This window comes from Varibaculum sp. GTC20041, assembly GCF_055387755.1.
On sequence record NZ_AP041144.1, the window covers coordinates 2,131,364 to 2,246,706 of the forward strand.

Consider the following 115,343-nt stretch of genomic DNA (forward strand, 5'->3'; position numbering starts at 1 on the left):
GCCTGGGGGCCTTTCTGCGACAAAATGGGCGGAGCGATCTGGACTTTCATTTCTGGAGTGGGAATGGCAGTTACCCTGGCCATTGCCGGCTTCTACCTAAGTAATCCCCACGGCATGAGCGACTTTTACGGTTTCCTGATTGCCATGCTGGTGATGTTCTTCTTCGCTGGCCTGGGCAATGCCGGCACCTTCAAACAGATGCCGATGATTATGCCAGCTCGCCAAGCAGGTGGCGCCATCGGATTCACTGCCGCAGTAGCATCCTTCGGTCCCTTCGTAGTGTCGGTAGCACTGACCATGATTTCTCCGGCCGTCTTCTTCTACGGTTGCACCGTCTTTTGCGTTATCGGTTCCGCGCTCTGTTGGTGGCAGTACGCCCGCAAGAACGCACCCTTCCCCGGATAGGCATTTATTTTCGAGGGCGCGGGCGCGTCCTCGGGAGAAAAACTTAGTAAGCACAATAGTTAAAGGAAAATAAAATGGCTGTTTCTTCGTTATTAAAACTAGGTGCGAAGCTTAGGCGTGGGCAGGTAAGCCAGGACGCTCGCCAAATGTTCCTGGTCGGAGGACGCGAAGCGGATGCGTTCTACCGGCAACGTTTCAGCCATGACAAAGTGGTGCGCTCGACGCACGGGGTGAACTGTACCGGTTCTTGCTCCTGGCGAGTGTTCGTAAAGGACGGGTTAATCACCTGGGAGGCGCAGGCAGTTGATTATCCGTCTACCGGACCGGATATGCCCGACTATGAGCCGCGTGGCTGCCCGCGCGGCGCCGCGTTCTCCTGGTACGAATATTCCCCCACCCGGATCCGTCACCCCTACGTACGGTCGGTGCTGCTAGACGCCTACCGCAAAGCAAAGCAAACCCATCCTGATCCCGTAGACGCTTTCCGGGCAGTCGCTTCTGATCCGGTAGCCTCCGCCGCCTATAAATCGGCGCGCGGCAAGGGCGGCATGGTGCGCACCAGTTGGGAAGAAGCCCTAGAAATCGTGGCCGCCGCCAACGTGGCCACCATTAAAGACTACGGTCCGGATCGGATCGCCGGATTCTCGGTGCTCCCCGCCATGTCGATGGTTTCTTTCGGGGCGGGCGCTCGCTACCTACAGTTAATCGGCGGGGTAAACCTGTCTTTCTATGACTGGTATGCGGATCTGCCGGTTGCCAGCCCCCAGGTGTTCGGAGATCAAACGGATGTTCCCGAGGCTGGAGACTGGTTTAACTCTTCCTATCTGCTGGTTTGGGGTTCCAACCTGCCACTCACCCGTACTCCGGATGCGCACTTCATGACCGAGGCGCGTTACCACGGACAAAAAATGGTGTCGATTAACCCTGACTATTCTGATAACACCAAGTTTGCGGATGAATGGTTGCGGGTTAATCCGGGTACCGATGGGGCGCTTGCTACGGCGATGGGACACGTGATTCTAAACGAATTCCACGTCGGCAAACAGTCTCCATATTTCTTGGACTATATGCGTAGTTATACCGACTCTCCCTTCCTAGTGAAACTAGAGGAAACCCCCGAAGGACTAGTGCCGGGCAAATTCTTAAGCGCCGCTGATGTGTCTAGCCTGCCGGCAGAAACTAAAGACAAACCAAAACCGGAGTTCCGTTTCCTGGTGATGGATGCCGACGGCAGTGTGAAGGATCCGGGTGGCACCTTGGCTGACCGATTCACTGCGGAAGGTAAAGGGCATTGGAACCTAAAGATGGAGGGGGTAAACGCCCAGCTCAGCCTGTATCAAGAGGGCGGGGAAACCGCTGAAATCACGCTGCCTCGCTTTGACCTGGTGGCCGGGGAAAGCAAAGGTGGCTCCGTGGGTGCCGGCACTATTAAGCGGGGGGTGCCGATCCGCAAGGTTGACGGACATCTGGTGGCCACCGTTTACGATATTTTGCTGGCTCAGTACGGGGTAAAACGCACTGGCCTACCGGGTATGTGGGGTGAGGATTACCAGGATTCCTCCAACCCCGGGACTCCCGCTTGGGCGGAAGAAATCACTGGCGTACCAGCTAACGCCACTATCCGGATTGCCCGCGAGTTCGCGCAAAATGCCCTCGATTCTAAAGGCCGCAGCCAGATTATCTTGGGCGCCGGCACTAACCACTATTTCCACTCTGACCAGATTTACCGCACTATCTTGGCGCTGACTTCGATGTGTGGCACCCAGGGGGTTAACGGTGGCGGCTGGGCGCACTATGTCGGTCAGGAAAAGGTGCGGCCGATTACCGGATGGACGCAATACTCTTTCGCCCTCGACTGGCAGCGTCCGGCGCGGCAAATGATCTCCACCGGTTTTTGGTATTTAACCACTGATCAGTGGCGTTACGACTCCCTGAGCACTGACCGTTTAACTTCTCCCGCGAGCGCGGCGAAGGTTCCCACGCAAAACATTGCGGATTCTTTACTAGAAGCTACTGAACGCGGCTGGATGCCGGCATACCCACAATTCAACCGGTCTTCTTTGGAACTGGGACGGCAAGCGCAAGCATCCGGGCAAAAACCTGCCGACTTTGTGGCCGCACAACTAGCTGCCGGAAAGTTAGAGTTCGCGGCGAAAGATCCGGATAACCCGGTCAACTATCCGCGTGTCCTCTTTAACTGGCGTACTAACCTGTTGGGGTCGTCTGCCAAAGGTACCGAGTTTTTCTTGCGCCACATGATCGGCGCCGATAACGACGTCCAGGCGGAGGAAGTACCAGAAAGCCAGCGTCCTCGTAACGTTCGTTGGCGCGAGCAGGCCGCGAAAGGTAAGTTGGATTTGGTAGTTACTGCGGATTTCCGTAACACTTCTACCACTTTGCATTCTGACGTGGTGCTTCCTGCCGCCACCTGGTACGAGAAACATGATCTGTCCAGTACTGATATGCACCCCTATGTGCATACTTTTAACGCGGCGATCTTGCCGCCTTGGCAAGCCCGCACTGATTTCCAGCTGTTCCAAGATTTAGCACAGCTGGTCTCCAAGATGGCGGGCAATCACTTGGGTACGCAACTGGATCTCCTGGCGGCTCCTTTGAACCATGACAGCCCGGATGAGCTGGCTAATCCCGCGGGGGTAGTGATTCCCCGCGAGGAATGTGGCTGGGTGCCGGGAGTCAATATGCCAAAGATTATCCCGATTGAGCGTGATTACACCAAGATCGGGGAGAAATTTAACTCCCTAGGGCCGGTTATCGAAAAAATGGGGATGGGCACTAAGGGCGTGCCTTTCACTCCCGACAAAGAGCTGCGGGAAATGCGCGAACAGTTTGGAGAAATCGAGACTGCGATTGGCCCGCGTCCGCGCCTAGACACCGATCAGATTGCCGCCGAGTTCATTTTGAAGTTCTCGGGCACCACTAATGGACGCCTGGCTACTCAAGGTTTTAAGACCCTCACCGAAAAGGTGGGCGCGGCCGGAGATATGACTGAAATGTCGCGCGGACACGCTGATTACCAGATCACTTTGACCGATGTACAACAGGCTCCCAAGACAGTGGTTACTTCCCCCGAATGGTCCGGCAGTGAACATGGAGGCCGGCGTTACACCGCGTTTAGCCAAAACGTAGAGTACCTGAAACCCTGGCACACCCTCACCGGCCGGATGCATTACTATCTGGATCACGACTGGATGTGTGCCTACGGGGAATCCCTGCCCACCTATCGTCCTCCGCTGGATTTACATCACCTGTTTGGAGAACCCGCGCCGGGCATGGTGCGCGGGGATGGCACCCCCAGTGCTGAGGTCGCAGTCCGCTACCTCACTCCTCATAACAAGTGGGCGATCCACTCCCAGTATTTCGACAACCTTTATATGCTCACTTTGGGACGCGGCGGACAAACCGTGTGGATGTCTCCGCAGGATGCCGCCAAGATTGGGGTGCGCGATAACGAATGGATTGAAGCCCATAACCGTAACGGAGTGGTTAGCGCCCGCGCAATTGTGTCCCACCGTATCCCGGAGGGAACCGTGTTTATGCATCATGCGCAAGAACGGATTACCCACACTCCGCTTAACCAGTCAACCGGTAAACGCGGCGGCACCCATAACTCTCTGACCCGTATCTTTATTAAACCAACCCATTTGTTGGGTGGCTATGGGCAGTTCTCGTACGCCTTTAACTACACCGCTCCTACCGGCAACCAGCGCGACGAAGTCACCTATATTCGCCGCCGCAGCCAGGAGGTGGAGTTCTAAATGTCAGTGGCAGTTTGCATTTTCTCTAAAGGAGACCAGTCATGAAAGTAATGAGCCAAGTGGTCATGGTTATGAACCTGGACAAGTGCATTGGTTGCCACACTTGCTCGGTGACCTGTAAGCAGGCCTGGACTAACCGTACCGGCACTGAATATATGTGGTTCAACAATGTGGAGACTCGTCCCGGACTCGGTTATCCGCGCACCTGGGAAGACCAGGAAAAGTGGAAGGGCGGCTGGCGGCGCACCGCCTCCGGCAAGTTAGTTCCGCGATCGGGTGGCAAACTAGCGCAGCTGGCTAAAATTTTCGCCAACCCCAATATGCCGCAGATAGACGACTATTACGAGCCCTGGACTTACGACTATGACAAGTTATTGTCGGCTCCGGCAGGTTCTAAAGCGCTACCGGTGGCGCAGGCACGCTCCCAGATGAGCGGCAAGCCCTTAAAGAACATCGAGTGGGGGCCGAACTGGGATGACAATTTGGCTGGTTCGCTGGAAACCATGCAGGATGATCCCGTCCTCAAAAAGATGAATCAGCAGGTAAAAACGGATATCGAAAATTCGTTTATGTTCTACCTGCCACGGATTTGCAACCACTGTTTGAACCCTACCTGCGTGGCCGCTTGCCCCTCGGGAGCGATGTATAAACGCAGCGAGGACGGGATTGTCCTGGTTGACCAGGATGCCTGTCGTGGCTGGCGGATGTGTGTTTCCGGCTGCCCCTATAAGAAGGTTTATTTCAACCATAAGAGCGGAAAAGCTGAAAAATGCACCCTCTGCTATCCCCGGATTGAGGCCGGTGACCCCACGGTTTGCTCTGAAACCTGTGTAGGCAGGCTCCGCTACTTGGGGGTGATCCTCTATGATGCTGACCGGGTCAGCCAGGCCGCGGCTGTCAAGGAGGAAACTGATCTCTACCAGGCTCAGCGCGATGTCATGTTGGATCCGACAGATCCGGAAGTGATCACGGCTGCACGGCAAAGTGGGATTCCGGAGTCCTTCATCGACGCCGCCCAAAACTCTCCGGTCTATAAGTTGATCGTGGAATACTCCTTGGCGTTACCGCTCCATCCAGAGTTCCGCACTCTGCCAATGGTTTGGTACATTCCCCCGCTATCGCCGGTAGTAGAGGCAGTAACCGCTTCGGGAGCCGATGGGGAGAACCATAAGGTTCTACTGACCGCGCTCGCCACTATGCGCATTCCTCTGGAATATTTAGCTGACCTGTTCGCCGCCGGAGATCCGCGGCCAGTGGAGCGCTCCTTGCGGCGCTTAGCGGCTATGCGATCCTATATGCGCGATATTAATCTGGGCGATCAGCCGAATCCGGAAATCCCGGCTGCGGTAGGCATGAGCGAAGAACAGGTAAAAGCTATGTACCGCCTGCTCTCGATCGCTAAATATAAAGATCGCTACGTTATCCCCACCACTCATCCGGAAACTGCCCGCACCCCCAGCGAATATATTTGTCCAGTAGGTCAGGGCGCGTCCTCGGGTAAAGTCCCGGTGGAAATCGGGAGGGCACCGCGGTGAGCGCGAAGGTTTCCTTTATCCCTACCCGGCAGGAGGCGCCCCCGGTAAACGCGGTGGCACTCACGCCAGAGCAGCGCTCGGCTGCCCTTATGGCTTGCGCACTACTCTTGGATTACCCCGGCGATAACCTAGAAGAAATCCTTTCCCAGGTAAAGACGGAAGCTGAACTCTTACCCGCGCAGATCGGTCGCGAACTTGGAGAGTTTTGTTCTTGGGCACGTATGCGTGGGGTACGCGGGGTGCAAGAGGACTACGTGGATACTTTTGACCGCAAACGTCGCTGCTCCCTGGAGCTGACCTATTACGCCACTGGAGATACCCGGCAACGCGGGATAGCGCTGACGGTGTTCTCGGATTTATTTAACGCCGTAGGTTTCGAGCCTCCTCACCGCGAATCCCTACCTGACTATCTGCCACGAGTTTTAGAGTTAGCTGCCCGCTGCGAGGGCGAAGATTTAGCTTTAGTACTGGGCGCAATCGCGGCTAGCCGCGAGGGTATCGAAGTACTGCACGCTGCCCTACTGTCTCTAGATTCTCCCTGGCAGAAAGTAGTGGCTGCCCTACGCATGGTATTGGGGCAAGCCGATGGTGAAACCACCGAGCGCATGGAGCGCCTCATCCGTCAAGGCCCGCCTACCGAATTAGTGGGCTTGGATGACAGTAATAACTTGCCGTGGCCGCAGTTAGCCCCGGTTCAATCAGACACCGCGAACGAAGGGTGAAGTAATGGACGTGTTGTTTTGGGGAGTTTTTCCCTATATTTGCATTACGCTGCTAGTTGGCGGTCTCATTTGGCGTTACCGCTCAGACCAGTATGGATGGACTTCTGAGTCCTCGCAGTTGCGGGAAGCTAAAATTCTGCGACTGGCTTCTCCCCTATTCCATTTTGGGATCCTGTTTGTACTGTTGGGGCATTTTATGGGGCTATTCATCCCCGACTGGATGACCGAAGCTATGGGGGTCTCCCAGCATCAATATCACCTGCTAGCCACCGTGGGGGGTACCGTAGCCGGGATTGCGGCGCTAATGGGTTTTTGCGGTTTACTCTGGCGACGTTTCGTTAACCATTCGGTGCGCTTCGCTACTACCGGCCGCGACCTGGTAGCCTATGTTTTCTTGGCGATTCCCCTAACGTTGGGGGCGATAGCTACTGCCGCCAACCAGCTCTTTGGGGCTGATGGCGGTTACAACTACCGCAAAACGATTTCGGTGTGGCTGCGATCCCTATTTATGCTGCAGCCGCGAGTAGATTTAATGGCGAATGTCCCGCTCAGCTTCAAACTGCATATTATTGCCGGTTTGCTATTGCTAGCAGTATGGCCCTTCACCCGCTTGGTGCACGTCCTTTCCGCTCCGGTGGGTTATGTTACCCGTCCGCCGATTGTTTATCGTTCCCGCCGCTCCGCCACGGCTGCTAGCCCTGAACAGCCAGGTTGGACTCCGGTGCGGGCTACTGCTGCCGGTGGTGAGGACGCTGGCGGGGCGCCTGCACAGGGGGCTTAAATCAGATCACTTTCCCGAGGGTGCCGGTTTGCTTTTTAAGTAACCCGGCACCCTCTATAGGTTTTATCATTAGATATTTCCCCGGACACCAGCCGTTTTACTTAACTATCGGCACCTGATTCTACTTTTTTCTATCAGGAGTTTTATTTTAATTATCCCCGTATAACATCTATTTTTATGGCATTTTTCCCGTTTCTGCGATATCCTACTTTTATGCCAAATTATCGTATATCTACTATCGCCAATCTTTTGGGGGTCAGCGATGACACCATTCGTCGTTGGCTCGATGAAAATTTAATCAAAGCAGTTAGCGGATCTGGCCCTAAGCGGGTAGACGGCGCCTCAGTAGCTCGTTTCCTGCAGGAGCGTCCCGCCGGGACCCTATTGGGGGAAGATCCCAATGAATCGATCCGTAACCATTTCCAAGGGCTAGTGGTTGCCCTGAAAAAAGGTCAGGTGATGAGCCAGGTAGACCTGCAATGCGGACCCTACCGGGTAGTATCCCTGGTTTCTACCGAAGCGGTAGAGGAACTGAACCTAGAGATAGGTTCAGTAGCAACCGCCCAGGTAAAAGCCACTAATGTTTCGGTACAACTTCCGGAAGGAGATAAACTGTGAAAAGATTTCGTCTGGTTGCGTTAGCAGCCGGGCTCGCCCTCGCGCTGGGAGCTTGCTCGTCCTCCGGCGGCACTAAAGCCGAAGAAAGCAAAGCTCCAGCAGAAAAAACCCAGTTAACAGTCTTCGCGGCGGCCTCGTTAAATAAAGCTTTCCCGGAAGTGGTAGAGAAAGTACTAAAGAATTCAGATCCCAATATTGAAGTAAAGTTTTCCTTCGAAGGTTCATCTACCCTGGTAGATCAGCTAAAGAACGGTGCAGCGGCGGACGTGTTTGCTTCTGCTGACGAAAAGAACATGAACAAAGCTACCGCTGCGAAGCTAGTTAGCGATGTCAAACCCTTCGCTTCGAACACTTTGGAACTAATCGTCCCTAAGGGGAACCCCGCCAAGATCACCGGGCTCAATGCTTCTTTGGAAGGCAAGAAACTGGTGGTGTGCGCCGAGGGCGTGCCCTGCGGTAATGCCACTAAAGAACTGCAGGAAAAACTAGGGGTCACCCTGAAGCCGGCATCTGAGGAACAGAAAGTTACCGATGTGCGCGGCAAAGTGGAGAGCGGAGAGGCCGATGCGGGACTGGTTTACCGCACCGATGCCCTGGCTGCCGGTGACAAAGTGGAGATTATCAAGGTTGAAGGCATCGAGCAGGTAGTTAACGCCTACCCGATTTCTTTGGTGAAGGATTCTAAGAACCAGGAAGCCGCGAAGAAGTTTATCGAGGCGGTGCTATCTCACGAGGGGCTAAAGATCCTCGAAAACTACGGTTTCTCTGCTCCGCTGTCAAAAGATAAGAACTAAAGCTTCCCTTGCGTAAGTCTTTTGGAGCTAATCAAGCGGCGGGATCCCCAGCTTGGCTGGCCGGTCCCGCCGCCTTAGCGCTACTTTTCCTGCTGATACCTTTCGGCGCCTTAGTAATGCGGGTGCACTGGGGGCAAATCCCCCAACTCCTTGCCACTACCCAAAGCCAAGATGCCCTGTGGTTATCTTTAAAAACCTGCCTGATTTCTACCACGCTGTGTATCGTGTTCGGGGTGCCCCTGGCACTGTGGCTTTCGCAAGCGCAAAATAGCTTCATTCCCCGCCTGGTACGCACCATCGTAACTCTGCCCATGGTATTACCACCGGTAGTCGCCGGTTTGGTACTGCTGATTACCTGGGGACGCATGGGGATTTTAGGGTCAAAACTGGATCTTTTAGGAATTCAGATCGGTTTCACCACTCTCGCGGTAGTTATCGCCCAAACTTTCGTGGCAATGCCCTTCCTGATTACTTCCCTCGAGGGCGCGCTGCGCACTCGCGGTTTCCAATACGAGGCTGCGGCTCGCGGACTAGGGGCTTCTCGCACCCGCACCCTACTGCAAGTAACTTTGCCCTTATCAGCACCGGCGATCGTTTCTGCAACCGCCTTAGCCTTTTCTCGTTGCCTGGGAGAATTCGGCGCGACCATAACTTTTGCCGGTTCCCTGCAAGCTATCTCTCGCACCTTGCCTCTGGAAGTTTATTTACAGCGAGAAACTGACACTGACCTAGCGCTTTCTTTATCCTTAGTGATCATTGCCCTGGCGATTGTGATGGTGGGCGGCACCCAAGTGCTTTCCGACTATTGGTATGCGCGCCTAATGGGACAACACCAGCAAAGCGCAAACACCGGAACAGTTGGTGCGATCAGTGGCTTGTCGAAGAAAAAGCGAGACAAACAAGCCGGACCCGGAGTGCATTTAGATGCAAAAATCGCGGTTCGGCACCTAGATGTAGATATAGATTTTGCCCCCGGTTCTGCCACTGCCCTGCTCGGCCCCAATGGTGCCGGAAAGTCTACGATTATTTCTCTCCTAGCGGGCATCCTAGTACCTGATTCTGGCTCCATTAAATGGAGCCGAAATCAGCCCCGGATCGTGCTTCTCGCCCAAGATCCCGCCCTATTTCCTCATATGTCCGTGCTGAAAAACGTGGTTTTTGGGCTGCGCTGTCTGGGGATTGAGACGGATCGTGCAGAAAAACTAGCCCGCGCTCAACTGGCGGCAGTAGGAATGCAAATTTTGGAGAAGCGGCGTCCCAACCAGCTTTCCGGGGGGCAAAAGCAGCGGGTAGCTATTGCTCGCGCCATGGCAATTGAACCCGATGTGGTGCTATTGGATGAACCGATGGCCTCCCTGGATGTGGAAGTAGCCGATCAGCTGCGAGTATTACTGCGTGAACGCATTGGGGGAGCTACCACTATCCAGGTCACCCACGACCTAACAGATGTGATTGCCCTCGATTGCCAGGTAGTAGTACTAAAGCATGGCCAGGTTACCCAGCGCGGTTACTGGCGGGATCTGTTTGAGGAAACGCAAGATCGCTTCTTGCAACAGCTCACCCGCAAAGCCCAGCTTGATAACGCCATCAAATAGGGCTGGACTTTCCCCACCCCAAAGTTGCCGGTTAGGAAAAGATAGTGATGGCAACCGGGTAGGGACTACCTTTCAGCAATAGGTAAGCTAACAGCTATGAGCATTTCCGATCCTGCCCAGGCTCCCCAGGTAAAACCGTCTTCTTCGCAACCTTCACCATTTGTAGAGGATGCAGTCCCTACTCCAATTACTGCCGAAGATCGCTTAATCGCCGATTTTACTTCCAATTTGCATTCGCACTCCCGCGTACTGGTGGGATCGGGAGATGATTGCGCGGTTTTGACTCACCCCGATTCCCGCTCTGTGATTTCCACCGATGTGTTGGTAGAAGGGGTACATTTTCGCCGCGACTGGATGAGCCTGGAACAAATCGGGCGGCGCGCCGCCGCCCAAAACGCCGCCGATATTGCAGCTATGGGGGCGAGTGCCCATAGCGCTGTCGCCGCGGTAACCATCCCCAAGAATATGGGTAAAACCGAGATTGACGCCCTCGCTGCCGGATTGGCTACTGGCTTAGAAAGCTACGGGTATTCCCTGGTGGGCGGGGATCTATCTTCGGGGCCGTGCCTACAGGTAGCAGTTACGGTGATTGGGGATTTAGAGGGCCGCCCTCCCCTATTGCGTTGCAACGCGCGATCCGGTGACCTAATTTATTTCGCGGGTAACCTGGGGAAGTCTGCTGCCGGTTTAGCACTGCTAGAACGCTTCCAGAGCCCCCAGGAGGCGATAGCTGCCCCTACCCTACCCACGGAGCTGCGTGCCCTCGCCATCGAGGCATTATCCTGCTACCAGGTGCCGCAGGTACCTGCCGACCTCGCGTCGAAGTTAGCTGACGCGGGAGCACACGCCCTGATGGATGTGTCTGATGGACTTAGTCGCGATGGTGCAAAAATCGCGGCTGCTTCTGGGGTAGTGCTTAATTTGTCCCGCTCCCATTTAGAAGCATATGCCCAACGCCTAGCGGGCTTAGCAGATTTCTTGGGAGCCAATAGTTGGGATTGGGTACTAGGGGGAGGCGAAGACCATGGCCTGCTGTGCAGCGCTTCCGCCGGGTTCGCGGTTCCCGGTTTTACTGCTATCGGTGAGGTGTTACCCGCGAAGGCCGACAAGTATGCGGATAACAGAACTGGAGGTAGGGAAAGTACTGACCAGGATTTGGCGAACTCGCTTAACCCATACCTGTTAGTTGATGGTAGTCCCTATGATCAGCAGGGTTGGGATCACTTTTCTGGCTAAAACCTGTAGCGTGAAAATAACCGAAAATGGTGGCTCCGACCGGCATCGATCCGGTGACCTTTCGATTTTCAGTCGAACGCTCTCCCAACTGAGCTACAGAGCCTGGGGTCCTAATAAGACCTGCGACCCAGACGGGACTTGAACCCGCGACCTCCGCCGTGACAGGGCGGCGCGCTAACCAACTGCGCCACTGGGCCATATTCATTTATCTTCCACCTTTCGGCGGATCGTACCCCCAACGGGATTCGAACCCGTGCCGTCGCCGTGAAAGGGCGGTGTCCTAGGCCTCTAGACGATGGGGGCCTTGCGGCCTAGCCTAATGGCCTCGGCTCAGACTTGAATAAGCTTACCGGCATTGAGTAACTAAAGGCAAAGCGTCAGCCTATGAAGCCTCTCACAACTTTGACTCACCGCGGATTCTACAAGTTTAATGACTGCATTTTTCGCCGTTGAAACGTAATCTAGGTATATGCAGCTGCAACCTTTAGACACGTCCTCGTCAGATGAAGCCGTTGAACAAGTTTTTGACTGGTTAACTAGTCTCGCGGGCATGGGCGTGGGGGTGCTGGCGGGTTTTGTCTTGGCTTTAATTACTATTGCCATTTTGAAACTGCTGGCCAAGCGCGAGCCTTTAACCCAACTGGTACTCAATCGCGCCACCCGCAGCCTTTTTGTGACTCTGATGATCTTGGGCGCCTATCTCGGCTGGAAATACACTACTTCGGGTCTAGAGATTTCCAGATCGACTGGCATTGGCAGGTTCAGCCAAGGACTGCTGATCGCGGTCATTTTAGCTTTTACTTTCTTGATCACCCGCATCTGTTACTTCATTGAAGATGTCGCGGTTAAAGCCAACCGCGAGAAACCTTCACGTAGCCGTTCGAAAATGCTCACCCAAGCACAGGTGATTCGCAGGCTACTGCAAGCAGTTGTAGTAGTAGTGGGAATTTCTAGTGCCATATTAACTTTCCCATCTGCCCAAGTGGCCATGAGTTCTATGCTGGCCTCGGCAGGAGTGGCCTCAATCGTGGCTACTTTGGCTGCCCAGTCGACTCTGGCTAATGTTTTCGCCGGAGTCCAGATGGCGCTTTCAGATGCGCTCCGGGTGGGCGACAAAGTGCAGGTTCCTGGTTTGGATGGGACAAAAGAGCTGGGTACGGTAGAAGAAATCACCCTCACCTACGTGGTGCTTAACCTCTACGATGAACGGCGCATGATTGTGCCGTCCACCCATTTCACTCAGCAGAAGTTTGAAAACTGGACGCGTAAACACAGTCAACAGTTAGGGCTAGTGGAATTGCAATTAGACTACTCCGCCCCCATTGATTCTATTCGGGCCCAAGTGGATCTATTGCTTTCCGGAACTGAGCTTTGGGACGGGCGCAGCGCCAGCGTCGAAGTATCCGATATGACCGCCGACTGTCAGACAGTTAGGATCTCAGTGTCGGCAGCCGACAGTTCTGATTTATGGGTATTGCGCTGTTACCTGCGGGAACAATTGATTCAGTGGTTGGTGAAGGAAGTTCCCTGGGCTTTGGTTTCTCGCCGGATTCAACCGCAGCAAGTACGCTACCTAAGTCGTGACCGTTCCGATGAAGAAGTTCATCGTTTGGCTCGCAAATTGGTGGGCGAGAATAATTTTTAGAAAGGATAAGTTATGAGTGATTTCAATCCCCGCCATGCAAGTGAAACTGATTGGCGAGCCCGCCTAGATGCCAGCGAATACCATGTTTTGCGCGAAGCCGGTACTGAACGCCCCGGCACCGGTAAATACCTGCATGAGAAGCGACCGGGCATCTACCGTTGCCGCGCCTGCGGGACAGAGCTATTCCGTTCCGATACCAAGTTTGATTCTCACTGCGGTTGGCCCGCATTTTTCCGACCCGAGGACGCCGCGGTCACCTACCATCAAGACTCTTCCCATGGCATGGAAAGAACCGAGGTGCGTTGCGCTAACTGTCAAAGCCACCTGGGTCATGTTTTTGAGGACGCACCTGACATGCCTACGGGACAACGTTACTGCATTAACTCGATCTGCCTAGATTTTCAGGCCGAATAATATGCGGATTATCAGTGCAAATCTGCAACATGGCACTCCCCCAGCGGGAAAAGCTCCATCTCGAGATCACTGGCAAGTATTGGCGGAACAGTTTAGCGATTATCACCCCGATGCCATTTGCCTGCAAGAAGTCGATTTCTATCAGGCACGTTCCGGTTTTGTAGACCAAACCCGCGCCCTGGCGGATGCATTAACCGAAGTTTCTGGGAAGAAGTGGCAGCAGCGATTTTTGAGTTTTTTCGCTGGCCAGATTCTGTTAGGGCTCCGCTTACCGGTAACGCTACCCAGCGAATCCCTCGGAAAATCGCGTAATCCTTTCCGCGCCGATCGACCGTTGCTTGGAGGGTACGGGGTAGGACTGCTTACCCCCCATCCGGTGCGGCGCTGGGTAAGTGCCAAACTCGGTTCCGCCGCCCCCAGGATAAATATTTCCAGCCCGGATCCGCGTAACTGGAAGTTTTATGGCGGGCAGACCCGCAGCTTGCTTGGAGCCGAAATCACTACCCCGCAGGGACAGTTTCTAGTGGGCGACACCCATCTGGATCTCGGGGTAGACACCGCCAAACGACAACTAATCCGCTCGTGGCAGGGAATGTCGCTACTTGCTGGCAAGGCAACCCCGCTGCTAGTTGGCGATATGAATCTGCGCCAGGAGGTCTCGCGCACCGTTTACCCCTATTTGACTTTCGCGAGTGCCCCCACTTTCCCGGCAGATCAGCCCCGATTCCATATCGACCAGCTATTCGCTCCCCCCACCTGCCAAGTTTCACAGGTGGACACTATCGAGATGCCAATCTCTGATCACCGCGCGCTATTTGTAGACATACAGCCCTAAGCGGATCAAACCATGAGCAAAGCTGTTAATCGACTCTGCCGAGATTGCTACTGGTCGGCAAAGCAGTTGGGTTTTGCTTTGTTGCATCGCCGTAGGGGTGCTTTCTACTGCGCTGCCTTTCCCCTTAGAGCAAGTGGCGCTACGCCGTTTCGGTCCTGATATATTTTCGCTGTTAGCATGCTTAATGCCGGCAATTAGTGAGGTGGTCAGCATGATTGGCCTGCGTCACCTGCTAAATTGGCGGGAAATAGTGGGTTTACTGTGCATTTCCTTGGCAGTCGCTTTTGCGCAATACCGTCCCGGGGTGTTAAACAGTAAGCGTAAGCATTATAACTAGTAAGAAAATAACGAGGGACAAAAATGGGCATCATCGGTTCGATTATTGTTGGCGGCATTATTGGGGCTCTAGCGCGCTTCTTCATGAAGGGCAAGCAGAACATGGGGACGATCATCACCATCATCATCGGTATGGTTTCCGCTGGCCTGTCTGACTGGATCCTAGCCAAGGTTATTGGCGACGGTCACGGCTTTATTAGTTTTATCGTGGCGATCGTGATCGCAGTTGGTTTGATTAGCCTCTACTTGGGAATCACCAACAAGAAGACCAAGTAACTGCTTGCCACTTGGATGTTTTAGTAGTTTAGACTGCTAAAAATTTTTACTCTGGGCTGCTGCTCGGCAAAATGATTTGTCGGGCAGCAGTTTTTTCTATTGTTCCCCATTCGGTTTACCTACAACCAGGCTGACCCTTAAAGAAGAAATTCAAACCCTCATGTATTTACTTGAGGGTTTCGTTAAGCACCTACTCACGGTCGCAGTCTCCAGTTGCTTCCCGAAAACATTCGCTGTTGAAAACCTCTCCACGACTTGGTGATTATTCTACTTTTTAGGAGTTATGTCACTGGTTATCCCCAGGCTACCTTGAGATCTTGCCATTGTTGCAGCTAGTAGCTTCAATACCGTTTCTACCAGTCAAAACCCCTCATACCCTCAAGGTTTACCTGAGGTTAACTAGAAATAATTTGACATTTCAGGTTATTGGGTTAGTAAAAAAATAAATATCCACAGGCAATATCCACAGGGTTGTTAACTGGTGTAAAATCGCAGCAATATCTGTGGATACTGCCTGTGGAAAATTTACCGGCTTATTCGTTGAGAGTTCGTCCCGTCAGCGTCTCGTAGATTTCTTGATAACGGTCAGAAGTTTGCTTTACCACATCCGCGGGGATCTGCGGAGGTTCTTGCCGTTTATAGGGTTGCCACTGACACGCGTCAGAATCGACCCAATCTCGCAATATCTGGGTATCTAGCCGGGGATTACGCTTGCCAACTTCATAGCTATCGGCATTCCAAAAACGCGAAGAATCGGGGGTGAGCACCTCATCTCCTAACACCACGGCCTCGCCACCGTAGGGAAGAGCGGAGCCAAACTCGAACTTGGTGGAGCCTAAGATAATCCCGCAGTCCCAAGCAATCTTGGCCGCTCGCTGGTACAAATCCAGCGAGTACTCGATAATTTGATCTACGCGTCCACTGCCAACTAAGGACTGTAGCGCTTCCCAAGAAACGTTACTGTCGTGCCGTCCCATCTGAGTCTTTGCTACCGGATTAAATACTGGTTCCTCTAGCTTTTGATCTTGTTGCAGACCCGCCGGCATCCGTGCACCCCCGATAGTGCCTTTCGCTTGATACTCCCGCCAGGCTTCACCTGCCAGATAACCAGACACATGACATTCCAAGGGATACATATCGAGGCGACGGCAAATCATCGCTCGTCCGGCCGCCATCTCTGGTACCGAAGAAGTAGATAGAAAATGATTGGGAATCGCGTCCCCAAGCTGTTCCAACCACCAGGTAGTCAGTTGGGTAACAGCAATACCTTTACCGGGGATTTCAGTAGGAAAGACCTGACCATAGGCACTGAAACGGTCGGTAGCCAGAATCATCACGGTGTCGGAATCATGAGCCGACTGTCCCGCGGGATAGTAAACTTCTCGTTCTTTACCAGAAAATAAATGGCGCCATCCACGTAGCGCCGGAGTATCACTTGACGACATATTTATCATTCTTGCATCTTTCATTTAGATTTGGGAGGGCTGTTGACAAATCTTATTGGAATTGGTGAGGTTAAGGTAGCAAAATATTACTTATTTAGGTATCCCTTAGTAAGAGGTGACGTCACCGTGCATCAACACACTTCTACCAGTGAATCTACCAATGAATCTACCCGCACGCGACTGCTAATTGCCGCTGGGATCACCTTGGCGGTGCTGGTTGCCCAGCTAATCGGCTCCATTATTTCCGGTTCGCTAGCTTTAGCGGCGGATACCGGACACGTGGCCATTGATTCGATAGGACTATTCTTAGCTGCCTTCACCGCTACTTTGATGACTCGCCCTGCTAGCGGCGAACTTACCTACGGATATGCGCGTCTAGAGGCAATCGCGGGCGGGATCCAGGCCGGGATGATTATGATCATCTGTACGATCATCGGCTACCAAGCAGTTATCCGCCTGCTTACTCCCACTCCGGTTGACGGTACTCAGATGGCTGCCTGGGCGGTGGCCGGCTTACTGGGCAATTTGGCATCAATGCTGGTAATGCTAGGACACCATCGCGACAATTTAAATATTAAAGCCGCATTTCTGGAGGTTTCCGTAGATGCAATTTCCTCTGTCGGAGTGATCGCCGGCGGCATTATCACCCGTCTTAGCGGCATCAACCGAATCGACGCGGTAATTTCTTTGCTAATTGCGGGCGCGATGCTGCCGCGCGGCTACAAATTGTTAAAGGACGCGGGAGCAATCCTGCTTGAGCGCACTCCCAGCGAATTGAAGATCGCGGAGATCAGGAACCATATTTTGCAGGTGGAACATGTTAGTGGAATTCATGACCTGCACGTATGGCCATTAAACTCTCAAACGGTGCTTTTATCAGCGCATATCATTATCGCCAAGGAGTGCTACCGAGATGGCCATGCATTGGAAGTGTTACACCAGGTAGAAGAATGTATGAAAACCCATTTCCCACGCAAGATAGAACATTGCACCCTGCAGATTGAGCCCGAAGGGCACGCTGCTCACGAAACATTAAAACACTAGCTGCGCAATCTGTGTAGTTAAGCAAACCGAGACTATCGCGCTACCACCGCGATACCGCGGACATAGAAGCGTGAAAAGGCGGCCGGAAACTTTTGTTTCCGGCCGCCCCCTCTTATTTTCCTAAAAAGAAAAGAGGTAACTCTCCGTTAGGTGGTTACTTCAGTGCCTGCAGACGCTCACGCAGTTTAGCGAGCTCCTCGGAGATGGCCTTGGGCAGCTTGTCACCGAACTGCGAGAAGTACTTCTCGGTGTCCTCGGTCTCGGCCAGCCAGGCATCGGGATCGATGGCGAACATCTTGTCCCAGTCTTCCTGACCCAATCCGGTGCCTTCCAGGTTGAAGTCCTCGAACTTGGGGTAGTAGCCAGTCGGTCCCTCAATCGCGTCAACCTTGCCGGAGGCACGGCGTACGATCCAGTCCAAAACGCGAGCGTTGTCGCCATAGCCCGGCCACAAGAAGCTGCCGTCCTCGTCCTTACGGAACCAGTTAACCTGGTAAATCCGCGGGAACTTGTCGCCGACCTTTTCTTGCATTTCTAGCCAGTGACCCCAGTAGTCAGCCATGTTGTAGCCACAGAAGGGCAGCATAGCGAAGGGATCGTGACGTAGGGATCCCACAGCACCTTCAGCAGCAGCGGTCTGCTCGGAGGCTACGGACGCACCAATGAATACGCCGTGTGCCGGGGAGTACTGCTCGGCTACCAACGGAACGTTAGAAGCACGACGTCCACCGAAGAGGATAGCGGTGACCGGAACGCCTTCGGGAGCTTCCCAATCGGGGCATACGATCGGGCACTGCGCAGCCGGAGTGGTGAAACGGGAGTTCGGATGAGCGGCCTTTTCGCCAGATTCCGGAGTCCAGTCATTACCATGCCAATCGATCAGGTGATCCGGGGTGTCTCCGTCGATGCCTTCCCACCAGACATCGCCATCGTCAGTCAAGGCTACGTTGGTGAAGATGGAGTTTTCTTTCATGGTCTCCATCGCCATCGGGTTGGTCTTGTAAGAGGTTCCCGGAGCAACACCGAAGAAGCCAGCCTCGGGGTTGATCGCGCGCAGCGTACCGTCCTCACCAGGACGCATCCAGGCAATGTCGTCACCAACGGTTTCGACTTTGTAGCCGGGGATGGTCGGCTGCAGCATGGCCAGGTTGGTCTTGCCGCAGGCGGACGGGAAGGCAGCGGTCACGTGGTACTGTTCGCCACTCTTTTCGTCGGTTAGACGCAGAATCAGCATGTGCTCTGCCATCCAGCCGTCACGGCGAGCCATCGTGGAGGCGATACGCAGAGCGTAGCACTTCTTGCCCAGCAGGGCGTTCCCGCCGTAACCGGAACCGAAGGACCAAATTTCATTGGTTTCGGGGAAGTGGGTGATGTACTTTTCGTCATTGCAAGGCCAGGCTTCGTCAGTCTCGCCCTCAGCCAGCGGCTTACCTACGGAGTGAACCGCCGGAACCCAGGGACGTCCCTCGTTGATGAGATCCATCGCCTTAGCACCCATACGGGTCATGATCCGCATGTTGCAGACCACGTAGGGGGAGTCACTGAGTTCGATACCCAGCTGAGAAATCGGGCCACCCAGCGGTCCCATGGAGAAGGGAATCACGTACATGGTGCGGCCAGCCATCGCGCCGTCGAACTTTTCATTCAGGGTCTCGCGCATCTGCTTGGGATCTGCCCAGTTGTTAGTGGGGCCAGCATCCTCTTCCTTTTCACAGCAGATGAAAGTACGCGACTCTACGCGCGCCACATCGGAGGGTAGCGAGCGAGCCAGGAAGGAGTTAGGACGTTTCTCCGGATTCAAACGGGTGAACATCCCGGTTTCTACCATGAGATCGGTTAGGCGAGTCCATTCCTCTTCGGAACCATCGCAAAACTCAATCGCTTTCGGTTTCGCCAGTTCTGCAACTTTAATTACCCAATCAACGACCTCTTTCGGCGCGTTCTTCGGGGCGGCAGCTAGCACATCTTTCTCAGTCACTGTCATTTATCTCTTGCCTCCTGCGGCACTCGACACGGCAACACACAGTTGCTATTGCTTTTCTATTCTCCGTCATCGCTGCCACTTTCTCTACCGAGAGCGTCTAAAAATTTCCATAAATTACTATGACCTGGCTCATATTAAGGGAAACTTTAGGCCATAGGACACCTTCCCGATTGGTTTTCAGCTAGGGAAGTGAACCTTTTACCATCGGCATAAGTAATTCTTTACAGTATGATTAAAAATAACGGTTACGCGATAATCGGGTTTATAGCCGCCACTCAAGGAGGTAGCGAGGGTGAAGGGCAAACGACTTTTGGCTCTAATTCTACTTCCCTGTGCGATATTGCTGGCGGGTTGTGAAGCTAGCACCCAAATGCAGATTTACGGCAATGATACCTATTCGTTTAGTACTCATTTAACGCAGCCGCGAACTACTCAAGATATTAAATGTAAGGATCAGATTCCGGGAATCGAGGACTACCTCAAAACTTCACAAGTCGAGATTAAAGATAAATCCACTGATCAGGTTTCAGACTGTACGATCACGGTGAAGGCACAACATATTTCCCAGGCCAAGAAGCCGTTTGTGACCATTAAACATATCGGTGACAGCTACGTGGCGAAACTTGCCCCGGTGCAAAGCTTAGATTTCTTAGATGCCCAAACCGACCAGTTCCGCCTGACAATTACCTTCCCCGGCCCAGTGTTAAAAACCGACACCTATTCCGGGGCGACAGCAGAAGGCAACACCGTCACTTGGACGACCCCGCAAGCTCTCGTCAAAGGTTTCGAGGTACGAGGACAAGATCACCCGGGGATAACGATGAACCAAAAATGGGGAATCGGATTTTTGGTTATTCTGCTAGCACTAATAGTGGCGCTAGTGATTTTCCGCAAACATCCACGCGTCGCCCCTATTTGGGGCAAGCTAGCGCAAGCAGGAAAGAGATTCGCTGGCGCCTGCCGCAAGTTACTCCTGCGCACTTTGAGCTATTTAGATCTGGGAGGATCCGCCTCTGGACATCGTTCCAAACATTCACGTAAACGCCGCGGTAAATAGGCACTTATTTGACCCCCTTCAGCATCTCCCTTTATCCTCAACACCGATAAACTCGGTGATTCCTGCCTGATGCAGCCACTCGGACTCCAATTTTTTGAGAATCCGTTACTGTCCGCACCTTTGTCTTTACTTTTCGGTTTGTCCCCAGGGATCGACCGGACTCTGGTTTCCTAGGAATGCCATTTCTTTTATTGTCTCCCCTGCTCCCCATTCACTAAATCTAGGTGTACTTCGCAAACAAACCCGCAGGAGCCAGTCGTGCAAACAGATCTACCAACACCAATGCCTGCCAGGCAAGTACCTGGTGATACCGACCCGACCTGCCTATTGTGGGGATTTAACCTGGGACAGTTGCAATTCCTATCCCAGGTACTCGGAGTGTCTAATATTCATTTCACCACCCAACTGCCGCCTCCTGCTGCCAGCTTAAGTACAGTTATCACCCCTGCTAGCACCAATTTAAGTTGGCTTTCCTCCCCGCTTCCCATAGTTCGCGTAGATTTTTCAGCCAGCCCACCGCCCCTGCCCCAAAGAAGCTTCACCCCTCCTGGAAGCCCCTTGCAACGCCCCGGGGTTTTTCGCCTCCCATCCCAGGTAGGAGCTTTTCTCTCGCAGATTGATCAATACTGTTATCCTTCCCGAGGACGCATCCTCAATATCTTCGGGTTACATCCAAAAAGTGGCACCTCTACCATTGCGTTCGGGTTAGCAAACAGCGTTAAGAACTCGATTTTTGTAGATGCCAGCTGTCCTTTCTCGGACTCAACTTCGCGCCAATATTCACCGGGGATGCGCAAACTCGGTTTTCCCGCTATTAGCAACTTTTCCTCTTCAGACTTGGAAGCGGACCTGTTAGTTTCCCGCTTACGCGAGGTTTTACCCGGGGTACAAAATACGCGTTTTCTCCAGCTCCACCGCGGTGATCTCCGCCAGCTACCACACCTTTTTTCTTTGCTAATTCGTGCATTTTCACTGGTAGTTATCGATTGGGGACAACTTGCTTCTGTGGAAGACCTAAACAATTTACCCGGGCATATTCTGGTAGTCAGGGATTACTCGCAATCGGCAATTAATCGACAGGTTCTGCAACGAATCCATCAGCGCAGAATCCCGCTAGTGACCAATCGCGTCCCTAACAGAATTGTTCCCCCTAGCAGCGACAATCAAAGATATTTCGTGCCGCATTGCCGGGAACTAAAACGGCTGCAAGCTCAAGGCCTGGGCAGTTTATGGCCGAAAAACTTGCAAGTAAGGTTGGCACAGCTACTGCGAAATCTGATGGCGGTAGCATGAAGGCTTTCAAAAAATGGCTATCGGTCTTAAAGCCAACACCTCGGCATCCCGTAGCTTCCCAAACTGACCGGGACAACCGCCTGCTAGTAGCCTCGGGTGCAGCTCCGGCAGAAGTGATCCGCCAGGCAAGCGCGCCAGCAGCAGGAACCGCTCACCTGCTTGATAACTTGGCAACAATAAATGCAGAATTATCCGGGTTTGGCCCCCAGCTGGCATCCCTGCTTCAAGACCCGCAAGTAACCGATGTTTTAATCAATGGACCAAAGCAAGTATGGGTCGATAGTGGCGGGGGTCTTTGCAAAACCAGACTGGACTTTGGTTCCAACAGTAATCTCCGTTCCTTAGCAGTCCGGTTAGCAGGAGCTGCCGGAAAGCGTTTAGATGATGCCGCGCCGATCGCCGACGGCACGCTGCCAGATGGCATTAGGCTCCATGCGGTACTGCCGCCTCTAGCGGTGCCCTCTCCGGTTATTTCTTTGCGTTGCCCGCGCGCAAAAGGCCTAAACTTTACCCAATTGGTGGAATCGGGAACCGTGTCTGCGCCCTTAGCGCCGGTTTTGACCGCCCTAATTTCCCGGCGTGCTTCCTGTTTTATTTCCGGAGCCACCGGTTCGGGGAAAACCACGCTGCTGTCTGCCCTGTTGGAATTGGTGCCCCCCAACCAGCGGATTGTATGTATCGAGGAAGTCTCCGAGCTTTTTCCTTCCCATCCTCACTTAGTTCACCTGCAAGAACGCAGCGCCAATGTGCAAGGGGTAGGCGCGGTTCCCATGTCAAAGCTGGTGCGTGCGGCTATGCGGATGCGTCCGGATCGGATTGTACTGGGGGAATGCCGCGGTCCGGAGGTACGGGAAGTACTGTCTGCGATGAACACCGGGCACGAAGGCACTTGGGCAACGGTACATGCCAATGCGGTAACTGAGGTTCCTGCCCGTCTGGTGGCACTAGGAGCGTTGGCCTTAATGCCGGAATCTACCGTGGGAGCACAGGTGATAGCGGGGGTAGATGTCTTTTTACAGATTCGCCGCTTAACGGAGCGAGGAAGCACTCGACGCTATGTATCCGAGGTCGGGGTTCCGGTTTGGGATCATTCCCACCTAGCGGCGCAACTGGCACTCAAAGTTACTCCTGCCGGACAGTTGCTTAGAGGGGCGGGGTATCAAAAACTATCACAGCTGGTAGATATGGATTTTGATTATCTTGCGGAGGCACCGTGACCTGGAAAACCGCCACCTTAGTGGGACTTTTTCTAACCCTTGCCGGCCTGCCTTGGCATTTACCGGATGCTCATCCGCCCAGAACCCGCCGCCTGCCTCTGCCTAAAATAGCTAGTTCCATTACCTACTTTGCCGGGATTCTGCAGCGTCACTTCCAACCAAAACCCCAACTAGCAGCGGCAGTTATCGAGGTAGCGAGCCGCCTAAACGCCGGTGCCGATCCCGATTCAGCCTGGGTAAAAAGTTTGCCACGCCACGGTTTCTCCCGTCCCAAAACTGCCAGCGCCACAGATATTCAAGCGGCAATAGAACCAAATCTAACTTCTTGGGAGCAGGCTTCTTTAACTGGCCTCCTAGCGGCAGTCCGTTTTTCCGAGGCAGTAGGCGCCCCCTTAGCTGAGGTGTTAGCCGGCTGCGCAGATTCGCTTACCGAAGCTGCCAATGCCGCTCGTGCGCGGAAGCTAGCGTTGACAGCTCCGAAAGCTTCCGCCACTATTTTGGGGCTTTTACCTTTAGGAGGAACCGCGCTGGGATCCCTGCTAGGAGCCAATCCGCTAAATGCAATATTCGCCGGAGGCTTGGGAACTATCAGTGCCTTGGTCGGGGTTATTGCCCTGTTAACCGGGATGTTTTGGATGTTTCGCTTAGTGGCGCAAGCGGAAAAGGCATAAAAATGTTTATCCTGGCAATCTCGATTTTCTTGGGTGCCTTGCCCTGGTTTTTACCTGCCCTTCCTCCACACAAATCTAGCGGTGAATATACCAGGCGTAGCGCGATTGATCCCGCAGTGATGCTGGACTTGGCGAGCGCCGGACTGGCCAGCGGCGCCGCGATTCCGCGCGTCTTAACTGCCCTGGCAGCTGCCAGTGGAGAACCTCGCCTAGCCGCGGTTTCTCGCGCGCTGATTTTCGGAGTTGAATGGAACTTAGCTTGGTCTCTGCTACAACGCGGGGATACCTGCCCCGAGTGGGCACCGTATCTATCTGCCGCCCTCGAACCCGCCTGGAAGGATGGGGTATCCCCCGAGGCGTTACTGAAAGGGGCCGGACTGCGGGTACGCGCCAGTAAAGACCAGCGTGCCCGCCAAGCCGCCCAAAAACTCTCGGTTCGGCTGGTTATTCCGCTAGGTATCTGCCAGCTACCGGCATTTATCCTCCTGGGGATAGTGCCAGTAATCTTGGCGGGAATAGAAAACCTCTAGCTGTCTGAATCAGATTTTTCGCTCGGGTTTTCCTGCGGGGCGGCGGCTTCATCTAGTTCGTCTTCATTGAACGCCAAGCCGGCACTTACCAAGGATTGGTTCCGTTCCCTGGCCACCGCATCATAGTCGTATTGCTGTTTCATCCGGCCTTGCGCAAAATCGATAATCAGACCGACCACCAGCATCACCAGAGACGGAATTAGCCAACCCAACCCTAGCGAAGCCAACGGAATGGTGGTATCAATCCACTCCTCCAATACCCCGGCAGCCTTCAGGCCATCGAAAAGACCAAAGAACGCGGCTACCCACACTGAAAGCCGGTAGGCCCAGAACATATGTCCGGGAATGAAAATATCCAGGATACAGGTAACTACCAGCATGATGGTGATGGGGTAACAGAACATCATTACCGGGATAATCACGTTTACCAGTGCCTCTAGCCCCAGGTTAGCGATTGCTAAAGAAATCACCACATGCAAAACCACCCACACCGGACGGGAAACCTGCGGGAACAATCCCCGGAAGAACTGGGTGGAAGCCTCGACTAGACCAATGGCAGTAGTTAGGCAAGCCAAAATAGCAATTGCACCCAAGATTACCCTGCCGGTAGATCCAAATAAATGCTGCGCTGCGAACGCCAAGCCTTCCCCGCCGTCTTTAACGTTGGGGTTAAGTCGTCCCACGCGCGAGCCCACCATCGACAGTCCAAAATAGACCAGACCAAGGAAGAAAGCGGCGATCACTCCCGAAAGGGCGGTAACCCCAAATAGCTGCTTACCGGGTTGGAATCCTTTTTGCCGTAGTGCCCGAATAATCACTACCCCGAATACGAAGGAAGCGATGGCATCCAGGGTGCCGTAACCGTCAAAAATACCCTTCAAAGTGGGGGTGGAAGCATATTTTTCAATCGGGGCTGCCTCCGAAGGAGACATAGTTGCCACCGCTGCAATAATCATTATCGCCAACAAAATCAGCAGCGCAGGAGTCAGCAGACCGCCAATCCGGTCAAGCACGTTACGGGGATTCAAACACAGGTAACCGGCGATGCCGAAGAATACCAATGTGTAAATAAATAGCGCCAGATGGGAGTCCCCGGTGGTGGCTTGGAATGACATCGAAAAAGAAGCGGCAGCAGTACGCGGAATCGCATACAGCATCCCGGTCGATAAAAAGATCAACCAGCAAAACACCAGACCTGGGTAGTGAGAGATGCGTTCAATAATCCCGAGTACTCCGGAAGAAGAAGTAGCGGCGGCAATCATGCCGGCCATGGGCAGTAGCACTCCGGTAATCATAAAGCCGATGGTGGCGGGAACCTGTTCAACTCCCGATTCCACCCCAATCATTACTGGAAAAATCAGGTTGCCAGCCCCGAAAAACATGGCGAAAAGCGCCAGTCCGGTAACTAGCACATTGAGAACACGTGTCTTGCTATTCATTGTGTGAAATCCCCACTCTTATTCTTTTTACCGGTTACAGTTTCGCAAAGACCAGCTGCTATTCAAAAAGAATCTTCCATTCTGGGATACTGGGTTAACATATTTTCAACAACATGTTTACAATTGGCGTATTTTTCTGAAGCAGGTGAGGTGAGATGCTTGCAGACTGAGGCACAGCTTTCCCCGCTTGATCAGTATTTTCAAACTCTGGCTTCCCTGCTTTCACTGACCCCGGTTCTGCGTCGGAATCAAATTATTGGGGCGGTTCGGCTGGCGGTAACAGAGATGGAGGAAACCGCTTCCCTTCCAATTCCCTACACCCGCGAACAGCTTTATGCCTATCTCGGGGATCCACAACAGGTGGTAGCTATCGCTGATGCGGATATGACGGTAATTAAAGCTGGTAATGGCGCGCAAGTGATTCAGGCGGCAGCGGCTGCGGAAAATAGCCCAGTTCCCTGGGGGAAGGCAGCCGCCCGTGTTCGTTTCGAGGATGCCCGTCTACTGCGCAAATACGGTCAGTTGGTTGGCTGGGGGGAAACTGTGTCCGCGGCACCCGTAAAGTCGGACTTTTTAGACAGTAAAATTGAGTCACTAATTAGTTCGGAACGTATCCGACATAACTTCTTTTCCTATTTCTTGCCGATTGCCTTTGGGATCGCCTGTACTTCCACTGCCCTGCTGGTTCCTCTCGGGTTCTTCCTGGGAATCTTCGCTTTGGTCTTGCTGTTTTATCTGTGGCGCAAGAAGGTTACTCCCCTCTGGCCTCGGGTCTTTTGCGCTTTAGCGAGCCTATTTGCGATTGTCTGTACCGTGGTTGCTACCCTGCGTCTGCTGGGTTATAACTCTTGAGGAAGCGCGTGCGCTTTTTCCCGCCGCACGGCAGCCACTTCGAATAGAGCAATCCCCGTAGCCACCGCGGCATTTAAGGATTCCACAGCAGAAGAGATCTCGATTCGGGTGAGCAGATCGCAGTTTTCCTTCACCAAGCGGGATATCCCGTCACCCTCGGCTCCGGTAACTAATGCCAAAGGACCATCTGCCAGACCGGATTCGCTCACCGAGGAAGTACCGCCGCCATCTAATCCCAGCACGAAACAGCCTTGCTCTTTGCACTGCCGAATCGCATTTACCAGGTTAGACACCCGGGCAATCGGCAGACGCGCGGCGGCTCCGGCAGAGGCTTTCCAGGCAGTCACATTCATTGAGGCACTGCGCCTGCCGGGAATCACTACCCCGCTGGCTCCAAAGGCGGCAGCGCTGCGCACAATCGCTCCCAGGTTATGCGGGTCAGTAACCCCATCTAGCAGCACAATCAGTGGCTTAGCGTGATTTTTTTCAGCATTGTCAAAGAGCTCAGCTAAATCGGTGTATTCAAACTCGGGGACTTCCAGAGCAACACCCTGGTGAACTGCGCCCTCGGTAGCGAGGTCCAAGTCCGAGCGGGGGACTTCCACGATGGGTGCCCCCTGCGCGCTAGCTTTTGCGAGCAGCAAGGAAAGTTTCTTATTGGCCGCCAGGTTACCCGCCACAAACACTCTGGTCACGGGGATATCAGATTCCAAGGCTTCCAACACCGGGTTACGTCCGGCAATCAGTTGATGCCCACCTCGCACCTGGATTAGGGAACGTTTGGCACGTGCCTTACGTTGGGCTGCTTGCGTTTCTTCCCGCCGCTCTTTTTGGATCCGGGCACGATAAGCCGCGTGGTAAGGACGGTTCTCAGCTTTCGGCGTAGGACCTTTCGCCCGCAAACCACGTTTATTGCCGCCGCTGCCTTTAGGAGCGCCTTTCTTATCACTGCGCTTCATTCTGCCGTGGTGATCTCCGCGAACTGCCATGCCAACCCCTAACCTAAATGCCAAGTGGAGCCGCCAGCTCCGTCCTCGATAATTATCCCCGCCGCGCCTAAGCGGTCACGAATCCCGTCCGCGCGCGCCCAGTCCTTTTCTTTGCGCGCCTGAACTCGCTGTTCCAACTGGTCAGTGACGAGCTTTTCTAAAGCAGCAGTAGCGGCAGAATCGCTACTACTGTCTGCTTCCCGCCATTGCTCCGAGAGTGGATCGAGCCCTAATATCTCTAGCATGGCGCGAATCTGGATGGCTATCTGCGCACCCTCAGCAGGTTTCCCGCCTTCAAACGCGGTATTAGCTTGCTTAATCTTTTCGTGTATCACCGCTTGAGCAGCCGCGATATTTAAATCATCGTCCATAGCTTCGCAAAAAGCCTCCGGGAGGGCGGCTGCAGCCAAATCTTCGGCACTGGCCTCCGTAACCTCGGGGGCTGCCTGAGCAAAACGCGCCAGGGAAGAAGTAAACTTATTCCAAGTTTCCCCCGCCTGCTCCAAGGTTTCCGGGGAGTATTCCACGGTGGAACGGTAGTGGGTAGTCCCTAAGGCGAGCCTCAGCACCGCTGCGGGCGTGGTTTTCAAAATCTCCGAAACCACCAGGGAGTTCCCCAGCGATTTCGACATTTTTTCACCTTTAATGGTTACCCAGGCGTTATGCATCCAGTATTTTGCGAATGGCCAACCGGCACCGTGAGATTGCGCCTGCTCATTTTCGTGATGGGGGAAACGCAGGTCAATCCCGCCGCCGTGAATATCGAAAGCTTCTCCCAGATAGCGCCGTGACATTGCCGAACACTCTAAATGCCAACCTGGGCGTCCTTTACCCCAAGGGGAATCCCATTTCGCAGTTTCCGGCTCGGAGGATTTTGCTGCTTTCCAGAGGGCGAAGTCCCGCGGATCTCGTTTTCCCGCCTCGGTTTGGTTATCGATTTGGCTCTCGTCCTCGGTAGTTCGCATATCGGAGAGCTTTTGCCGGGTCAGCGAGCCGTAATCTTTGAGGGATTTAACATCAAAATAGACGTTCCCATTCCCATCACTATAGGCGTGACCCGCATCGATGAGACGCTGAGTGAGGGCGATTTGTTCAGGGATCTGCCCGGTGGCGCGCGGTTCATAGGTCGGGGGCAGCACCCCCAGGGCGCGATAAGCAGCGGCGAACTCTTGCTCGAAGCGGTATGCCCATGCCCACCAGGGCCATCCGGCCTCCGCGGATTTATTCAAGATTTTGTCGTCAATATCGGTCACGTTTCGCACATAGGTTACCTGGTAACCGTTGCGGCGCAGCCACCGAATCAGCACGTCAAAGGCAATCGCCGAACGCACGTGCCCTATATGGGGAGAACCCTGGACGGTGGCTCCACACAGGTAAATTCCTACATGTCCGGCTTTGACCGGCTCAAAGTCCACGATGCGGTGACGGGCAGAATCATAAATGCGAAGGCTCATGTTCCCATGCTATCGGCAAGCACCCTCCTACCCGAACTTTGTCTGTGCAGTTTCCTTCGAATGCAGACTGGTCATTTCGTAACCGGACAGGTTTCACGTAATGCCCCATGGCTACCAACTTCAGGGCAAGATGGATAAACTCGGATAGTAAGTGTGCAAACGCTGCCGGGTAAATCTCGCCAGCAGCCTTGCAAAAATCCTTATTTGAGAGGAATAGTTCATGCCCGCACTGATTGTTGTCGGAGCCCAATGGGGAGACGAAGGAAAGGGTAAAGTAACCGACCTAGTTGGCCAGAGCGTTGATTGGGTAGTTAAGTTCAATGGCGGCAATAACGCTGGTCACACCATTGTAGTGGGAAATCAAAAGTTTGGTTTACATTTGATCCCCGCGGGTATCCTCTCCCCCACGGTCACCCCAGTAATCGGTAACGGAGTAGTAGTTGACCTGGAAGTCATGTTCGCCGAAATCAAGATGCTTGAGGAGGCCGGGGTCGACTGTTCCCGACTAAAGGTTTCTCTCAACGCTCATATCATTCCGCCCTATAACAAGGTAATGGACGGACTGGCAGAACGGTCTTTGGGCGAACGCAAGATTGGTACCACCGGTCGCGGGATTGGACCTACCTACGCCGATAAGATGAACCGGATTGGCCTACGCATCCAGGATCTCTTTGACGAATCAATCTTGCGACAGAAAGTTCGCTCCGCTTTGTCGGGTAAGAACTTTGTGATCGAAAAACAGTTCTCCGAAGAACCTATCGATCCAGAAACTATTTCTGACCAGCTACTTTCTTATGCGGACAAAGTGCGGCCTATGGTTTTCGACTGCACCACCGAGCTTAACCTGGCCTTGGATCGCGGAGAAACCATCCTCTTAGAGGGCGGTCAAGCCACCATGCTGGACATCGACCACGGCACCTACCCCTTCGTAACCTCCTCGTCCTGCACTGCCGGTGGAGCCTGCTCGGGATCAGGAATCGGACCGACCCGCATTGACCGGGTAATCGGGATCGCCAAGGCTTACACCACTCGCGTTGGGGAAGGCCCCTTCCCCACCGAACTTTTTGGTAAAGAGGGCGAAGACTTGCGTCAGGCAGGCGGGGAGTTCGGGGTAACTACCGGACGCCCGCGCCGCACCGGCTGGTTCGATTCGGTAGTTGCTCGCTATGCTGCTCGAGTCAACGGCCTCACCGACTTGGTGATTACCAAGCTGGATGTACTTTCGAAATACGATGAAATTCCGGTCTGTGTAGCTTATGACGTTGATGGTCAGCGTTTCGAGGAACTCCCCGCAGATCAGACTGCTTTCCACCATGCTCAGCCAATTTACGAAATGCTGCCCGGCTGGAAAGAAGATATCACCGGCTGCCAGACTTTTGCGGATTTGCCAATCAAAGCACAAGAGTACATTGAGCATCTAGAGAAGCTTTCGGGCTGCCGCATTAGCGTAGTCGGGGTAGGAGCGGATCGCGCGGCCACGATTGTGCGCCATCAGCTGCTGGACTAGGGTTTGTCCCGCTAACTTAACTCCGTATCTGACGCAAGTATTTTTACTTGCGCGGCGCGCTCTCCCGCGAAATCTACGCTCATAATCTATCGTGGCTGTTGTATAGACTACGCGATTTCGTTGGAGGTCAGATGAGCAAGAACGAGCCGGATAACGACTTCACTACCCGAACCTGGTTCGTGGGAGAAGAAGGCGAAGAAGAGCAGGCTCCCGAAGATACTTTGATCCCCGGCGAGCATCACGCTACTTCCCCCTCTGATAACGATTCCCTGATAGCAGGGGAAGGTATTAGCTCGGAGGCAGATTCAGCAGGCGAAGAAAACCTACCGGCTGAGCAGCTAGAGCACACCGATAGCGCGATTGTGGGGACTGCGGAAAACACGAATGCGGACTCTACGGACGAGGATCAGTCAACGGAATGGAGCGCACCTGCCGTAAGTGAAGAGGACGCTGCTGACGCCGCCTCCCCGGCTCTAGAGCGTAAGTCGCTCATGGAGCGCAGCCGCGAGGTAGATGAAGATGACTCTGGGGTGGCGCCCGCCCCCGCTAGTGAAGTGGAAAGCACCGCTGACCGGCGCTATTCTTTGCTAAACAACTCTGAGGAAGCGACGGCTCCGGTCGAGGAGGACTCACCCCACTGGGATTCGGTAGAGGAAACCGAACCAGAGGAAGTACTAACTACCGCGGAGCGGCAACAAAGCTTTGAAGATACTATTTTCGATGGAGCCACGGTCAAACCGACAGTGCCTTCGCGCGCAGCAGCGCATATCTGGTCGCTGCTGCTATTTTTAGTGTTGGTTCCGCTTACCTGGTACCTAATTTTGGATGTCGCCACCCGGTTGCGTACCCGTGGCGGCGATGTATTGCTGCCCGCCTCCAGTTTGAACGCCGGTCAATGGGTCGAAATTGTGGTGGCGGTAATCATGGTCTTCCTGCTGGCTCTAGTAGCCCGCTTCTCTTCTCTAGGTGCTTTTATTACCGGATTGGCCTTGACAGTAGGGGGAGCGTTCTTCCTGGTGGTTCCCGAGCAAACTGCCAACAGTTTGCAGCCGCTACTTACCGCCCTCGATAACGCCGGCCAGCAAGACCACTTCTATCAGGCACTGCCTTCCAATATTGCCCACCACTTGGCTTGGTCAGGTGGGTCAGGAATGTTACTACTGGCTGGTTTGACCCTGCTAGCAATGGCCTTCCTGGCGCATAGCGCGCGCCGCGCGGGACGCAAAGATTATCTGATCGAACGCAAGGTCAAGGCAGCGGAACAGAGCGAGCCGAAGGAAAGCTAGGTTCTTAACGGGCTACAACCAGAGCCAAAGCTAAACCGCGCTAGTTGGGTAATCCCGTACCGCAAGTAACGTTATATCGTCCAAACCTGCTTTTCTAGGGTTAATACCAGTGGGTATAGGGACGCTATTATTAGCGCTTTGTCCAGGGAGGTTAGGGTTTTTGCATAAGTTTTGGGGCGGCAACCGCTATGGCTGCCGCCCCAAAACTGTGCTTAATGCCGAACCCTAGCGGGCACGCCGCGCCAAACGATCAATGTCGATCAAGGTGACTGCGCGTCCCTCCAGGCGAATCCAGTTGCGGTTCACGAACTCGGCCAAGGACTTGTTCACGGTTTCCCGCGAGGCTCCCACCAACTGAGCTAACTCTTCTTGAGTCAGATCATGCGGTACATGGATTCCGTCCTCGGTACGGATCCCGAAACGATCCGCCAAATCCAAGAGGGCCTTGGCTACCCGGCCGGGCACATCCGAGAACACCAGGTCAGCCAAAGCCTCGTTGGTGCGACGCAGGCGCTTTGCCAGCGCTTTGAGCATATGTTTCGCCAAGGAGGGATTGTCCTCCAGGAAAACCATCAAGTCACTATGGTTTAAGAAAACCAAGCGGGCAGGTGAAACCGCGGTTGCGGTAGTGGAACGCTGACCGGGATCAAATAAGGTTAGCTCCCCCAGGATTTCCCCCGGGCCCAACACCGCTAGCAGGTTCTCGCGACCATCGAGGGACTGATGCGACAGTTTTATTTTCCCCTCGGCCACGATATACAAGCGGTCGCCATCATCGCCCTCTTCAAATAGGTTTTCCCCGCGGCGCAAGGTGGTTTGTCCCATCATTGAGAACAGGCGCATCTGCGCTTCCTGATCGAGTCCCTCAAAGAGGGGGACTCTAGCTAAAAAGGACGAATCCAAGCTAATCACTCCTTACAAAAATCTAGACAGACGGCGAACCATAAATACCGATTCCACATTACTCGTTTGTTGTGACTTATGCCACCCGAGAGTTTGGGTGTGGTCACTAATTTACCCCGCTAACTATAAGTTGGCGCGGAACTGGGACTTCTTTCCGGTAGCACTCAGCTTTTAAGCAACGCTATGCTGACTATTTTTCAGTAGTTTGCCGCTGTATCCATTCGGCTAGTTCCATCCGCTTGCCGGTATAGAAGGGCGTATCCTGGCGGACATGCAGGCGAGCTTCACAGTCCCGTTGCTGACGCAGCACGCCCATAACCCGGTTAATATCATCGGATTCTAGGGTCACTGACCATTCATAATCATTAAGCGCAAAGGTCGCCAAAGTAGACACCGCTACATCCAGGTAACCAGCACCATTGCGGCCATGCTCGGCGAGCATGGCGCTACGCTTAGCCTTGGGCAGGTAATACCACTCGAGGGAACGCACGAAGGGGTATACCGCGGCATAGGCACGCGGGGCCCAACCGCCGAAGCAGGCCGGCAGGTGGGGCTTATTAAACTCGGCAGTCATATGAGCGCTCATAATGGACCACACCGGCACCAGGTGGGCGCCTAGGCGGGAGTTCAACACCGCATGGTAGGCATCTTGCAACTTGTCATTGGATTCGTCCAAGAACCAGAACATCAGGTCAGCGTCTGCACGGTAACCGGCAACGTCATACCAGCCACGTACGGTTACTCCCAATTCGGCGATGGTTTCCTCGAGCTCTCGCGCCATAGCTGCTCGCTCTGCTTCCTGGGCAGGTAGTGGCAAGGCTAGCTCGAAAACCGCGTGCATAGAAAAGTTATTGCGCGCATTTACTTCCTCGGGATCCACTTTATGATCGCGAGGATCGGGGGATACATCATTGGGCATCGGGTGAGCCATTATTTTCTCCTTTTAGCTTTTAGCTGTTTATTCTTTTCTGGTTTCAAACTCGACAGGCAGGTCAATAGCATTTTTGCTGCCCCTAGAATCTCCGGGGGGTGCCCAGGCTGGCCATCGGGGTTCTAAAGCATCTTGGGCATAGACGACCTCGCCCTCTGCTTTTTCCTGGGCTCGCTCGGTTACCAAATCCGCGAGCGCCCCGATAAAGCCGGGATCGGTACCTACTGTAGGCACCCGCAAATAGTTAAGTCCCAGCTGTTCAGCGGTTTCTTTTGCTTCGGTATCCAGGTCGTAAACCACTTCCATATGGTCACAGATAAACCCGATAGGTACGCAGATTACGTCCGTTATCCCTTCTGCTTTCAGCTGCGCCAGCCGCGCATTAATATCGGGCTCTAGCCAGGGCATTTGGGGCGGCCCCGAGCGGGAACAATATGACAAGTCCCAGTTCAGCTCGCGTCCTAGCTCTTTACTAACCCTGGCCGCGACCTCGGAACATACCTGTTGGTGTTGGCGCACATAGTCGGGGCGGGAGTTATCGGCAGGGCCGGAGCATTCCTGCATGGCGGTAGGGATCGAGTGGGTCACGAAAGCTACGTAGGGTAGGTGTCCGCTATTTTGCTCCCGCTTAACTACTGCTTCCAATAGGAGTTTCGTATAGGCTCCTACGAAGCCTTCTGTGGTGTAGTAGGCGCGCACTTTATCCAGTTCCAGCGATAAATCTTGGGCTTGTAGCTGGGCTTTGGCGGCAGCTAAGTCTTCCCGGTACTGCCGGCACCCCGAATAACAAACATAGGCGGAGGTGAAAATACAAAGTACCCGGGTAAGTCCTCGCATTGCCAGGTCGCATAGGGTGTCGTGGATAAAGGGATGCCAGTTACGGTTCCCGATTACGACTTCGATATCTTCTCCGCGCCGGCTCAGTTCCAGTTCGAGGGCGCGTCGGATTTCCAGGTTACGCGCATTTATGGGGCTGATTCCGTGGAAACGTCCATAGTGGGTGGAGACCTGTTTTAACCTCTCGTCAGGAACTCCCCGCCCGGAGGTCGCGTTGCGCATAAACGGCAACACGTCCTCCATTTGTCGCGGCCCGCCATAGCTGACCAGCATCACCGCATCGTATTGGGCAGAAATCTGACTCACTGTCTCTCCTCGCTGGAGTTTTCCTGTTTCAAATCATCAACGCTCAAGCCGGTTACCGGGCAAACTTGCGCCTTATCTTGGGGAGCTGGCGGAACCTCCAGATCCAATCCCCACACCTGCTGGAGGGCGTTTACGTATTCCTGCCCCATCCCTTCGCGTCCGGCGCGATGAGCGTTAATAGTGGGAATATGGGCTAGCCGAGCCGCCAGGTGTCGCAGCGCGTATTCGACTTCTTCCCGGGCAATAGTATCCCCCTTGGGCAGGCGCGCCACTTCATCGGCTAGTACCTGGCGGAAGCTGTCACGCAGCGCCACCACCACCGAATCCATTTGGCGATCCGCCAGCAACGCTTCGGCTTCCTCTACGCCCTCGGCTACAATCTCTTCTGCCCGTTTAACCTGGGCTTTCCCGGCTTCCGGTACCTGGGCACTGATTTCTTTTAGGTTGATTACCCGTACCCGCTCTAAATCGGCTACTCCGTCCTCAATATCGGTTTGCAGCGCTAAATCGAGAATGGTTTTTTCACCGCTAGATAGCGCTAAAGCCCGCTGCACTTCCTCTTTGGTGAGCACCGGAGAACCCATGCCCCGGCAGGTAACAATCAAAGTGGCTGCTTCTAGCGCCGCAACTAGCCGATCTTTGGCTACCGGTTGCAAGTCATGGCCGTAAGCGAAACGTTCGGCACGCCCAGAAGTGGAGTACACCGAGATGTCTTGCACTCCTTTGGCGCGCAGTGCCGCGACTGCTGCTCCCGCATAGGAGCCGGTTCCGATCAAAAGCGTGGGGGTACCTGCCAGCGGATTTATTCGTTCCGCCACTATTTCCAGGCCGCAGGCAACCACCGAACGACCCTGGGAAGCGATCCCGGTTAGCTGCGCGATTCGGCGGGAGGTAGTTAGCGCGCCTTGACAGGCGCGGGTAATGGTGGCGGAGGATATCCGCTCCTGGGTGGCTACTCGCAGGGCGCGACGCAGCTGTCCAGAGATTTCGCGCTCTCCTACCACCATGGAGTCCAGTCCGCAGGCGACGGTAAATAAATGTTCCAAAACCTGGCGGTCACGGCGAATTTCGCAGATAGTTCCCAGGCGGGATTGGATATAGCGATCTACCGCTGCTAGTTGCTCGCTGGAGATTGCCGGCGCGGTTTCAATAACGATCTCTACCCGATTGCAAGTGGAAAGCGGTAACACTCCCATTACCTCAGGCAAGCGCTGTAAGAGATCCTCAGGCAGGCCATCAGTGGTACTGGAAGCTGCCGCCACGGCGTTAAGGCCGTGGCGGAGATGATGTACCGAATAGGAAGAAAGACCCACGGCCTCATTAGAACATTTTTTTATTTTTTGAAAAGTACCCGGCAGATCGCGCCTCCCCGCGCCCTAATTATTTCTATTTTCCCAGTCCAGAACCTTACTAAAGAAAAATAATCTGCCAGAGCGTCAGCAAGAATCACGGTTTTTTGCAACAGACAGATGCGGAAAATGTGTCAGAAAAATAGTTTTGCCGGTTTCTTAGCCGCGGGGAGCCAGTCTGCAGCCGGTTGGTTACTGCACTTGCTTGCGCCAGCCGAAAATGCCATAGATGATGGAAATATGTCTGAGCAAAACTCTTTCCTCCAAGCCGTGCGCGGCCTGCGTCCCGAGAAAACTCCAGTTTGGTTTATGCGTCAAGCCGGGCGTTCCCTGCCCGAGTATCGTCGCCTGCGCGCCGGTAACGATATGCTCACTGCCTGCACTACCCCCGAACTGGCAGCGGAAATAACCCTGCAACCGGTGCGCCGCTACGGGGTCGATGCCGCGATTTTCTTCTCCGATATTGTCACCCCCCTATATCTGGCGGGTTTAAAGGTAGAGATTGTCCCCGGTAAGGGCCCGGTTTTCGCTGACCCGGTTTTATCCCCTGAGGACGTAGATCGCCTCACCAGCTTTAAAGGCTTTGATCCGGATTGTATTACCGAGGCCGCTGAAATGGTTTGCGCTGAGCTGGGCGACACTCCCCTAATTGCGTTTGCTGCTGCGCCTTTTACTTTGGCCTCCTACCTAATTGGGGACACCCGCTCAAAGAATCACCTGGAGGCGCGGGCTTTTATGCATTCTTACCCGGATGCCTGGAACCGGCTCGCCAGCTGGTGTGCGGATATGTCAGCGGCGTTCCTGGCCGCACAGATTGCCGGCGGGGCGCGCACCGCGCAAGTTTTCGATTCGTGGGTGGGCGACCTTTCGCGCGCCGATTACCAAACCTATTGCCTTGAGCATTCTCGGGTAGTGATTGATTCTGCTCATGCTAAGGGAGTTCCGGTGATTCATTTCGGGGTGGGCGCGGCTTCCCTGCTGGATTTGATGCGCGATGCCGGTGCGGAATGTATTGGGGTTGATTGGCGGCTGCCTCTAGGTGAAGCCGTAAAACTAATCGAACATGGCCCCGGTGACCGCTTTGCGGTGCAAGGAAATATTGACCCTGCCATTTTGTTCGCCCCAACCGAGGTACGCCGCCGCCACGTCAATCAGGTGTTAGCCGAAGGTAAGCAGGCCGCCGCGCATATCGTCAATCTGGGACATGGGGTACCGCCGAACGCAGACCCCGCGGTATTACAAGAAATCGTCGACCAGGTGCACGAATCGCGTTAAGCACTAACGACTATGCTGAAGGATTATCCGGGGCACACCGCCTCAAAAACCGCTTGTGGCAAGGAGATGCAATGCACGACCTAGCTGGATTAGCCGATTACGATGTTTTGATTATCGGAGGAGGACTGGCCGGTTTAACCAGCGCCTATACTCTGCAAAAACAGGGTGCGCGGGTGGCGGTGATTGAGGAGAGAGGACGCCCCGGCGGCCTGATTTGTTCGGGACGTTTTGGGGACTTCACCTTCGATATTGGCGCTGAAGCGTTCGCGGCCGGAGCTAGCGAAGTAAAAGATTTATGCGGTGAGCTAGGATTGCCGCTGGTTGCCCCGAGCGGAAAATCCTGGATTTTTCACCACGAACGCGCAGGTCACCGGGAAGGCGCACTTCCGATTCCCCACGGAATGCTGGGGATTCCTGCCAGCCTGGATGACCCAGGCATTGTGGGAGCGCTCAGCGAAGCAGAAATGCAGCGCGCCCGTGAGGACTTAACTATGGGACAGCAGGTAGGGGCGGAAGAAACCACCGTCACCGGTCTGGTAACTGCCCGCCTAGGAAAAGCCGTTTTAGAAAAAGTAGTGGCGCCCGTTGCCGGGGGGATTCACTCGGCAAGCACCGACCGCCTAAACGCCGATACCGTGCTGCGCGGACTGCGTCCCGCCCTAAAAGAACACGGCTCGCTAGTGAAAGCAGTCGCCGCTTTGCGCGGACTAAAACCCGGCAAACCCGCCGTACTCGCCCCCGAGGGAGGAATGTTCCGCCTGGTAGAAACCTTAGCGCAGCGCATCGAAGAGGGCGGGGGGCTAATTCTGTCTCATGTGCGCGGCCTCGAACTGGAACCGGTTGAAAATGAATCTGATGCCGAATCTAGCGCCACTTCCGGCTCGAATCAGCCCAGTTCAGCAGGCTGGAAGGTGACGGTTTCTAACACCAAATCGGGGCCGACTCCCGGGGCAAGCCCTATTAACATCGGCGAAGCCGTAACGGTCACTGTCCCACAGGTAGTAGTGGCTTTACCCGGCTATCTAGCCGCGCCGATGCTACACAAAGTACCAGGGATTGCAGTCGGTGAGCTCCCCCAGGGCGGGCCGATTGCGCATATCACCTTATTTGTAGATTGCCCGGCCTTGGATGCTCATCCGCGCGGTTCTGGAATGCTGGTACAACGCCCCAGCAGTAAAGATATTGAGAATGGCTGCGTGGGAGCGAAAGCTATCACCCATTACACTTCCAAATGGCCTTGGGCGCAGGAAGCTGCCGGTAAAGGTAGCCACCTGCTGAGAGTATCTTATGGTTGGGCAAACGGACCGGAGATTCCGGTTTCGGTCGAGGGCGCGTTAAAGGATGCTTCCCGGCTGCTGGGTGTACCGATTTCCCCAGAGCAACTGCTCGGTTCGATGATTATTCACTGGGATGGCTCCCTGCCACCTTTCACCCCTAAACATCGGGAAATGACCGCGAAACTGCTGGAAGATATACGCGCTTATCCCGGTCTGGATTTGGTGGGGTCTTGGGTGGCAGGTTCGGGGATTGCCGCCGTAGTCCGTCAGGCGCAAACCATTAAATTGCGTGGTACCGGCTGGATTAGTGAGGCAGAGAAGGACGCCTTGGTTTTGGGAACTCGCGCTTCCCGCCTGGCAGTTACTCAATCGGAAACCGTAGCTAACGCTTTGCGTGAACGCGGGCTAAAAATACAGTTGCGACAAGTGCGCACTGCCGGCGATATTTCCCGCGCCTCTTTACAAAAACTGGGAGGCGTTGGGGTGTTTGCCGCGCAACTACGCCTAGCACTCTTGGAGGAAAACTGTCATTTAGCAGTGCATTCTTTCAAAGATTTACCCACCCAACCGGCAGTTGGACTAAAAGTTGCGGCGATTCCGAGCCGCGCCGATGCCCGGGACGCACTGTGCGCGGCTCCTGGTTTAACTTTGGAGACTCTACCCCAGGGAGCCAAAGTAGGGACGGGTTCTCCGCGCCGCGCCGCCCAAATCCTGGCTTTCCGTCCCGACCTCAAGATCGTGGATATTCGCGGCAATGTGCCTACCCGCCTGGGCAGGGTGAAAGACATTACCGCTCCTGAGGCCGACTTTACTGATGGCCGGGAAATGCGGGAAAAAATTTCGCAGGGCGCACATGACCTCGATGCGGTGATTTTGGCGGCGGCCGGTTTGGATCGGATTGGGCTGGGCGCTTACGCCAATGAGCGTTTCCATCCTGAACAGGTGCTTCCAGCTCCAGCGCAAGGGGCGCTCGCGGTGGAGGTTTCAGAGGCAGCGCTTAAAGCCCACCCCGATTTAGCGGCCGCGCTGGAAGAGCTTAATGACCTGGCAACTGCGCTTACTTCTACGGCGGAGCGGGCAGTGTTAGCGGAGCTAAACGCCGGGTGCGCCGCACCCGTAGGCGCCTTTGCCCAGATGCAGGCGGGCAAGCTTAATCTGACTGCCGCGATTATTTCCTTGGATGGTACTCGCGAGGTACGTATCAATGACTCCTTGCAGGCCGATCCGGAAAAAACTTTTACCGAGATGCTTGACCAGGCGCGTCAGCTGGGTGAGAGCGTGGCGCGCGCCCTCCTAGAATCGGGGGGTGGCGAGCTTGCTGACCTGGGGGCTTCCAAGGCGCGCGGCTAGTATCGGGCAACGGGAAACTGTTTTCGGAGGGCGACGATGGCGTTTACGGTGGCACTTACGGCAGCTGCTACGCGCCCGCTAGCAAAAAAATTACAGACGGAATTGCCGGAATGTCATATAGTTAGCGCTCCGGTAACCCGTTCGCGCCCGGTTAGAGACCCGCGAATATCTGAGTGTCTAAACAGTTTACGGCGCGGGGAGTATAGCTGGGTGGTGATTACTTCTGCCCGCACCGTCAAGTATTTACAAACCCTGTTAGCTACCGAACCGCCTCTAACTACCTTTCCCCAGGTAGCTGCAGTGGGTAAAGCCAGCGCACTGGCCGCAAGCAAGGCTGGCTGGAATGTTACTTTGCAGGCAGGCGGTAACGCCACAGATTTGGCGCGCTGTTTCGCTAATTTAACCCCCAGTCCCTCCCGTCCTTCCCGAGTGTTCTTGCCGGGATCAGCGCTCAGTAAACCAGATTTACCTGCAGCTTTAAGTGGCCTAGGTTACCAGGTAGATGTTTGCCCCCTTTACACGATGACTCCGGTTTGTGAGTGTCCGGAGGAATATTTCCGAGCCGATGCGGTAGCGGTTACGTCTGGTTCTAATCTGCGCGCCCTCGCTGACTTCGGAGTGTTTAGTCCCTGCACCCCGCCTTCAGCTCACGCCCTCCCCCGCCTGGTTTGTATCGGGAAACCGAGTGCCCAAGTGGCAGCAGATTTGGGGCTGAAAGTATGCGCGGTGGCCAAGACCGCGGACGCGAGCGGACTGGCGCAGGCGCTACGTTCTTGCCTGACACCCTAATCGCAGGTTGGTATCGCAGATGGGAAAGCGGAAGTTAACTTTTAATAACGTTTACTGAAAATCTTGCATTCCTCGCCGGCTAGCTGGAATGTAGCTGTTAACATAAAGCATGACTTATACACCCCAACCCGATAATGCCAGCCCCGCCCCTCAAGGGTCCCCGATGCCGGACAGTCCCCAGTTTTCGCCGGTAAACCCGCAAATGTCGCCGGACGCAATGCCGCCGGCTACCCCAACCAAGAAGCCCAAGACCGGTTTGATCGTCACCATCGTGATTGTGGCGGTACTGGTTGTTACTTTGATCGGGCTATTTATCGCCAACACTTTAGTGGCAAGTGCGCAAGAGAGATCCTTGAAAAACGAATTCGTCAAAGAGGGATTTTCGAATGTGCGGGCTGAAATTAACTCTAGCCCTATGCTCCTTAGTTACTTTAAAGACTATTATCGCGAAGCAAAAGTCACTGCCTCGGCGGGAACTTTTGCTACCGAGGGGTCAAAACAGAATTTAAAGATAAAGGATGTGCGGGCTGTTTTCCATGGGCTGAAAGGTGGAGATAATCTCACCGTTGAAAAGGGCAATATGACTTTCACCCTACCGGGTGAAGAATTTGATAAAGCCATAAAGGAAGATGCCACTGCCTCCAAAATGAATATGCGGCGCAACGGTAACAAAATTACTGCCGAGGCGGAAGAACAAGGTCTAAAGATTCAGGTTGAAATGGGTATGCATTTTGAACCTGGTAAAGACGGACAATCTGGAAAACTCTTCCTAGTCCCGGACAAGTTCATGATTAACGGTAGTGACGAATTCATGGGGCAAAAGCTCAGCCCTGCTGATATGGGAATGAAAAAGGAAGAAATCCCCATGGATTTGAATGAGGCTTTTGTTCTCAAGAACGTAGATTTTTCGGGTAAAGACATCAAGTTCGATATTGATTTCAAGAACGTCAAACTGAAAGACATTGGCAAATAGGTGTTGCTGCTTACCCGTTTCGGCAGCTAACACCTGGTGTTTTTCGTAGTTACCTGCAGCTACCGTCTCGGCAGGTAATCCGCATACCTCGGGGAGATCATCCCGGTTAGTAACCCTATGAGTACCGGAGCTCTGCCTTGTCCGCCTCTGGAATACCGCAGCTGAGGAGCCTTGCCAGGTTCGAGTGCCCACGCCGCGCCCTCGGAAAATATTTGCGGAACTGCCCACGGTTTTGGGCGAGAATCTCACTGGGGTGCCCGGGCGCGGTATGCTTTTTTTAGTTTTCTTATCCGCAAGCCGCATGGCTAAGCCTAGGAGGAACGATTGTTTAACTCCCACGAAGAAGCCCTCAAATTTGTTGCCGACCAGGATATTGAGCTGATTGATATCCGTTTTTGCGACCTAATCGGCACCAGTCAGCATTTCACGATTCCTGCTGACCAGTTTGCGGATGCCCTGGAAAATGGCTTGATGTTCGATGGTTCTTCTATCCGCGGTTTCACTTCGATAGACAAATCAGATATGAAGCTCATTGCTGATGTGTCGGATGCCTATGTGGATCCGTTCCGCGCTTGCCCCACTTTGGTGGTGAACTGTTCCATCGTGGATCCGTTCACCGATGCGCCTTTCCCGCGTGATCCGCGCCAGGTTGCCTCGAAAGCGGAAGCCTACCTGCGTTCTACGGGAATCGCCGATACCTGCTTTATTGGTGCCGAAGCCGAGTTTTATCTATTTGATTCGGTGCGTTACCAAACCCAGCCTTATGACACGTTCGTAAAACTCGATTCTGTTGAAGGGTACTGGAATACCGGTCGGGAGGAAGAAGGCGGAAACCTCGCCTATAAGACCCCACTCAAGGGCGGCTACTTCCCGGTGGCTCCCGCTGATAAGTTCTGTGACCTGCGCGATTACATGGTGAAGCTCCTCAGCGACTCCGGGCTAAAAATGGAGCGCGCTCACCATGAGGTTGGCTCCGGTGGCCAACATGAAATCAACTATCGTTTTAACTCGCTGATGGCGGCGGGTGACGACATGATGAAGTTCAAGTACCTGATTAAGAACGCTGCGCAAGAAGCGGGAGTTACCGCCACCTTTATGCCCAAACCGATGGCGGGCGATAACGGCTCGGGAATGCATACTCATTTTTCGCTGTGGAAAGAGGGCGAGCCCCTGTTCTATGACGAAACCGGTTACGGTTCCCTCTCTGACCTGGCTCGTTACTTTATTGGCGGCTTGTTGCAGCACGCACCGGCATTGCTAGCCTTCACTAACCCTTCGGTTAACTCTTACCGGCGTCTAGTTCCTGGGTTCGAGGCTCCGATTAACTTGGTGTACTCGGCGCGTAACCGTTCTGCCTGTATCCGGATTCCGGTGACCGGTACTTCCCCGAAAGCTAAACGGGTGGAATACCGGGTTCCTGACCCCAGCGCGAATCCTTATCTGTCTTTCGCAGCTTGCCTGATGGCGGGGATTGACGGGATTCAAAACCGGCTAGAGCCGCCAGCTCCCATCGATAAGGATCTCTATGAGCTGCCGCCAGCCGAATATCATGACATTCCGAAACTGCCTTGTTCCCTGGATGCCGCTTTAGAGGCACTCCGCGCTGACCAAGACTTCTTGACTGAAGGTGAAGTATTTACCCCGGATTTGATTGAGACTTGGATTAACTACAAGGAACAAAATGAGGTGGCTCCGTTACGCCAGGTGGTACATCCTTATGAATTCCAGCTTTACTACGATATTTAGGTCTGTTTGCTAAATAAATCCCGCCCCCGCGGCCTCGGAAAAAATAATGGCTTTTACCTGCGATTTTCCGAGGCCGCGGGGGCGGATTATTACTATTCGAACTATTACTTTTGGTCGCGATTAGTTTTAGTGATTTCCACTCCCCACAATACGGCGGCGATCACCCCGAAAACCGGGGAGGCCAGCACCATGAATCCGGCACCAAAGGGAAAACTGCTGTCAGTATCAATCACATAAATAATCAGTGTCCCCACAGCTAGCAACACTGCACATAAAATGGTAAATATCCAGGCAAAAATTCTCAGCATCCCGCTGTTCCTTTCATGCTGCCCACAGCTTTGGTTACCCTAGCAAACGCCGTCGGCCATAAGCAGTTTTTCTAGAGATTTATTATCGTACTGCCGAGAAATTTCTGGCCGATAGCTTTCTCGGGCTCGTACTAACGCCGTACAAAGCTCACCTGCTTTTTCCTGGTATCTATTTCTTCTTATCATCTCGACCTCGGTGTCATCACCAGATGCTTCTTCCTCCTCGTTAGCAATTTGCGCTGGCGCGCCGTCTTTCATAAATGGAATGGCAAGTTTATCGAACTCGCCTAGACTTTTACGCATTTGCGCATTGGTTTCGGCTGCCTGATAGCCTTCGAGGAACTCTCGAATAATATTGATTTCTTTTAAAAACCGCATCCCCGATAAGTCATCGAGCGAGTTCCTGTATCTGACTTCTTTATTGCCAGAATTCCTCCAGGCGGAGAAATTTTCCGGTTTGAAGGCAGGTAAACGTAGCTTTTTCTGGATGTTATCAATCCAGGGTTTATACATGGTACTAAAAGCCTCGAAAGCCTTATCTTTGTTGAGATATTCCGGATACAGCAAGACCTTATAGTGTTTGTTTTGAAACTCCATAGTGCCAACTACTGGTTGATAACATTGGTTTTCGCTTCCCTCTACCCCGTAACCGGCATCGGTCGCATCTCGCAAAGTAGAAAGCGAACACCAGCTATACATGGGCAGATCCGCTACATCTTTCACAGCGGCGTGTTCCTCGGCATGACTACCCCACAGATACCCCACCCCAACTGAAGTTATACAGGTCAAAACGCCAGCTAAAACAACCGCCCCCGCCTTCTTAGTGAATTTCATTGTCCAATCCTTCCTTTCATGATGCCTGCGCCTATCGCGCTAATTACTTGCGAGACAAATTCCCCGCAGTCATATTGGTGTTCGACGTCTTGACGTTAAAAGGAACCGGTTTCGAGCTCAGGAGCGTGCATTCCGTATGCGGCATCAAAAAGATTATTATCGCCCTCCAGGCTTAGCAAACCATTTGCCTCACTGAGAGCTGAAATCTCCTCGCGAGGGATACCTTGATTTAATCCTGATACTGCCTTTTCTAGATTTGTAACAATTTCCTGGTTACAGCTACGGGCTTTAAACCCAAAAAGATACCAATTTAGTTCACTCATCTTCAGACTGGGATCTGCACTTACTAACGATGCATTAGAAGCGTCAACCCATTCATTAACCGTAGATTTGGACAAAGGAGGCAGTTTCGCATCTTTTTGCAACCAGGTAATCTCCGGCTGATAATCGCGCAGCATCAGATTCCACGCGGCTTCTTCATCTACAAACTCGTCATAAAGGGAAAGATTATAGATCTTTTCAGGCGCCCTAAACTTGACTGACACCTTATTAATCTCTGATTTTCCATGCATCCCTGGCTCTGTAGTAACAGGTTCCAGTACATACGGGGAGGCTGAGCTATTAGCGTTTCCTGGCTTTGAGCCTTCCGCATTAGTGCTCAAATCATTATTTGCTGACTTAGGCAAATCAGCGGAGGGATCGAACAATTGATCACTGGAACCATTAGGATCCGATACCTCAACGCTGCTTCCAGTTTCACTTTTAGCCCCCTCCGGGGAATTCGCCGGGGAGGCGTACGATAAAGAACTCATCCCCAAGGGAAAAGCAATCCCTAGAAGCACTAAAACTGAACGTCGAAAAAACTTGTTCATTTCAGATTTCCTTTCTTGAATTCAGCCAATCTTTGATGTGACACTTTCATGTTTCCAAAGGTGATCGCGGTAATTCAATGGTCAAGTGGCTGGATATTAGCGCCAGGTGACCAGGATTAATATCCAGGTGGCTGCCCGGTGGGCACCTTTTTGACCTGAGTAGCTGCTGCCGGCTGGTTTGCAGCCAAAGTCGCGCCAAAACGTATATTCTAAAAAACAACGAGGGGGTGTCCATGAGCGAAGCAGAAATCACGATCGGGCTGGTTGATGATGACCCCTTTGCGCTGCAAGCATTGGCAGCGATTTTGAATACCACCCCCAAATGTGCGGTCTCCTGGGCGACCTCTAATCCGGAACAAGCCCGCGAATTCTGTCACCGCGAACCCGTAGACCTGGTGTTATTGGATTACCTTTTAGGAGAGACCACCGGGGACATAATCTGCAAGCAGATCACCCAGCAAAACCCGCAGCAAAAAGTGGTAATTATTTCTAGCCTGGAAGTAGCAGATGTAGCTTGCACCGCCCTGATCGCCGGTGCGCGGGGATTCCTAAATAAAGCCGATGTCTTAAAAGACTTACCCAGTTTCCTCGCGGTAATCATGCAAGACTCCGTGGTGGTCTCCCACGCCGTAGTCCAAGGGCTGTTCCACGCTATCCCTACTCCCTCGCAAATTGCTCTTAGCCAGCGCGAGCAAGCAGTTTCAGAGCTAATTTTGCAGGGAATGTCTAACCGGGAGATCGCAGAGAAAATGAGTTACTCCCTGTCCACGGTGAAAGAAACTGTAACTGTTTTGCTGGAAAAAACCCATACTTCCTCGCGAACAGCGGCAGTAGCCGTCCTGGTGCAAGACGGAGCAGTCAGCTACCCGAAAACCCTTCCCTAAGGTTGGGGTGACGAGGACGCGACAATAGCTGAAGCCTACCTAGTCGCTACTAACCTCAAGCTGTAATAGGTTCTGCCACTGGTCAGCGCGTTTACCATAGGTGAGCAGGCCGCCGATCTCTAGCATCCGTTTACTGGCCAGCCCTAACCCCATCTTCGAAGAATCCACTGTCCTGCCCCGGATCTGATTCTTAGTTTCCAGGCGGAAGCTGTTTTCTGAGATCCGCGCATCGACAGTTACTGGATGCTGGGGATCGCCGTAGCGGAAAATATTTTCAAAAAGTTCTGCCACTACTTGTGTAACTGTGCCTTGTTGCTGCCGGGAACACTCAGTTTCTCCGGTTTTTTCACACTGATAAGCAACCTGGAATCCCTGCTCCTTCAGCCGCGTGACTGCGCTGGAAAGTACCTCCCCTAAACTTTGGGTCACCACCTCACTCTTTTCCGGCAAGTTTTTCTCCGAATTGATGAGGGCGCGGATAGCCTGCGATATTTCCGCGGCTTCATGCGCGGCAGTGTCCCTAAACTGCTCTAAAGGTAACAAGTCCCGCTGGCTTTGTTCCGCAGCCAGCGCAATATGAGTGCAGTGCCGCAAAACATTATCGTGGAGGCGAACATTAAGGTTCCGCCGCTCCGCCTCCCGGGCTGCCTGTTCGTCACGTCCTACCTGAAAAGAACGATCCATCCAGGTTTTTACTAAAATCCCGGCAACCGAAAAACAGGCCACATCCGAAAAAGCGCTTACCGCCTCGAAATCTACGGGGTATGCCCACACGAAAAAGAAAAACACATTGATTACGGTAGGAATCAATACTGCGGGGCCTAAGCGTTTGGGGGAGAAAGAAAAAGTATCTAAGAGGGCGATATTGGAGGCGGGAAAAATCGGCGCCCAGTAAATCTCATCTCCCCCAATCAATGCGACCGAAGTGAGCGCGTAACCTATCCAGAAAACCGGGAAACGTATCGCTAACATGGCCATGACTAGAGCCTCGATAGCCAGCAGATAGCCGATATCAAATTCTTGGGTTAATATCCCGTCATACAATAAAAATAGGCAGTCAAAAACCGCGACCGAAATAATGATGGCTCGCAGTAACAAAACCTTACGGGCAAACTTCTTCCCTAAAGTTTGCCGATCAAAATATAAATACGAGCCCAGAACCTTAAATACCGCATCCACAGGAAAATCATACTGAGAATCTCCAAACCGCTGTGGGCATTAGGGATTATTCCTGATGACGCCGCCACTTCGCCCCTAAATAACCGCATACCAAAGCGGTTTTCGTTAGGCACTATCTCCTGGCGCAAGCAGACTTTCTGAAAGCGCCATACGGGTGCGTTAGAATCGGGGCAGATAGCTAGGGAGAAAAAATGACAGATGACTTTATGCTGAAACCGACTATTCGTCCTCGCCGCCTGCGGGCTTTCCCCGCGATGCGCAACCTAATCGCGGAAACCCGGGTCAATCCCGCCCAACTGATGCTGCCCGCATTCGTGCGAGACGGAATTGAGGAAGCGGTCGAGATTCCCTCTCTACCAGGGGTTTTCCAGCATACCGTAGAGTCTATTCGCACCCTCGCCTCCGAATGCGTTAAAGCCGGAGTCGGCGGAATCATGCTGTTCGGGATTCCCAATACCGCCGATAAGGACGAGCAGGGCAGTCCCGCCTGGGATCCGAACGGTATTTTGAATCGCGGCATCCGCGCCGTGCGCGAAGAAGTAGGAAATGACCTGGTGGTGGGGGCAGATACCTGCCTGGATGAATTCACCAGCCACGGACATTGCGGGGTTCTCACCGCAGATGGGCGGGTCGATAATGATGCTACCTTGCCGCTATATGCAAAAATGGCGCTCAGCCAGGCGCGCGCCGGAGCCCATATGGTTGCCCCATCCGGGATGATGGACGGACAGATCGCGGTGATTCGCCAGACGCTAGACGAGGCCGGATTCACCGACACCACGATTTTGGCTTACTCGGCGAAATACGCCTCCGCTTTCTTTGGTCCTTTCCGAGATGCGGTTGCCTGCTCCTTAGAGGGCGATCGCCGCTCTTACCAACAAGATCCCCGTAACCGCCGGGAGGGCGTATTTGAAACCCAACTAGATTTAGCCGAGGGCGCCGATATGGTGATGGTTAAACCGGCTGGCTACTATCTGGATGTGTTGGCTGATGTGGCGGAAATGTCACCGGTTCCAGTCGCGGCCTACCAGGTCAGCGGGGAATACGCGATGTTAGAGGCAGCGGCAGCTCACGGGTGGATTGACCGCGAGCGTGCTATTGACGAGTCTTTGCACGCGATTGTGCGCGCCGGAGCCGATACGGTACTGACCTATTGGGCGCTAGAGTATGCGCAGCGAGTAAAGTAACCTGCTCAATGCCTGATTCTTCCCGCCTACTAGCAGTTTCCGAAGTGGCTCATGCCGCTAACTGCCAGTGGCGGCTCTGGTGCTACCTGACCGGCAATACTGAGCTGAAATCTGCCGATGTTTTCCACCGCTATATAGGGGATTTAACTGGAGTAGAGGAAGAAAAACTGGCTGCCCGCTACCGTGCCGCGGGTAAGGTTTTTCAAACAAATCTTCCCGCTACCTGCGCAGACCTTACGGGAATGCTTCCTTTCCTTCTTTACGAGGACGATTCTTGGGTGTTGCAGTTGCCGCGTTTTTCTGCCCATGCCCGCCTAGATTCAGTACATCTCCTGGCGGGTTTCGCCCATTTAGCTGGCGCAAATCAGCAGTTGTTAAACGCCGCTTTCCCCAAGTTGGAGGCGGAGCTCGCGCCCTTCGCCCAAATCTTGCTAGCGGATGGTAAAACTGTAGATTTTCCGCTGCCAGACCTAGAGGAACTGTGGGAACCTATTGCGGAGCAGGCGCACATTTTAGCGGGCGACCAGGATTTACTGTCTGCTACCCCCGAGGACGCTTGGCGCGCCCTCGACACCGTGTGCGGAAGCTGTTCGTACTGTGCGTGGGCGCTAGCGCGTTTCGATGACCCTCTGTTGATCAGCGGGGTGGGCCCGGGACTGCGCCGGGAGCTGCGATCCGAGAGTATTTTTACTGCCAGCGAGTTTGCTAAAAACCCTCCAGATGGTTATAGCCCAGAGCTAATCCGACAAGCCCGCTTACAGGTCAGTCAAAACCCCGCAGAACTGCTGCTGGAAACTAATCCCCTATCCCCGGCGCTTATGGATCTTTCCGCGCCTCAGGCGGGAGATGTGTATCTAGATTTTGAAAATGACTCCCTTTGGGGGTGGACGCTCAAAGACCATACCGGGCTGATTTACCTGGGTGGTTTGGTTTGTTTTGACGCAGATTCTTGGGGGGAGCAAAAATCTTTAACCCCGGCGCTGCCGATTCGCGGCCAAGATGCACTACCGGCAGCAGGTAGCACAAACGTAGCGGAGGAAGTAGGGGAACTATCGAAGCGTATCGGTGGAAAATATCAGAGTTTTTGGGCGCATAACCGCGCCGAGGAACGCCAGCTACTAATCACTTTGCTGGATTTTCTGCGACAGCGTTTCCGGCGGTTTCCTGGGATGCGCATTTATCATTATTCCCCGCAAGAACGCCTCTACCTGCAACGTTTATCGTCTCGCCACGGCCTCTTAGCGGGGGAAGTGCGCGATTTACTGGCAGCTAACGGTCCCATGCGCGACCTACAGCAAGTGGTGCAATCAGCTATTCGCACCGGTCAAGGCGGGTATTCCCTGAAAGAAATGGAACCGTTCTATATGGGTTCGTGGATGCGTTCTAAGGACTTGGATAATGGCGCAGATTCGGTGATTGTCTACGATACGCTGACGCGAAAAGGCGTCCTCGAACCCGGAGCTAAGCTAGCGGCTGAGGACGCAGAGCAGTTACGTCTCCTCGCCCTCTATAACGAATATGACTGCTGTTCAACCGCCCTTTTACATCACTGGTTAATCGCTCAACGCCAGCGCCCGCGCCATAGCGCCGTACCCGGTAGCGCCGACCCTGATAGCGCGCCAAAACCCGTCCCTAATCTACCTGCTGCACTGTAACCTGCACTTTTCGCTGAAGAAAAAATATTGCTAGCTCTACTTTCGCAGCCTCTATACCTATGGGAAAATGGGATTATGAGTGATAACCAGCCCCAATCGAGCAATTTCGGCGACCAACAGTCTCCCAGGCAACCCGAATCTTCCAACCCCTCTTTCCCTCAGTATGCTTCCGGGGACGAATACCAGCCTTATCCCCCCGCAATGCCTACCGCTCCCGGTGTTAATTCTGATAGCGGTCAAGTTAGCTCCGATGAGCGCACTATGGCGATCCTGGCGCACTTAGCAGCCGTGATCGCCATGATAGTTTCTGCTGGTTGGCTGACTTTTGTGGGGCCGCTCATTGTCTGGTTTATCTACAAAGACAAAAGTGCCTTCGTGCGTAACGCTGCCGCCGGTGCTTTTAACTTTAACTTGGCGATGACCATTACTTCTGTGGTGGCCTGGATACTTTGCTTCACCGTAATCTTGATACCTTTGTCCCTCATCGCATTTGCAGTGGTTTTCATAATGACCCTAGTGTGCTCGATTAAAGGCGCACTTAAAGCCGCCGATAAAAAGTTTTACCACTACCCGTTTGGGATTAATCTTCTCGAATAACTGTCCGGGAAACCCTAATAACTGTTTGTGACCGAGGATACTTAAAGAACGATATTCCTGGTAAGCGGATTTTCCCTGCCCAATTATTCTCATTTTCAGATTTTTCCTGTCCCTGATCCAGGTTTCTTCCAGCCCGGGTAGCAAAGCTAGCTGTTGTTTATTTGGGTTACCTAAGTTGGTCTTGGGTTGTTTTGAAAGGATCTGGACTTGTCCTTCGCGGGAAGAGCCTGGCGCTACGTTGTCAGAAAACCAGTTAGAACTATTGTTATATTCGCGGTGCTCACTTTGGTGGCCACTGTTTTAATGTCGGCAGATGCTATCGAGAGGGCGAGCGCGCGTGAGGGCGCAAAGGTAGAGGCCAAGGCGGGTGCCGGTTTCGTCCTCGAAAATAATCCGCAGTTCAATCAGGGAACCCCGCGGGGAGCCGGAACGGTTAAACCTGCAGATATTTCCCAGATTGCGCGACTGCCTGAGGTTAAAAGCTATGTGGCTCGGCAAAACGTCACTGCTGATTTAGTTGGGGCTCAGACCCAGAAACTGGGAACCAATGATTACGACGCCAAGAAGGAAGCCCGGTTCGGAAACGCAGTGAACGTGTGGGGAGTCAACCGCACCGATATCGACAACAACTTTCGTTCCGGCGCTTTAACCCTGGTGGCGGGGCGGCATTTAAAGCCCGGTGATCACCATAAAGCGATTATCCATGAAGATTTGGCGAAAGCTAACGGCCTGAAAATCGGGGGCAAGCTAAAACTAAAAGGCAACCCCTATGACGTGGACAATTTGCGGAAATCAACCACGCAAACCGAAATGGAAATAGTGGGGCTGGTTCGCGGCTCCAATAATCGACAGGCAGCTCAGCGCAGTGAACTCTTTGCCAATACTGTTTACACGGATTTGGATACCACCCGCGCGCTTTACCAGATGAGCAAAGATAATGAGATTTACCAGGACGCTAACTTTTTCGTTGCTTCCGATAGTGATTTAGAGGAGGCAGAAAAGAAGGCTGGCTCTCTGAAGATCGATTGGCGCAACTACCAACTATCGCCCGCCACCCAGTATTTAGCGGGAATTACCGGAGCGCTTAGCGGAATAAATTCCCTGATGAGCACCACTAAAATGGTCGCTTTCGGGTTTGCGCTGTTGATTTTAACGCTGGTGCTTTTCCTGTGGATGAATGAACGTAAGAAAGAAACCGGGGTACTACTGTCGGTAGGCACTTCAAAGGGAAGTATTTTTGCCCAATACCTGTGCGAACTGGTGATTACCGCCATCCCGGCTTTCGTATTGGCGTTCTTTATTTCTGGGTCAATCTCGCAATGGCTAGGCAATTCCGCATTGGCCTCGGTGAATGATTCGCTAATGCAAGAACTGGCACAGGCCGGGCAGGCGGGTGCCGATATGGAATCCTCAGCGGCAACTAAAACCCTGGATGCTCTAGCGGTGTCCCTGTCCACCCCCTCGGTGATTACTGCCGTGTTGCTAACTTTGCTGGTAGGCGTGCTTTGTGTGCTGGTAGCATCGTTCCCGATGCTACGCCGCCCCCCGCGCGCCCTCTTGGTGGATATCAAATGAGAGAGCTTAGTATTTGGCGTCGCGCCTGGTGTTCGCTTAGTCGCCGCCCCCGCCGCGCCCTGCTGCTCACGCTGATTATGGCGGTGGTCTTTACCGCCCTGATTTCTCAGTCAGGCGTGCGCGCGCAGGTGGCCGGGATTTCTGGGGCGATTAATTCCGGAGTAAACGCGGGATTCACTGCCAGCAGCGAAGGCGGCACTATCTCTTTGACGCAGGCAGAAAAGTTAGGCCACTTGCCGCAAGTAAAACGCTCGGCTTTTGAAAAAGAAGCTTTGGCTAAACCCGAGGGCGCGAAGCTGGTCACTACCACTTCCGGGGTGCAACTTGACGCTCAGTTTGCCGGGGATGCCGGAATTATCGGGACTACTAATAGCCAGTTGCATCCGTCTTTCATGGGTAGGTTGTATCGGTTAGAGGACGGCAAACACTTGGCGGCAAGTGGGAGCGGCGCGCTGATCCACCGCGAGTTTGCCCAGCGCAATGATTTGCATATTGGCAGTCAGCTACGCCTTCGCGCCCATGGAACTACCGTAAATATGCCGGTAGTGGGGATTTTCAACGGAAAAACTGAGAATCCCGGGGGACTTCCTGCCGGGGCTTCCGAGAACCAGATTTTTATTGATCTGGCTAACAGTCAGCGCCTGGCCGGGAAAGAACTGACTTGCGCGAGGTTCTTTACCGAGGATGCTAGCGCGCTCCCTGCCGCGTTACGTGCGGCAAAACAGATGGATTCGCAGCTGAGTTACGAATCTAATGCCGCCCAGTTCGCGGGGGTGCTCGCTACCCTGTCTGGGGTAAATAAGCTCCTTACTGCCCTGGCTGTAGGTGTGGGAGGCGCCGGTCTAGCCGCTCTCGCCCTGATTATGGTCTTTTGGATCCGAGGACGCACCCGCGAAATCGGGGTGCTCCTAGCAGTAGGTAAAACCAAAGCGAATATCTTGGGGCAACTTGCCTTGGAGAGCGCTTTCTTAGCGCTGGTGGGTAGCGCTATCGGGACCACCTTGGGATTCCTGCTTTCGGATAAGGTGTCTTCCCTGGTATTTGCCAAATCTGCTAGCCCCTCCCTGTCCGCCCTATCTGCGAGCGGGAGCACCGGGAGTATCCTGGCCGCCCTCGCCCTCGGATATGTGATTACTTTCGCGGCGCTACTATTAGCGACCGCTCCCCTGCTCCGTCAAACCCCGCGAGCTATTCTCGCAAAAACAAGTTAGGAAACATTATGAGCATTTTGCAGTTAGATCATCTTGATTATGTTTATCCGGGAACTAGCACCCAGATCCTGTCGGACGTGTGCACCGAGTTCGAGATCGGAAAGTTTTATGCGATTGTAGGCGCCTCAGGTGCCGGAAAATCCACCCTGTTGAACCTGCTGGCAGGTTTAGATAAGCCTACCGACGGGGCGGTACGTTTCGATGGTACTGATATTGCGGAAACTGGCTATGCCCAGCACCGAAAGAAGCAGATTTCTCTGGTTTTCCAAAACTATAACCTGATTGACTATTTGACTCCGCTAGAGAATCTGCGATTGGTGAATGGGAAAGCCGGGATTGACACTTTGACCCAGCTGGGGCTGTCTGAAAAGGAGGCGCGGCGCAGCGTAATGGCGCTTTCGGGAGGTCAACAGCAGCGGGTAGCGATCGGGAGGGCGCTAGTGTCGGGGGCTCCGATTATTTTGGCGGATGAACCTACCGGGAATCTGGATGAGGATACCGCCCGCGAAGTAATCGAGATTCTGCAGAGAGCCGCTCATGAACAGGATAAGTGCGTGATCGTGGTGACCCATTCGCGCCAACTCGCCCGCAGCGCCGACGTTACCTTGCGCCTAAATCGCCGCAAGCTAGTGGTGGCGTAACCTGTCCTCAGCCCTCAGCCGGGTATTTTCGTGCCGAGCGATACCAGGAGATGCTCACGTTAACCTTGCTGCGACTATAGGCAGACCTTGATAAATGCGAACTACTAGCTCGCCTATTTACTGATTTATGCGGTAACTAAGCTATCTGTTGCCCTAAAAGCGTTCTATAAATTGGCTGATCTTTAAGCTCCTGATGAGTCCCTTCCGCGACCACGCGCCCACCATCAAGAACTACGATATGGTCCGCGATACGAATAGAAGCCAACCGATGGGCAATGACGATAGTAGTACGGTCAGCCCTCGCGTTACGAATATTTTTGGCAATGGAGGCTTCGAGGAACGGGTCAATATTAGCGAGCGGCTCATCGAGGATAAGCATGTCGGGACGCCGAAGAAAAGCACGAGCAATCCCGATACGTTGACGTTCCCCACCCGAGAGCGTGGTTCCCCGATCCCCGACTTTCGCGTCTAATCCTCCTAAAGAAGTAATCAGCTCACTGATATCAGCCTCGGCAAGAGCTGCCCAAATATCATCATCACAGGCCTGCCGATTAGCTAAAACAAGATTGTCTCGCACAGTTCCGGCAAAAATATGGCAGTCCTGGGGAACAAGAGCCAGTCTTTCGCGATATTGGTTTGGTTGATAGGAGCGAAGATTTCTCCCATCGAAACGCAGTTCGCCTTCCTGAGGATCAAGATAACGCATAGCCAGATTGGCTAGGGTAGTTTTCCCCGCCCCTGATTTTCCGACAATGGCGATTGAGCGTTTAGGAGTTGCGGTTAAGTTAACTTGGTTAATAACTGGCTTACCTGCCTGATAGGAAAAAACCGTATCATCACTAACTAAATGGTTTGTTTCTGCCTCATATTCGGCATGATTGGTTTCGGGGATGGAGGGGATGGGATCCTTAGCGTTAAGAATGGTATTAATCCGGTGTGCGCACGCCCCAATTTCTCCTACTCTCCCCAGCATGCCCACTAGCGTTGTCGCGGGGGTTGGCACTAGACCCGCTAGCACCACCGCAACTGGTAGCAAAGCTGAATCTAAATGTCCGGTCAGCACCCACCCAGTTAGAATGACTAGCAAAATCGTGGATCCGACTGTGGTTGCAATCGTAGAAAAAGCTGATTCCCAGGCTTTTCTTATCGTTTGCGAATTCTTAGTTACCTGCACTTTTCGTGTTAAATCCAAGATCTGCGCATTTTGTTTATCCACCATCCCCAATGACCGCAGTTCCCTTTGCCCTTGAATAGAATCCAGAACTGCAATACGCAACTGGGCTAGTTGATAACGTAATTTTTTACCTTGCCGGCGTTGTATGGACATAAGGGCGAAAGGGAATGCAATCATAGCTGCAGTTGGTAGCAGCATTATCAGTCCAATCGGACCAATAAAACTCACCAGCACACCGGTGAATAAAGTTGGAGTGAGAATGGCACAGATGGCAGTAGAGGCCGTATGCGCATAAAACCATTCCAGCTGTTCCGCATCATTCATGGCAGCCGATGCCACATCACCGGTACGTTTCCCTTGCAACCCTAAGGGTGCGATTCGCTCGATAGCGTTATAAATGTGCACCCGCAAGGTATGTAGAATCCGGTAAGCAACTTCATGTGACCACCAAACCTCAAAGAGGGTACTCACGGCATGCACGACCACCAGGGTAAACATCATAACGAACAGCAGGTTCAGATTATTCGTACGGTTTAATATGAATTGCGTAGATATCCATACTGAACTGACCGCAACCCCAACAACACTAATTTGGGCAAGCGCAGTCACAATAGTGGCGGCTACGAAAAGGGGAACACATTCGCGTAGCCGCTTCATCAGTGCAAGGAAATTACTGAAAACTAAGGTCATAGTCGACTAGGCTCCCATCTGTGCACTAATCAATCTTGACCAGGCATTATCTTCCTGGCTTAACGTACAGGGATTCCCGCTACAAAGCACTTTCCCATGTCCCATTACCACTACATGATCTGTTTGCTCAGCAGCGTCAATACGGTGAGTAACCAGCAATAAAGTGAGATTCGGGTACGTCTTGCGAATATTCGCCAGAACCGTTGTTTCTGTTTGGGTGTCCAGACCAGAAGTAGATTCATCGAGTACGAGGAGCGGGCATTTGCGAACCAGAGCCCGAGCGATTGCCAGTCGTTGTTTTTGTCCTCCCGAAAGATTCTGAGCATGTTCTTCAATTTCTAAATCAAGAATATTGTCACCAGAATCAGGATTGTTATCGGGATGCAGGTTTGTGGCACAGGCTAGCTTTAGAGCCGTCATCATCTCCACTTCATCCGCTTTGGGATTAGCTTCGGCCAAAATTGACCTTATAGTTCCCGGAAAAATAATCGGGTCTTGCGGAACCAGCGTGACGGTACGGGCAATATCCAAACTGTCCGCTGAAACCCCTCCCACTGTGATACTTCCACTATCAGGGTGATCGAAACCCATTAATAACCCGAGCGCGGTGGATTTCCCGGAACCTGACAGCCCCACCAGAGCGGTTGTTTTACCTGCAGGTGCTCCGAAAGTGACTTGCTCAAGAGCCGGCTCGGCAGCTCCCGGATAAGTGTAGGAGATATCCACGAAAGATACTTCGTTACTGTGAGGCATGTTTTGCGGAGATTTGCGGGTAGCGGCAGAAGTTTGCTCCTGTTCAAATAACTCGCTCATAGCCGGCAGCGCGGAAATACCAAAGAATGCTTCATGCCAACATGCCGATAGGGCGGTAAATGGGCGGAAAAGTTCGATAGCTAGCAGCGTAACCACAAATAGCGAGCTGATTGGCATCGCCTCGGAAGAAATCAAAGAAATTGCGATCACTAGCCCGAGGGCGGGACCGAGCACTTTCATCATTCCTGATAGGCCAGTTTCTCCCAATGAAAGCCGTAGCTGCCCCATAGTAGTTTTGAGCAGCTGGCTGGACTGTTTTTCTAATTGGGTGCCATGATCTTTAGCCGCCCCAAAAGATTTCAAAGTGGACATTCCCATCATAGAATCCACGAAATCGGCATTGAGATTTTCGTACGCTACCCAATGCGATTGTCCGCGATCAGCAAGAGCTCTATCCCATAATCGGGGAATAGCAATAATCGCGACTCCACAGACTAAAAGAACTCCCGCAATCAGGGGAGAAATGCTGGCAATAGCAATTGTTAAACCAATCGCGGTTAGAGCAGTGACCGCCAGTTGGGTGAAATACTTGACGAAATAGGGTTCGATCGCCTCAACCCCATCAGTGAGAACCGACTGTATTTGTCCAGAACGCCCCAGTCCTCCCCGCATAGGTCCGCGCGCATCTAGTTGCTCTAGAAGCGCCTGCCGTAAGCGGCTTTTCACCACTAGTCCCGCTCGATTTTGTAGAAGCTGTCCACTGACCTCAAGTAACGGACGGATTAAGAGCAAACCGGCAATAGCTATGATTAGTCCCACCACCGTGGAGACCCGGCGAGAGCTCAATAGCTCATTGAAAAGCATGGCGTTGCACACCGCGGTTGCAATATATAAGCAAGACACCAGGACACCCAACATCATGGCGGGGGCCAGCAGCCACACGGAGACTCCGGCGGCGCGCATAACTAAACGCTGCTTTGCGAACACAATCGCCTTTCCTTTCTCAACAACGGTATCGGTTCTACGCGTGCGGCATTGGGAAGGGGTTCATGCTACCTTCAGGTCTTGGCGAATCCACCCATCCTAACCGTACTGCTTCCTCTGCCACCATATTGCGCCCCAGGTAGGGAAATGCGGCAGGAGTATTGCCTATCGTGCCGGGAATTAATGTGCGGATCACATGCAGTCCGCAAGAAGCGACATCGCGAGAGGTGATATCAACGGTAATTACCCGCATACCCCGGGCGTGGATACGCTCTATATAACTAGCTAGTTGGCTATCTTTCAGCTGTGACACAGATGAAATACTGCGGGTTGCTGGTATATCCAACAGTGGTTTCACTCTGTCTACCGCGCGAGGATCTAGAAAGACCTCTTGCTGAATTAGTAGGTCATCTACATCTTTGAGATCCTCACGGAAGTCATCCAGATAGCGGCGGTCACGGCGCCATTTCTTATATGAACGTCCAGGAAGTAGACCTTTACGGATTGCTGTCCAATGTGCCCCTTCGGGGTTTGCGAGGTCGTGAGCTCCCTCTTGTAAGGTGAGCGCTTCACTCCAAGCTTTTAAAGCGCCTTGTTCAACGCTCGAACGACAAGAAAAACCAACGTGTACCAGTTTAGAGACATCATTGTGAACTACCCCGGCTAGAACCGGAATATTGAAAGTGTTGTCTAGATTGATCAAAGCGGGGCGGAGTGGCTCTTTCGTCCCGCTAAAAAGATCTAAATATTTCTGCGGTAATTCCAGGTGCGGAAGCGGCTGGGCATTCAACCACCACACCATGGTGGCATGCCGCTCAATAATTTCACTGATACCCGACAATATCGCCTGGTCACTGCTGGTTCCTGCAGCTACTCCAGCAAACGCAGGAAAGTTAACTTTCGGTTCTTGCCGATACTGGTTGGTATACCAGTTGACATACACCAAGGAGGCAGGAACGAAAACTGGCTCTTCATCCTCATAATAGGTACCTTCCACCCACCCTACGGGCAGTTCAGGCGTCAAAGGTACAAAAGGAAATCCGGGGTGCTGGTATTGGTTTGCAGAGAATAGCACCAGTTCTTCCGGATGAAGAAGCGGGTATCCTTTTCTCGTTAATTCCCGATAAGAACCATGTAATACCGGTTTGAGATCGATTAGGTTAGAGCAATAACGCTCGACCGATTCACCAATAGCCGCTAGTTCAGTGTCGTGGATCTGCGCTTCTTTTTCTTCTTCTCCAACCTCATTGGGGATTAACGTTGAGCCTTGGCAAAATACAGTGTTGATATAAGTTGATGTTCTGCGTAAATCACACGTTCGCGCCTGGGTAGTATGCAACGTAGGCGGCATATAGGCACTGTGATGTACCCGAGTGAGCTCTTTTACGATTCCATAGCATTTATCAACCACAAAGGTGGGAGGGTGAATCGGGGATTTAGGCTGAGGGCCCATCATAAAATTCGTGGGAAGCACCGCGTGAACTTCGAGATCCCCGTCCATGGAAATTGCCCAAATAGTGTCAAGGGGGGTTGATTTCTGGTTATCGATTTCATTGCGAGTAATAGCTTTAATTAATTCCGCTGCTTTGTGCCCCATATTTGTGGCTGCACCTAAGCGCGGTAAGAAACTTCCCCATACGGGGCTACCCATTTTTGCTTGAAATACTTCACTATTGACTGCATTTCCGGCGAGACGAGCAAGACTGTCGCTATAAGTTGCACCTTGCCCTTTAAGTACTGCTGGGCCAACCAATAGTTGGTCGGGGGTGTGATCCACCGTGATCACTGAAATATTTAGTCCGAGATTGTCTTCAATAGTTTCCGCAAATACGGGAGCAGGATCATCTCCGCGACACACCACCAGGGCGCCGCGATTGAAGACTTGGTATGCACATTCGCGAACTGACTGGGAAGACAAGCGCGCCGTGACATCAATCTTTTGGAGCTCTGAAGTTATTAAACGCGCAATTGTGGGATCGCCGCAGACAATTACCTCTGCATCGGCCATAGATTGAGGATCAGGGGTCGGGGAGACTAGGTCCTGCGTGTTGATAAAACAGCTGTGTTTTTCTAATGCTTTTTTCAACGGAGTGCCCAAAGGGTGAGTGGACTGGGCATCCTGCGCCGCATCTAAGACGCGCACGATGCTATTGACATCCGTTGAGAGCACCAGATCACGACCATCTGCACATGTAAGAACGCATCTATTCGTATCCAAAGGCCTTACTTGCGCACAAATCTTCCACATAACCCCTGATCCTCTTACCTATATGAAATATTGGGTAAAGTGCGTCTTAGCACTATCTTTTACCCGATGCCTATCTACTTACCTCCATGCAAAGCTCTGCTGGGTGGCACCGTGATGGCAGTGAGGAACAGTGATTTTATCGGTGTTCACTTCCTCAATCTCTACGATTTCGAGTGTGTTCATTTCCCCTCCTTTCAAGCGATAGCAACTTCAGAGGCTAGTCTTTAACTTGTTACTTAGGTTATGCTAACCTAAACATAGTTTACATGGTTTCGTCTTTTACACAAGAGGGAAATAAAACTACGGAACAAATGAAGGAGGTTAGGTGAACCAGATATCGCAACTATCCCCGCCTAAGTGCGAAAACATTATCAAAGTGCGTGGTGAGATCCGGTTACCCGAAGGCAGTGTCTTCTACCCACAGTGGAAAACCTCTGGATCTAACCCGGTATATGGCGGTTACCAAGATGCTTGCGAAACTCTGGTTTATGACACCAAAACTTTTGATGTCATCACCCACAAATCTGGAAAATCATTCCCTCTAGGACAACACATTAAACCGATAAAAGTACTCGACCAGGAGCTCTATTTACAAGGCTCCTCCTTTATTAATGGTCCCCGCCTTTACCGCCTTGATCGGAAAACTGGAGAACTAACTTTCGCCAAGAATGACACCTCCGAAAACGCCAACACATTTACCTGCAGACAGATTTGGGCTCATAGTGAGGACGGAACCCGAATCCCTATAGACTGCTTCGGAACGTTAGCGGAAAAACAGCCGACAATCGTATTCATTTACGGGGGATTCGGGAGGAACAATCACAGTTTCTATAGTCCAGACATTTATTCAAAATGGTTAACCCTTGGTTACAGCGTTGCCGTTATTCACTCCCGAGGAGGCGGCGAATTCGGGAAAGCTTGGCATCAAGCCGGGGTTAAAGCAGGAAGACACAAAGTCAGGGAGGATATAACCTCCTCTATTCGTGAATTGCATCGTCAAGATATTTGTACCCCCGAGACTACATTTGTACACGGTATGTCTCATGGAGCATTGCTGGCAGCGATTACCACTATCTCCCACCCAGAACTCGTATCCCAAGTAATATGCCGCGTCCCGATCAGCAGCACTAAAGACCTGCCGGAAACAACCTTAGGTCGTCAATGGTTAGACGAGTACGGGGATCCTCAAACCTCTGATTGGGATAACTTTATGAAAGAAGAAGATCCCCTAGCCTGTGAAGCCACACCCCGAAGTTTATGCACCACATCTTGGCTCATTATTGGCTACTGTCACGATGCAGTCACCACTATTTCTCATGCAGATTCCCTAGTCGAACGGGTGAAAAATTTGGGAGGGGAAGTAACGTACTGGCGTTATTCCAGCAAAGGCGGACATGAAGGGGCATTTGATCCCAGCGAGAGGATAGCCCACGAACGCAGACTGTGGAGCTATCTCAGCCAAAAAGCATCTGAAACAAAACCGGAAGCAACAGGTTCACCATGTTAACGAATAGAAAGCAACGCCTAATTCTGGCAATCGTTTTAGCGATAACGCTAGCTTGCTCGTTGATAGTGGCTGTCATTGTGGGAGCTACTGATATTTCACTATCGGCCGCACTTGAGGGCATCAATGCCACGCTGAGAAGAACTGCTGCACTTGATGTTGATACTCAGATTATTGGGGAGGTCAGATTCCCCCGCGCTGTTCTGGGAGCAATCGTAGGTGCCGGCTTGGGTATATGCGGCCTGATAACTCAGTCGTTACTGCGCAACCCGTTGGGCGATCCCTATATTCTAGGTATTTCCTCCGGGGCTTCCACCGGCGCAGCAGCAGTCATAGTTTTCGGAACAACCAGCAATATCTTATCTGCATTGGGAATCACTTTCGGTGCCTTCCTGGGAGCAATGGCCTCCATCCTACTCGTTACCCTGCTAGCTTCTGCCGGAGGAAAAATCACTCCGACACGCATCATTTTTGCAGGTATGGCGGTAACTTACTTTTTCTCGGCAGTAACCAGCTTGATAACTCTGATGGCTAAAAACGCGGCTGGAACCAAATCGGTAATGTTTTGGATGCTCGGATCAATATCTAACGCCACCTGGCATGACGTCATTATCGCAGGCAGCGTGGTAACTATTGCATTAATTTGCTTCACCATCTGGGGAAGACGGGTTGACATCCTTAACCTGGGAGACGATGCCGCAATCTCACTGGGTACTAGTCCCCGCCTCTATCGAAACCTCCTATTTCTCATAGTGGCGCTCACTATAGCGGTGCTTGTCTCCCTTACCGGTGCCATCGGATTCGTGGGACTAGTCGTTCCTCATGCTGCGAAACAACTGGTAGGTTCGACCACTCGAGCTGCGTTACCTATCTCTGCCCTGGGAGGCGGACTGCTTGTCGTCATTGCCGACACCTGTACCCGCGTGGCTATCAGACCAGCGGAACTACCTATCGGAATACTAACAGCCCTGGTAGGAGCCCCTATGCTAATGGCTCTCATCAAGAAATATTCCAAATAGAAAGGAAGAAAAGAATGATCAAGAAACGAATTGTGGCTGGCGCGTTGGGCGCATGCCTTGCGGTCGCCGCCCTCACTGGCTGCTCCGGGACAAAGGATTCTTCTAACGCTGCTGCTGACGAACCCCTTACCGTAAAGAACTGTGGGGTGGAAACGAAGTTTACTACCCATCCTAAGAAAGTTGTTTCGATGGGAGTTACCGGTTTGGCGTACCTATTTGCTGCCGGAGCAGAAAAATCCATTGTTGGTCGCGCCAATGAATGGGGTGAAGAACCACCCTCCTGGATAGGTAAAAAAGCAGACGGAATCAAAGTGCTGTCAACGGAATCCATTTCTATGGAAGCACTCATGAAACTGAAACCTGATCTTGCTTATGGTGGCGGATTCAGTTCCGAAACTACCGCTCCGAAAGCTGTAGCAGAAAAGGGAATCCCTGCCGTTGTAGATGCTACCGAGTGCAACTACTTCTATCCGGATCAAAAATCCGATGAATCGTTCGATACTACTTTGGCGGAGATTACTCAGCTAGGCAAGATCATGGGCACCTCCGAAAAAGCGGATGCCACCGTCAAGGAACTTAAAGAGAAGCTAGAGCAGATTAGTAATGAGAAAATCGGTAAAGACCGCAAAGTTTCCTACGCCTACTACTACGGAGAAGATGCCGACCTATTTAGTTACGGAAACAAAGGGGTCATGGGGGAAATAAATAAGACCCTTAACCTTGTTAGTGCTATCGACCCGAACTATCATCCGCACCAAGGTCCCATTGCGCCAGAAGCATTTGTTAAATCAGACCCCGATGTAATCATCTTGCTCACCGGAATGGGGGGTGCCACCAAAGAAAGTTCAATGCAACGACTTGAAAAGATTCCTGGCTTCAAGGACATGAAAGCGGTTAAAAATGGCAACATTATCTACGCGGAATCCGCAGTAGCCTATGCTTCCCCCACCGCGATTTATGGAACATTTGAACTGGCTGATCAGCTCAAGAAACTAGGAAAGTAAACGGATGAATGATTCTCCCCTCACGATAGACAAAGCTAGCGTCCACTTCGGTGACACCAAAGTTCTTGACAGGGTCTCCTTCGAGGTACCTCAAGGTAAAATTTTAGGTATCGCCGGCCCTAATGGTTCCGGGAAAACTACCCTCATGAGGGCTATGTTCGCTGCACAAAAACTATCGGAGGGGAGAATCCTCCTCAGTGGGCAGCCTTTAGATCAAATGCGCCCCGGTCAAGTTGCCCGACGTATCGCAGTGGTTTCCCAATTCGAGCACGACATGGAAAGAACCCGCGTACTCGATATTGTTCTTCTGGGACGATCCCCGCATCGTAAGGATATTCAAGGATATAGCGCAGCTGATCGTAAAATCTGTCAAGAAGCTCTTGCCGCTGTTGGTATGAGCTATGCGCAAGAGCGCTATGTGGATACGCTTTCCGGTGGGGAGCGTCAACGGGTTCTTATTGCCCGCGCCCTCGCCCAACAATGTAAATGTATCCTGCTAGATGAACCCACAAATCATCTAGATATCAAATACCAACATCAAATTCTTAGTATCATCAAGAATGTTAGCGACACCGCTGTCATAATCTTGCATGATCTTAACCTGGTAACCCGCTACTGCGACCAGGCAATTATTCTTAAAAATGGTCGGGTACACACTCAAGGGGTCCCGGACGATATTCTCACTCCTGAACTCATCCACGATGTTTATGGCGTAAGCGCCAAAGAAGTCCAAGACAGAAACGTCAAACAATTTATTTTCAAACCATTGCCATCCACTACCTGACAGGTGAGCTAATATCGCAGGCTCTAACGGTGTACTGTAACCAGGAAAACACGCCTGTTAGAGTTACAAAGGGCAAGACTTCATTGTTGGTTTAAGGGCGATAGGCTGGGATTAAAACGCGCTGCCCGCGAGGAAGCGGCTGGAAGTAAACTAGCTGTTTTCTACCGAAATATCGAAAAGTATTCTGATGAGGGCATCGGACTCGGGCTTGGTTGTTTCAACGATATCGATATTGGGTGAATCAACTTCGTTGAACCATTTGACCGCGCGCTTTCGGGAGTATCCTGCAGCCATTTGCCTTTCAATGAGCCTATCTTTAAGTAATGAAACATCAGTATCCAAATACCATAGGATATCTAGCATTTTCTTAACATTTGCCCAATCACCATTTTGGAAGGCCAAATAGTTCCCTTCAGTAACAATAACTTGAGTGTCTGGTTTTATTTCGATAGCAGCAGCGATCGGCTCGTGTAGCCTGCGGGAATAGGTAGGGACGAAAAGAGGGTAGTCTACTAATTCCCGCAACCGTTGCAATACATTGAGGTATCCGTTCACATCAAAGGTTTCCGGAGCCCCTTTCCGATCTAGTAGCTGCTTTTGCCGCAATACGGCATTCGAAAAATGAAATCCATCCATTGGCAGGTATGCACTGTGAATGTCCATAACATGCGTTAAATAATCAGCAAGTTTCTGCGCTAACGTAGATTTTCCAGCGCCAGGAGCTCCGGCGATACCAACAATACTGCGACCGGGACGCAACTTGTTGCATAGATCTCGCGCAAGATATTCCAGGCATCCAAATTCATAAAACTTCACTCAAAACCCTCCTAAAAGGAATTTTGCTCCTTTGATTTTACTGATATAGAAAGAGTTACGAGCCATTCGTTGCAAACGGTTAACCTTTTCTGTACTTTGTTTTTCTGCCTCTTCCGTCCTGATAGATCAAGCCGTCTGTAATCATGCGTTTTAGAATACGGCTGGCCGTTGTTTGGCTGACATCCAACAGTTGATCCACATCGCTACGTACTACATAGCTGTTTTTGTCAATCAGATCCAGAATTTTTTCTTCATTGGATTTGCGTTCGTTAGACATGGTAGCCATTGTCTTAGCGGCATTTCTATTGGGAAGTGTAATTTTGAAAGCATTGTTTGTTACTTCAATTTTAGGCTCTAACCCTGTGCCTGCGTATGCTTTCATGATTTTGGGCATACCGGTTCCGTAAGCTTCAATCAGCTTTAAGCGATAGAAGATAGCTGCTAATTTCGGATTTCTGCAAACGGAGAGTCCGAGCATAATGTCATCCAAAGTGATTCCGGCAGGCAAACCGCCCACGGATACAAATTCGATTCGATCATCATAGATACTGACAAGGGTGCTGGCACTAAAAGAGTAATCTCTATGCACCAGAGAATTCATCAATGTTTCTCTCAGAGCGTCCTCTGGATAATCTCTGGTATCAGTTCGGTATAGTCCCTCAAATGTGGCCTTGGTTTGATTGTGCAGATCGAGATAGGCATACAAATCCTCCATCTGCTGAAACAGTGAACCAGTAAACTCACGTCTATCTTGGAATGTGCTCTGATCAACACCGGCAAAGGTTGCAGCCTTGATGGTATTCGGACATTGTTCGGACAGAAGCAACGCTACATTGGAGTAAACGCCGTCCGAGGAAACCATTCCCAAAGTCTGCATCTTAGCAGCATCATAGGGAACCTTCCTCTTGGCAAACTGTGCTTCAGCTGCCTGGAATGACAAATTCTGTTCCAAAGAGCGCATGGTTTCAAAACTGTCGCCATCGGTTTCTTTAATCATTTTTCGGATGGCGGTATCAGAGGCAGGATCTATAGATGTACCATTGCGGACATACACGCCACTGGGCTTTAATCCCTTGCTGCCCAGATAATAAGGACGGTCTGTACCCTCCTGAACGGTCACGGCAATAATTTGTTTATCATCTATCACCTGTGTCTCGTAGTGGACAAACATCGTAATATCAGGTTTGATGGAATCCCGAACCATGTTATTAATTTGCGAGGTAACACGGTCGGTACTATCTACACCAATCACCGTACCATTGTCCTCAACACCAATGTAAAGAGTGCCGCCTTTGGTGTTAGCAAAGGCAATCACCTCTTTGCAAAGGTCTGCAACAACCGAAGACTTGAGTTCGATAGTTTCGCTCTCACTAAATGCCATAAGGCACCTCCTGTTGTTTTCTTAATCACCATTATAGTTATAATAGTCATTCTTGTTGATTTGTATTCGTGTAGTGATTAGAAAAACAAGAAGAGGGTACGAATCCATATTGAGTGGAAGCGTACCCGCGATGATATAACGATGAAATTAGGGTTAATACCTAAAAAATGTGTACAAAATCGATGTTTTTCTTGGTCTGACTAGGGGTTTTAGGGGTTTGCACATGCTTTCACGAACTTTGACCCCGAGGTGCGGGGGCTAGGTTTTATCCGAGCAGGTGCGGTGGGCATAAGAATTCGGAAAACGTCGCTACGTTTTCCGAATTCTTGGGCGGGAGGAAAAACCTAGCCCCCGCACCGACCACTACCGCGCCAGCCCTCACGGGTTCGAGTCCCTTGGCTCAAAACACTGATGCCCCGGCACAAGGCCGGGGCTCACCATCGTGCTAGCAACACTTCGTGTTGCGCACCGTTTCCTCACCCTCACTAATACGAAAACCCGAACGGTTCTCGTACCGTTCGGGTTCGTCACGGTGGAGCTAGCGGGACTCGGCGGTGCTACGCACCAGCAAGGGTTTTCGGAGCACAGCCTCCGAAAACCACTGGCGCGGGCGAACGCTCAACCCGCGTTCGCTACCTCCCCGCGCCAGCCCTCACGGGTTCGAATCCCTCAGCTTATAGTTTCAGGGGCCCGGCAAAAGCCGAGCCCCTATTTAGTGCCAGTAATCCCTGACGGGATTACGCACGATTTCGTCATCCTCACTAATAAAAAAGCCCAAACGGCTTTTTCACCGTTCGGACTCCTCATCGTGGAGCTAGCGGGACTCGAACCCGCGACCCTCTGCTTGCAAAGCAGATGCGCTACCAGCTGCGCTATAGCCCCTTTAGAGTAGGAAACCCCCTACAGGTACTTCCATACTCCCGGATCATTGCGAAGGTCATTTGCCGCATTCACCAGCCAGGCGAAAAACACCCCGATAAACAACAGTTTGAAGGTCTTTTTCAAATCTACCTACCTGGCCGATTGCTGGAACAAACTTCCCTTGCAGTGGGCCTAGCTGGGCTCGAACCAGCGACCTCAGTCTTATCAGGACTGCGCTCTAACCAACTGAGCTATAGGCCCATCGTGTCCATCGCGAACACCATTGCAGATTACAACATTCCTAACCCGGCTTTCAAACCCGTCCTAGGTGCGTTCCGTCACGCCACCCTCGAGATCCCACAGCCAGCGAAGAATACGGTGCTGCTACTCGTCGGTCAGCGCCAGCCTGATCCCACCAACCAATGATGTCACCAAGTTATAGATAAGCGCCCCCACCGTTGAAAACGCGGTCATTAAGATCACGTTCGAGACTGCGATAATAGTGCTCATCGCCATTACCCGCGGCAAGCGCAAATAATCAATAATCGACGCAATCGAACCGGTGGGATCAATATCGTTAATAAAGTTTTCCACCGAACTAAACACGCTCATCGAATTTAGCAGCAGCCAGACCAACAATCCTGCCAGCACCATGGCGATCCCGAGCGCCACCGATAACAGGAAGGACACCTTCATCACCGACCAGGGATCAATCCGGGATACCACCAACGAGATTTGACGCGGCTGATATTCGCCAATCTTCTTTGCCGAGGACGCAGCCGCGGCCTCGGTCTGTCCCGCCTTGTCTGCAGAAGAAGACACTTCCGGAACCTGTGGGATTGCAGAACTGCTACCGCCCTTAGAAGCAGACTTACCAGCGGTCTTTTTGCCCGCTGCCTGAGGAGATTTTCCGGTCTTTTTCACCTGGCTGTCCCCACTATTAGTTTGCGGGTCAGCAGCTTGCGGTATTTCATTCTGCGAAGACTGGTCGGCGCTATTATCTTCGCTAATAGTAGAGGCTTCGCTCTCCCGCGAAACATCATCAACGCTTTGCTCTGAGCGAGCCTTATCTTGATCTTTGCCATCAGTTGTCATTGGTCAGCCTCTCACTAAAGCTCAGTTGTTTCGGTTTCTAACGCGGCCACTTCTTGATCGAGATCCTCATCCGTAGCCTCCGACGAATCATCTTCATCTGATTTCTCATTATTTAACGCCACAGCCAAAACCGCATCCCCGGGTGCCGGACGAGTGAAAATCACTCCCTGGGTGTTACGTCCCGTGCGAGGAACCTCATCCACGCGAGAGCGCTGCACCTTACCAGAATGCATAATCACCATGACTTCATCATCGTCATTAACAATCAAGGCGCCCACTAGGCCGCCCCGCTCAGCCACCAGGTTCGCTACCTTGATCCCGAGGCCGCCGCGACCTTGTACCCGGTATTCCTCTACCGAAGTGCGTTTCGCGTATCCACCCTCGGTCACCACCAAAAGGTCACTATCGGGGCGAATAACTGTCATCGCCAACAGGTGATCCCCTTCGCGGAACTTCATTCCCCGCACCCCGGAGGTGGCGCGCCCAGTAGGACGCAAAGCTTCATCACTAGCTAGGAACCGCAGGGATTGTCCCCGGTGCGAAACCAGCAATAGCTCATCGTCACCGTTAACCAGTTCGGCAGAAACCACCTCGTCAGGGGCACCATCTTCCATTTCCCGCAGGTTAATCGCAATCAAACCCCCGGTACGGTTGGAATCATATTCGGTAAACCGGGTCTTTTTCACTAGCCCTGAACGGGTAGCCAGCGCCAAATACTCGGCCTCGTCATAGGAGCTGAACGTCAGAACCTGCGCGATTTTTTCTTCCGGCTGGAACGCTAAAAGGTTAGCTACGTGCTGCCCCTTAGAGTCGCGTCCTCCCTCGGGTAGTTCATAGGCTTTCGCCCGATAAACCCGGCCCTTATTGGTAAAGAACGCCAACCAGTGATGAGTGGTGGTGGTAAAGAAGTGATCCACCACGTCATCTTCGCGCAGCTGCGCTCCCTTAATGCCCTTGCCGCCACGTTTTTGGCTGCGGTATTGATCCAGGCGGGTGCGTTTGACATACCCGGAATGGGTAATGGTGACCACCACGTCTTGTTCTTCAATCAGGTCTTCCATCGACATTTCCCCGGCGAACGGCATTATCTTGGTGCGCCGCTCATCGCCGTATTTATCGACAATCTCGCCCAGCTCGGTGGAAATAATGCCCCGCTGCCGTTCCGGACGAGCCAAGATATCTTGTAGATCCTTTACCCGTGCCTCCAACTCGGTGTGTTCATCGAGAATCTTTTGCCGTTCGAGGGCGGCCAGGCGGCGCAGCTGCAAAGCCAAAATGGCATCCGCTTGGACTTCATCTACCCCGAGCAGTTCCATCAGGGCGCTGCGCGCCTCATCAACTGTTGGTGATTGGCGAATAGTAGCAATCACCGCATCCAGCGCGTCCAGCGCCATCAGGTAGCCTTGCAAAATATGGAGGCGATCCTGCGCGCGCTTGAGGCGGAAATTGGTGCGGCGCACGATTACTTCTAGCTGGTGATTAATCCAGTTAGAGATAAACCCATCGATAGAAAGCGTCCGCGGAACCCCATCTACCAGCGCCAACATATTGGCGGGGAAGGAATCCTGCAACTGGGTACGCTTATAGAGGTTGTTCAAAACCACCTTGGGAACCGCGTCCCGCTTGAGCACAATCACCAGGCGCTGTCCGGAACGATCCGAGGATTCATCGCGAATATCTGCGATGCCCTCGATCTGCCCATCTTTCACCAGTCCGGCGATTTTTGCAGCCAGATTGTCCGGATTGACCTGGTAGGGAAGTTCGGTAACTACCAGGCAAACCCGGGAATTGATTTCCTCTACGTTTACGATTGCTCGCTGTACGATAGAGCCGCGACCGGTACGGTATGCCTGTTCAATCCCTTTCCGTCCCAAAATAGTGGCGCCCGTGGGGAAATCCGGGCCTTTAATCCGCTCAATCAGGGCTTCCATTAACTCTTCACGCGAAGCCTCGGGATGCGCTAAGGCCCATTGCACCCCGTCAGCGACTTCCCGCATATTGTGGGGCGGAATCCGGGTAGCCATCCCCACTGCGATTCCCTCTGACCCGTTAAGCAGCAGGTAGGGCAGGCGGGAAGGCAAAACCGTGGGTTCTTGCGTGCGCCCATCATAGTTGTCCATGAAATCGACAGTGTCTTCATCGATGTCGCGCACCATTTCCATCGACAAAGGCGCCATTTTACATTCCGTATAACGCGGAGCTGCCGGCCCTAAGTTCCCTGGGGAACCAAAGTTACCTTGACCAGCCACCATCGGGTAACGCATCGACCAAGGCTGCACTAGACGCGCCAAAGCATCATAAACTGCGACGTCACCGTGAGGGTGGAAATGCCCCATCACGTCACCGACTACGCGCATACATTTCGAAAACCCAGCGTTGGGACGGTAGCCACCGTCATACATGGCATACAGAATCCGCCGGTGTACCGGCTTCAAACCATCCCGCACCTCGGGCAGGGCGCGCCCTACGATCACGCTCATTGCATAATCCAGGTAGGAGCGCTGCATCTCGGTTTCTAGGTCAACCTGGTTAATATGACCTTTAGCCTGGAAGAGACCGGAATTATTATTTTCGAGGGCGTCTGAGGAAATGCTGTCCCCACCCCCGAAAGCTGCGCCGGTGTGCTGAGCCTTTTCGGGGGAGTCTGCTTGCTGGTTTTGATCCTGGTTGTCTATATCGCTCATGTTTTGCCTGTCCCTTAAATATCCAAGAATCGTACGTCAGTGGCATTGCGTTGAATGAAAGCTCGCCGCGACTCGACGTCCTCACCCATTAGCATCGAGAAAACTTCATCAGCGCTGGCCGCCTCGGATAAGGTCACCTGTTTAAGCATCCGGTCTTCGGGGTTCATAGTGGTTTCCCACAGTTCCTGGGGATTCATTTCCCCGAGTCCCTTATAACGCTGCACCCCGCCCTCTTTCGGAAGGCGTTTACCATCAGCTTTGCCGTCCTCTAAATAATCGTCGCGTTGGCGATCCGAGAACACAAACTGGTGGGGAGCATTTGACCATTTCAAGCGGTAAAGCGGAGGGCAAGCGATAAATACGTGCCCTTTTTCAATCAAGGGACGCATATAGCGGAACAGCAAAGTCAGCAGCAAAGTAGCGATATGCTGGCCGTCCACATCGGCGTCCGCCATAATCACAATGGCGTTATAGCGCAGCTTGGAGATATCGAAGTCTTCCCCAATACCGGTACCGAAAGCAGTAATCAAAGACTGAATTTCTTGACTGGAGAGGGCGCGATCTAGCCGCGCTTTTTCTACGTTTAGGATTTTGCCGCGGATCGGCAAAATGGCCTGGTGAGCCGGGTCGCGCCCCTGCACGGCCGAACCACCTGCCGAGTCGCCCTCTACAATGTAGATTTCGCATTGGGAGGCATCGCGAGAAGAACAATCCCGCAGCTTACCGGGCATTGAGACGGATTCGAGGGCGGATTTGCGCCGGGTAGCTTCCCGGGCTTTACGCGCTGCTACCCGCGCGGTGGCCGCCTGCTGTGCCTTAACCAGAATCGCTTTCGCATCCATGGGATGGGCGTCTAACCAGTCACCCAGTTTGGAATAAACCTGCTGCTGGACGAAAGTACGTGCCTCAGTGTTTCCCAGTTTGGTTTTCGTCTGCCCCTCGAACTGGGGCTCGGTTAGTTTCACCGAGATTACAGCGGTTAAACCTTCGCGAATATCATCACCGGTTAGGTTTTGATCTTTGTCTTTGAGGATGCCTTTATCGCGAGCATATTTATTCATCAAGCTGGTGAGAGCAGAGCGGAAACCTTCCTCGTGGGTACCGCCCTCGGTGGTGTTAATCGTGTTCGCGTAAGTATGCACAGACTCGGAATAAGCGGTGGTCCATTGCAAGGCGATTTCTAGACTGATCGAGGCGTCTTCATTAACCGACTCAAAATCAATGATGTCAGGGTTGATAACCTCAGATTTCTTGGAGTGGTTGATGAACTCTACATAGTCGCGCAGACCATTCTCGTACATAAACGAAACTTGGCGGAAACCGGGAACCGGATCATCAGCGGTGCCTTGCACATCGCCAGTAACCAGATCACCGGCATCGGTAGCCTCTGGACGTTCATCGGTTAGGGTGATGCGTAGCCCCTTGTTCAGGAAGGCCATCTGCTGGAAGCGTTGCCGCAAAATCTCGAAACTAAAAGTAGTGGTCTCAAAGATTTCCGGGTCTGGGTAGAAAGTTTGTTGCGTGCCGGTTTCTTCGGTTTCTTCGCCGCGTTGTAATTCGGTGAGAGGATGCCCCCCGTTACCGAAAGACTGCCGCCAGGCGTAGCCTTGCCGTTTCACCACGGTATCCATCCGGGTTGAAAGCGCGTTTACTACTGATACGCCAACCCCGTGCAGACCGCCGGAGACTGCGTAACCGCCCGAACCGAACTTGCCGCCCGCGTGCAGAATAGTCATTACCACTTCGACCGTGGGGCGTTTTTCGGTGGGATGCATATCTACCGGGATTCCGCGGCCGTTATCACTAACCCGCACCCCGCCATCGGCCTGAAGGGCGACCTCAATATGGTCACAATAGCCGGCCAAGGCTTCATCAACCGAGTTATCGACTACCTCGTATACCAAGTGGTGCAGACCGCGCTCCCCGGTTGAACCGATATACATGCCGGGACGCTTACGTACTGCCTCTAGCCCCTCTAAAACTGTGATGTCGTCCGCGCCGTATTCGTGCTGGACTTGTTGGTCACCCAGATCAGCCACCTGCTGGATCTCCTTGATCTAGTTCGCTGGCCCCGAGCCGGATATTTCCAGCCGTTGGGCACCGTCTGCCCCAGGGCATTCACGCCGAAAATCCGGCGCTCACTAGCTCTATTCTACCGTGAAAGCCTCAAGAACCCACATTTTACGGCCTCACCCCACTTTTCGGGGGAAAGTCACTTTTTTACTTTCGGTGCGTCAGGCGCAAATTTTTTCCGAGGGCGGGCAAGGGAGACGGACAGGGATGAGCATTAGTCCGGCATTGTAGAAAAATACCGGGGTACCGCTTGGGGAAAACGCGGATAACGATTGGAAAAAGCGGGGGAAACTCGCAGAACAAATCGCAAAGTTCCAAAACTAAATAGGTACTATTTCGGATCCATGATCCGGTAGCCGAGCCCGCGCACCGTCACGATAATCTTCGGTGAGTGCGGGTCGTCCTCAATCTTAGAACGCAGTCGTTTAACATGTACGTCTAGGGTCTTGGGGTCACCGAACCAGTTTTCGCCCCACACCCGATCCATAACCTGCCCGCGAGTAAGTACCCGTTCGGGGTTGCGTAAGAAATATTCCAGCAGTTCAAACTCGCGTAGCGGTAGCTCTTTAAGTTCGCCATGTACCCGCACTTCGTGGCGGTCAACATCCATGGTTACCGGGCCGACCTCTAAAACGTTGCCTAGTTCCGGTAGCTCTTGGGTACGGCGCAGTACCGCAGTAATTCGAGCCAAAAGTTCGCGGAATCGATAGGGCTTAGTTACATAGTCGTCCGCGCCCAGCTCCAAACCGATAACCACATCGACCACATCATCTTTCGCGGTAACCATAATGATGGGGGTGTCGTAGTTCTCGCGTACCTGGCGGCAAACTTCCGTACCGGGGATTCCCGGGAGCATCAAATCTAGCAAAATTAGATCTATACTGTTGCCTTTCACCGCTGAAAGCGCCTGATCACCGTCTTCCACCCCAATAACTTCGTAACCTTCCCGTTTGAGGGAATACTCGAGAGGTTTGCGGTAGGCTTCCTCGTCCTCCACTACTAATATGGTGGTCATTTCTATTCCTTTGTCAGAGCTATTTGATCAGTTTGCGTAGTCTGTGGGAAGTGGCGTGGCAAAGTTATGGTGAAAGTAGCGCCCTCGCCTGGTTTAGAGTTCACGTGGATGGAGCCATTAAGATCCGAAACCACATGTTTTACGATTGACAGCCCCAGCCCAGTTCCGCCAGTAGAACGAGAACGAGCGGGATCTACCCGGTAAAAGCGTTCAAAAATTCGTTTTTGGTCTTCCTCAGAAATCCCGATCCCATTATCAGCAACTTCGATAACCACATTGTCGTTTTCTCGTAAGGTGATATCTACCTGACCTCCGGAATCGGAATATCGAATCGCGTTTTCCAACAGGTTTTGCAGGGCGGAAGTCAGCAGTTCCAAATCGGCATAGACCAAAATATCTTCTCCCTGCGGGAAATGGGTATTCACTGTAATATTTGCGTCTTCCGCGGCGGTAGTCACCTGGTCGAGAGCATCGTTAATAGCTTCGATTACCATCATGGAACGCGGTTTAGAGGGCAAACGCCCATCTTGCAAGCGCGCTAAGGAAATAATTTCGTACACCAGTTTGGTGAGTCGACGCGATTCTTTAACTAGCTGAGTTGAAAAAGTTTCCACTGCCTGCACATCATCGGCATTGTCGTGGATCGTTTCCGCCAGCAAGGAAATCGCTCCCACCGGGGTTTTTAGTTCATGGGAAGCGTTAACTACGAATTCGCGCCGGGTAGCATCAGCTTGGAGGACGCGGGTGCGATCCTCTAGTAACACCAGGGTGTGCCGCAAAGATATGGGAGCCACCCGCACTCTAACTGACCAGGGAACGGCGGCATCTGGATGCACCAGATCGTATTCTTTTTCTACGATTCGTCCTGTAGCACGAGCCTTATCAATCTGCTCTAGCAGCTGATCATATTCGATTTTCCCATTGTGGAAAAGAGGAATTATACGCGCCAATTGTGAGCTATAGGCAAACGAATTATCGGGATTAAGTACCACCGAGGCTTCCGGGAGGGCGTCAAGGATCGTAGAGAGATCTTCAACTCTCCAGCCAGAGCCATCCCAATGCTGCTGCTCACTTTGGCTTTCCATAATTCATATATTAAGGGGGCAATATCTGAGAGACTAATTGTGCAGACTGCGTTAACCAAACGTTTACCGTGGGTAACAAGTATTCTACCTCCAGCAGGTAAAAGACATCTTCCTGTTCTGTGCCACTACCCGCGCCCTTGTTTGCAGCCGTCTGCTGGCGCCCGCTAAAACCCACTACTATTCCCTAACCAAAACGCCCCGCAATATAGTTTTCGGTCACCTTTTCATGGGGGGTGAGGAAAACGGATTCGGTCGGTCCGATTTCGACCAGTTTTCCAGGTTTGCGCGGCCCGGCGATATTAAAGAACGCGGTCTGATCCGAGATCCGGGCTGCCTGCTGCATATTGTGAGTAACAATCACAATCGTGTAGGTCTCTTTCAACTGGGCAATCAAATCCTCAATCGCCAAGGTGGAGATGGGATCCAGCGCCGAGCAAGGCTCATCCATCAAAAGCACCTCGGGTTTAACCGCAATCGCCCGCGCGATACACAGGCGTTGCTGCTGGCCACCTGAGAGGGAAGCCCCCGGTTTATCTAGCCGATCCTTAACTTCCTCCCACAGGTTTGCACCCTTAAGGGATTCTTCTACGATCGCCTCGCCCTCGGATTTGCTGATTTTCACCCGATTTAGATGCAAGCCGGCGAGCACATTGTTCTTAATCGACATGGTGGGGAAGGGGTTTGGGCGCTGGAACACCATCCCGATCATCCGCCGTACCTCCACCGGGTCGACATCTTTGCCGTAGAGGTTGTCCCCGTTCAGCAGCACTTCCCCTTCGATGCGTCCTCCGGGAGTGACTTCATGCATCCGGTTCAAAGTGCGCAGCACCGTGGATTTACCACACCCAGACGGCCCAATCAGGGAAGTTACCGTTTGGGTTTCTATCGTCATATTTACGTCCTCTACGGCTTTGAAATCTCCGTAGTAAACGTCTAAATGTTTAGTCTCTAAACAGATTGCCATTTTCTTTTCCTATCTGCTTTTGCTTCTTGCAGCCCTGCCCCAGGCGAGGGCGAGTTAACTATTTACCGATCGAGAGTTTTTTGGCTACGAACCTGGCTCCCAGATTCAAAACCAATACCGCGAATACCAGCACCAAGGCCGCACCCCAGGCGCGATCCACATTGATAGTGGGGTTACAGTTCACCGCGTGGGCAGCACACGAAACCGTGGAGGTGTACTGCTGATAGATATAGACCGGCAGAGTTTCCATGCGACCGGAAAACACATTGCTATTGATGGCGTCAAACATTCCCGCAGTAATCAGCAAAGGAGCCGTCTCCCCCACAATACGGGCGATCGCTACCACCACTGAGGTCACCAAACCTGCCGCCGAGGTACGTAGCACAATCGAGACTACGGTGCGCCATTTAGGAACCCCCAAGGCGTAGGATGCTTCCCGCAAATCATTAGGTACCAGTCGTAACATTTCGGCAGATGAGCGCACTACCAGGGGAATCATTAGTACCGAGAGGGCAACTGCCCCCATCAGACCGGAGCGGTAGGCTGGGCCAATCACTATGGTGAATAGCGCCGCCGCGAACAGGCCGGCAACAATCGACGGAATACCGGTCATCACATCTACCAGGGTGGTAGTGAGCTTGGCGAACTTGGTGTTACCCGCATATTCGGTCAGGTAGATGGCTACCAGCAACCCCAGGGGAACAGAAATAACCGCTGCTACCAGGGTAATCAGCAAGGTGCCCACCATCGCGTGATAAATCCCGCCAGCCTGCATCCCCCCGTACACACCTTTCATCGACACGCTCAGGAAGTAGGGGGAAATAATCCCAATGCCCCGGCTGATCAGTTCATATCCGATCGAAACCAAAATCGCGAGCACTAGCAGGCCGCACAGCCACATAGAAGCCCCGATCGCGGTATTGGTGAACCGGCGGCGAAAACTCAGCGCTTTATCACCGCCCAGCCGGGCAGGCTGTACCTTCGTTTTTGACTCTGGGTTTTCTGGTTTTTCCTGATACTTCAGCTTTCGCTCTAGGATTACTGCCTGCAGGGCAGAGGTATTATCCGAGGAAGATAAAGCCGCAAGCTTTTCGTTTTTACCTCGGCTAACTGCTCCGGTGCTGGCGGCATCTTTGCCGATGCCTATAGATTCTTGCTTTAGCTTCAGGTCGCCCTGATTCTGATTTTCTTCCCTCATTTATTTCCCCGCACTTTCTTTACGGGCCACCAACCAACGTGCACCCGAATTGACCAGTAATGTCAGTACGAACAGCACTAGACCGGTGAAGATTAGCGCTGCCGCCATATTGGAATCGGCCTCCGGGAACTGCAGGGCGATATTGGAGGCAATCGTAGAGTGCGCTCCCGCCCGAAACAGCGACCATACGTAGGAGGCACCGGGAGAAAGTACCATCGCCACTGCCATAGTTTCTCCTAGAGCCCGGCCGAGTCCGATCATCGCCGCTGAGACTGTACCGGAACGTCCGAACGGTAAGACCACGGTTTTTATCATTTCCCACTTGGTAGCTCCCAGCGCTAAAGCTGCCTCCATCTCTAGGGCGGGGGCGCGCGCATATACTTCTCGGCACAGCGCGGTGATAATCGGAATCACCATAATCGCCAACACTACTGAGGCGGAAAAAATTACTCGTCCAATCGGAGAAACCGGTCCAGAAAACAACGGGAACCAGCCGAAATAGGTGGCGAGAAACTCCATAATCGGCTGCAAGATTGGTAGTAACACCAGTCCGCCCCACAGGCCGTAAACGACCGAAGGGATCGCTACCATTACGTCAACCAATCCGGCGATTATTGCCGAGATTTTCTTAGGAGCATAGAAGTTAATAAATACTGCCAGTGCCATAGAAAGCGGCATCGCAATCGCTAGGGCAACTGCCGCTGCCAGCACGGTTCCAAATAGCTGAGGCGCTACGTACTCCCAGATGCTAACCATTTCGGTACGTCCGCGCATCCGCAGACGCAGATCCGGATTAGAGATTGCTGGCCAGGCTTGCAGCGTTAGGAACATCGCTACCAGGGCTAGGACGGCGGCAATGACTACCGCTGAACCTTTAGTAGCTAGATAGAACAGTCCATCCCAGTTGAAAATTCCCTTTCGGGAGGGAGCTTGTTTCGATTCTTGTGTTTCGGGGAGGGTTTTTGTACTCACGTTTCCTCCAGGTGGTTAAGGCCAGGGGTACCGATATGTCTCCGGTACCCCTGGCCACCATTGCCCAGACTTGGGGGTTTACTTGATTGCGTCGAGAGCGGTAGTGATCTTCTTGGTGATTTCTTCGCCTAGCGGAGCAGACCCAGCTGCCTCGGCAGCTTTTTGCTGTCCCTCAGCGGATACCACATAGTTAACCCAGGCTTTCACCATTTTGGCGGTGTTGGCATCCTTGTACTGCGGGCAAACCGCGTAGTAGGAAACCAGTACCAGCGGGTAGGCTTCGGGATCATCTGGGGTCCGGTTGAGGTTCAAAGCCAGGTCGTTCTTTTCCCGCCCTTCCTCAACTTCAGCACTTTCAACGATCTTGGCAGCTGCTTCGGCAGAGTATTCCACGAAACCGTCTCCGGCCTGGAGCGCGGCAGTTCCAAAGTCACCGGCTTGCGAGGCATCGATATAACCGATCGCGCCTTCAGTTTTCTTCAGGTTATCAACTACTCCAGCAGTTTTATCTCCAGATTCGCCCCCTGCTACCGGCCAATCCTTGGAAGGATCATCCGGCCAAGCGCTAGGAGCTGCCGCGTGCAGGTAATCGGTAAAGTTCTCGGTGGTACCTGATTGGTCAGCGCGGTGAATCGCCACGATCTTGGAGTCAGGAAGTTTCGCATCCGCATTATCTGCGGCGATGGCCGGATCATTCCACTTGGTGATTTCTCCCCGGAAAATCTTGGCGATAGTTTCCGGTTTCATGTTCAGCGTCTTGATTCCCTCCAGGTTGAAAGCAACAACCACTGGAGATACATAAACCGGCAGGTTAATCGCCTTGGAGTCTTTACAAACCGCAGCGGATTTATCGACCTCTTCGCTGGAAAGCGCCTCGTCAGTGCCCGCGAAGGCTACGCCTCCCTGTAGGAAGGTAGTAACCCCCGCTCCGGAACCAGTCGGGTCATAGGTTACTTCCACATTTTTAGCTACATCCGCAAACCCGGCTTTCCAGGCTTCAACTGCACTTTTTTGGGAGGACGCGCCCGCACCTGCCAGCTTGCCAGAAATATCGGTGCTCTCTACTTTCTGGGTGTTTTCAGCTGTCCCCGTGGCGTTATCAGAGCCACAGGCGGCCAAGCTAGTTGCTGAAAGGGCTAAACCAGCTATTACAGCTAAAGATTTAATGCTCTTACGCATATCTTTCCTTCAATTCTTCTTGATCTTTCATTGACACTTGCAACGTAAAGCAAGAAGTTAACGCCTCTCTGAAGCCAGCGTTAATTTTTGGTGAACATTGTTTCAGGTCCTCGAAACTAAGCAGCTGAACCGCCTCTACCTGCAATAAGGCAGATATCTAATTAGCCACCGGGGCAACCCACACCAGGGTGTAATAAGGCAAAGTTACGGTTTGCGAAGGGGTTAATGCCAAGTCATCAAATAAATAAGAACGCAGATTAGCCTGCAGATGCCGCTTTCCGTTTATGCTGGCTCGCAGATAGGATGACCGGGTTTTCGCCAAGGTGAACAGGGCAGCTACCGGCAGCGACATCCCCCATTGGAACAGCTGTAACTGCGGTTTTTCGAACCCCTTCCCCAATGGAGGTATCCGGTCAGGATGATGCACATCCCCCGAACGCATCACCCTAGAAAGTCGCTTTACCCAGGGAAAAGACACATTCATTTGGTTATAGATAATAACTAGCCGCCCGCCGGGTTTAAGTACTTTAGCTGCGGCCGTGCAGGCTGCCTCCTTCTCAACCCAGTGCCAACATTGTGCAAAGCACAACGCATCGAAGGTTTCGGGCGCAAATAATTCGGCCACGTCCTCGGCTTTGCCCGCATATAGCGGGATTTGGGGGAGGGATTCGCGGAACATTTCCCGCATAGCTGCCGCGGGCTCTAGAGCGCTAACCGTTACTCCCCGCGCAGCTAACGTCCGCGTAAATTTACCGCTACCAGCCCCAACGTCAAGTATTGTCGGGTTTTGTAGCCCAGAAAGCACCGTGTCTACCGCGAGTGGCGGATAGGTGGGACGGTAGCGTTCGTAATCAGTTCCGGCCAAGGTGTAGGGGTTTCCCCCGCTCGCTGCGGATCCTACCTGCCACCTGTCGGTAACACTTCCGGGAGGCGGACCTAAATCAACCATAGGTATCGCGCGGACCGCGCCCTTTTACCGAACGCGGCCCATATTTCCACGAGGGCGCCTTCGGACCTAGCACAATCAACCGTTTGATCACTACTGCCCCCGCATGATCTTCGATCAGCCCCATTAATTGGGGAGTCAGATTGCGTAGCTCGCTGGCCCAACGGGTAGAGTCGCAACGCAAAATCACGTCTCCATCTTTAATAGATTCAATCTGGGCGTGTTGGGCTACCTGAGGGCCAACGATTTGTTCCCAATCGGCTTTTAGTTTGCCTTCATCAAGTAGCTTCCCGAGCCCAAAATTTCGCACATAAGTTTTCCAAACCGTACCTAAGCTGCGTGGTTCTCGGCGTGACCATCTGCCACCATTTCCTGCTCCCGCAAGTCCGGGAGAGGGCTGCAATTGCGCTAATCCCGGAACCTGCTGGCGGGCGTAGCTGTCATTGATAGCTTTAACTCTTCCTAAAGAAATCTCCCCAAACTCGGTGGCGGATGCGTCCTCGGCCATAGGGGAGGTAGCGAGCCCATCCCAGTTTCGTCTTCCCCGAAAGCGCCGCAGCTCGCTGGCAGACATGCGGATCAAACCCTGCGAAAAGGCATGCTCTTGGGCAGCCCGCAGCATGCGTTGGGTGTAGGTGGGGGTTTCCTGAGGCTGCTCACTCACAAAGCATCCCCCCAGTCATTTTCCGAGGCCGCATTAGCGCCCTCCTGCTCAGGCCGGCTGGCAGGTTGAATCTGGGTTCCCTGCGCTCCGCGTAAGACATCAAAGAATTGTCCTTTGATTTCGGCAGGCAAGTCCTTGCGGTTGGTAGCGGTAATTAGTACCTGATCAGCGCGATCCATAAAATCTAGGAGGGCAGCGCGCCGAGAGGGGTCTAGCTCCGCGAATACGTCATCCAGAATCAAAATCGGAGTTTCCCCCACCTGCCTTAACAGCTCGAACTGTCCCAGACGTAAAGCCAGGGCAGCGCTCCAGGTTTCCCCGTGGGAAGCAAACCCTTTTACCGGGAGGGCATCCAGCATCACCGCCATATCGTCACGGTGCGCACCTGCCAAATTTACTCCGCGAGTAAGTTCTTCTTGGCGCCGAGCCGCGAAAGTCTCCTGTAAGGCACTGGCTACCGCCTGAGGATCTGCCAGATCAGCGGGCGGATTAAAAGACGGCAGGTAAGACAGTCCCAAAGTTTGCGAGGAATTCGCTAAATGATCTTCCCCGAGCACCAGCAAGTAGGCCTGCGCCGCATAGGGGGCAAGCGCCTGCAAAGCCCGAACTCTGCCTGCGATAAGACGCGCTCCCACCTGGGATAATTGGTTATTCCAAACATCAAGCGTGGACAGTTCTAACGAAAGGTCTGCCCCACGACGCTTCTTTTTCGCCGCTTGTTTTAACAAGGCTCCGCGCTGGCGCAAAATCTTTTGATGCTGAGTGATAGTACCGGCCTCTACCGGCCATAATTGCACCAGCAAATCATCTAGAAAACGGCGCCTAGCTGCGGGGTCACCCTGCAAAATATCTAAATCTTCCGGTGCGAACATAGTGGTAGCCACCAGGCCGCGCACCTGTTTTATAGGAACCGGGCTGCGGGCTAGGCGCGCCCGATTCGCCCTCCCAGATCCGATCTCCAGGTCAAGCAATACTTCTCGTTCTTGCAAATGAGCTTTCACCCGAATAACTGCTGCCGCGGAAGTGCCAGTATCAACGGTATCACCCACCGCAGTCTCCGGGACTTCTAAATCTTCCTCTTTACCGGCCGCAGGTTCTGGGCTTTCGCGCTGCGCCAACGCCGCCGACTGGGGGGCAAACCGAACCAGGGCACTATCGGCGCTAGCGCGATGGGAATGGAAGTTAGTTAAATATCCAATCGCCTCTACAAAATTGGTTTTACCTTGCCCATTCGGACCAACCAGGATATTTACCCCCGGCGATAACTCCACCATACACTGATGAAAACTACGGTAATCATCAAGAGCAATACGAGAAATATACATAGCCGGGGGTGCGCTCTGCCCTGTCCTTTAGGATGAATAGCGAATCGGCATCAGCAGGTAGCGGAAATCTTGGGAGTCATCGCCATCTATTTCTTCCTGCCCGGTGATTACCGCCGGTTTGGTGGGATGGGTAAAGGACATGCGCACATAGTCGGAATCCAAGGCTCCTAAACCATCCAATAAATACTGGGAGTCAAAGACGATCATCATCGGTTCATCAGCAATAAAGGTGCAGGTCATTTCTTCATGAGCCTGTGCGTCATTACCCTGGCCAGCCTCTAAAGTGAGATTACCGTCCGCAAAATTCATGCGGATCTGGGCGCTGCGATCGGTAACCAAAGAAACGCGCTTGATGGCCTGTTCTAATTCCTCGCGGCGAATAACCGCTTTAATTGGCGCTTCTTTAGGGAAGAGACTGGTCACCGGGGGATAATCACCTTCCGTTAGCTGAGAGGTAATCTTGCGTCCTCCGGCCTCGAGAGCAATAATCGCTCCCCCTTCGGAAGAATTCTCCAGACCTAGGTGAATCTCGCCGGAACCAGACAGCGCTTTGGCCATTTCGGAAAGGATCCGCGACTTCACCAGGGCATCGGCAGAAAAATCGGTTTGTTTCGGTTGCCAATCCATTTGCCGTACTGCCAGGCGGTACCGGTCAGTAGCCATCAAGTTCAGGTGGGAATCTGATAGCTCCATCCGAACAGTTGCCAATAGGGGCAAAGCCTCATCAGAGGAGGCCGCGCGGGATACTTGCGCAACCGCCCGGGCAAACTCGCCCGAGTCTACTTCTCCGACCGCTTCGGGGACTTGGGGCAGTGCCGGATAGTCATCGAGGGGCATTACTGCCAGCTGGAAACTGGAGGCGCCGCAAGAAATAATCACTTTGCCCCCCTCCATCTCGACAGTTACTGGTTTCTTGGGGAGTTGCTTACAAATGTTCGCCACCATCTTTCCAGAAACCAGAACCTCGCCCTCCGATTCGATGTCGGCCTCAAATTGGTTCCGGGAAGAAACTTCATAGTCGAAGCTGGAGAGAGTTACGATACCGGCCTTGGCGCTCATCCACACCCCACCTAGTACTGCCACTGCTGGACGTGCCGGCAAAGTGCGGGCGGTCCAACTGATCGCGTCCTCGAAAACGTCGCGCTCGACTACGAACTTCATGCGCTGCCCCTTTATCTTCTTGACCATGGTTTATGGCGCGGAATCTGCAAAATTCAGCCAGTAATTGCCGGGCTGAATCATTTGTTCAGTCTCCCATTATATGGTTTCACATCCCGAATAGCACCAAAGTGATCAAAACTGGGGATAACGCGCCGATTCTGGCGCTAGATCAGGATTTTAGCTATAGATTTTCAGCGCTGCCCAGGGGGCGCTTTAAGGGTAAGCGGGGGGCAGCCGCGATCAGTTCACGAGTGTAATCTTGTTGCGGATCCGAAAATACCCGCTCAACGGAGCCGGCTTCCACGATTTTTCCTGCGCGCATGACCACTACCCGCTGACATAGGTGGCGCACCACCGCCAGATCGTGACTGACAAACAGCAAAGTCAAGTTATCTCGCTGGGCGATCTGCATGATCAGGTTCAGTACCTGTGCTCTTACCGAAACGTCTAGTGCCGAGACCGCTTCATCAGCTATTAGCACCTCAGGACGAGCCACAAGGGCGCGCGCCAAAGCAATCCTTTGACGCTGTCCTCCTGAAAATTGGTGAGGATATTTGAGGGCGTCCTCGCTGTTTAAACCGACTTCGGTCAGCACTTCTTCTAAACGCGCCGAGGTATCGGTAGGCACCCCTTCCCGTCCGCGCACCCAGGGAGAACGCAAGGGTTCGGTAATAATTGTTCCTACCCGCATCCGGGGATCTAGGGAACTGAGCGGGTCTTGAAACACGATCTGTACCCGCGAACGCAAATTTCCTAACTGCTTTTCTTTTAATCCCGTAATCTTTTGCCCCGCGAACCAGATTTGCCCGCTGGTAGGACGGGAAAGAGCGCATAGCATCCGCACGAGGGTAGATTTTCCGGATCCAGATTCCCCCACGATTCCCAGCCGTTCGCCGGCATTAATTTCCAGGTTCACTCCTGCTACCGCGTTTACCTGGCCATTAGAGCGCGGATAGATTTTCACTAAATCTTGGGCAAGGAAAATCGGTTGCTCACTCATCGCTCCCCCTAAAGAAATCGCTCAGGATCGGCAGACGCTCCCCCGGTTTTACTGCCGCGATATCGGCGGTTGCCAGTAGGCCGCGAGTATAGGGGTGTTTAGGTTGTTCAAGCAGTTGCCGCAGGGGGCCGCGTTCTACGATTTGCCCCTGATGCATCACCAGCAGATAGTCACATATCTGGTTAACCACTGCTAAATCGTGGCTAATAAACAGACAGGACGCAGCGCTACCAGATAGTTCTTTATCTAAAAGCCGCAGTACTTTCGCCTGCACAGTCACGTCCAAAGCAGTGGTGGGTTCATCGCAAATCAACAGCTGGGGGGCATTAATCAGCGCCATCGCCATCATGACTCGTTGGCGCTGTCCTCCAGACAGCTGATGAGGGAAAGCATTAGCACTTTGCTCCGGATCGGGCAGACCCACCCTCTGAAGCATTTTTATTACTTCCTTGCGTTTTCCCCGTTTGCCGTGTTGATGTAGCGCTAAAACCTCGGCCACCTGTTTACCAACCCGCATCGTGGGATCGAGGGCGGTCATTGGTTCTTGAAAAATCATCCCGATTTTCTCGCCCCGCAACTGTGCCAACTGTCTATCAGTCTGCGATAAGAGTTCTTCGCCATCAAGACAAATCGAACCGGAAACTCGCGCTCCCTCATCAAGCAGACCCATAAGAGATAGGGCGGTCACCGATTTACCGGAACCAGATTCTCCAATCAGCCCCACTCGTGCCCCGGGCGGGATTTCAAAACTGATTCCTTTTACTGCCTGGCGGTCGCGAAACGACACCTGCAGGTTATCTACTTTTAGTCCCTTCATTGCCGCTCCCGAAGTCGCGGATCCAGTACTTCACGCAGCCCATCCCCTAATAGGTTGAACCCCAGGACAGTCAGGGCGATCCCCAGCGCCGGCCACAGCGCCAACTGCGGGGTAACCAACAGTGATTTTTGGGCTTCAAATAACATTAACCCCCAGGTGGGAGTATCCGGGCGAGTCCCTAACCCCAGATAGGATAGGGCGGCCTCCGCCAAAATAGCGAGGGCGAAACTCACCGAGGCCTGCACGATTATCGTCGGCATAATATTGGGTAAAACATGGGTGATAGTTGAGCGATACCGGGGGGTACCCGATGCCCTGGCCGCCACCATATAGTCCTGCGACATTACCCCCAAGGTAGCTGCTCGCACGTTACGGGCAAAAGCGGGAATCGAGGCGATCCCGATCGCCACCATGGCGGTCCAAGTAGACCCGGATCCGCGCGCCGCCGCCAACAGAATCGCCAGGAGCAAGGCGGGGAAAGCGTAAAGAATATCGAGGCCGCGTTCAATAATCTTAGCTGGCCAGCCTCCGCGCTGCGCCGCATAAACACCCAGCGGAACCCCGATCAAGGCTCCAATACTGACCGACACTATCCCCACTAATAGACAGATTCCAGCTCCCGAGAGCATCCTGGAAAATACGTCGCGGCCAAAATCATCAGTACCGAAAATATGGGTTGCTGAGGGCGCGCTTAAGCGCTGTTCACTCACTTCCGTAGGATCGAAAGGCAGATAAAGGAAGGACACGATTCCCATCAGCACTATCAGGCTCACGAGGGCGATTCCCATCCACAGGCTGGGGTGGCGCCGTAGCGATATTTTCTGATCGGTCTTCACCGTTCCACCCCCTGGCGAATTCTTGGATCCAGCAACTGGTAGACCACATCTACCAGGGCGTTAATCACCAATACTGCCGCTACTAGCAGCATGACCACCGCTTGCACCACGGTTAAATCTCGCTGCCCGACTGCCGCGATCAGATAGGTGCCCAAGCCGGGGATTGCAAACACCTGCTCGACTACAATCGCCCCTACCAGCAGGGTGGATAGTTGTAATCCCAGAACCGTGATTACCTGTAACGATGCGTTCCTCACCCCGTGACGCAGTAGAGCCCCCGGAAAACGCCAGCCAATCGCCCTCGCCGTACGGAAATAATCCTGCTTGATTACTTCGATAAAAGCCGAGCGAGTGTAACGGGTTAGTACCGCTCCTTGCACTATCGCTATCGAAAGCGCCGGTAAGCATAGATAGCGTGCCCATGCCAGGGGATCTTCTCGAAAAGAAACATAGCCGTTAGCTGGTAAAACTTGCAGTTTCACTGCAAAAACTATGGTTAGTAGCATGCCCGCCAAGAAAGCCGGAACCGCCATTCCCAGCTGGCTGAGGGCGGAAACCACGATCCCGCTCTTGCGGTTTCGCCACAGCGCCCCCACCATTCCCAGGGGAATGGCCAGCAGCAACGCCAACAGCATCCCGGCAAAGACCAATGAAAATGTGGCTTCGAGGCGGTGGGGTAGCTGCTCGGAGATTGCCTGCCCCGTGAAAATCGAAGTACCGGGATCTAGGCGAATCATCCCAGATAGCCAGCTAAAATAGCGTAGAATTAGGGGCTGATCTAGTCCCATGGCTGCCCTAAGTTGCGCCACCGACTCCGGGTCGGCATTCGCCCCCAAAATGACACCGGTAACGTCACCAGGTAGCAGATTTATCAGCAAAAACACCACCACAGAGGCCACTATTAGGCTAACTAATAGGGTCACAATCCGTTTAAGGATGGCTTTTGCTGGCGCTTTCATTTCAGCTTTGGTAGCTAATGGATGACAAATCGAAGGACAGCCCGGTTACGTTCGCGGCCAAACCGGAAATATCTGCCTTGGTAACAATCAGGTTAGGCAATAGCCACAAGAACCCGGCAGCGGCATCATCAGATAGTACCTTTGCAGCCTGCTTCATGTATTTGACCTGTTCTTCCGGGGAAGCTTGATCCGCTTTTTGATACAAATCCCGGAACTGCTCGGAATCGTAATGCCAATAATAGTCAGTGTTGGTAAAGCGGGAAATATCGCGCGGCTCCATATGGGCAACAATAGTCAGGTCGTAGTTAGATTTGACCATCACTTCATCAATCCAACGCGCCGGGAACTCTAGCTGCTCAATCTCCAAGGTAATCCCCACTTTGGACAGCTGACTCTTGATATGAGTGGCAGCACCCGAAGCATAGGGCAAAGTCGGAATCCGCATTTTTAAGGTGAGCCCGTCTCCATATCCCGCCTCTGCCAGTAATTTCTTAGCTTTTTCCCGATCTACCGGGTAGGCAGTCGCCAGATCTTCATACCAGGGATCCGTGGGGGGTACCATCGATCCAATCAATAGCCCTTTCCCTGCCCACACGGCGTCCCGCACCGCTTTACGGTCAAGGGCATAGTTAATAGCTTGGCGCACTCGTTTATCTTTGAGGGCTTCGCGCTGCTGGTTCATGCCCATCACTACTTCACCGTTAGTATGTCCCTCTAGCACCTTAAACCGGGAATCACCAGTGAATTTATCGATAGCCTGGGGGGCAGCCAAGTTAGAAATAATATCGAGCGAGCCAGACAGCATCGCGGTATTCATAGCGTTAGGGTCAGAGAAATAACGGAAAGTAGCTCCCTTGACCTTGGGTTTATCTCCCCAATACTTTTGGTTAGTGGCTAACTGGATTTCTTCCCCCTGCCGCCACTCTTTCAAGGTGTAAGGGCCAGAACCAGCTGGTTTAGTAGCTAAGTCTCCCTTATCAAGCGCCTGCGGATCGTAAATAATCCCAGCGGTAGAACTCATGTAATACAGCCACGCATTCGAGGGGTGGGAAAGCTCAAACTGGACTTTGTTTCCCCCGAGATCCTTAACCGCCTTCAGGGCTTCCATCTCTTGCTTGCGCGTGGGGCTAACGGTCTTATCGTTGAGGAGGTAGTTAAAGCTTTTCGCGACTGCCGCCCCATTGACGGGAGCGCCGGAAGCGAACTTCGCGTCCTTCAAAGTAAACGTGTAGGTCTTCCTATCCGGCGAAACCTCGTAGCTCTTCGCCAGCAACGGCACGATCTTGCCTTTACCGTCTACCCGCAACAGAGTTTCATACACGTTATAGAGCAGCGCATAGGTGATCGCTGCCGCATCGTTATGCGAAGGATCTAAAGTCGAGGGCGTGGCATGCACCCCGATCGTGAGCACTCGCTCCGATTTATTACTGGAAGAATTAGTGCTGGAACAACCAGCTAATACCAAACCGGCAACCGCCAGTATGGCTAAAAGACGATTACGCAAGGATCTCCCCTTTGTCGACAATGGGTCATGATCGCTTCAATCATAGTCGCTAACCCGCCTCACCTGAATTCCCTGCCAGATACCAGCTACGAGGAGGTATTCCGTAAAGCCTGATAGTTGGAGGTACGCGGGGGGAGAAGTTTTTCCTCCGGTAGTCGTCCGCGCACAGGGGTGGATTTTGCCTCGCGCCCCGAAATCCGGAAAATGCCCTGGCATTTTCACGGATTTAGTGCCCGAAGCCTACCCTGCGGCATAAATCCGCCCCTGCACGCTCAGTGCGTACCTTACGGCACTCTCGCGCCAGCGGTACCTCTCCCCTCGCGAGCATCTTGGCGTCCAGACTTATCACTATATACGAGCTGATCAGGAGGATGAAAGATCCTTCGCGCCGAAGAATCGGGGTTAATACCCAAATTGTGTGTACAGAATCGCTGTTTTTCTTGGTTTGACTAGGGGTTTTAGGGGTTTGCACATGCCTTCACGAACTTTGAACCCGAGGTGCGGGGGCTAGGTTTTTCCTCCCGCCCAAGAATTTGGAAAACGTCGCTACGTTTTCCAAATTCTTGGGCGGGAGGAAAAACCTAGCCCCCGCACCGAGCACTGCCGCGCCAGCCCTCACGGGTTCGACCCCCGCTTGTAATAAAAAATGGGCTGCGCCAACAGGCGCAACCCAACAATTTAGTGTTAGTAATCCCTGGCGGGATCCTCGTTGTGTTGGTAATCCCTGCCGGGATTACACACAACTTCGTCCTCCTCACTAATGAAAAAAGCCCGAAGGCTTTTTTCACCGTTCGGACTCCTCGTTGTACGCCCGCAGGGGATCGGCGGTGCTGCGCACCAGCAAGGGTTTTCGGAGCACAGCCTCCGAAAACCACTGGCGCGGGCGAACGCTCAACCCGCGTTCGCTACCTTCCCGCGCCAGCCCTCCCGGGTTCGACCCCAGGGACTCAAAATTATTTAAGCCCGGCACAAGGCCGGGCTTAAATAATTTAGTACGCCCGCAGGGGATCGAACCCTGGACCCACGGATTAAAAGTCCGTTGCTCTACCAACTGAGCTACAGGCGCCTGCCTTAAAGGCACGTTTTATTGTACAAGGGCAAAGGGGATTTCCCCAAGTTACATTTTGGTTGCTTCCGTCACTAAAGAACCCGTAAAGTAGTACTCAAATCCCTATATATCAGGCGGAATTGATTATTAGGAAAGGGTTTTTATGTTAACGCCAACTACCTTCGGAACTCCCCTATCAAAATCCTCACTCCGGGTTCTCCTGCTCGGTTCCGGAGAATTAGGTAAAGAATTGGCAATCGCATTTATGCGCCTGGGGGTAGAAGTTCACGCCGCTGACCGCTACCAAAACGCACCAGCGCAGCAGGTGGCGCACTATTCCTACGTCCTAGACATGACCGATGGTAAACAGATCGATTTCCTGGTGAAAAAGGTGCGTCCTCATTTCATTATTCCGGAAATTGAAGCTATCGCTACCGACACTTTGGAAGAAATAGCCGCTTCTCGCCAGGTCACGGTAATCCCGACTGCCCACGCTACCCGCCTGACTATGGATCGGGAAGGTATCCGTCGCCTCGCCGCAGAAGAACTAGGTATCCCTACTTCCCGCTACGTGTTTGCGTCCGGGGAAGAACAGATGCGCCAAGCGGTAGAAAAAATTGGTCTACCCTGCATAGTCAAACCAGTGATGTCATCTTCAGGCAAGGGGCAGAGCCTGCTGAAAACCCCAGAAGATATCACTCCTGCCTGGCATTATGCTCTCGAGGGCGGACGGGGCGCTAGCCGAGGCAGGGTAATCGTAGAAGGGCTAGTAGATTTCGACTATGAAATCACCCTTTTGACGGTGCGTTCGCGTGATCCCCATACGGGAGAAACCATCACCAGTTTTTGCGAACCAATTGGCCACCTGCAGGTAAACGGCGACTACCACGAGTCTTGGCAGCCAGCCCCGATGGATAGCGCGGTGCTAGAAAAGGCGCAAGCTGTCGCCGCCAAAGTTACTTCCGCCTTGGGAGGGCGCGGCCTATTCGGGGTGGAACTGTTTATTTGTGGTGACCAGGTTCTCTTTTCCGAAGTGTCCCCGCGTCCTCACGACACCGGGATGGTGACTATGGCTTCTGGTTACCTGTCAGAGTTTGAACTCCATGCCCGCGCTATTTTAGGTTTGCCGGTTGACACCCGCCTGCGCACCCCCGCGGCCTCGGCAGTTATTTGTGCGAATCTGCAAACTGAAGGTCCGGTATATCGGGGTTTGGATCAGGCTTTATCAGTTCCGGAAGCGGATTTGCGGCTTTTTGGTAAACCTGATTCTCGCCCCGGCAGGCGCATGGGCGTGGCATTGGCGCGCGGAAATAATATCGACCAGGCGCGGGAGCGGGCAAAGAAAGCCGCGAGATTAATAACGGTAGCGGACGCCTAAATCGGTCACGAAAAAGCTATTTTCTTAAAGACCGTAAGGTTTTCTCTGGTTTTTATAAACTGGATTTACCTACTACTTGCAGGTAGCCACAATATTTGTGCGCTTGAAAGCGATATTTATTGCCGATATTGCCACCGCCAATTATTAATTGAGTTAGCGTTTAAATATATATAGAAATGTTTCTTTAATAGCGTTAATATAAAAATCAGAATTAACTTTTTAAAAATGGAAAGGCAACATAATGGCCAGGAAAACCAGAATTGTTCTTATTGATGACATGAATGGCGAACTCGGGGATGAAACCATTAAGTTCGGTCTTGACGGTATTGATTACGAAATTGATTTATCTTCTGAAAATGCCGCCAAGTTGCGCGAAATTATGGACCCGTGGATTCAGGCAGGCCGACGGGTAGGAGGACGCCGGATTGCCGGTACTGATACCCGCCGGGTTTCCGATGCCTCCAAGATCCGGGCTTGGGCGCGGGAACAGAATATGCAGGTATCAGAAAAGGGACGCATCTCCGCGAAAGTACGCTCCGCCTACTACCGTACGCACTTAAAATAAAAAAGGGACTTACACCCCGGGCATTTTCACCTAAAGAATGAGAGACTGAGGATATGACTTACAAACTTATATTGCTCCGTCATGGGCAAAGCGAATGGAATGCTAAAAATCTTTTCACCGGTTGGGTGGATGTTCCACTCTCCGATCAAGGCCGTCAAGAGGCCGTCCACGGTGGCGAACTAATGAAGCAAGAAAACATTCTGCCGGATGTGGTTTTCACTTCTTTGCTACGCCGGGCGATTATGACTGCTAATCTGTCGTTAGATGCGGCCGATCGTCACTGGATTCCGGTTAAGCGCAGTTGGCGTTTGAATGAACGCCACTATGGCGCGTTGCAGGGCAAAGACAAGAAAGCTATCCGGGACGAATATGGCGATGAACAGTTCATGTTGTGGCGTCGTTCCTACTCCACTCCGCCTCCGGAAATCGAGCTGGGATCAGAGTTCTCGCAAGATCAAGATCCTCGCTACTCCGGGGAGCCGATTCCGCGCACCGAATGTCTAGAGCAGGTACTAGAGCGCCTACTTCCCTATTGGGAAGAAGCGATCGTCCCCGAGCTCAAGAGCGGTAAAACGGTGATGGTGGCAGCACACGGTAACTCTCTGCGCGCCATCGTTAAACATCTTGATCAAATCAGTGACGATGATATTTCTGGTTTGAATATTCCTACCGGGGTTCCCTTGTACTACGAGCTAGACGAGAACCTGCAGCCGGTAAAGAAAGGCGGAACCTACCTGGATCCGGATGCTGAAGCCAAGATTGCGGCAGTAGCCAACCAGGGTAAGTAGTTTCTTTCCTTGACAGTCCCCGAGGGCGACCTCGGGGACTTTGTCATATTTAGACCCGGTTGCTCCCAGTTTTTGGGGTTGGCTCGGCTGCGCCCTCGGCAAAGAAAATAGCAGATTCCTGGCTTTGCTGAGCCGGTGAACACAAATAAGTTAGGAATTGGCGCAACTTTGGCGTATCTCACTACCATGAGAGCGATAATTATGGCAGACTGAGTTCAGGCGCAATCAGCGCTTGTGTCGCAGGTGACACGTGGGGAAGATATTTCCCGCAGTTACAACAGGCACTCCACTCGGATCGTCGGGCACGTACCTGCCCGTGGAGGAGAGATATTAATATGGCAAAAATTGTTTTTGATTCCGTTACTCGGGTTTACCCCGGTTCAGATCATCCGGCTGTAGACAGGTTGAATCTGGAAATTGCTGATGGCGAGTTTCTAGTTTTGGTTGGTCCTTCTGGTTGCGGAAAGTCCACTTCTTTGCGGATGCTTGCTGGGCTAGAGGATGTTAATTCCGGCAAGATTTATATCGGCGATAATGATGTCACCGATATGGCTCCCAAGGATCGCGATATCGCCATGGTTTTCCAGAACTATGCGCTTTACCCGCACATGACGGTGCGTCAAAACATGGGTTTCGCCCTCAAGATCGCTAAGGTTCCGCAAGAGGAAATCGATAAGCGGGTGGAACAGGCTGCAGAGACTTTGGATTTGACCGAGTATTTGGATCGTAAACCGAAGGCTCTGTCTGGTGGTCAGCGTCAGCGCGTAGCGATGGGACGCGCGATTGTGCGTAAACCCCAGGTGTTCTTGATGGATGAACCGCTGTCGAACTTGGATGCGAAGCTGCGTGTGCAGACCCGCACCCAGATTGCCCAATTGCAGCGCACTTTGGGGGTCACTACTTTGTACGTGACTCACGACCAGACCGAAGCGCTAACGATGGGTGACCGGATCGCGGTGATTGCCGGCGGCGTTCTACAGCAGGTGGGCACGCCGCGGGAACTATATGATCGCCCCGCGAATGCTTTCGTGGCAGCCTTCATCGGTTCGCCGGCTATGAACATTGGTACCTTCAAGGTGCAGGATGGTTCCGCAGTACTGGGCGGAGCGAAGATTCCTTTGGCGCAGGCTACTTTGGATGCGATTAAGCCAGAGGATAACGGTGAAATCATTATTGGTTTCCGTCCGGAGGCACTAGAGGTACAAGAGGGCATGGTTGACCCGGAGCACACTATTCCGATCAAGGTGACCCATGTGGAGGAACTTGGTTCTGACGCCTATGTTTATGGCACTTTGGATGGTCATGACGCGGTGGAGCATCGTAAAGATGGTCGTCCTTCTTTGAACCAGGTAACTATCCGGGTGGCTCCGCATTCTGCGCCGCCAGCTGGATCGGTAATGCCGGTGCGGATTAAAGAGGGCGCGCGCCACCTGTTCGCGGCCGCTACCCAAGAACGGCTACCGGAGTAATCTAATCAAATAGCAACCACTAAGTTGGGGGGCAGGCCTGGTGCCTGCCCCCCATTGCTATGCCGCCACTATTACGCCTGGTAGAAATCTCTGTTTTGGTGATTAGGCATTAAACCTGTTAACCCGTATTAGCTACCGATTGAGAACTTATAGCTAAATTTATGGTGGGGTCAATGCCTTTTTTAGGCATTGACCCCACCATAGGTTATTGCTGTCAGATTAAGACGCGTTTTCTAGCGCGCATGCTTGGGCTGGCGGCGCCGGGTAACCAGGTAGGCACCGGCTCCTGCGCTGATTGCTGACAGCCCTAAAATAGTGGACAAGTCAGCGGCGCCGGTTTTACCCAAGCCGGAACTGGAGGCTTTACCCGGTTCCTGCGCGTGTTTGCCGGTAGCGACTGTAGAGGCTGACCCGGGAGCGATGCAGTCTTTATAGAGCTTCTCATAGGAGGCTTTTGCCTTATCCAACTGCGTGTTAGCCTGCTGCAGGGCTACTTCGAATGGCGCTAGCGCTGCTTTAGCTTCTTTATATGCGGCTGCTAACTGCTGTACTTTCTCGGTAGCGGTTTCTGCTGCCTGCGCGGCCTCCAGGTAAGCTTGATACTTCGCGAGGACGTCATCAATTGCCTGCTGGGTTTCGGCACTAACGTTGGTAGCTGCCGGTGCCCGCATCGCCATTGTGGGCAGCGGAGCCGCCGGAGCAGGTGCGCTGCCAGGTTGTTGTCCTACCCAGGTGTCGAGGTCGGGTACTTCCTGTGCGGCTTCGTTGTCTACCGCAGCCTGATCTTTAGCTGCCTGAGCTGTATCTTTTGCCGTGTTGGCATCTGCGGCTTCTTGATCGGCGGTGTTTTTAGCTTTCTGCGCATCCTCGACTGCTTGCGCTGCGGCTTCGGCTTTCGTCTTGGCGTCATCCGCAGCCTTTTGGGCGGCGTCTTTGTTTGCGTAATCCTTGGCTGCCGCTTCGTTTGCCGTCTTGGCATCCGCTACATCTTTATCAGCGGTATCTGTAGCTGCCTTTGCCGCAGTTGCCTTGGTGGTAGCTTCGGTAGCTTGCCGCTGCGCTTCGTTTAGCTTGGTTTCGGCGTCGGTTACTGCCGCATCGGCTTTAGCTTTTTCGTCTTTGGCAGCATTCAAAGCGTCTTCTGCCTGTTTTACTGCATTTTCTGCGTCCTCGAGCTGTTTCTTAGCGTCAGCCTTGGTGGCAACTACCGCGTCATAGTTCTCCTTAGCGGCATCTAAAGCTTTTTGCTTTTCATCTACTGTCTGTTGCGCTTCATCGGCAGCCTTTTGTTTGGCGTTAACTTCCTCTTGTGCCTGGGTGACTGCTTCCTTTGCTGCCGCTTTAGCCTTTTCAGCGTTTACCAGTTTCGTGTGTTTGTTTTGAACTACACCGTCTTGAGCTTTAGCAGCTGCCTTGGCGGCATCTAGGTCTTGCTTTGCAGATGTGGCAGCTTCCTCAGCTTTCTCAAATGCTGCCTCCGCTTCCTCCAATGCTTTCTGGCAGTCCGCACACTTCTCCGCTTGCTCGGCGGCAGCGGTTTTTGCCTGCTCCAGATCCTTAGCAGCCTGGGCTTGTTTCGCTAGTTTTTCTTGCAAACCCGCATCTGCCTCAGCTTTAGCCAGGGCATCGCGTGCTTCTTGAGAACCATTCTCCTTGGCGTCCTGCAATCCGTTGTAATACTTCATGAAACGGTCAAGATATTCCTCGTAAGTGTACGCCGTGTCGGTGGTGCCACCCCAGAATTCTTGGGCATGTACAATCCCATAGGAGGCATTTTTTTGACCGCTTGCGAATCCCGTATACAAGAAATCTTTGTCCATTAGATTGGTATAGTGTCCGACCACACCGCTGTTACCCGAGGGATCTTTGTCGTAGATTGCTTTTTCACTGGTATACCAGGAAGCCTGTGAACGCGTATAGGGGCTCCCCTCACCCCAGGAGAGGTTCTCACCAACGGAGTTTACGAAAGGACCAAAATTACCCGAATGCCCATTTTTAAAAAGCGCTGAATAGTTTGCGTTAACTTGAGCAAGAGCCATTAATTCATCGGTTATTTTAAGAGCTGACATTGCAGCAAAGTTATTATCACCCTTAACCCGCAGCTCATTTCCCTCTTTCATGGTTTCGAGAGCAAGCTTCATATTCTCAAGGGAAGTAGCATCTTGAGGGTTTCCTACGGTGGTGTAAGAAGTAATCTTTTTTCCATTTACAACAAAATCTGTATTCAGCTGAGCTAGAGCCTTACTGGATTTATTCTCTTGGAAAAATCCCTTTGAACCCAAGTTCCACTGTTCCTGAGCCTTGACTTTGGAGGCTTCTAGGGCTTCTTTGGCTGCTTGAACCGCTTTTTGTGCTGCTGCAACTGCGGCATCAGCATCTTCCTTGGCCTTCGTTGCGTCATCTACCTTTTTCTTGGCGGCTTCGCACTTGGGAGTCTGCTCGTCCAGAGCTTTTTGCGCGTTATCTTTATTGGTTGCAGCCTCTTGTTGTGCCTTGACGGCTTCGTCATAGACGGTTTGTTTTTCCTGCTGCGCCTTATTTAACTTACTTAGCTCACTCTTTGCATCTTTAAAGGCTTGGTTCGCTTGCTTTTCTGCCTTGTCTTTTTCCGCTGCTTCCGCTTGGTTTTGTTTTAGTACCTCTTTGGCGGCAGCCAAATCTTTAGCTGTCGCGTCCTTAGTAGTAGTTGCGGCATTAAGTTCCTGCTGAGCCGCATCGACCTTATCTTGTGCTTCTTGCAGCGCTTTGTCGTTTTTCAGAACATCTTTAACGTCCTGCAGTTTCTGTTTTGCGTCAGCTAAGGCGGCTTCTTTATCTTTTACCTTATTCGCAGCGTCTTTAGCTTTTTGCTCTGCGGCTTGCTTCGCGCTTTCAGCCTGCTTTACATCCTGGTTCGCCTTTTCAGCAGCCTTGGTGGCTTCATCTAGTTCAGATTTAGCCTGATTGGCTTTTTCTTGCGCCTCATCCAGAGCCTTGGCGGCCTCATCGGCAGCTTTCTTAGCTTCAGCTACCGCCTCAGCTCCCGGAGCGGCGGCCTGAGCCTGGTCATTCTCCCGATCCGCCGCCTCTTTATTCGTCTTCGCGTTATGGAGGTTCTCTTCGGCCCGCTTCTGCTGCTGCTTAGCCTGCTCTAAACTCTTTTCAGCTTTCCCAAGATCAGCAACTGCCGCCGCCAGGGCTTGCGCTGTCTTTTCTTGCATCTGCTGGTGGGCAGCGGTGGCATCGGCGCGTTTCTCCTGCTGGCCAGCTTGTGCCTTCCGCAGGCCGTCTTGGGCACCCGCATAAGCCGCGAGGGGCTCGGCAATCTCAGGCTTGGACTGTTCAGCATCCAAATTTGCGACCGCATCCTGGGCTTGCTGCTGGGCGCGCTGATAATCCTGATAGGCCTTGTTGACCGCAGCCACGTCAACTCCGACGCGGCACTGCGAAACAGAGCCCGGAATATTCAACTTGCCCTGCGGTTCTGCTTGATTAATCCCGAAAGCCGAAGCCGCCGGAGCCACCAGTGCGATCCCGGTGCCTGCTGCAATCGCTACCTTTGCAACCTGTTTGCGCGCCATAAGATATCCCTCTATATCGTGTTGATTATGCTCGTTTTATCAAGCCTTAAGTTCTTTATAATTTTCCCGTATTTAATGACAAAAGTCCAGCCCATACCCGTTTTTATGGGATCTATTCCGGATCGTGGACAGCTTCAAATATGAGGGCGAAGATAACGGAAAAAACCGCCCGGAAAACGCTGCACCCTCTAACTCATCAACCCCCAAAAATAGCGCTGGCAAACGCTAAAACCGAAGCCAAGATATAGACATTAACCAAAAAATTATCTGGCTCCTAGACTGGGAACGTCCTAGGAGCCAGATGATTTCTTTTCAGTTATTGAAGCCAATCAACCAGGTAACGACTGGATTCTTTTTTGAGGAGCCGCGTCCTCGTCCCTAAGGACGCGACCCTCTTTGGGACCGTTAGGTTTAGAAAACGCAAGTTACCCAACGGAGTATGCGGGCAGCTTCAACTCGTAGAGAGAAGCTGACATGAACGAGGTAAGCCAGAACTGCACGGTGGGGCGTATCTGCTTGCCCTTCATATCGGGGGTTAAAGTCAAAGTCTCACCGGTTCCGACCTGCTTACCGTTTTGGTCTTTCCAGATCACGTCACTGAAACGCTCCACCGAATCGGAGTTACCCTGCAAGCTAACCTTCGCGATTAGTTTGTCGCCCTGGCGGATAACCTGATCCTGATCGAATCCGTAGTATTCCAGTTTCAGCGGTTCAGAGATCGAGGTGCCGACCGGGTTGGTGACCTTCAAGCGGAAGCGCAAGGACTCGGCCTCTGCGCGATTAGCAATCGGAGCCGACCGCAGCAGTCCCCACTTGTCTTCGGTGCGAGCACCAGGGGCGTAGTCCAGATCGTTGGCAGTTCCATAGAAGCTATGATCAGCAGGAACCCGGAACTTATCTTTCACGTCCTCCCAAGTCTTACCGGCATCCTTGGAGCGCTGCCACTGGTATTTCATACCGGTCGAACCCTGAACGGTGATCTTAGCCGGTTCAGCGTATCCACCCTGGGCTACTCGGGGAGCGGCATTTACCTTGATCTGGGGAGCCATCTCGGAAGAGGAGATCATCGGATCGAACAGTTTCACGGTGTAGGTGTAGGAGGAACGAGTCGCACCCTTAACCCCGGAAACGCTCACTTTGTAGTCGCGCGAACCATCGGTGCCCACCGGAAGATCGGTAATCTTCGGCATCTTGATTAACAGGGTGCTGTAGTAGTTCCAGGTTCCCGGGCCTTTGCCATTGAGCTTGTTGTTCAAAATGGTGGTGGGAACTTCCGCGCCATTAGGGCCGGTCACTCGCACCCGGGCACCCGACAGGTCGGGACGCTCCGACCTGCTTTCGCCGCGGAAGGAGATGCTCCAACGTTCTACATCCTCGCGGTCATCGCGATTAGTGGTCAGCAGCTGATAGGGGAAGTATCCCGCTGACGGCCAAGTCATAACTTCCGGCTTGTAGGCGGCTTCATTGATGATCTGCTTGTTATTGAAGTCCGGAGTGCTTACCAGCCGATCTCCGGTGACTACAATCGCGTTATAACCATTTACGTTTCCGTAAGAAGTGGTGGACAAGGTGGGATCCATTAAAGCAATGCGGTGTCCCAAGCGGTCGTTAGTGCCAACCTTCGTCATCGTGGAACCACCCAGGCTGGAAGGATCGATGAAGTACCACAGAATCTGTTCGGCCGGAGTTTGCCCCGCGCTATCGGAAAGGTTAGAAATGGCTGCGCCCTGTTGAGCTTTAAAGCTAAAGCATTTGGAGTCGTTTTGTACGGTGTGTGAAAGACGCCCATTGGCAGCCATATTGAGGGCGGCCTGCTGAGTGTAATCTTGCAGCGGAGAAGTAGTATCCATCTTGACCGCTTCAGCTCCGTTGAGGCCGCGGAAGTAGTTAAGGGCGCGAGCTACCGAGTTAGCGGTGGTGGGGTTGACCACGCCGGCGCGGCAGTTTTTGTGGTCCGCACCGTTGTTAGGGCTTTCGGGGTAGTCAGTATCGGCAATATCGCTTAGGTAACGGGTGCGAACCTCTTCACGGTTGTTGGTGTTGATCGCGTTAGCAGTCACTGCGCTGGAGGCAGCGGAAGCAGTACCGGTAAAGAAAGTAGCCGCATCGGCCAGATTTACACCGGCAGCGACAACCCCAGCTACTAGAACACCTGCAACCAGAGTCTTGGCGTGTTCTTTCCACGTTTTCATCGTAGATCCCGTTCCTTGCGTTTTCCTCTTATGGAAACCAAATCCTTCGATTTCCGTGAACGTCACGATCCTTCGCTTCGTTCATTAACTATTATCCACGAAAACGAACATGAAGAAAGCGAATAATGTTTGAAAATGAAAGTTTTACACCTGGTAGGTTATTTTCGCGAATACTTACCAACCATAAAGTAGGTCTGACCTGGCCTATTAGAATGTTTTCAGGATTATCTAACGATAGTGGCACCTTGGATGTAAATTGTGAGTTCTCTCACCCCTAATTTTGACCATTTGAATGAGTTAATGTTCAGTTCTACTTAAAACTAGCTTTTGCCTGCGTATATAAACTCTCGATTGCATTTTTCTCATGAAAACTAGAAAAAGCACAAATTTTTCATTGCGTCATTTTTGAACCTGATTTTTAACTCACCAACCATTGAGTTTTTACTCATTTAGCAAATCTAACAAGGAATACTAGAAACATTTGAGCCTGCTCATGTTTGAACAATGTTGATACAACACTTCTCCCGGGTTGTATTGGTTTTTCCTAACGGACGACCTCATTAACTAGTCAGCCCTCGCGGACGGCTCCAACCACCTGGCCGAGAAAGCTCATTTGTTAGCCTTTCAAGTTTGCGAGATATATATAAGGTATAAAGGTAGATCGTTAACCCAAGGGAAGAGGAAGTCTTGAGCGCTAAGAAACTGGTAATCGTCGAATCTCCAGCTAAGGCTCGCACTATCAGCGGGTACCTGGGCGCTGACTACCAGGTAGAAGCCTCGGTGGGGCATATCCGGGACTTGCCGCAGCCATCTGCCCTACCCGAAAAGCTCAAACAGTCCGGATACAAAAAGTTCGCGGTAGATGTGGACAACAACTTCCAGCCCTACTATGTGGTTAACCCCGATAAGAAAAAAACCGTAGCGGGACTACGTAAGGATCTAGCAAAAGCCGAAGAGCTCTACCTCGCCACCGATGAAGACCGCGAGGGCGAGGCGATTGCTTGGCACCTGCTGGAAGTATTAAAACCCAAGGTTCCAGTAAAACGGATGGTATTCCATGAGATTACCCGAGAAGCCATTGATCGCGCCCTGGAAAACACCCGTGATATTGACACTGACCTGGTAGAAGCCCAAGAAACCCGCCGGATTCTAGATCGCCTCTACGGGTATGAGGTTTCTCCGATTCTATGGCGCAAAGTTGCCCGGCACCTGTCAGCTGGACGGGTACAGTCAGTGGCCACTCGCCTGGTGGTGCAACGCGAGCGGGAACGGATCGCTTTCATTCCCGCCAACTACTTTGATCTAAACGCCACCTTCAAAGCTGATGGCGGGGACTTTAATGCCCGTGCCTTGGAAATGGATGGAGTGCGTTTTGCCGTTGGCCGGGACTTCGATGACCGCGGCCAGTTAAAACGCGAAGCCACCGTGATGGATGAAAAGCTGTGGGAAAAACTGGTACAAGCCTTAGGGGAAAAGGCCCACTGTCAGGTGACATCAGTAGAATCCAAACCCTATACGCGCCGGCCTGCCCCGCCTTTTACTACCTCTACCCTGCAGCAAGAGGCAGGAAGAAAACTACGCATGTCTTCGCGGCAAACCATGGCGCTCGCGCAATATCTGTACGAGAACGGCTACATCACCTATATGCGTACCGACTCGACCGCGCTGTCTAGCCAAGCTATCTCGGCGGCGCGGCGCCAGGCTACGGATCTATATGGGGCAGACGCTGTCCCCGAAAAACCCCGCTTTTACGCGAAGAAAGCCAAAGGGGCACAAGAAGCACACGAAGCAATCCGGCCCGCCGGTGATAACTTCCGCACCCCCGATCAGGTGCGCTCCGCCCTCACCGCGCAGCAGGCCGCGCTATATGAACTGATTTGGAAACGCACCCTGTCCTCACAAATGAATGATGCGCGCGGCACTACCGATACCGTGCGCCTTAACGCTCAGATCCAGGTAGAGGGCGAAGCCCACGAACTGGTGTTTACTGCTTCGGGAACCGTGATTACCTTCCGCGGTTTCCTGGCCGCCTATGAAGAGGGTAAAGACAAATCCCGCTACGCCAGCAGCGACAGTTCCACGGCGCTGCCGAAACTAAACGAAGGGCAAGAAGTAGCGTTTAGCGAGGTAGACAGAGACAAGGCAGCGCATGTCACCAGCCCGCCTCCGCGCTATACCGAAGCCTCCTTGGTGAAAACCTTAGAAGAAAAGGGAGTAGGGCGCCCCTCCACCTATGCCTCCACAATCGGGGTAATTATTGAACGCGGGTATGTGCGCCGCGCCGGGCAGGCTCTGATTCCCTCTTGGCAGGCCTTTTCCGTGGTTCGCCTGCTAGAAGAGAACCTGGCATCTCTGGTGGATTATGATTTCACCGCCACAATGGAAGGCGATTTGGATCAGATTGCCGCCGGGCAACGGGACGGCAAAGAACTATTGGCACACTTTTATTTTGGGGGCGGGACTGGCGGAGAGTTTTGGACTCGCGGCCTCAAAGATACGGTGGAGGGTCTAGGCGACATTGATGCCCGCGCCCTGAACTCTATCGAAGTGCTACCCGGGGTAAACGTACGGGTAGGTCGCTATGGCCCTTATTTAGAGGACGCAGAGGGCAAGCGCGCCTCGCTACCTGAAGAGCTAGCTCCCGACGAGATAAATGCCGAAAAGGTAAAAGAACTGTTCACGATTTCGGCTGATACCGGTCGGGAACTGGGCAATGATCCCGAAAACGGGAACCTGATTTTAGTGAAGAACGGACGCTACGGCCCCTACTTTACCGAAGTACTCCCCGAGGACGCCCCTAAGGGGACTAAACCCCGCACGGCCTCCCTATTTAAAACTATGTCGATTGAGAGCGTCAGTTTGGATGATGCCTTGAAACTGCTTTCGCTGCCGCGAGTAGTGGGGCAGGATCCCGAAAGCGGAGCCGATATTACCGCGCAAAACGGCCGGTACGGCCCGTATTTGAAGAAAGGGACGGATTCGCGCTCCCTAGAGACGGAAGACCAGATTTTCTCCATCACTTTGGATCAGGCTTTAGAGATTTACGCCCAACCGAAAACCCGCAGAGGTCGCACCGCGAAACCGCCCTTAAAAGAGCTGGGAACCGATCCTAACTCGGGTAAACCGGTAGTAATTAAGGATGGGCGGTTTGGCCCTTATATTACGGACGGCACCACCAATGTGACCGTGCCCCGCGCTAGCACTATCGAAGATATTGACGCTGATCAAGCCTATACTTTACTGGCAGAAAAGCGGGCGAAAGGGCCGGCGAAAAAACGCGGGACTCGCAAAGCTACTAAGAAAACCGCTGCGAAGAAGACCACGAAGAAAACTGCAGCCAAGAAAACTACCACCAAGCGGGCGACCGCCAAGAAAACCACTGCTAAAACCACTAAGCAGTCGGCAGCGAAAAAGTAGGTAATACTCTTGCTGCTATTGCGGTACATCTCCGGTTGCTAATTAGGTGTCTGTCAGGACGTAATCCGACCGCAGGCTGGTTTACCACCGGGATCGCTAACCGTTAGCGGGCTTTAAATAGCCACCGGGATATGTGCGCAGTAGGACGCGAAGATGCTCCCCCAACAGAGGGGCATTACTGAAGGCTAGTAGGTGGTGTGGTCGGCCTGGCGCATCGTAAACCCGCGACCCGTCTTAGAGTTCCAGCAGTTAACGCCGGTGTATTTACCCACTTCACAGGCATAGTCACCGTTATAGTAGACGGTGCCATAAGTGGCTTGGGTCTGGGGATCACCACCAGCATCATCGGTATCGCAGTAGCTGTTAGTTCCGCTGCTATCTACTTCGCTAACCCAATCTCCATCGCAGCCCTGTTCCCATTGCCGCTGGTAAATTTCACAAGAGACCCCATCGCCTCTCATCATGCAGCCAATATTTCGGGTAGGGGTGAAAAACCCATGACCTTCGTAGACCGCTCCGGCGGGGATCGGTTTGCCAGTTTCGACAGGAGTTTCCGTAGTGGTAACCGTGGTTTCCATTACCGTAGCGGTTCGAGTGGAATCACTTTGGGACTCACTGGCGCCCGCTTGCCCTTTGTTGTCTCCACGCGAGGAAACTATCCAGGTACCCACAATCGCCAAGCCGATTAACGCCAACACTAGCAGTACCGTCAATACAATAATCCCCCAGCTGCGGCGGGATTTTTCCGGTTGCGGACTCTCCCCCACGGGATTCTGGTAGGCCGGGAAAGGGGAATAGCCAGCCGGCGGCTGACTCATCATTGGTTGCCGGGGCGGCTCCGGATAGGCAGGCTCTGCATATACCGGAGAAGCATACGCGGGAGGCATGGCCGCGGGAGCCGCCATCACCGTCGGATAATCCTCAGCTGTTTGCCCAGAAGAACCGGGATTTTCTACCGGCAAGCTTCCCAGGCGGGTAGCATCATCGTCATTTTCTTCGTCACTGCCGGGGATTTGGGGCGACTGTGCGCTTTCGCTGGGAATTTCGGGGCTATCTCCCGCTGCCTCCGCGTCCGCACTGGCCACCGGGCTTTCTGTTATCTCTGCGGTTTTGGCTTCTGCGCCCTCAGCAACCGGGTTTGTTTCCTCTAGCTGCCCAGTCTCCGCTGCTTGGCCGGTAGTTTCGATTTTCTCGGTAGCTGCCGCTTCGCTTTCCGAATCGGTAGGGGGAGCAAAGGCTAGGGTCGCAGAGTCTGTGGAGCCAGGTTTCATCTCTTCCTGGTCGCCGCCCGGATGGCTATCTTTTTCGCCGGAAGCTGCCTCCGGGTTCTCTTCGCTGCCTTTCGCTAGCGCTTCGGTGCCAGAAAGGCCGTCTCTACGTGCAGCCACCACTGCTTTTACGCGGTCATCGCCTACGTTTTCCAACCAATCAAGCAGATCCGGATAGGCATTCGGGTTCGCCGCGACTTCCGCATAAACCTCGGGATGTTGCGCAGATATCTCGAACAGTTCATTAGCGTTAGTTTCCGGAGCTAACGCGCGCTCGCGCAATTCCTTTAAATCATCACTATCAGACATGGCTTACCTTTGAGGTTGGGACAACACTGTTCTTATTCTAACTGGCAAGGCTCGTCCGTGGCTCAAATCTGTAAAAACCAGTCTGGTAGAAAACTCCTGCTACCAACTACTGATGAAAGTGAAACCACAGCGCACCTAAGTTACCAGCGTCCTCAAGCAGGCCGGAAAGAAAATTGTTCAAACCCCAAAGAGTCGATTTCCTTAGCCCAGGTTTTTACTTGGCTATCCCAGCCTTGAGCCTCGGCCTTAAAATCTGGGGACGCTCCCAGCTCGCGTGCCTGTTGTAGGGCAAAGTTTTTGACTCCTCGCGCCGCTAAATCTCGCGCTAACTCCACCACTTTTCCGGGGTGTCCAGGGTAAACAGTTAGGCGTACCTCGTAGTCGATGCCGCTGGCCAACACGGCATCTAGACAGGTAAAAGCCTTATCTGCGCCCGCTACCCCGGTGACTTGGCGGTAGTCAGTGGGCAAGGCTTTAATATCTAGCCCCACCCAATCGAGCAAACCTGCCGCCAACATTGCTTGCAGGCGCGAAGGATAAGCGCCCGCCGCGTGCAACCCCACCTGGAAACCCTGCGCCTTCACCCAGCGGGCAGCGGGAATCACCGCTGCTTGCGCGAGCGCTTCCCCGCCGGAAAACACTACCCCATCGAGCAGGCCTTTCCGGCGTCCTAGCAACTCTTCTAGCTCCGCAAACGGTACTGCCCCGGGTACTTTAAAATCTAAGATTTCATAGTTTTGGCAATAGGCGCAGCGCCAAGGACACCCCTGGCAAAACACGCTGGCCACGATCTTCCCTGGCCAGTCCACGGTAGAAAACGGGACTAGACCCGCGATGTTAAGCTGCCTGGCCTGCCCCAGCAGGCTCGGTTCCCCGTTAACTGCCAAAAAATCAGACACCGGCTAACTCTTGCGAGAAAGTAGTGCGCTCAGCGTACTCGCTCTGCTTGCCGGTATTGAAAGAGGTCACGGGACGGAAGTATCCCATTACCCGCGTCCACACTTCACAGGGCTGCTCGTGGTTGCCTTCGGCGGCACACTTGGGACAATCGAAATGTTCACCCGACAAATACCCGTGGACTGGGCAGATGGAGAAGGTGGGGGTGATTGTAATATAGGGCAGCTTGAAGTTCGCGAGCGCCCGGTGCACCAGGGTCTTGCAGGACTGAGCGGAGTTCATCGCCTCCCCCATATATAGGTGCAATACGGTGCCCCCAGTGTATTTACCTTGCAGTTCCACCTGTTCTTCTAGCGCCTGGAAAGCGTCTTGGGTGTAACCTACCGGCAGCTGCGAAGAGTTAGTGTAGTAGGGAGCGTCCTTAGTTCCCGCCTGAATAATCCCGGGGAAACGTTTAGCGTCCTCTTTCGCAAAGCGGTAAGTGGTACCTTCGGCCGGAGTGGCCTCTAGGTTATAGAGGTGCCCAGTTTCTTCCTGCAGCTGCACCATCCGCTCGCGAATATGATCTAGCAGGTCAGCACACATCTTATGCCCCATTTCACCGGTAATATCTTCCGCGTCCTCGGTAAAGTTGCGCACCATCTCGTTCATTCCGTTTACTCCGATCGTGGAGAAATGGTTATCGAGAGTGCCCAGGTAACGGCGGGTATAAGGGAAAAGACCGGAATCCATATGCCAGGAAATAACTTCCCGTTTCTTCTCTAGGGACTGGCTGGCCAAGTCAATGAGGTGATCAAGCTGGCGGGTGAGCCCGTTCAAATCGCCCTTATAGAGGTAGCCGAGGCGCGCCATATTAATGGTCACTACCCCCAGGGAGCCAGTTTGTTCCGCCGAACCGAACAAGCCGTTGCCTCGTTTTAGCAGTTCGCGCAGGTCTAGCTGCAAACGGCAGCACATGGAGCGAATCATATGGGGATCCAGATCCGAGTTCAGGAAGTTCTGGAAGTAGGGCAGACCGTATTTCGCGGTCATGGCGAATAGGCGCTCGGTGTTGGGGGAATCCCAATCAAAATCGGGGGTGATGTTGTAGGTGGGGATGGGGAAAGTAAACACCCGTCCATCGGCATCCCCGGCAGTCATCACTTCGATGAATGCCCGGTTAATCATCTCCATTTCTTCGGCCAGATCCCCGTAGGTGAAGTCCATCAGTTCATCCCCAATCAAGGGGTATTCATCGACAAGGTCGTCGGGGCAAGTCCAGTCGAACGTGAGGTTAGTGAAGGGACACTGGCTACCCCAACGGCTCGGCACGTTCAGGTTGTAAATCAGTTCCTGCATGCACTGGTGAACCTGCTCGTAGTCCAGGTTATCTTTGCGAATAAACGGCGCCATATAGGTGTCGAAACTAGAGAAAGCCTGCGCCCCTGCCCACTCGTTTTGCAAAGTTCCCAAGAAGTTAACGATTTGCCCACAGGCGGAGGAAAAATGGCGAGGCGGATTGGAGGCAATCGCCCCCGGAACCCCATTAAAGCCTTCCTGTAACAGTTGTTTTAGGGACCAGCCCGCGCAGTAACCGGCGAACATATCCAGGTCGTGAATATGATAGTCGCCCTCGCGGTGCGCCTTCCCAATTTCGGGAGTGTAGATTTCGTTTAGCCAATAGTTGGCGATCAGTTTGCCCGACGAGTTAAGGATTAGTCCCCCCAAGGAATAACCCTGGTTCGCATTAGCATTTACCCGCCAATCAGCTTTTGATAAATACTCATTTACGGTCTGAGCGGGATCAACCAGGTGTTTCATTTTCGTTTGGGGTGCCATTTTTATCCTCTTTTGGTTCCTTCAAGTTCTTCTTGTTTGTCTACGGCTTCGTAGCCACCGCTATCGACTATAGGCATACCCGCCCAGAAACAGGTAAAGACACACGAGATATAGTAGGTTTCCTAAATGTTAACCACTAGATATTGTGTTTGCGCTTATTCTTCTCATATTTGCTGGCGGGGGCGGAAATAACCTGAAGCGCTCCCTATTGGGGGCGCTCGAAGTGCCAAAAACCCTTTGGGGCAAAAGACCTAGGCGGGGGCAGAGGGCGATTTTAGGGTGCGCATTCCGGCTCGCGCGACCTCGAAAATGAAAATCCAGCAGGCTCCGGCGAGGGTGAGCACGGTGCCTCCTGCCAGCAAGAGAGCGAGCTGGTGACGCGAAGCCGCGAGTTCCCGCAGGTCACTGCTGGCGCTGGCGGCAGAAAAATAGGGGCTGCCGGCACCTAGTTGAAAATAACAGTAGGTGACCATCACGGTTCCTACTAAAAACATGGTCACCGCCAAGAAAGTGACGATCCGTCCTCGCCGCAACGCTCGCTGTCCCCGCTCTCCCCCCAGCTCCAGGGGAGACAACAACAGAGAAAACACGGCTACTACGCAAATGGCGGCGAAGACATCAGAGGGGCGATGCCAACGCGCTACGATTACCGCTAAAGCCACTAACCAGAGCACCAGTGCCGATAGGTAGGTGGCCACTTCCCGCCAACGATCAGCCGCTACCATCACCAGCGCTACCGCGGCAGCTCCGGCGGTCGTGGTGTGACCAGAAGGAAACGAGTTCGTCATATAGTAGGTGATTCCTAGGGCAGGGCGGGAAAGCACCAGATGCTTTAGGATCTGGGTGGTTACCGTGGCTGCCCCCACCATCACCAGCATCCGGGCACCCAGGGCAAAACGCCTTCTTACTAGGGCAACTATCACTGCCGCGGCGATTAGTGGAACCAAAACAAATAAATACCATTCCCGCAGTAACGCTTGATCCCAAGGGGCAAAAGAACTATTGAGGTTAGATAAAGCGAACATGGCGAGCGTATCGGTAGCCTGCCCAGCGCGGGTGCACACAAAAATCAGGTAGCAGGCAACAAAGAACCCGGCCGCAAATAGCGCGACCGAAAAACGACGCACGTAACCGGCAGTTAGTCCTCTTCTCAGCGTGCTAGTCATGCTTTAACCTTAATTTGTCACTCCCGTGGTTTCCACAACCACGGGGATTTGGAAGCAGGCTCTAAACATTAATATTTTCGCGTCAACAAGGGAGATTCCGGTGAGTATCGCTAACCTGGCGGACGGATTGCGTTCCTTTAGCAGCGACCAGTTGCTTTACGAAACCGTGCTGCCTGCGCGGCGCGCCAGTTTTGCGCCTTGGCCGAGTTGGGTAGGCAAAGATTTACAGGCGGCTTTGATAGCCGATGGGATTGAACGCCTCTGGGAACATCAAGTTAGCTGCGCAAATGCTTTATATAGTGGCAGGGACGTGATTCTTACTTCCGGAACCGGTTCCGGTAAATCTTTGGCAGCTTGGCTGGCGTTCTTAGCGCGCGGACATAAATCCCTGGTGGGTACCCGTCCCACCGCTCTCTATTTAGCACCAACCAAGGCCTTGGCTCGTGACCAGGCAACCGCTTTAACCCATTGGGCAAGCTTGGCCGCCCTGGATCTACAGGTCGCCCCGGTCGATGGCGATAGTCCGGCGGAAGTTAAAAAGTGGGCGCGCACAGGCGCCGATGCGGTGCTGACTAATCCCGATTTCCTACATTACGCATTGCTACCCCATAACGAGCTTTGGCGCCCCTTTTTGCGAGGATTATCGCTGGTGATTGTGGATGAGGCGCACTATTACCGGGGGGTGCTGGGGGCAAATGTGGCCTTGATTTTACGCCGCCTGCGTCGCCTGGCTCGCAAATACCAAGCTGACCCGGTCTTTGCTTTACTGTCGGCTACTACCGCTAATCCGGCAGCTCATGGGGCTAATATGTTGGGGCGAGGACGCCAGCTAGAGGTTATTGACCGCGACACTTCCGCCAATGGTGCCCGCACAGTTTTCGTGTGGCGTCCGCCGTTAATCGAGGATAGTGACCCCGCTTCCTGGGAAGACGAAAACCTGTGGGAAACTAGCGAGGAGGGAGGCTGGGACAGCATCTCGGCAGAAAAAGAGCCAAAAGAAACTGAAGAAGCCACAGGCCAGAGGCAAGGTGAGGGGGCAGAAGGGCCGCGTTACCCTGCCATTTGGGAAGGCGGACGCCTGTTGGCGCAGCTAGTAAATAGCGGAGGGCGAGTTTTGACCTTTGCGCCCTCGCGGCAGGGAGTAGAAACTATTGCCCAGATTGCCCGGGATCAACTGAGTACCCGTAACCCGCATTTAATGTCGCGAGTGGCCGCCTATCGCGGTGGTTACCTGCCCGAAGAGCGCCGAAAGCTAGAAAAAGAATTACGTACCGGCACGCTACAAGGCCTGTCAGCGACCTCCGCCCTAGAATTGGGGATCGATATTTCCGGACTGGATGCCACCATCACCTGTTCTTGGCCGGGAACCCGCGCCAGTTTCTTTCAGCAACTTGGTCGCTCTGGTCGCTCCGGGCAAGATGGCTTGGGCATCTTGGTGGTTTCCGATAATCCTTTAGATGATTTTCTAGCGCACCACCCGGAAGAGATTTTTCGTTCCGCCGAGCAAATAGTTTTCGACACCGAAAATCCGTTTGTGCTGGCGCCGCAACTGCTGTGTGCCGCAGCAGAACTTCCTTTAACCAATGAGGATACTGCTTTATTTGGCGAAGCGAGCGCCGAAATCATGTCTCAGCTTCTCCAGCAAGGACTGCTGGTAGATCGACCGGCGGGACTTTGTTTCGATATCACCAAACGATTTTCGCCCTGGCAGGCAGTAAAGCTTCGCGGAGATAGTGGCCAAGTACAAATTATTGAATCAGAAAGTGCCCAGGTGATTGGCACGGTTGATAGTTCCCGGGCGGACAGCGTACTGCACCCGGATGCGATTTATGTGCATCAAGGGCGCGTCTGGCAGGTTTCTCGCCGAGATGACGATATCGCGGAAGTGGTTCCCGGGCCGAAGAAGCTACGTACCCGCCCAAACACGGATACCAGCATTTCGATCATCTCAGAAGAAGTCGCCCCGCTGACTCCTTCGTCGGCAGTTAGCTGGCATTACGGACGGATCGAAGTACAAACCACGGTTACCTCTTTTGACCTATTGCGCCTGCCGGGTCATGTTTATCAAGCTTCTTTCCAATTGGATTGCCCCACCCGAACCTTGCAAACTACCGGCACCTGGTTCACGCTAACAGAAAAGCTGGTTAAACAGCTGCAGCTAAACGAAGAACAGCTATTGGGCGGGGGGTTGCACGCAGCTGAACACGCCCTGATTGGTTTGCTTCCCTTAGTGGCCACCTGTGACCGTTGGGATCTGGGGGGATTATCTTTAACCCAGCATCCCCAAACTGGACTGCCCACGGTGTTTATTTACGATGGAACCCCCGGAGGTACCGGTTTTTCCCGGCAAGGTTTTCGCCAGCTAGGAACCTGGCTAGATTTAACCTATCGGCAAGTAAATGCTTGTCCCTGCAAGCAGGGGTGTCCGCGCTGTATCCACTCCCCCAAATGCGGGAATGGGAACGAAATGCTTTCTAAATCTGCCGGCCGGGATCTTTTAGAGTTCTTACTTCGCAGCTTTGGTTCGGCCGGCACTGCCAGCTAACCAGTGTTTTAAGGGGGATTAATGGCGGGGCCGGCTCGGGAATGAGCTTTAAGCTGCCAGTTGAAAACGGTTTTTATCCGCACCGAAACTTGCACGTCCCCAACGCGCAAAATACAGGAATCTAAGGACACCGCATTTTCTCGGGCAACCTGAGTAGCCACGGCACAAGGAGCGTTCGCGGTGCCATAAAAGTGAGCCTGGGCGGCGGCTAGAGCCGCAAAGTCCGCCCCCGTTTGTGCTCGTGCTTTCGCACTTAAGGCGCCCCCTAATAATCCAATCCCCACCGTCAAAGCCGCTAGCAAACAGATAAATCCCACCGCCCATATGGTGGCCGACCCCGCCTCCGATGCTGTGGGGGATAGCTGGGCGCGACTCTTCCTGGTTTTCACGGCTCTATCCCCATCGCCAACTCTGGTTCTTTTAGCGTGCTAGCTTTACAGGTCACCGCGGGTAAAAGTTTTGCTTTCCCCACCAGGTTCTTACTGGCTGTGGCACGTACCCACTGCCCACTGCTGTCTACGCTGACCGTAATGGAGCCGCCACCTGGCCACGTTTTTCCGATGCTCGCCGCGCGCGCTGCCGTCCGCGCCGCGTCACAAGTTTGCACCTTGGCGGCGCCAGCTGCCCCGACCCCTAATCCCATCACCGCTACCGCCACCAAGGCAGGCAGGGTCAAAGCAGTTTCGACAGTGGCATAACCACCCTGACAATCCCGACGCATTTGCCACAGTCGGCGCAGCCATCTAATAAACTGCGCCGACTGCGGATGTTTCCCAAATAATGTTGTCACTTTAAATCGAAAGTGCTTGTTTAATAATTGCAGTTAATGCGCTTTTTATCCCTCCTCCCTTAATGACTGCCATCAACAGACCAGCGAAGGCGGCTGCCGCTAAAGTACCGATGGCATATTCGGCGGTGGTCATCCCGTCCTCTTCAGTTCTTAGCCGCGCAATTGCCTGCCGGGTTTGCGCCCAAACCAAGGCGCGCAACGCGAAATCTTTCATCCCTTCCCCTTTCCTGTTCCCCCGCCGGTTCGGCCGGAGGTGGTATCAGCTTCGCGCAGGCAGAAAATAATGAAAAAAACTAAATAATGTTCTGTGTAAAGGCCGCAATTATCGCCTCTTGGGGACTTGTGGGCGATAATGGGCGCATGAGTGAGCAAGAATCCCGATCCGCTGAAGAACTATTCGCCCAAGCCAAAAAAGCGATCCCCGGGGGAGTTAACTCTCCGGTTCGCGCCTATGGAAGCGTGGGCGGCACTCCGCACTTTATTAAAGAGGCGTTCGGAGCATATATACGAGACGAGGAAGACAACACTTTTGTGGATCTAGTGGGGTCTTGGGGGCCGGCACTACTGGGACATTCTTGCCCCCCAGTAGTACACGCAGTGCAAGAAACTGCCGCTAAAGGCCTTTCCTTTGGTGCCCCCACGGTAGGCGAAACCAAGTTAGCGCAGGCCATCACTGCTCGGATGCCTTCATGCGAACAGGTACGCATGGTTTCTACTGGCACCGAAGCCACCATGACCGCCATCCGCTTGGCGCGCGGAGTAACCGGACGTGACCTGATCGTAAAATTTGCGGGTTGCTACCACGGTCACTCCGATGGCCTGCTCGCCGCGGCTGGTTCTGGAGTCGCCACCCAAGGCTTACCTGGCTCTGCGGGGGTAACTGCCGCCGTAGCTGCCGAAACTATCGTGCTTCCCTATAACGATTTTGAGGCTCTTACCGAAACCTTCGAGCGCAAAGGCGAACAGATCGCGGCAGTTATATGTGAATCCTGCCCCGCCAATATGGGAGTCGTACCGCCACTGCCCGGTTTTAACCAACATATTCGCGCACTTACCCACAAGTATGGGGCGTTGATGATTACCGATGAAGTGCTAACCGGTTTCCGGGTCGGTCCTTCTGGATACTGGGGATTGCAAAACGATTATTGGGTAGACCTTCCCGCTAAACTTCCCGATTTCTCCAACGAGGACGAGCTGGCTCGCTGGCAGGCAGGTGAGCTCGAAAAAGCAGAGTTCGTACCGGATCTATTTACTTTTGGCAAGGTGATTGGCGGGGGCATGCCACTAGCGGCTCTGGGAGGCTCCCGCGAAATCATGGAGCAGCTTTCACCGCTCGGCCCGGTTTACCAGGCAGGCACCCTTTCGGGTAATCCTTTGGCTACTGCTGCCGGACTAAAAACATTAGAACTGGCAGATCATACAGTCTATGCCCGCACTAGTGCAGTTGCCGATGCCCTCATCGGGGCGATTGAGCAAGAGGCCGCAGAAGCGGGGGTTGCCCTGAAAATCAACCGGGCGGGCAGTTTGTTCTCCGTGTTCTTTGGAGAACTTCCCGCACAAAACGGAGTTACCAATTTCGAACAGGCCAATACGCAAGAAACTTTCCGTTACCGTGCCTTCTTCCACGCAATGGAAGAGGAAAACATTGCCCTGCCGCCTTCAGGTTATGAAGCTTGGTTCGTGTCTTCGGCTCACGATGATCGGGCAGTAGGACGGATTTTGGAGGCCTTGCCTTCCGCGATGCGAGCTGCGGCCGAAGCTGAAAGCAATGATAGTTAAGTTAAAATTGTTCACCTTGTTGTTCTAATCGAAACCTCATCACCCCAGGACTTTAGTCGCTTTTGATTGAATTCAATTAAAAATCTATCGCTATGCTTTAATGTTGTGATACACTATTGAATATATTAATAGGTTGGGTAGGAAAGTTCCGATTACTATGAGCATTCTGCGCAAGATCAGCAGTTTTGCTGCCACTACCCTAGTGGCAGCGGCGCCGCTGTGCGTTGGTCTATGCTCTGCTCCTTTCGCGCTTGCCGCCCCTTCCGACACGCCGTCCACCAGCGCTTCCACTACCAACCCAGCTGGCCAGACCCAGGATCTTAATGACTGGACACAAAAGAATTGCCCTGGTGGAGCCGAGTTTGTTAATGATGTAAATGAAAACACCCCGATTTATTTGGGATATGCGAACGGGGAAACCTACCTGGGCTATACCAATACGACCTGGAAGTCTCGGGTCGATCCCAGTAATCAGTTCATTGATGCCCGAACCCTTAAAACTGTAAATGAACAGGGTGAAGAAGTCTCCACTTTAAAACCTAAAACTGGTACCTGCGTGCGGGTTGCTTCCGATACAAACGGGCAGGCTATCGCCCCGGTCTATTATGGAACGATCTTTACCTCAGATGAGTCCGCCGTGGCCTCCTCTGGTTTTAGTACTAAAACGCAGACCGTTTTCCAGGTGACCGAAGTGAAGAATTGGGATCCGGGAACGAAAGTAGAGTCCTGGTCCCCGCAGTCTGGTGGCGGCTACCAAGAAATGCCATACTCCCAGGCTAAGAGCAGTTCGGACAGTGGATTTAAGAACCTGCTATTAAGCAAAGAAGACTCGATTAGTCTGCGTTTTAGCCAAGCTGGCTTTTATACCGTCTACCTGAAAGCCATCACTACCGACCCGAAGAATCCCAACAAGCCTTACCAGGCTGAAATGGCCTACACCTTTATCGTTGGTAAAGAAGCTTCGGTTCCTAAAGATCTTCAGGATATTGTCGATGGAAAGGACGAGGAAGGATCAGAAAATCCCCCTACTCCCGATCCGGGGGAAACTACCCCTGATACTCCCGATCCGGAACCCGGGGATCAAGGCGGAGGCACCCATCCCGGAACCGATCCCACCCCTAACCCCGGAAAAACCACTCCGGGCACTTCCACACCCGGTCACGGGAATCAGGGTGGAACCTCAAATCCGGGAACTAGTCCCACCTCGAAACCTTTGAGCGGGCATAATGGTGCGGCGCGAAACC

Annotated in this window: 93 protein-coding genes and 6 tRNA genes (2 of these 99 running past the window's edge); 48 read left to right on the forward strand and 51 right to left on the reverse strand. The window is 53.0% G+C overall.

The genetic code is table 11. From position 1 onward, the window contains the following. The 9 genes from ACZ5BI_RS09315 to thiL all read left to right on the forward strand — a co-directional run. Positions 1-405: the 3' portion of a nitrate/nitrite transporter gene (locus tag ACZ5BI_RS09315; protein WP_464896263.1), read on the forward strand. 915 nt of this gene lie to the left of the window's left edge; the window shows 405 of its 1,320 coding nt (coding positions 916-1,320); its start codon lies off the left edge, out of view; its stop codon occupies positions 403-405. Between the two features lie 74 nt (positions 406-479). Beyond that, positions 480-4,181 (forward strand): nitrate reductase subunit alpha, encoded by a 3,702-nt coding sequence (locus ACZ5BI_RS09320; RefSeq protein ID WP_464896264.1) that lies wholly within the window; start codon positions 480-482, stop codon positions 4,179-4,181. Between the two features lie 41 nt (positions 4,182-4,222). Further along, positions 4,223-5,716: a nitrate reductase subunit beta gene (narH, locus tag ACZ5BI_RS09325; protein ID WP_464896265.1), complete on the forward strand. Its 1,494-nt coding sequence runs from the start codon at positions 4,223-4,225 to the stop codon at positions 5,714-5,716. Then, positions 5,713-6,438 (forward strand): nitrate reductase molybdenum cofactor assembly chaperone, encoded by a 726-nt coding sequence (gene narJ, locus ACZ5BI_RS09330; protein ID WP_464896266.1) that lies wholly within the window; start codon positions 5,713-5,715, stop codon positions 6,436-6,438. Before narH ends, narJ begins: the two co-directional genes overlap by 4 nt. 4 nt (positions 6,439-6,442) lie before the next feature. After that, a complete protein-coding gene (gene narI / locus ACZ5BI_RS09335) occupies positions 6,443-7,219 on the forward strand; it encodes a respiratory nitrate reductase subunit gamma (protein ID WP_464896267.1) in 777 nt (258 codons plus the stop codon). A gap of 213 nt (positions 7,220-7,432) precedes the next feature. Continuing rightward, entirely contained in the window at positions 7,433-7,837 is a 405-nt protein-coding gene (locus tag ACZ5BI_RS09340; protein WP_464896268.1) for a TOBE domain-containing protein, read from the forward strand. Continuing rightward, the gene (modA, locus tag ACZ5BI_RS09345) at positions 7,834-8,631 is read left to right on the forward strand and encodes a molybdate ABC transporter substrate-binding protein (protein WP_464896269.1); all 798 of its coding nucleotides are present in this window, start codon (positions 7,834-7,836) and stop codon (positions 8,629-8,631) included. Before ACZ5BI_RS09340 ends, modA begins: the two co-directional genes overlap by 4 nt. Before the next feature lie 8 nt (positions 8,632-8,639). Then, positions 8,640-10,226 (forward strand): ABC transporter permease, encoded by a 1,587-nt coding sequence (locus ACZ5BI_RS09350; RefSeq protein WP_464896270.1) that lies wholly within the window; start codon positions 8,640-8,642, stop codon positions 10,224-10,226. Between the two features lie 96 nt (positions 10,227-10,322). After that, entirely contained in the window at positions 10,323-11,462 is a 1,140-nt protein-coding gene (gene thiL, locus ACZ5BI_RS09355; protein ID WP_464896271.1) for a thiamine-phosphate kinase, read from the forward strand. Between the two features lie 27 nt (positions 11,463-11,489). Here the strand turns inward: thiL and ACZ5BI_RS09360 are convergent. The 3 genes from ACZ5BI_RS09360 to ACZ5BI_RS09370 all read right to left on the reverse strand — a co-directional run bounded on the left by ACZ5BI_RS09360 (position 11,490) and on the right by ACZ5BI_RS09370 (position 11,765). Next, a tRNA-Phe gene (locus ACZ5BI_RS09360) sits at positions 11,490-11,565 on the reverse strand. Between the two features lie 20 nt (positions 11,566-11,585). Further along, a tRNA-Asp gene (locus ACZ5BI_RS09365) sits at positions 11,586-11,659 on the reverse strand. Positions 11,660-11,692: 33 nt separating this feature from the next. Further along, positions 11,693-11,765 (reverse strand) — tRNA-Glu (locus ACZ5BI_RS09370). Between the two features lie 166 nt (positions 11,766-11,931). On the opposite strand from ACZ5BI_RS09370, the gene ACZ5BI_RS09375 reads away from it, so the two are divergent. The 5 genes from ACZ5BI_RS09375 to ACZ5BI_RS09395 all read left to right on the forward strand — a co-directional run bounded on the left by ACZ5BI_RS09375 (position 11,932) and on the right by ACZ5BI_RS09395 (position 14,968). Next, complete coding sequence (locus ACZ5BI_RS09375; RefSeq protein ID WP_464896272.1) at positions 11,932-13,107, forward strand: mechanosensitive ion channel family protein; 1,176 nt, start codon at positions 11,932-11,934, stop codon at positions 13,105-13,107. Positions 13,108-13,119: 12 nt separating this feature from the next. Beyond that, on the forward strand, positions 13,120-13,521 hold the full coding sequence (msrB, locus tag ACZ5BI_RS09380; protein ID WP_024059938.1) for a peptide-methionine (R)-S-oxide reductase MsrB: 402 nt from the start codon (positions 13,120-13,122) through the stop codon (positions 13,519-13,521). Between the two features lies 1 nt (position 13,522). After that, entirely contained in the window at positions 13,523-14,356 is an 834-nt protein-coding gene (locus tag ACZ5BI_RS09385; protein ID WP_464896273.1) for an endonuclease/exonuclease/phosphatase family protein, read from the forward strand. A gap of 73 nt (positions 14,357-14,429) precedes the next feature. Continuing rightward, on the forward strand, positions 14,430-14,693 hold the full coding sequence (locus ACZ5BI_RS09390; protein WP_464896274.1) for an EamA family transporter: 264 nt from the start codon (positions 14,430-14,432) through the stop codon (positions 14,691-14,693). Between the two features lie 23 nt (positions 14,694-14,716). Then, the gene (locus ACZ5BI_RS09395; protein WP_464896275.1) at positions 14,717-14,968 is read left to right on the forward strand and encodes a GlsB/YeaQ/YmgE family stress response membrane protein; all 252 of its coding nucleotides are present in this window, start codon (positions 14,717-14,719) and stop codon (positions 14,966-14,968) included. Positions 14,969-15,501: 533 nt separating this feature from the next. Here ACZ5BI_RS09395 and ACZ5BI_RS09400 read toward each other — a convergent pair. Beyond that, positions 15,502-16,413, reverse strand: coding sequence for a phosphoribosylaminoimidazolesuccinocarboxamide synthase (locus ACZ5BI_RS09400; protein ID WP_238127951.1), 912 nt, complete (start codon positions 16,411-16,413; stop codon positions 15,502-15,504). A gap of 126 nt (positions 16,414-16,539) precedes the next feature. On the opposite strand from ACZ5BI_RS09400, the gene ACZ5BI_RS09405 reads away from it, so the two are divergent. After that, complete coding sequence (locus tag ACZ5BI_RS09405; protein WP_464896276.1) at positions 16,540-17,457, forward strand: cation diffusion facilitator family transporter; 918 nt, start codon at positions 16,540-16,542, stop codon at positions 17,455-17,457. 154 nt (positions 17,458-17,611) lie between these two features. On the opposite strand, the gene ACZ5BI_RS09410 is transcribed toward ACZ5BI_RS09405, so the two are convergent. Further along, a complete protein-coding gene (locus tag ACZ5BI_RS09410) occupies positions 17,612-19,441 on the reverse strand; it encodes a phosphoenolpyruvate carboxykinase (GTP) (protein WP_278605266.1) in 1,830 nt (609 codons plus the stop codon). A gap of 292 nt (positions 19,442-19,733) precedes the next feature. On the opposite strand from ACZ5BI_RS09410, the gene ACZ5BI_RS09415 reads away from it, so the two are divergent. The 5 genes from ACZ5BI_RS09415 (at position 19,734) to ACZ5BI_RS09435 (ending at position 24,209) form a co-directional block, all read left to right on the forward strand. Beyond that, entirely contained in the window at positions 19,734-20,498 is a 765-nt protein-coding gene (locus ACZ5BI_RS09415; RefSeq protein ID WP_024059946.1) for an LppM family (lipo)protein, read from the forward strand. Between the two features lie 258 nt (positions 20,499-20,756). Beyond that, positions 20,757-21,791: a hypothetical protein gene (locus ACZ5BI_RS09420; protein WP_464896277.1), complete on the forward strand. Its 1,035-nt coding sequence runs from the start codon at positions 20,757-20,759 to the stop codon at positions 21,789-21,791. Then, a complete protein-coding gene (locus ACZ5BI_RS09425; protein ID WP_464896278.1) occupies positions 21,788-23,008 on the forward strand; it encodes a TadA family conjugal transfer-associated ATPase in 1,221 nt (406 codons plus the stop codon). Before ACZ5BI_RS09420 ends, ACZ5BI_RS09425 begins: the two co-directional genes overlap by 4 nt. Continuing rightward, positions 23,005-23,679, forward strand: coding sequence for a type II secretion system F family protein (locus tag ACZ5BI_RS09430; protein ID WP_278605270.1), 675 nt, complete (start codon positions 23,005-23,007; stop codon positions 23,677-23,679). The genes ACZ5BI_RS09425 and ACZ5BI_RS09430 overlap by 4 nt, the downstream gene beginning before the upstream one ends. Positions 23,680-23,681: 2 nt before the next feature. Beyond that, positions 23,682-24,209, forward strand: coding sequence for a type II secretion protein F (locus tag ACZ5BI_RS09435; RefSeq protein WP_464896279.1), 528 nt, complete (start codon positions 23,682-23,684; stop codon positions 24,207-24,209). Here the strand turns inward: ACZ5BI_RS09435 and brnQ are convergent. Further along, positions 24,206-25,648 carry a branched-chain amino acid transport system II carrier protein gene (gene brnQ / locus ACZ5BI_RS09440; protein ID WP_464896280.1) on the reverse strand — a complete coding sequence of 481 codons (1,443 nt, stop codon included), beginning with the start codon at positions 25,646-25,648 and terminating at the stop codon, positions 24,206-24,208. The two genes, ACZ5BI_RS09435 and brnQ, sit on opposite strands and share 4 nt — an antisense overlap. 159 nt (positions 25,649-25,807) lie before the next feature. Here brnQ and ACZ5BI_RS09445 point away from each other — a divergent pair, with 159 nt between their 5' ends. Next, complete coding sequence (locus tag ACZ5BI_RS09445; RefSeq protein ID WP_464896281.1) at positions 25,808-26,500, forward strand: hypothetical protein; 693 nt, start codon at positions 25,808-25,810, stop codon at positions 26,498-26,500. On the opposite strand, the gene rlmB is transcribed toward ACZ5BI_RS09445, so the two are convergent. Both rlmB and cysS read right to left on the reverse strand, forming a co-directional pair. After that, entirely contained in the window at positions 26,488-27,489 is a 1,002-nt protein-coding gene (gene rlmB / locus ACZ5BI_RS09450; RefSeq protein WP_462334746.1) for a 23S rRNA (guanosine(2251)-2'-O)-methyltransferase RlmB, read from the reverse strand. The two genes, ACZ5BI_RS09445 and rlmB, sit on opposite strands and share 13 nt — an antisense overlap. Before the next feature lie 8 nt (positions 27,490-27,497). Then, on the reverse strand, positions 27,498-28,943 hold the full coding sequence (cysS, locus tag ACZ5BI_RS09455; RefSeq protein ID WP_464896282.1) for a cysteine--tRNA ligase: 1,446 nt from the start codon (positions 28,941-28,943) through the stop codon (positions 27,498-27,500). 220 nt (positions 28,944-29,163) lie between these two features. On the opposite strand from cysS, the gene ACZ5BI_RS09460 reads away from it, so the two are divergent. Together ACZ5BI_RS09460 and ACZ5BI_RS09465 are read left to right on the forward strand one after the other, a co-directional pair. Continuing rightward, positions 29,164-30,450, forward strand: a complete 1,287-nt coding sequence (locus ACZ5BI_RS09460) for an adenylosuccinate synthase (RefSeq protein ID WP_464896283.1) — start codon at positions 29,164-29,166, stop codon at positions 30,448-30,450. A gap of 131 nt (positions 30,451-30,581) precedes the next feature. Continuing rightward, a complete protein-coding gene (locus tag ACZ5BI_RS09465) occupies positions 30,582-31,736 on the forward strand; it encodes a hypothetical protein (RefSeq protein ID WP_278605277.1) in 1,155 nt (384 codons plus the stop codon). Positions 31,737-31,961: 225 nt separating this feature from the next. Here the strand turns inward: ACZ5BI_RS09465 and ACZ5BI_RS09470 are convergent, their stop codons facing one another. The 4 genes from ACZ5BI_RS09470 to ACZ5BI_RS09485 form a co-directional block, all read right to left on the reverse strand. Further along, positions 31,962-32,579, reverse strand: coding sequence for a Crp/Fnr family transcriptional regulator (locus ACZ5BI_RS09470; RefSeq protein ID WP_374041531.1), 618 nt, complete (start codon positions 32,577-32,579; stop codon positions 31,962-31,964). 250 nt (positions 32,580-32,829) lie between these two features. Further along, entirely contained in the window at positions 32,830-33,570 is a 741-nt protein-coding gene (gene hemQ / locus ACZ5BI_RS09475) for a hydrogen peroxide-dependent heme synthase (RefSeq protein WP_024059957.1), read from the reverse strand. A 27-nt stretch (positions 33,571-33,597) separates the two neighbouring features. Further along, positions 33,598-34,713, reverse strand: coding sequence for a ferrochelatase (locus ACZ5BI_RS09480; RefSeq protein ID WP_316086800.1), 1,116 nt, complete (start codon positions 34,711-34,713; stop codon positions 33,598-33,600). Next, positions 34,710-36,026 carry a glutamyl-tRNA reductase gene (locus ACZ5BI_RS09485; RefSeq protein WP_316086799.1) on the reverse strand — a complete coding sequence of 439 codons (1,317 nt, stop codon included), beginning with the start codon at positions 36,024-36,026 and terminating at the stop codon, positions 34,710-34,712. Before ACZ5BI_RS09485 ends, ACZ5BI_RS09480 begins: the two co-directional genes overlap by 4 nt. 165 nt (positions 36,027-36,191) lie before the next feature. On the opposite strand from ACZ5BI_RS09485, the gene hemE reads away from it, so the two are divergent. The 5 genes from hemE to glnA all read left to right on the forward strand — a co-directional run bounded on the left by hemE (position 36,192) and on the right by glnA (position 43,472). Continuing rightward, a complete protein-coding gene (gene hemE, locus ACZ5BI_RS09490; RefSeq protein WP_316098434.1) occupies positions 36,192-37,337 on the forward strand; it encodes a uroporphyrinogen decarboxylase in 1,146 nt (381 codons plus the stop codon). Positions 37,338-37,408: 71 nt separating this feature from the next. Further along, positions 37,409-39,964: a hydroxymethylbilane synthase gene (gene hemC, locus ACZ5BI_RS09495; RefSeq protein WP_316098432.1), complete on the forward strand. Its 2,556-nt coding sequence runs from the start codon at positions 37,409-37,411 to the stop codon at positions 39,962-39,964. Positions 39,965-40,000: 36 nt separating this feature from the next. Beyond that, positions 40,001-40,753 (forward strand): uroporphyrinogen-III synthase, encoded by a 753-nt coding sequence (locus ACZ5BI_RS09500; RefSeq protein WP_316098431.1) that lies wholly within the window; start codon positions 40,001-40,003, stop codon positions 40,751-40,753. A gap of 109 nt (positions 40,754-40,862) precedes the next feature. Continuing rightward, positions 40,863-41,726 carry a hypothetical protein gene (locus ACZ5BI_RS09505; RefSeq protein WP_316098429.1) on the forward strand — a complete coding sequence of 288 codons (864 nt, stop codon included), beginning with the start codon at positions 40,863-40,865 and terminating at the stop codon, positions 41,724-41,726. A 324-nt stretch (positions 41,727-42,050) separates the two neighbouring features. Then, entirely contained in the window at positions 42,051-43,472 is a 1,422-nt protein-coding gene (gene glnA, locus ACZ5BI_RS09510) for a type I glutamate--ammonia ligase (RefSeq protein ID WP_316098427.1), read from the forward strand. Positions 43,473-43,576: 104 nt separating this feature from the next. Here glnA and ACZ5BI_RS09515 read toward each other — a convergent pair whose 3' ends face one another. The 3 genes from ACZ5BI_RS09515 to ACZ5BI_RS09525 all read right to left on the reverse strand — a co-directional run bounded on the left by ACZ5BI_RS09515 (position 43,577) and on the right by ACZ5BI_RS09525 (position 45,486). Further along, positions 43,577-43,780, reverse strand: a complete 204-nt coding sequence (locus ACZ5BI_RS09515) for a hypothetical protein (protein WP_316099100.1) — start codon at positions 43,778-43,780, stop codon at positions 43,577-43,579. Between the two features lie 39 nt (positions 43,781-43,819). Next, positions 43,820-44,614 (reverse strand): hypothetical protein, encoded by a 795-nt coding sequence (locus ACZ5BI_RS09520; protein ID WP_464896284.1) that lies wholly within the window; start codon positions 44,612-44,614, stop codon positions 43,820-43,822. 95 nt (positions 44,615-44,709) lie between these two features. After that, positions 44,710-45,486: a hypothetical protein gene (locus ACZ5BI_RS09525; protein WP_464896285.1), complete on the reverse strand. Its 777-nt coding sequence runs from the start codon at positions 45,484-45,486 to the stop codon at positions 44,710-44,712. 233 nt (positions 45,487-45,719) lie between these two features. Here ACZ5BI_RS09525 and ACZ5BI_RS09530 point away from each other — a divergent pair, with 233 nt between their 5' ends. After that, positions 45,720-46,370, forward strand: coding sequence for a response regulator transcription factor (locus tag ACZ5BI_RS09530; RefSeq protein WP_316087242.1), 651 nt, complete (start codon positions 45,720-45,722; stop codon positions 46,368-46,370). Between the two features lie 39 nt (positions 46,371-46,409). On the opposite strand, the gene ACZ5BI_RS09535 is transcribed toward ACZ5BI_RS09530, so the two are convergent. After that, positions 46,410-47,549, reverse strand: coding sequence for a sensor histidine kinase (locus ACZ5BI_RS09535; protein WP_464896286.1), 1,140 nt, complete (start codon positions 47,547-47,549; stop codon positions 46,410-46,412). 191 nt (positions 47,550-47,740) lie between these two features. Between ACZ5BI_RS09535 and hemB the strand changes: the two genes are divergently transcribed. The 6 genes from hemB (at position 47,741) to ACZ5BI_RS09565 (ending at position 54,415) form a co-directional block, all read left to right on the forward strand. Beyond that, complete coding sequence (gene hemB, locus ACZ5BI_RS09540; RefSeq protein ID WP_464896287.1) at positions 47,741-48,736, forward strand: porphobilinogen synthase; 996 nt, start codon at positions 47,741-47,743, stop codon at positions 48,734-48,736. Between the two features lie 8 nt (positions 48,737-48,744). After that, the gene (locus ACZ5BI_RS09545) at positions 48,745-50,391 is read left to right on the forward strand and encodes a ribonuclease H-like domain-containing protein (RefSeq protein ID WP_464896288.1); all 1,647 of its coding nucleotides are present in this window, start codon (positions 48,745-48,747) and stop codon (positions 50,389-50,391) included. A 75-nt stretch (positions 50,392-50,466) separates the two neighbouring features. Continuing rightward, positions 50,467-50,988, forward strand: a complete 522-nt coding sequence (locus ACZ5BI_RS09550; protein ID WP_024059973.1) for a DUF4870 domain-containing protein — start codon at positions 50,467-50,469, stop codon at positions 50,986-50,988. A gap of 276 nt (positions 50,989-51,264) precedes the next feature. Beyond that, positions 51,265-52,563, forward strand: a complete 1,299-nt coding sequence (locus tag ACZ5BI_RS09555; protein ID WP_464896289.1) for an ABC transporter permease — start codon at positions 51,265-51,267, stop codon at positions 52,561-52,563. Next, the gene (locus tag ACZ5BI_RS09560) at positions 52,560-53,774 is read left to right on the forward strand and encodes an ABC transporter permease (RefSeq protein ID WP_464896290.1); all 1,215 of its coding nucleotides are present in this window, start codon (positions 52,560-52,562) and stop codon (positions 53,772-53,774) included. The genes ACZ5BI_RS09555 and ACZ5BI_RS09560 overlap by 4 nt, the downstream gene beginning before the upstream one ends. An 8-nt stretch (positions 53,775-53,782) precedes the next feature. Then, positions 53,783-54,415, forward strand: a complete 633-nt coding sequence (locus ACZ5BI_RS09565) for an ABC transporter ATP-binding protein (protein ID WP_024059976.1) — start codon at positions 53,783-53,785, stop codon at positions 54,413-54,415. A 136-nt stretch (positions 54,416-54,551) separates the two neighbouring features. Here the strand turns inward: ACZ5BI_RS09565 and ACZ5BI_RS09570 are convergent, their stop codons facing one another. The 3 genes from ACZ5BI_RS09570 to ACZ5BI_RS09580 are packed head-to-tail and all read right to left on the reverse strand — an operon-like array spanning position 54,552 to position 60,024. Beyond that, positions 54,552-56,246 carry an ABC transporter ATP-binding protein gene (locus tag ACZ5BI_RS09570; protein ID WP_238128251.1) on the reverse strand — a complete coding sequence of 565 codons (1,695 nt, stop codon included), beginning with the start codon at positions 56,244-56,246 and terminating at the stop codon, positions 54,552-54,554. 39 nt (positions 56,247-56,285) lie between these two features. Further along, positions 56,286-58,019, reverse strand: a complete 1,734-nt coding sequence (locus ACZ5BI_RS09575; protein ID WP_278610057.1) for an ABC transporter ATP-binding protein/permease — start codon at positions 58,017-58,019, stop codon at positions 56,286-56,288. Positions 58,020-58,053: 34 nt separating this feature from the next. Then, positions 58,054-60,024, reverse strand: a complete 1,971-nt coding sequence (locus ACZ5BI_RS09580) for a YcaO-like family protein (RefSeq protein WP_464896291.1) — start codon at positions 60,022-60,024, stop codon at positions 58,054-58,056. Between the two features lie 565 nt (positions 60,025-60,589). Between ACZ5BI_RS09580 and ACZ5BI_RS09585 the strand changes: the two genes are divergently transcribed. Genes ACZ5BI_RS09585 through ACZ5BI_RS09600 form a run of 4 tightly spaced genes read left to right on the forward strand, consistent with a single transcriptional unit; the run spans position 60,590 to position 64,575 of the window. Beyond that, positions 60,590-61,771 carry a prolyl oligopeptidase family serine peptidase gene (locus tag ACZ5BI_RS09585; RefSeq protein ID WP_464896292.1) on the forward strand — a complete coding sequence of 394 codons (1,182 nt, stop codon included), beginning with the start codon at positions 60,590-60,592 and terminating at the stop codon, positions 61,769-61,771. Beyond that, positions 61,765-62,787 (forward strand): FecCD family ABC transporter permease, encoded by a 1,023-nt coding sequence (locus ACZ5BI_RS09590; RefSeq protein ID WP_024059982.1) that lies wholly within the window; start codon positions 61,765-61,767, stop codon positions 62,785-62,787. The genes ACZ5BI_RS09585 and ACZ5BI_RS09590 overlap by 7 nt, the downstream gene beginning before the upstream one ends. A 14-nt stretch (positions 62,788-62,801) precedes the next feature. Continuing rightward, complete coding sequence (locus ACZ5BI_RS09595; protein ID WP_024059983.1) at positions 62,802-63,791, forward strand: ABC transporter substrate-binding protein; 990 nt, start codon at positions 62,802-62,804, stop codon at positions 63,789-63,791. A 4-nt stretch (positions 63,792-63,795) separates the two neighbouring features. Beyond that, positions 63,796-64,575, forward strand: a complete 780-nt coding sequence (locus ACZ5BI_RS09600; protein WP_024059984.1) for an ABC transporter ATP-binding protein — start codon at positions 63,796-63,798, stop codon at positions 64,573-64,575. Positions 64,576-64,725: 150 nt separating this feature from the next. Here the strand turns inward: ACZ5BI_RS09600 and ACZ5BI_RS09605 are convergent, their stop codons facing one another. The 4 genes from ACZ5BI_RS09605 to ACZ5BI_RS09620 form a co-directional block, all read right to left on the reverse strand. Continuing rightward, positions 64,726-65,391: a nucleoside/nucleotide kinase family protein gene (locus ACZ5BI_RS09605; protein ID WP_024059563.1), complete on the reverse strand. Its 666-nt coding sequence runs from the start codon at positions 65,389-65,391 to the stop codon at positions 64,726-64,728. Positions 65,392-65,470: 79 nt separating this feature from the next. Then, positions 65,471-66,772: an RNA-binding domain-containing protein gene (locus tag ACZ5BI_RS09610; RefSeq protein WP_464896293.1), complete on the reverse strand. Its 1,302-nt coding sequence runs from the start codon at positions 66,770-66,772 to the stop codon at positions 65,471-65,473. 809 nt (positions 66,773-67,581) lie between these two features. Then, a tRNA-Ala gene (locus tag ACZ5BI_RS09615) sits at positions 67,582-67,654 on the reverse strand. A gap of 166 nt (positions 67,655-67,820) precedes the next feature. Further along, positions 67,821-67,894: transfer RNA gene (locus ACZ5BI_RS09620), tRNA-Ile, on the reverse strand. A gap of 3 nt (positions 67,895-67,897) precedes the next feature. On the opposite strand from ACZ5BI_RS09620, the gene ACZ5BI_RS09625 reads away from it, so the two are divergent. Continuing rightward, positions 67,898-68,059 (forward strand): hypothetical protein, encoded by a 162-nt coding sequence (locus ACZ5BI_RS09625; RefSeq protein WP_238128258.1) that lies wholly within the window; start codon positions 67,898-67,900, stop codon positions 68,057-68,059. Here the strand turns inward: ACZ5BI_RS09625 and ACZ5BI_RS09630 are convergent. The 19 genes from ACZ5BI_RS09630 to ACZ5BI_RS09720 all read right to left on the reverse strand — a co-directional run bounded on the left by ACZ5BI_RS09630 (position 68,018) and on the right by ACZ5BI_RS09720 (position 90,176). Continuing rightward, positions 68,018-68,728: a DUF3566 domain-containing protein gene (locus tag ACZ5BI_RS09630; RefSeq protein ID WP_464896294.1), complete on the reverse strand. Its 711-nt coding sequence runs from the start codon at positions 68,726-68,728 to the stop codon at positions 68,018-68,020. The two genes, ACZ5BI_RS09625 and ACZ5BI_RS09630, sit on opposite strands and share 42 nt — an antisense overlap. 14 nt (positions 68,729-68,742) lie before the next feature. Continuing rightward, positions 68,743-71,412 (reverse strand): DNA gyrase subunit A, encoded by a 2,670-nt coding sequence (gene gyrA / locus ACZ5BI_RS09635; protein WP_464896295.1) that lies wholly within the window; start codon positions 71,410-71,412, stop codon positions 68,743-68,745. Between the two features lie 14 nt (positions 71,413-71,426). Next, on the reverse strand, positions 71,427-73,451 hold the full coding sequence (gyrB, locus tag ACZ5BI_RS09640) for a DNA topoisomerase (ATP-hydrolyzing) subunit B (RefSeq protein ID WP_464896296.1): 2,025 nt from the start codon (positions 73,449-73,451) through the stop codon (positions 71,427-71,429). A gap of 365 nt (positions 73,452-73,816) precedes the next feature. After that, positions 73,817-74,500, reverse strand: coding sequence for a response regulator transcription factor (locus tag ACZ5BI_RS09645; RefSeq protein ID WP_238128260.1), 684 nt, complete (start codon positions 74,498-74,500; stop codon positions 73,817-73,819). Positions 74,501-74,502: 2 nt separating this feature from the next. Next, positions 74,503-75,585 (reverse strand): sensor histidine kinase, encoded by a 1,083-nt coding sequence (locus ACZ5BI_RS09650; RefSeq protein WP_464896297.1) that lies wholly within the window; start codon positions 75,583-75,585, stop codon positions 74,503-74,505. Positions 75,586-75,769: 184 nt separating this feature from the next. After that, positions 75,770-76,549: a phosphate ABC transporter ATP-binding protein PstB gene (gene pstB / locus ACZ5BI_RS09655; protein ID WP_024059573.1), complete on the reverse strand. Its 780-nt coding sequence runs from the start codon at positions 76,547-76,549 to the stop codon at positions 75,770-75,772. 58 nt (positions 76,550-76,607) lie between these two features. Beyond that, positions 76,608-77,747: a phosphate ABC transporter permease PstA gene (pstA, locus tag ACZ5BI_RS09660; protein ID WP_278605304.1), complete on the reverse strand. Its 1,140-nt coding sequence runs from the start codon at positions 77,745-77,747 to the stop codon at positions 76,608-76,610. Beyond that, positions 77,748-78,719, reverse strand: coding sequence for a phosphate ABC transporter permease subunit PstC (gene pstC, locus ACZ5BI_RS09665; protein ID WP_024059575.1), 972 nt, complete (start codon positions 78,717-78,719; stop codon positions 77,748-77,750). Positions 78,720-78,797: 78 nt separating this feature from the next. Beyond that, positions 78,798-79,898: a phosphate ABC transporter substrate-binding protein PstS gene (pstS, locus tag ACZ5BI_RS09670; RefSeq protein ID WP_024059576.1), complete on the reverse strand. Its 1,101-nt coding sequence runs from the start codon at positions 79,896-79,898 to the stop codon at positions 78,798-78,800. 157 nt (positions 79,899-80,055) lie between these two features. After that, a complete protein-coding gene (locus ACZ5BI_RS09675; RefSeq protein ID WP_464896298.1) occupies positions 80,056-80,847 on the reverse strand; it encodes a class I SAM-dependent methyltransferase in 792 nt (263 codons plus the stop codon). Next, positions 80,840-81,508, reverse strand: a complete 669-nt coding sequence (locus ACZ5BI_RS09680; RefSeq protein WP_288336237.1) for a DciA family protein — start codon at positions 81,506-81,508, stop codon at positions 80,840-80,842. Before ACZ5BI_RS09680 ends, ACZ5BI_RS09675 begins: the two co-directional genes overlap by 8 nt. Then, positions 81,505-82,833 carry a DNA replication/repair protein RecF gene (recF, locus tag ACZ5BI_RS09685; RefSeq protein WP_464896299.1) on the reverse strand — a complete coding sequence of 443 codons (1,329 nt, stop codon included), beginning with the start codon at positions 82,831-82,833 and terminating at the stop codon, positions 81,505-81,507. Before recF ends, ACZ5BI_RS09680 begins: the two co-directional genes overlap by 4 nt. 27 nt (positions 82,834-82,860) lie before the next feature. Further along, on the reverse strand, positions 82,861-83,994 hold the full coding sequence (gene dnaN, locus ACZ5BI_RS09690) for a DNA polymerase III subunit beta (protein ID WP_024059581.1): 1,134 nt from the start codon (positions 83,992-83,994) through the stop codon (positions 82,861-82,863). A 181-nt stretch (positions 83,995-84,175) separates the two neighbouring features. Next, the gene (locus ACZ5BI_RS09695) at positions 84,176-84,994 is read right to left on the reverse strand and encodes an ABC transporter ATP-binding protein (protein WP_278608800.1); all 819 of its coding nucleotides are present in this window, start codon (positions 84,992-84,994) and stop codon (positions 84,176-84,178) included. Further along, positions 84,987-85,811, reverse strand: a complete 825-nt coding sequence (locus tag ACZ5BI_RS09700; RefSeq protein ID WP_412585383.1) for an ABC transporter ATP-binding protein — start codon at positions 85,809-85,811, stop codon at positions 84,987-84,989. The genes ACZ5BI_RS09695 and ACZ5BI_RS09700 overlap by 8 nt, the downstream gene beginning before the upstream one ends. Next, positions 85,808-86,647, reverse strand: a complete 840-nt coding sequence (locus ACZ5BI_RS09705) for an ABC transporter permease (protein WP_024059584.1) — start codon at positions 86,645-86,647, stop codon at positions 85,808-85,810. The genes ACZ5BI_RS09700 and ACZ5BI_RS09705 overlap by 4 nt, the downstream gene beginning before the upstream one ends. Then, the gene (locus ACZ5BI_RS09710) at positions 86,644-87,606 is read right to left on the reverse strand and encodes an ABC transporter permease (RefSeq protein WP_316086300.1); all 963 of its coding nucleotides are present in this window, start codon (positions 87,604-87,606) and stop codon (positions 86,644-86,646) included. Before ACZ5BI_RS09710 ends, ACZ5BI_RS09705 begins: the two co-directional genes overlap by 4 nt. Position 87,607: 1 nt before the next feature. Continuing rightward, positions 87,608-89,110, reverse strand: a complete 1,503-nt coding sequence (locus ACZ5BI_RS09715) for an ABC transporter substrate-binding protein (protein ID WP_464896300.1) — start codon at positions 89,108-89,110, stop codon at positions 87,608-87,610. A gap of 993 nt (positions 89,111-90,103) precedes the next feature. Next, a tRNA-Lys gene (locus ACZ5BI_RS09720) sits at positions 90,104-90,176 on the reverse strand. 145 nt (positions 90,177-90,321) lie between these two features. Here ACZ5BI_RS09720 and purT point away from each other — a divergent pair. From purT to ACZ5BI_RS09740, 4 genes are all read left to right on the forward strand, one after another. After that, the gene (purT, locus tag ACZ5BI_RS09725; protein WP_464896301.1) at positions 90,322-91,536 is read left to right on the forward strand and encodes a formate-dependent phosphoribosylglycinamide formyltransferase; all 1,215 of its coding nucleotides are present in this window, start codon (positions 90,322-90,324) and stop codon (positions 91,534-91,536) included. A gap of 241 nt (positions 91,537-91,777) precedes the next feature. Beyond that, positions 91,778-92,101 carry a histone-like nucleoid-structuring protein Lsr2 gene (locus ACZ5BI_RS09730; RefSeq protein WP_464896302.1) on the forward strand — a complete coding sequence of 108 codons (324 nt, stop codon included), beginning with the start codon at positions 91,778-91,780 and terminating at the stop codon, positions 92,099-92,101. 53 nt (positions 92,102-92,154) lie between these two features. Further along, positions 92,155-92,889 carry a phosphoglyceromutase gene (locus ACZ5BI_RS09735; RefSeq protein ID WP_024059589.1) on the forward strand — a complete coding sequence of 245 codons (735 nt, stop codon included), beginning with the start codon at positions 92,155-92,157 and terminating at the stop codon, positions 92,887-92,889. 335 nt (positions 92,890-93,224) lie between these two features. Further along, entirely contained in the window at positions 93,225-94,358 is a 1,134-nt protein-coding gene (locus tag ACZ5BI_RS09740; RefSeq protein ID WP_278605316.1) for an ABC transporter ATP-binding protein, read from the forward strand. A gap of 233 nt (positions 94,359-94,591) precedes the next feature. Here ACZ5BI_RS09740 and ACZ5BI_RS09745 read toward each other — a convergent pair whose 3' ends face one another. Together ACZ5BI_RS09745 and ACZ5BI_RS09750 are read right to left on the reverse strand one after the other, a co-directional pair. Further along, positions 94,592-97,918 carry a hypothetical protein gene (locus ACZ5BI_RS09745; protein ID WP_464896303.1) on the reverse strand — a complete coding sequence of 1,109 codons (3,327 nt, stop codon included), beginning with the start codon at positions 97,916-97,918 and terminating at the stop codon, positions 94,592-94,594. A 425-nt stretch (positions 97,919-98,343) separates the two neighbouring features. After that, positions 98,344-100,110 (reverse strand): CAP domain-containing protein, encoded by a 1,767-nt coding sequence (locus tag ACZ5BI_RS09750; RefSeq protein WP_024059593.1) that lies wholly within the window; start codon positions 100,108-100,110, stop codon positions 98,344-98,346. A gap of 687 nt (positions 100,111-100,797) precedes the next feature. Here ACZ5BI_RS09750 and topA point away from each other — a divergent pair. After that, on the forward strand, positions 100,798-103,527 hold the full coding sequence (topA, locus tag ACZ5BI_RS09755) for a type I DNA topoisomerase (RefSeq protein WP_464896304.1): 2,730 nt from the start codon (positions 100,798-100,800) through the stop codon (positions 103,525-103,527). 185 nt (positions 103,528-103,712) lie between these two features. On the opposite strand, the gene ACZ5BI_RS09760 is transcribed toward topA, so the two are convergent. The 4 genes from ACZ5BI_RS09760 to ACZ5BI_RS09775 all read right to left on the reverse strand — a co-directional run bounded on the left by ACZ5BI_RS09760 (position 103,713) and on the right by ACZ5BI_RS09775 (position 108,985). Beyond that, positions 103,713-105,104 carry a variant leucine-rich repeat-containing protein gene (locus ACZ5BI_RS09760; RefSeq protein WP_464896305.1) on the reverse strand — a complete coding sequence of 464 codons (1,392 nt, stop codon included), beginning with the start codon at positions 105,102-105,104 and terminating at the stop codon, positions 103,713-103,715. 152 nt (positions 105,105-105,256) lie between these two features. Beyond that, positions 105,257-106,003 (reverse strand): anaerobic ribonucleoside-triphosphate reductase activating protein, encoded by a 747-nt coding sequence (locus ACZ5BI_RS09765; RefSeq protein ID WP_316085949.1) that lies wholly within the window; start codon positions 106,001-106,003, stop codon positions 105,257-105,259. Further along, positions 105,996-107,819, reverse strand: coding sequence for a ribonucleoside triphosphate reductase (locus ACZ5BI_RS09770; protein WP_464896306.1), 1,824 nt, complete (start codon positions 107,817-107,819; stop codon positions 105,996-105,998). The genes ACZ5BI_RS09765 and ACZ5BI_RS09770 overlap by 8 nt, the downstream gene beginning before the upstream one ends. Before the next feature lie 251 nt (positions 107,820-108,070). After that, complete coding sequence (locus tag ACZ5BI_RS09775; RefSeq protein WP_278608582.1) at positions 108,071-108,985, reverse strand: phosphatase PAP2 family protein; 915 nt, start codon at positions 108,983-108,985, stop codon at positions 108,071-108,073. 100 nt (positions 108,986-109,085) lie between these two features. Here ACZ5BI_RS09775 and ACZ5BI_RS09780 point away from each other — a divergent pair, with 100 nt between their 5' ends. After that, positions 109,086-111,530: a DEAD/DEAH box helicase gene (locus ACZ5BI_RS09780; protein ID WP_464896307.1), complete on the forward strand. Its 2,445-nt coding sequence runs from the start codon at positions 109,086-109,088 to the stop codon at positions 111,528-111,530. A gap of 8 nt (positions 111,531-111,538) precedes the next feature. Here ACZ5BI_RS09780 and ACZ5BI_RS09785 read toward each other — a convergent pair whose 3' ends face one another. From ACZ5BI_RS09785 to ACZ5BI_RS09795, 3 genes are read right to left on the reverse strand one after another with little or no spacing between them, the layout of a single operon-like run. Further along, positions 111,539-111,919 (reverse strand): Rv3654c family TadE-like protein, encoded by a 381-nt coding sequence (locus ACZ5BI_RS09785; RefSeq protein WP_464896308.1) that lies wholly within the window; start codon positions 111,917-111,919, stop codon positions 111,539-111,541. Beyond that, a complete protein-coding gene (locus tag ACZ5BI_RS09790; protein ID WP_464896309.1) occupies positions 111,916-112,320 on the reverse strand; it encodes a TadE/TadG family type IV pilus assembly protein in 405 nt (134 codons plus the stop codon). Before ACZ5BI_RS09790 ends, ACZ5BI_RS09785 begins: the two co-directional genes overlap by 4 nt. A 1-nt stretch (position 112,321) precedes the next feature. Beyond that, positions 112,322-112,534 carry a DUF4244 domain-containing protein gene (locus tag ACZ5BI_RS09795; RefSeq protein ID WP_024059604.1) on the reverse strand — a complete coding sequence of 71 codons (213 nt, stop codon included), beginning with the start codon at positions 112,532-112,534 and terminating at the stop codon, positions 112,322-112,324. A gap of 146 nt (positions 112,535-112,680) precedes the next feature. Here ACZ5BI_RS09795 and hemL point away from each other — a divergent pair, with 146 nt between their 5' ends. Further along, the gene (hemL, locus tag ACZ5BI_RS09800; RefSeq protein ID WP_464896804.1) at positions 112,681-114,099 is read left to right on the forward strand and encodes a glutamate-1-semialdehyde 2,1-aminomutase; all 1,419 of its coding nucleotides are present in this window, start codon (positions 112,681-112,683) and stop codon (positions 114,097-114,099) included. A 133-nt stretch (positions 114,100-114,232) separates the two neighbouring features. Then, positions 114,233-115,343, forward strand: partial view of a hypothetical protein gene (locus ACZ5BI_RS09805; protein WP_464896310.1) — the 5' portion only. The gene runs 404 nt beyond the window's last position; the window shows 1,111 of its 1,515 coding nt (coding positions 1-1,111); its start codon is at positions 114,233-114,235; the stop codon falls past the right edge of the window.

Coding starts and splice junctions, on each gene's coding strand:
- ACZ5BI_RS09770 (WP_464896306.1), bottom strand. CDS start 107,819: ATGGCACCCCAAACGAAAATGAAACACCTGGTTGATCCCGCTCAGACC.
- ACZ5BI_RS09530 (WP_316087242.1), top strand. CDS start 45,720: ATGAGCGAAGCAGAAATCACGATCGGGCTGGTTGATGATGACCCCTTT.
- ACZ5BI_RS09775 (WP_278608582.1), bottom strand. CDS start 108,985: ATGACTAGCACGCTGAGAAGAGGACTAACTGCCGGTTACGTGCGTCGT.
- ACZ5BI_RS09425 (WP_464896278.1), top strand. CDS start 21,788: ATGAAGGCTTTCAAAAAATGGCTATCGGTCTTAAAGCCAACACCTCGG.
- ACZ5BI_RS09700 (WP_412585383.1), bottom strand. CDS start 85,811: ATGAAGGGACTAAAAGTAGATAACCTGCAGGTGTCGTTTCGCGACCGC.
- ACZ5BI_RS09595 (WP_024059983.1), top strand. CDS start 62,802: ATGATCAAGAAACGAATTGTGGCTGGCGCGTTGGGCGCATGCCTTGCG.
- ACZ5BI_RS09695 (WP_278608800.1), bottom strand. CDS start 84,994: ATGAGTGAGCAACCGATTTTCCTTGCCCAAGATTTAGTGAAAATCTAT.
- ACZ5BI_RS09545 (WP_464896288.1), top strand. CDS start 48,745: ATGCCTGATTCTTCCCGCCTACTAGCAGTTTCCGAAGTGGCTCATGCC.
- thiL (WP_464896271.1), top strand. CDS start 10,323: ATGAGCATTTCCGATCCTGCCCAGGCTCCCCAGGTAAAACCGTCTTCT.
- cysS (WP_464896282.1), bottom strand. CDS start 28,943: ATGAGCCTTCGCATTTATGATTCTGCCCGTCACCGCATCGTGGACTTT.
- gyrA (WP_464896295.1), bottom strand. CDS start 71,412: ATGAGCGATATAGACAACCAGGATCAAAACCAGCAAGCAGACTCCCCC.
- hemQ (WP_024059957.1), bottom strand. CDS start 33,570: ATGGCTCACCCGATGCCCAATGATGTATCCCCCGATCCTCGCGATCAT.
- ACZ5BI_RS09375 (WP_464896272.1), top strand. CDS start 11,932: ATGCAGCTGCAACCTTTAGACACGTCCTCGTCAGATGAAGCCGTTGAA.
- ACZ5BI_RS09460 (WP_464896283.1), top strand. CDS start 29,164: ATGCCCGCACTGATTGTTGTCGGAGCCCAATGGGGAGACGAAGGAAAG.
- ACZ5BI_RS09500 (WP_316098431.1), top strand. CDS start 40,001: ATGGCGTTTACGGTGGCACTTACGGCAGCTGCTACGCGCCCGCTAGCA.
- ACZ5BI_RS09320 (WP_464896264.1), top strand. CDS start 480: ATGGCTGTTTCTTCGTTATTAAAACTAGGTGCGAAGCTTAGGCGTGGG.
- ACZ5BI_RS09710 (WP_316086300.1), bottom strand. CDS start 87,606: ATGAAAGCGCCAGCAAAAGCCATCCTTAAACGGATTGTGACCCTATTA.
- hemE (WP_316098434.1), top strand. CDS start 36,192: ATGTGTCAGAAAAATAGTTTTGCCGGTTTCTTAGCCGCGGGGAGCCAG.
- dnaN (WP_024059581.1), bottom strand. CDS start 83,994: ATGAAGTTCGTAGTCGAGCGCGACGTTTTCGAGGACGCGATCAGTTGG.
- ACZ5BI_RS09650 (WP_464896297.1), bottom strand. CDS start 75,585: ATGGAAAGCCAAAGTGAGCAGCAGCATTGGGATGGCTCTGGCTGGAGA.
- pstA (WP_278605304.1), bottom strand. CDS start 77,747: ATGAGGGAAGAAAATCAGAATCAGGGCGACCTGAAGCTAAAGCAAGAA.
- ACZ5BI_RS09435 (WP_464896279.1), top strand. CDS start 23,682: ATGTTTATCCTGGCAATCTCGATTTTCTTGGGTGCCTTGCCCTGGTTT.
- ACZ5BI_RS09525 (WP_464896285.1), bottom strand. CDS start 45,486: ATGAACAAGTTTTTTCGACGTTCAGTTTTAGTGCTTCTAGGGATTGCT.
- hemB (WP_464896287.1), top strand. CDS start 47,741: ATGACAGATGACTTTATGCTGAAACCGACTATTCGTCCTCGCCGCCTG.
- recF (WP_464896299.1), bottom strand. CDS start 82,833: ATGTATATTTCTCGTATTGCTCTTGATGATTACCGTAGTTTTCATCAG.
- narI (WP_464896267.1), top strand. CDS start 6,443: ATGGACGTGTTGTTTTGGGGAGTTTTTCCCTATATTTGCATTACGCTG.
- hemL (WP_464896804.1), top strand. CDS start 112,681: ATGAGTGAGCAAGAATCCCGATCCGCTGAAGAACTATTCGCCCAAGCC.
- ACZ5BI_RS09470 (WP_374041531.1), bottom strand. CDS start 32,579: ATGCGCCTGTTCTCAATGATGGGACAAACCACCTTGCGCCGCGGGGAA.
- ACZ5BI_RS09750 (WP_024059593.1), bottom strand. CDS start 100,110: ATGAAAACGTGGAAAGAACACGCCAAGACTCTGGTTGCAGGTGTTCTA.
- ACZ5BI_RS09645 (WP_238128260.1), bottom strand. CDS start 74,500: ATGACCACCATATTAGTAGTGGAGGACGAGGAAGCCTACCGCAAACCT.
- purT (WP_464896301.1), top strand. CDS start 90,322: ATGTTAACGCCAACTACCTTCGGAACTCCCCTATCAAAATCCTCACTC.
- ACZ5BI_RS09340 (WP_464896268.1), top strand. CDS start 7,433: ATGCCAAATTATCGTATATCTACTATCGCCAATCTTTTGGGGGTCAGC.
- ACZ5BI_RS09520 (WP_464896284.1), bottom strand. CDS start 44,614: ATGAAATTCACTAAGAAGGCGGGGGCGGTTGTTTTAGCTGGCGTTTTG.
- ACZ5BI_RS09730 (WP_464896302.1), top strand. CDS start 91,778: ATGGCCAGGAAAACCAGAATTGTTCTTATTGATGACATGAATGGCGAA.
- ACZ5BI_RS09515 (WP_316099100.1), bottom strand. CDS start 43,780: ATGCTGAGAATTTTTGCCTGGATATTTACCATTTTATGTGCAGTGTTG.
- ACZ5BI_RS09395 (WP_464896275.1), top strand. CDS start 14,717: ATGGGCATCATCGGTTCGATTATTGTTGGCGGCATTATTGGGGCTCTA.
- brnQ (WP_464896280.1), bottom strand. CDS start 25,648: ATGAATAGCAAGACACGTGTTCTCAATGTGCTAGTTACCGGACTGGCG.
- ACZ5BI_RS09465 (WP_278605277.1), top strand. CDS start 30,582: ATGAGCAAGAACGAGCCGGATAACGACTTCACTACCCGAACCTGGTTC.
- ACZ5BI_RS09745 (WP_464896303.1), bottom strand. CDS start 97,918: ATGGCGCGCAAACAGGTTGCAAAGGTAGCGATTGCAGCAGGCACCGGG.
- pstS (WP_024059576.1), bottom strand. CDS start 79,898: ATGCGTAAGAGCATTAAATCTTTAGCTGTAATAGCTGGTTTAGCCCTT.
- msrB (WP_024059938.1), top strand. CDS start 13,120: ATGAGTGATTTCAATCCCCGCCATGCAAGTGAAACTGATTGGCGAGCC.
- ACZ5BI_RS09385 (WP_464896273.1), top strand. CDS start 13,523: ATGCGGATTATCAGTGCAAATCTGCAACATGGCACTCCCCCAGCGGGA.
- narH (WP_464896265.1), top strand. CDS start 4,223: ATGAAAGTAATGAGCCAAGTGGTCATGGTTATGAACCTGGACAAGTGC.
- ACZ5BI_RS09570 (WP_238128251.1), bottom strand. CDS start 56,246: ATGAAGCGGCTACGCGAATGTGTTCCCCTTTTCGTAGCCGCCACTATT.
- ACZ5BI_RS09580 (WP_464896291.1), bottom strand. CDS start 60,024: ATGGCCGATGCAGAGGTAATTGTCTGCGGCGATCCCACAATTGCGCGT.
- ACZ5BI_RS09560 (WP_464896290.1), top strand. CDS start 52,560: ATGAGAGAGCTTAGTATTTGGCGTCGCGCCTGGTGTTCGCTTAGTCGC.
- ACZ5BI_RS09400 (WP_238127951.1), bottom strand. CDS start 16,413: ATGTCGTCAAGTGATACTCCGGCGCTACGTGGATGGCGCCATTTATTT.
- ACZ5BI_RS09760 (WP_464896305.1), bottom strand. CDS start 105,104: ATGTCTGATAGTGATGATTTAAAGGAATTGCGCGAGCGCGCGTTAGCT.
- pstB (WP_024059573.1), bottom strand. CDS start 76,549: ATGGCAATCTGTTTAGAGACTAAACATTTAGACGTTTACTACGGAGAT.
- ACZ5BI_RS09630 (WP_464896294.1), bottom strand. CDS start 68,728: ATGACAACTGATGGCAAAGATCAAGATAAGGCTCGCTCAGAGCAAAGC.
- ACZ5BI_RS09590 (WP_024059982.1), top strand. CDS start 61,765: ATGTTAACGAATAGAAAGCAACGCCTAATTCTGGCAATCGTTTTAGCG.
- ACZ5BI_RS09600 (WP_024059984.1), top strand. CDS start 63,796: ATGAATGATTCTCCCCTCACGATAGACAAAGCTAGCGTCCACTTCGGT.
- ACZ5BI_RS09565 (WP_024059976.1), top strand. CDS start 53,783: ATGAGCATTTTGCAGTTAGATCATCTTGATTATGTTTATCCGGGAACT.
- ACZ5BI_RS09740 (WP_278605316.1), top strand. CDS start 93,225: ATGGCAAAAATTGTTTTTGATTCCGTTACTCGGGTTTACCCCGGTTCA.
- hemC (WP_316098432.1), top strand. CDS start 37,409: ATGCACGACCTAGCTGGATTAGCCGATTACGATGTTTTGATTATCGGA.
- ACZ5BI_RS09735 (WP_024059589.1), top strand. CDS start 92,155: ATGACTTACAAACTTATATTGCTCCGTCATGGGCAAAGCGAATGGAAT.
- rlmB (WP_462334746.1), bottom strand. CDS start 27,489: ATGGCAGTTCGCGGAGATCACCACGGCAGAATGAAGCGCAGTGATAAG.
- ACZ5BI_RS09675 (WP_464896298.1), bottom strand. CDS start 80,847: ATGGTTGATTTAGGTCCGCCTCCCGGAAGTGTTACCGACAGGTGGCAG.
- ACZ5BI_RS09550 (WP_024059973.1), top strand. CDS start 50,467: ATGAGTGATAACCAGCCCCAATCGAGCAATTTCGGCGACCAACAGTCT.
- ACZ5BI_RS09610 (WP_464896293.1), bottom strand. CDS start 66,772: ATGGCATTTAGTGAGAGCGAAACTATCGAACTCAAGTCTTCGGTTGTT.
- ACZ5BI_RS09410 (WP_278605266.1), bottom strand. CDS start 19,441: ATGACAGTGACTGAGAAAGATGTGCTAGCTGCCGCCCCGAAGAACGCG.
- ACZ5BI_RS09505 (WP_316098429.1), top strand. CDS start 40,863: ATGACTTATACACCCCAACCCGATAATGCCAGCCCCGCCCCTCAAGGG.
- ACZ5BI_RS09795 (WP_024059604.1), bottom strand. CDS start 112,534: ATGAAAGATTTCGCGTTGCGCGCCTTGGTTTGGGCGCAAACCCGGCAG.